A 112350-nucleotide genomic window follows, 5' to 3' on the forward strand; every position below is an offset into this window, starting at 1 on the left:
GCTCGGATATCGCTTCGATCGAGTGGGCCCAGGCGTCGGCGTAGGACTGAAGACTCGGATGCAGACTCACGGAACGGGACCCCTCGGGCGGTTGGACGCGGGCAGTGCACAGGCAGCGGGTGTCTTGGGACGCTAAGTTACGCTGCTGTGAGGCACCCCGGCAGTGCTTTCGTGTGACGATCGTAGGCCCGTATCGACGGCTCGAATGCCAGGACGGTGGTAGTGTGCGCGCCTCGCTCCTCCAGATCGACGTAAACGACGACGAATCGGTCGCAGCCCGCAGACACCGCGTGGCGGATCTGGTACGGGATCAAGCCGGAGTCGATCTCGTCGTGCTTCCCGAGCTGTGGACCACCGGCGCCTTCGCCTACGAGGAGTTCGGGGCGCAGGCCGAATCACTAGAGGGACCGACTCACGAGGCGATGAGCAAGGCGGCGAGCGACGCGGGCGTGTGGCTGCACGCGGGCTCGATCCCCGAGCGCGCGGCGTCCGGGACGGGCTCCGCGACCGAGGCCCCCCTCTACAACACCTCCCTCGTCTACTCCCCCGCCGGTGAACTCGTCGCCGCCTACCGCAAGATCCACCGCTTCGGCTTCGACCAGGGCGAGGCCGTGCTGATGGGCGCGGGCACGGAACTGGTGACGGTGCCCCTGCCGGAGACCGTCATCGGCGTGGCCACCTGCTACGACCTCCGGTTCCCCGAGCTCTTCCGCGGGCTCGTCGACGCGGGGGCGCAGACCTTCGTCCTTTCGGCCGGCTGGCCCGAACGGCGCCGCTCCCACTGGACCCTGCTCGCACAGGCACGCGCCGTCGAGAACCAGGCGTACGTCCTCGCCTGCGGAACGGCCGGTACGCACGCGGGAGTTCCCCAGGCCGGTCACTCGATCGTGGTCGACCCGTGGGGAGAGGTCCTCGCCGAGGCGGGCTCGGACGAGGAGATCCTCACGGTGGACTTCGACCCGGCGAAGGTCGCGTCGACGCGGGAACAGTTCCCGGCCCTGAAGGACCGGCTGCTGGGTCTGGAGACTCCCCGCCGCTGACCGGCGGCAGGGCCGGCCCGCCCGCGCGGCCGGTCGTCCCCGCTGCCGGCCCCTGCTGCCTGCTGCCTCCTGCCGGCCGCCTCCTGCCGGGTCGCCCCTGTCGGTGCCGCTGTCAGTCGTCCCCCCGTTCCTTCTCCGCCAGATGGATCACGCACACCGCCACCGCGATCAGCAGCGCCGGATCGGCGTCCTCCCGTACGACGTCGACGCCGTACGTGTCGCGGATGTGGAGCCATCGGCGGGAGATCTGGGCGAGGAGTTCGTTGTCGTAGTCGACCGCGAACTCGCGGTCGAGGATCTTGCCGCTGACGTCGAGTTCGGTGCCGTCGACCAGGGACACGCGATAGTGATTGCGGAGCAGGGACAGACGTTTGCGCTTGATGGTCGCGAGCGGGTCACCGTCCCGCTCGATGATCATCGTGTCCCGCAGCGCGAGCATCTTCCGGTGGATGTCGATCAGGACGCGTCCGCGGGTGTCCTTCAGCTCGAAGGTGTCCCGCAGCCGCATGGCCTTGCCGTCCACGAGGAAGACCTTGTTGCCGTGGTCGTCCTCGATCCAGTAGTCGTCACCGATGCCGAGCAGCCGGTCGCGTACGAGGTATCTCATGACATGACCGGTTCCCCGGTGGGCGGTCCGAAACGCCGCCGGTAGGCCGACGGGCTGAGTCCGGTCGCCCGGCGCACCCGCTCGCGCAGGTTCGCGGCGGTCCCGAGCCCGCTGCGGTCCGCCACCACGTCGAGCCGGACCTCGCCGCGCTCGATGAGCCGGCAGGCCAGGGCCACCCGCTCCGCCGTCAGCCACGCCAGCGGTGTCGTGCCGAGCTGGGCGCGGAAGCGGCGGTGCAGCGTCGCCGGGCTGACCGCGGCGCGCGCCGCCATGTCCCCGACCGTCAGCGGCTCACCGAGCCGCTCCTGTGCCCAGGCCAGCAGGGGTGCCAGCGACTCGTCGGGCACGTCGGGCAGCGGCCGCTGTACGAACTGGCGCTGGCCCCCGTCGCGGTGCGCGGCGAAGACCAGCCGGCGCGACACCGCGTTGGCGATCTCCGCACCGTGGTCGCGCCGTACGAGGTGCAGCCCGAGATCGAGCGCGGCCGCGCTGCCCGCCGCCGTGAGCACGTCCCCCTCGTCCACGAAGAGCACGTCCGGATCCAGCAGCACCTTCGGGTGGAGCTCCCGGAAGACGTTCGTCCAGCGCCAGTGGGTGGTGGCCCGCCGCCCGTCGAGCAGTCCCGCCTCGGCGAGCGCGAAGGTTCCGGTGCAGAAGCTCACCACCCGGGCCCCGCGCGCGTGGCCGCGCCGGATGGCGTCCAGGACGACGGTCCGGCGCGGTACGACGTTGTCGGGCCGGCCGGGGACGACGAGGGTGTCGGCGTCGTCCACCGCGTCGAGTCCGGGCACTCCGCTCAGGGTGAAGAACCCGTGGTTCATCCGGACGCCGGGCGTGGGGGTGCACAGGGTCAGTTCGTAGAGCGGCTCCGGTCGTCCCAGCTCGGGCCGGGGAAGCCCGAACAGCTCCGTCGCGACGCCGACTTCAAAGGGATTCGTGCCCTCGTCGACGATCACGGCGACGCGATGCGGCCGACGCTTCAGCGGTTCTTCCCGTCCCGGCGCGAGGGAGTTCTCCCGATCGAGCGGTGGGTGCGAGGATCCTTGCGGCATACGCGATTTCTAGCACTCGCGGGCGCGCCGCGGAGTGCCGAGGATGAGCGCATGACCAGCGAATCCGCCCGACGCGCCGAACCCGTCTCCCTCTCCACCGCCCTCGCCTCCTTCACCGATCTGTGGAGTCCCCGCATCGTCACCGCCGTCAACGACTACGACGTGCGCGTCGCGAAGGTCGAGGGCGAGCACGTCTGGCACGTGCACGACCACACGGACGAGTTCTTCCTGGTTCTGGAGGGCGAGTTGACCATCGCGCTCCGGGAGCCGGCCGGCGAGCGGACCGTCGTCCTCCCCAAGGGTTCCGTCTACACCGTCCCGCGCGGAACCGAGCACAAGCCGTCCGCCCCCGGCGGCGCGGCGATCCTCCTCTTCGAACCCACCGGCACTCTCACCGTCGGCGACCGCCACGACGAGATCCCCACCCACGTGGACGCCACGACGGGCCACGCCCTGGACTGACGCCGCCGCCCGACCTGTTGTCCGTCCCGGGTGGCACCCTTGATCCATGAACGACTCCGCCCAGGCGCCCGCCTCGACCCCCGCCCGCCGTCGCGCCCGCGTCCGCGCCCCCGAGCTGATCGGCAAGGGGGGCTGGCTGAACACGGGAGACGAGCAGTACACCCTCGCCGACCTGCGAGGACGCATTGTTCTGCTCGATTTTTGGACCTTTTGCTGCATCAACTGTCTGCACGTCCTGGACGAGTTGCGGGAGCTGGAGGAGAAGCACCGGGACACCGTGGTGATCATCGGGGTGCACTCGCCGAAGTTCGTGCACGAGGCGGAGCATCAGGCGGTCGTCGACGCCGTGGAGCGGTACGGGGTGGAGCATCCGGTTCTCGACGACCCGGAGCTCGCGACCTGGAAGCAGTACGCCGTACGGGCGTGGCCGACGCTCGTGGTGATCGATCCCGAGGGGTACGTCGTCGCGCAGCACGCCGGTGAGGGCCATGCCCACGCCATCGAGCGGCTGGTGGAGGAGCTGGAGGCCGAGCACGCGGCGAAGGGCACTCTGCGCCGCGGCGACGGGCCGTACGTGGCGCCCGAACCCGAGCCGACCGTGCTGCGCTTCCCCGGCAAGGCGCTCGCCCTGCCGAGCGGAAATCTGCTGGTCAGCGACACGACCCGGCATCAGCTGGTGGAGCTGGCGGAGGACGCCGAGACCGTCGTTCGGCGTATCGGATCGGGCGTGCGGGGCTTCGTCGACGGCAGTGCCGGGGCGGCGGGGTTCAGTGAGCCGCAGGGGCTCGCGCTGCTCGACGAGGGCGCGGTCGTCGTCGCGGACACCGTGAACCACGCGCTGCGCCGGGTCGATCTCGCGACCGGCGCGGTGAGCACCCTCGCGGGCACCGGCCGTCAGTGGTGGCAGGGGTCGCCGACGTCCGGACCGGCGCGCGAGGTCGATCTGTCCTCGCCGTGGGACGTGGCCCTCTTCGGCGGGAAGGTCTGGATCGCCATGGCCGGTGTGCACCAGCTGTGGGCGTACGGCCCGGCGACGGAGAGCGTCGGGGTCGCCGCGGGCACGACGAACGAGGGGCTGGTCGACGGGCCGGGGCCCGAGGCCTGGTTCGCGCAGCCGTCGGGGCTCGCCGCCACCGGGGACCGGCTCTGGCTGGCCGACTCCGAGACGAGCGCCTTGCGCTGGGTGGATCTGGACGGTGCCGTGCACACCGCCGTCGGCACCGGGCTCTTCGACTTCGGACACCGCGACGGGGCCGCCGAACAGGCGCTTCTCCAGCACCCGTTGGGTGTCACCGCGCTGCCCGACGGCTCGGTCGCGGTCAGCGACACGTACAACCACGCGCTGCGCCGCTACGACCCGGCGACGGGTGAAGTGACCACGCTGGCAACAGACTTGCGGGAGCCGAGTGACGCCGTGCTCGTCGGGGACGACATCGTGGTGGTGGAGTCCGCCCGCCACCGGCTGACCAGGCTGCGGCTCCCCGATGAGGCCGTACGGGTGGAGTCGGTCGCCCATCGGACCCAGCGCGCGGCCACCGAAGTCGCCCCGGGCGCCGTCCGGTTGGACGTCATCTTCCAGGCGCCGGCCGGACAGAAGCTGGACACCAGGTACGGCCCGTCCACCCGGCTGCTCGTCTCCGCCACCCCGCCCGAGCTGCTGCTCGCGGGCGAGGGCGCCGGCACCGATCTCGCGCGGACGGTCGAGCTGAACCCGGCTGTTCCGGCGGGCGTGCTGCACGTGTCGGCGATGGCCGCGTCCTGCGACGACGATCCGGCCGACCAGTACCCCGCCTGCCACGTCCACCAGCAGGACTGGGGTGTGCCGGTCCGCCTCACCGAAGGCGGTGCGGACCGGCTTCCCCTGGTCCTCGCGGGCATGGACGACTGATCCGGCTCAGACGCCGTAACCGTCGCTGTAGCCGCCGCGGTGGTGCCGCTCGTCCTCCACGACGGTCGTTGTCGGCGGTACGACCACGCGCCTGCGCCTGGCGATGCTGCCGAAGCTCGCCACACCGATCAGTCCGGCGATCATGAGGATCACGCCGACCACGTGAAGATCGACCCCCTGCATGTGCCAGTCGGTCGCGAACGTGAGGATCGCCCCTGCGGCGATCAGGATGATGCATCCGCCCAGGCCCATGGGTGTCGCCTCCTTCAATTAGCAACTCGGAGTCATTCCGGACCCGTTCCGGGTACCCGGGACCCCGCGAGCCATGCGGAGGCGATCCCTCACGTCACGGCACGCCGTCCCTCAAGACGGCGTGCCGAACTCCCCTCCGTGCCGCGGAGGGCTATCCCTCCAGGAACGCCACCAGTGCGTTGGTCAGCAGGAACGGGTCGTCGGCGCCGCAGAGTTCGCGGACGCTGTGCATGGAGAGGATGGCCACGCCGATGTCGACCGTCTTGATGCCGTGCCGGGCCGCCGTGATGGGGCCGATGGTGGTGCCGCAGGGCATGGAGTTGTTGGAGACGAAGGACTGGACGGGAACGCCGGCCTTGTCGCAGGCGGCGGCGAACACCGCGCGGCCCGAACCGTCGGTGGCGTAGCGGTTGTTGACGTTCACCTTGAGGATGGGGCCGCCGTTGGCACGCGGGTGGTGCGTCGGGTCGTGCCGCTCGGCGTAGTTGGGGTGCACGGCGTGACCGGTGTCGGAGGACAGGCAGATGCTGCCGGCGAAGGCGCGCGCCCGGTCCTCGTAGGAACCGCCGCGGGCGAAGACAGAACGTTCCAGCACACTTCCGAGCAGCGGCCCGTCGGCGCCGGTGTCGCTCTGCGAGCCGTTCTCCTCGTGGTCGAAGGCGGCGAGGACCGGGATGTACGAGAGCCCGGAGTCGGCCGTCGCGACCGCGGCCAGTGCGGCCGTGGCGGCGTGCACGGACAGCAGGTTGTCCATGCGCGGCCCGGCGAGCAGTTCCTTGTCGCGGCCCAGGTAGGAGGGGGGCTCGATGGAGTGGGTCATCAGGTCCCAGCCGGTGACCTCGCCCGCGGGCAGCCCCGATTCCTCCTCCAGGAAGCTCATCAGGTCGCCCTCGCGGGTGTCGCCGAGTCCCCAGACGGGCTGGAGGTGGCGCTGCTTGTCGAGCTTGAGCCCGTCGTTGCTGACGGAACGGTCCAGGTGGATGGCGAGCTGGGGCACGCGCAGCAGGGCGCGGTCGATGTTGACGAGGCGGGTCGAGCCGTCCCGCAGCGACAGGCGTCCGGCCAGGCCCAGGTCCCGGTCGAGCCAGGAGTTCAGCAGCGGCCCGCCGTAGATCTCCACGGCCACCTGCCGCCAGCCGTGCGCGCCGGTGTCGGGCAGCGGCTTGACCCGCAGGTTCGGGGAGTCGGTGTGCGCGCCGATGATCCGGAACGGTGTGTGCGGTTCGGCGCCCTCCGGCACGTACCAGGCGATGATCGCCCCTCCGCGCAGCACGTACTTTCCGCCGCTGGTCCCTTCCCACGCGTCGGTCTCGGCGACCTGACGGAATCCGGCCTTCTCCAGCCGCTCGGCGGCGGTCGCCACGGCGTGGTACGGCGTCGGACTCGCCGTGAGGAAGGACATGAGGTCGTCGGTGTGGCCGCGGTCGAAGCGGGTGGGTGCGCTCATGGGTTCACCTTAACGACGCGCGAGGGCCCGCTCCCGGGGTTGGGAGCGGGCCCTCGTAAGGGGGATGTGAAGGGCGGACACCTTGGGACACCTGACCCGATGACGGGGTCCGGCGTGGGTGTCCGTCCGGCTTCGCGGGGCGGCGGGCCCTTAGAAGGCGGCCTCGTCCAGCTCCATGAGGTCCAGGTCGACGACCTCGGCGAGCTTGCGGGCACCGGTGACGCCCGGCAGCACGTTGGCGGCGAAGAACTTCGCGGCCGCGATCTTGCCGGTGTAGAACGCCTTGTCCTTGGCGGAGGCGGTCTGCAGCTTCTCGGCGGCGACGGCGGCACCGCGCAGCAGCAGGTAGCCGACGACCACGTCGCCGGAGGCCATCAGGAGGCGGGTGGTGTTGAGGCCCACCTTGTAGATGTTCTTGACGTCCTGCTCGGTGGCCGCGAGGTCGGTCAGCATGAGGCCGACGATGGCCTCCAGCTCGACGGCCGCCTTCGCGAGCTGCTCGCGGGCGGCGGACAGCTCCTCGCCGCCCGTACCGAGCGCCAGGAACTTCTTGATGTCCTCGGCGAGGGTGTTCAGAGCCGCGCCCTGGTTGCGGACGATCTTCCGGAAGAAGAAGTCCTGGCCCTGGATCGCGGTGGTGCCCTCGTACAGCGTGTCGATCTTGGCGTCGCGGATGTACTGCTCGATCGGGTACTCCTGCAGGAAGCCGGAGCCGCCGAAGATCTGGAGCGACTGGGCGAGCAGCTCGTAGCCCTTCTCGGAGCCGTAGCCCTTGACGATCGGCAGGAGGAGGTCGTTCAGGGCCTCGAGGGCGGCGCCGTCCTCGCCGGCGGCCTCCTTGATCTGGATCTCGTCCTGGATCGCGGCGGTGTGCAGCACCAGGGCGCGCATGCCCTCGGCGTACGCCTTCTGCGTCATCAGCGAGCGGCGCACGTCCGGGTGGTGCGTGATGGTGACCTTGGGCGCGGCCTTGTCCATGAACTCCGCGAGGTCGGGACCCTGGACGCGCTCCTTGGCGTACTCCAGCGCGTTCAGGTAGCCGGTCGACAGCGTGGAGATCGCCTTCGTGCCGACCATCATGCGGGCGAACTCGATGATGCGGAACATCTGGCGGATGCCGTCGTGCTTGTCGCCGATCAGCCAGCCCTTGGCGGGGTGGCGGTCGCCGAAGGTCATCTCGCACGTGTTGGAGGCCTTCAGGCCCATCTTGTGCTCGACGTTCGTCGCGTACACGCCGTTGCGCTCGCCCAGCTCGCCGGTCTCGAAGTCGAACTCGTACTTCGGGACGAGGAAGAGGGACAGGCCCTTGGTGCCGAGGCCGGCGCCCTCGGGGCGCGCGAGGACGTAGTGGAGGATGTTCTCCTCCATGTCGTGCTCACCCGAGGTGATGAAGCGCTTCACGCCCTCGATGTGCCAGGAGCCGTCCTCCTGCTGGATCGCCTTGGTGCGGCCGGCGCCCACGTCCGAGCCGGCGTCCGGCTCGGTGAGCACCATGGTGGAGCCCCACCGCTTCTCGACGGCCATCGTCGCGATGTGCTTCTGGACCTCGTTGCCCTCCTCGAAGAGGATGCCGGCGAACGCGGGGCCGCTGGAGTACATCCAGACCGCCGGGTTCGCGCCGAGGATCAGCTCCGCGTACGCCCAGATCAGGGAGCGGGGCGCGGTGGAGCCGCCGATCTCCTCGGGCACGCCGAGACGCCAGTACTCGGAGTCCATGAACGCCTTGTACGACTTCTTGAAGGAAGCCGGGACCGGCGCCGTGTTGGTCTCCGGGTCGAAGACCGGGGGGTTGCGGTCGGCGTCCACGAAGGACTCGGCCAGCTCGTTCTCCGAGAGGCGGGTCAGCTCTTCGAGGATGCTCTTGGCGGTGTCCGTGTCCATCTCCGCGAACGGGCCGGTGCCGTACAGCTTGTCGCGCCCGAGCACCTCGAAGAGGTTGAACTCGATGTCGCGGAGATTCGACTTGTAATGCCCCATGGCGACGGCTCCGTTAAGGGATCGGCGAGGCACTGACTCCTCGCATCTGGTTCACGTACCAACAAGTAGCTTCGATGATGCTACCCGTCAGTAATAAGAAGCAACCCCGGGTGGGCCATATGTGGCCCACTACTCTTTGACGCATGTACGGCTACGAGCAGAACGCAGGCGCCCAGCAGGGGTACGTCCCGCCGCAGCAGCAGATGCCCGGCCAGATGCCTGGCGGACAGATGCCCGGCGGGTACGGCCAGCAGCCGCCCCTGTATCCCGAGCCGTCCCCGCCGTCCCTTCCGGACGCGGTTCGCGCGTTCACCACGGGGTCCATGGCCGCCGAGGACTTCCAGCAGGTCTTCGCCACGTCGAAGGTGTACTGCCCGCGCGGGGACAACCCCGGATTCCTGGCGCTGCACAACACCCAGCAGCCTGTCATCCCGATGTTCACCTCGCTCAAGGAACTGCGCCGGTACGCGGGCAAGGAGTCCAAGTACTTCGTGATCACCGGAGCCGAGGTGATCGACCTGCTGCCCACGGGCTACGGCTTCGTGATCGACATGGAGGGTGAGCACCGGATGGTCTTCGACGCGAAGGCCGTGGAGCAGATGGTGGACTTCGCGATGCGCCGTATGTACGGCTGACGGGCCGCCGCGGGCGGGGCCGAAGGCCCGTCGTCCGCGCGGCCGGAATGTCTCACGAACACGTGACGCCCGGAGGGAATGCCCTCCGGGCGTACATCGTTACGGGTAGCAGAAAGTTCAATCCTCAACTAAACTCGAAGCACAAGGAGGTACCGACATGCCCGCAGTGACTGTCGAGAACCCGCTGGCCCTGCCCCGTGTGGCCGCGCCGGCCGACGCCGTGGAGCGTCCCGTGCTGGCCGTGACGACCGCGCCCAGTGGCTTCGAGGGCGAGGGTTTCCCGGTCCGCCGCGCGTTCGCCGGGATCAATTACAAGCACCTCGACCCGTTCATCATGATGGACCAGATGGGTGAGGTGGAGTACGCGCCGGGCGAGCCGAAGGGCACCCCCTGGCACCCGCACCGCGGCTTCGAGACCGTGACGTACATCATCGACGGCGTCTTCGACCACCAGGACTCCAACGGTGGCGGCGGCACGATCACCAACGGCGACACGCAGTGGATGACGGCCGGTTCCGGCCTGCTCCACATCGAGGCGCCGCCGGAGCACCTCGTGATGTCGGGCGGACTCTTCCACGGCCTCCAGCTGTGGGTGAACCTGCCGGCCAAGGACAAGATGATGGCCCCGAGGTACCAGGACATCCGGGGCGGCACGGTGCAGCTGCTCAGCACCCCGGACGGCGGCGCGCTCCTGCGCGTCATCGCCGGTGAGCTCGACGGCCACCAGGGACCGGGCATCACGCACACCCCGATCACCATGGTCCACGCCACGCTGCGGCCCGGCGCCGAGATCACTCTGCCGTGGCGCGAGGACTTCAACGGCCTCGCGTACGTTCTCGCCGGACGCGGCAGCGTGGGCGCGGACCGTCGCCCGGTCCACATGGGGCAGACCGCCGTCTTCGGAGCGGGTTCCTCGCTGACCGTCCGCGCGGACGGGAAGCAGGACTCCAACACACCGGACCTGGAGGTCGTCCTCCTCGGGGGTCAGCCGATCCGTGAGCCGATGGCCCACTACGGCCCGTTCGTGATGAACACCCGCGACGAGCTCCAGCAGGCCTTCGAGGACTTCCAGAAGGGCCGCCTGGGGACGATCCCGGCGGTGCACGGGATGTCGGAGGGCGGGCTGTAGGCCCGTCCGGAGTTCCTTCCGAGTCCTTCGTCCTTCCGAGGCCTCGTGAGCGATTGAGCACCGGGAAGCCCCGTCCGCCGTACCGGACGGGGCTTTTTCGCGTGCCGTACGCGGACCCCCCCGTTCGGTCTTTCCCGGGGCGCCGTTCCGGCTGACGCATGGTCAGCTGGCAGGGTGCAGCTACTCCCCGAGGGTGCCCGGCGGTTGGCGGCCTGGTGTGTCGTGATCCTGCTGGCCGCCGGTGTGGGATGGGTGGGGATCCTGCTGTGCGGGGAGTTCCGTACGGCGGTGGTGCCGGTGCTGCTCGCGCTGCTCGGGACCGCGCTGCTCGGGCCGTTGTACCGGCGGATGGTCAGGGCACGGTTCAACCGCTCGCTGGCCGCCGCCCTCACCTGCGTCGCGGTGGCCGTCGTGGTCGGCGGTGCCGTCTACATCGTCGTCGCCGCGCTCATCCACACCGGCGGGCAGATCGTGGCCTCGCTCCGGCAGGCCTCGCGGTCCGTGGCCGAGCACTTCGGCGCGGCGGGCACCTCGCTCGACGACCTCGCCGCCAACTCCAAGGACCTGCTGAGCAAGTTCGGCGGAACGGCCGCGTCCAATGTCGTCAGCGGTGTCAGCGTCGTGGCCGAGACCATCGCCATGGCCTTCCTCGCCCTGCTGCTCGTGTTCTTCTTCCTGCGGGACTCGCACCGGGTGGCCGGATCACTGCGGTCGCTCGCGCCCCGGGGGACCGCCGACCTCGTCGAGGCCATGGCCCGGCGTGCCTACGGGGCTGTCGAGGGGTTCATGCGCGGGACGACGATCATCGCGCTCATCGACGCCCTCTGCATCACCGTCGGGCTCCTGATCTTCCGTGTCCCGGGTGCGGTGGGGCTCGGCGCGCTGGTCTTCGTGGGGGCGTACATCCCGTATCTCGGCGCGTTCATCTCCGGGGCGGTGGCCGTGCTGGTCGCGCTCGCGGACCGGGGGCTGGTGATCGCCCTGTGGGTGCTCGGGGTCGTGCTCGCCGTGCAGGTCCTGGAGGGATACGGCCTCCAGCCGATGATCCAGAGCCGCAGGGTGCAGATGCATCCGGCGGTGGTGCTGCTCGCGATCACGGCGGGCGCGTCCGTCGCGGGCGTGCTCGGCATGCTGCTCGCCGTACCGCTGACGGCGGCGGCCTTCGGCGTGGTGCACGAACTCCGTGTGCGTTACGCGCCCGAGGGGCCGGACGGACGGGACGGACCGGGAGCGCCAGGATTCCCCGGGGTGCCGGGGGCACCGGGACCGTCGGAGGACTCGTAGGCCTCGGAGAACCCGGGGCCATCAGCGGTGCGGGGTACGTCCGTGGTGCCGGAGCCCTCCATGGCGCGGGGTAGGTCCGCGGTGCCGGAGCCGTCCATGGCGCGGGGTACGTCGTTCGTGGTGGCGGATGCGTCCGTGGCGTGGGAGTTGCCCGGGGTGCCCGGGCTCTGCGTGGAAGGGGAGCCGTTTCCGGAGAGGGAGCCGTGCGCGGGGTCCGTGCCCGGCGGTTCGCCGAAGTCCGTGACCTCGCCGAACGCCTCCCACGCGTCCAGCAGCGCGGAGTCGTCCGAGGGCTCGGGCTCACCGGAATCCGTGTCCGGGGCCTCGGAGAACTCGAACCAGATGCTCTTGCCCTCGCCCCGCGGGTCCACCCCCCACGCGTCCGCGAGCATTTCGACGAGCACCAGTCCGCGTCCGGACGACGCCAGCTCCCCGGGATGGCGCCGGTGCGGCAGGTCGTCGCTGCCGTCGGTGACCTCGACCCGCATCCGCCGCTTGGCCGGCTCGCCCGTCACCTCGGCGACGAGCAGCGCGTCGGCGTCGGTGTGTACGAGGACGTTGGTCACCATTTCGGAGACGAGCAGGACCGCGGAGTCGAGCTGGTCGGCGGAGGTCCAGTCGTGCAGGAGCTCCCGCAGCTGCTGACGGGCCTCCGCGATCCGCTCGGGCTCGGCCTGCGCCACGGTCAGCATCGTGCGGCGAACCATCGGCCGTACGGTCGGAGCCGTGTCGTCGTAGGCACCCTCCACGCCCAGCCGGGACAGCAGCAGCACCGCTATGTCGTCCTCGCGCCGGTCGGCCAGCGGACCGGTGGTGTGGTGGGAGGAGGGCCCGTGCACGGCCTGGACGAGCGCGTCGGCGAGGGCCTCCATGTCGCCGTCGTGGGATTCGAGCGTCCGGCGGATACGGCGCCAGCCGGTGTCGAGGTCGTGGCCGCCTGTCTCGATGAGTCCGTCGGTGCAGATCAGCATGGTTTCGCCCGGCTCCAGGACGAGCCGCGTGGTCGGGTAGTCGGCGTCAGGGTCGATGCCGAGCGGCAGTCCGCCCGCCGTGGGCCGCATCAGCACCGTCCCGTCCGCCATGCGTATCGCGGGGTCGGGGTGTCCGGCGCGGGCGATGTCGAGCGTCCCGGTCGCCGGGTCGACCTCGACGTACAGGCAGGTCGCGAAGCGCACATCGGCGGGGTCCGCGGGGTCCTCGCCGCCGTCGGCGCCGCCGCTCGACCCGTACGTCACCGAGTCGGTGACCCCGTAGAGAAAGCGCGAGGCCCGTGACAGCACCGCGTCGGGCCGGTGGCCCTCGGCGGCGTACGCGCGCAGGGCTATCCGGAGCTGGCCCATCAGGCCGGCCGCGCGGACGTCGTGACCCTGCACATCGCCGATGACCAGGGCGTAGCGGCCGGCGGGCAGCGGGATCATGTCGTACCAGTCACCGCCGACCTGGAGGCCGCCGCCGGTCGGGACGTAGCGTGCGGCGACGCTCATGCCCGGCATCTGCGGGCCGAGCGTCGGCATCATCGAGCGCTGGAGACCGTCGGTCAGCTCCCGCGCGGTCTCGGCGGCTTCGGCGCGCGAGAGGGCCTGAGCGAGCATGCGGGCGACGGTCGTGAGGACCGAGCGCTCGTCGGGCGTGAAGCTGACGGGATACGTGAAGGCCGCCATCCACGCGCCCATGGTGCTGCCGGCGACGGTGAGCGGCAGGAACGCCCACGACTGCCGCCCGAAGTGCTGGGCGAGCGGCCAGGACGCCGGGTAGCGCTCCTTGTAGTCGTCGGGGGAGGAGAGATAGACCGCACGGCCCGTACGGACGACCTCGGCGGCCGGATAGTCCGTGGCCAGCGACATGTGCGAGAAGGGCCCCTCGTCGCCCGGCTGGTGCCCGTGATGGCCGATGATCGTCAGCCGGTCGCCCTCCGCGCCGAACACGGCGAGACCGTCCGGTGAGAAGCCGGGCATCGACAGCCCCGCCGCCACCCGCAGCACCTCCGCCGTGGACCGTGCCTCGGCCAGCGCCCGCCCCGCGTCCAGCAGGAACGCCTCCCGCGAGCGGCGCCAGTCCCCGGTGACGGGGGTGCGCGCGGCGGCGCCCGGCGGTTGCTCGCTGACCTCCTGAAGGGTGCCGACCAGCTCGTACTGCCCGGTCTCGGGGTCGATGAGCGGCCTGGAGCGGCTGCGGACCGTGCGGAGCACCCGGCCGTGTCCGTCCATGATCCGCATCCGCGCCTCGGCGAGCGTGCCCTCGGCCACCGCGAGCTGCACCACGCCGTCCATCTCGTTCCAGTCGACGGGATGGACATGGGAGCGTACGCCCGCCTCGGAGAGCGTCGTCAGCTCCGCGGGCATACCGATGAGACGGGCGGCCTCCGCGTCGAAGGTGACGAGACCCGAGGCGTTGTCCCAGCGCCACACGCCGGTCGCGAGATTGGCCAGGACGTCCCCCACAGCGGGCAGGGGCTCACCAGTGCGCATGCGCCCACTGTATGAACAGGTGATCGGTGCCTGCCACCGATGCCGTCCGGGGCGCGGAGCGGTTAATGGTGGGGAGGTGATCCTGGCCTGCCCGGTACCCTGGGGGTGTTTCACGTGAAACAGGCCCTCAATCCGCGAAGACTGGATGAACGACGATGCATCGGTACAGGTCCCACACCTGCGGCGAGCTCCGCGCCTCTGACGTCGGCAGCGACGTCCGGCTGAGCGGCTGGCTGCACAATCGCCGAGACCTGGGTGGCATCCTCTTCATCGATCTGCGCGACCACTACGGCATCACGCAGCTCGTCGCCCGCCCCGGCACGCCCGCCTACGAGGCCCTCGACAAGGTCTCCAAGGAGTCGACCGTCCGCATCGACGGCAAGGTCGTCTCGCGCGGTACGGAGAACGTGAACCCGGACCTGCCGACCGGCGAGGTCGAGGTCGAGGTGAGCGAGGTCGAGCTGCTCGGCGCCGCCGCGCCGCTTCCGTTCACGATCAACGCCGAGGACGGGGTGAACGAGGAGCGCCGCCTGGAGTACCGCTTCCTCGACCTGCGCCGCGAGCGCATGCACCGCAACATCCTGCTGCGTACGGCCGTGATCTCCGCGATCCGTCACAAGATGACGGCGCTGGGCTTCAACGAGATGGCGACCCCGATCCTCAGCGCCACCTCCCCCGAGGGCGCGCGCGACTTCGTGGTCCCCTCCCGGCTGAACCCCGGCAAGTTCTACGCGCTCCCGCAGGCGCCGCAGCAGTTCAAGCAGCTGCTGATGATCTCCGGCTTCGACCGCTACTTCCAGATCGCGCCCTGCTTCCGCGACGAGGACGCCCGCGCGGACCGTTCGCCGGGCGAGTTCTACCAGCTCGACGTGGAGATGTCCTTCGTCGAGCAGGAGGACGTGTTCCAGCCCATCGAGAAGCTCATGACGGAGCTGTTCGAGGAGTTCGGCGGTGACCGTCACGTCACCTCCCCCTTCCCGCGCATCCCGTTCCGCGAGTCGATGCTGAAGTACGGCTCCGACAAGCCGGACCTGCGTGCCCAGCTGGAGCTCGTCGACATCACCGACATCTTCGAGGGCTCGGAGTTCAAGGCCTTCGCCGGCAAGCACGTGCGTGCGCTGCCGGTGCCGGACGTGTCCGGCCAGACGCGGAAGTTCTTCGACGGTCTGGGTGACTACGCGGTCGAGCAGGGCGCGAAGGGCCTGGCCTGGGTGCGCGTCGGCGAGGACGGCTCACTGACGGGCCCGATCGCCAAGTTCCTCACCGAGGAGAACGTCGCCGAGCTGACCAAGCGCCTCTCGCTGGCCCCCGGCCACGCGGTGTTCTTCGGCGCGGGCGAGTTCGACGAGGTCTCGAAGATCATGGGCGCGGTGCGGGTCGAGGCCGCGAAGCGCTCGGGCAACTTCGAGGAGAACGTCTTCCGTTTCTGCTGGATCGTCGACTTCCCGATGTACGAGAAGGACGAGGACACCGGCAAGATCGACTTCTCGCACAACCCGTTCTCGATGCCGCAGGGCGGTCTGGAGGCCCTGGAGACCCAGGACCCGCTGGACATCCTCGGCTGGCAGTACGACATCGTCTGCAACGGCGTGGAGCTGTCCTCCGGCGCGATCCGGAACCACGAGCCCGAGATCATGCTCAAGGCCTTCGAGATCGCGGGCTACGACCGTGAGACCGTCGAGGAGCAGTTCGCCGGCATGCTGCGCGCCTTCCGCTTCGGCGCCCCGCCGCACGGCGGCATCGCCCCGGGCGTCGACCGCATCGTCATGCTGCTCGCGGACGAGCCGAACATCCGCGAGACGATCGCGTTCCCGCTCAACGGCAACGCGCAGGACCTGATGATGGGCGCGCCCACGGAGCTGGACGAGACCCGGCTGCGCGAGCTGCACATCTCGGTGCGCAAGCCGCAGCCGAAGTAGTCGGCGCAGCCGCAAGAGGCTGCGTGGTCGAAACGGGCAACGCAGCCGCAGCAGGCACCGCAGGTTGAAGCGGGCCTCGCGGCCGAGGTGGGCACGGCACACGGAAGTGGCTCGGAACCAGCGATGGTTCCGAGCCACTTCCGTGTGGCCTGCGAAACCACAGTCCGCACCCACGCTGCTGACAGGTCGGCTCCCTACCGTCCAGCGCATGACTGAGACCCAAGGACCCGCGCACAAACGGAACATGACTCGGCGCAAGGTCGTCGTCGCAGGTGGAGCGGCCGTGGCGGCCGTGGGCGTGGGCGGCGGTATCGCCGTCACCGCGTCCGCGGACGAGGTCACGACCGGCAGCGCGTCGGCGGCCGCGTCGAGCGCGGAGACCTGTTACACGCTGACCTCGGAGACCACCGAGGGCCCCTACTACATCGACGCGGACAAGATCCGCCAGGACATCACCGAGGACCAGGAGGGCATCCCCCTGACCCTCGCGCTCAAGGTGATCGACACGGAGACCTGCAAGCCGGTCAGAAACGCCGCGGTGGACATCTGGCACTGCTCGGCGCTGGGTGTGTACTCCGGCTACGAGGCGATGAGCAACGGCGGTGGCGGCGGCGGTCCGTCGGGCGGGCCCACGGACGTCCCGTCCGGCACCCCCACGGGCACGCCGACCGGCGAACCCCCGTCCACCGGGCCCTCCGGAGGCACCGGTGGCGGGCATTCCGAGCCCACCGACGACAAGCGGTATCTGCGCGGCACCTGGAAGACGGACCGGCACGGCCAGGTCACCTTCAGGACGGTCTTCCCCGGCTGGTACCAGGGTCGCTGCGTCCACATCCACGTGAAGGTGCATGTGGACGGCACGTGGACCGACGCGGGCTACGAGGGCGGTCACACCTGCCACACGGGCCAGCTCTTCCTCGCGGAGAAGGCGGTTCTGGCGTCGGCGGAGGTCTCCCCGTACTCCACGAACGCGACCACCCGTACGACGCTGGACGAGGACACGATCTACCCGGACAACGGCCACGAGGGCGGGCTGCTGTACCTCTCGTACAACAAGAAGCACATCACCAAGGGCGTCCACGCCCACCTGACGATGGGCGTGGCCCCGGACGAGACCCACGACAGCACGGACACCCGGCCGAGCGCGTCGGCCACGTCGTCCTGACCCCTCGACACCTCGACACACAGGGACCCGGACACCACGGTTCCGGGCCTCTTCGACTCCTGACAGGCGGGGGCCCGGAACACGTCGGTTCGGGGCCCCTTGCCGTGCGGAACGGGTCCGCTCAGGTGTCGTACGTGCCGTCCCACGGTTCGGAGAAGCCGAGGCGGTCGGGGTACAGCTCGGCCCAGGCCTCGCCCTCGTCCAGGCCGGTCAGCAGGCCGAACAGCACGCCGTCGACGGTGAGCTGGAACGGTCGTATCGCGATGTCCGTGTACGAGCGCCGGGGCAGGCTGCGCAGCAGCTTCGCCAGGTGGACGCGGGCGCGTGAGAGTACCGAGTTGTCCCCGTGCGGGTCTCGTTGCTGTTCGGCCCAGGTGCCGGCACACCAGACCTCCGAGTCGCGGTAGCGGCCCTCGGAGTCGAAGGTGTGGAGCACCGTATACAGACGTTTGTGCTCTTCCCAGCCGTCGTCGGGACGGAACCCTTCGGGGAAGGCGTACGTGATCGACGCCAAGAACTGACCGTCCGCGTACCGGCCGATTGTCTCGGTGCGGTGCTTCGGTTCGTAGGCGATCGGAATGACCTCGGGGACTGCCATGGCGGAAACCATACGGGTGGTCGAGGAGTACTCGGCGCCGGGGTCCACCCCGGATCGGCGGGACCGGACGACGGGCGGTTTCCCCAGGTCGCCGCGGGGGTGTCGCCCGGCCGCCGCCAGGAGGTCGCCCGGCTGTCACCGGGTCTCCAGCGGGCCCCGACGGCCCGGCGGCGGGCCCGGCGAGCGCGGGCCCGGGTGCGCGCACGGCTTCCGGTACGCGAGGAGCCCGGGAACGTTTCGTTCCCGGGCTCCTGTCGAGCGGTGGACGTTACTCCGGCGAGCCGCCGAAGCGCTCCTTGTACGACTCCAGGTCCTCGTCCGTGATCTTGGCGAAGAGGACCGGGGGAACGGTGAAGGGGGTGCCGGCGGGGACGAAGGACAGGGCGCGGGCCTCGTCCTGCGTCACCCAGGTCGCCGTGTCGTCCGCGAGGGCGAAGGCCGAGCGCATCGCGCGGGCGGACGCCGGGATGAAGGGTTCCGAGACCACCGAGTAGAGGTGGATGAGGTTCATCGCCGTACGGAGCGTCAGCGCCGCGCCCTCGGGGCTGGTCTTGATCTCCAGCCAGGGGGCCTTCTCCTCCAGGTAGGAGTTGCCCGCCGACCACAGGGCGCGCAGCGCGGCGGCCGCCTTGCGGAACTGGAGCGCCTCCATCTGGGTCTCGTACTCAGCGAGCAGGCCCGTGATCTCCACGCCCAGCTTCGCCTCGGCCTCGCCGGCCTCCGAACCCGCCGGGACCTCCTCGCCGAAGCGCTTCTTGGAGAAGGACAGGACGCGGTTGACGAAGTTGCCGAGGGTGTCGGCCAGGTCCTTGTTGACCGTGGCCGTGAAGTGCTCCCAGGTGAACGACGAGTCGTCCGACTCGGGGGCGTTGGCGATGAGGAAGTAGCGCCAGTAGTCGGCGGGCAGGATGTCCAGGGCGTGGTCGGTGAAGACTCCGCGCTTCTGGGAGGTGGAGAACTTCCCGCCGTAGTACGTCAGCCAGTTGAAGGCCTTGACGTAGTCGACCTTCTTCCACGGCTCGCGCACGCCCAGCTCGGTGGCCGGGAACATGACGGTGTGGAAGGGCACGTTGTCCTTCGCCATGAACTGCGTGTAGCGGACCGGGTTCTCGCCGGAGTCCGCGTCGTACCACCAGGACTTCCAGTCGCGGTTCTCCGTGTCCTGGTCGGACCACTCCTTCGTCGCGCCGATGTACTCGATCGGGGCGTCGAACCAGACGTAGAAGACCTTGCCCTCGGCCGCCAGCTCCGGCCAGGTGTCGGCCGGGACCGGGACGCCCCAGTCCAGGTCACGGGTGATCGCGCGGTCGTGCAGGCCCTCGGTCAGCCACTTGCGGGCGATGGAGGAGGCGAGCTGCGGCCACTCGGACTCGTGGCGGGCCACCCACTCCTCGACCTCGTGCTGGAGCCTCGACTGGAGGAGGAAGAGGTGCTTGGTCTCGCGCACCTCCAGCTCCGTCGAGCCGGAGATCGCCGAACGCGGGTTGATCAGGTCCGTGGGGTCCAGGACCCGTGTGCAGTTCTCGCACTGGTCGCCGCGGGCCTTGTCGTAACCGCAGTGCGGGCAGGTGCCCTCGACATAGCGGTCCGGCAGGAAACGGCCGTCGGCGGGCGAGTACACCTGACGGATCGCGCGCTCCTCGATGAAGCCGTTCTCGTTCAGGCGGCGCGCGAAGTGCTGGGTGATCCCGCGGTTCTCCGGGCTGGAGCTGCGGCCGAAGTAGTCGAAGGCCAGCTCGAAGCCGTCGTACACGGCCTTCTGCGCGTCGTGCGCCTGCGCGCAGAACTCGTCGACCGGCAGGCCGCGCTCCTTGGCCGCCAGCTCGGCGGGGGTGCCGTGCTCGTCCGTCGCGCAGATGTACAGGACGTCGTGGCCGCGCTGGCGGAGGTACCGGGAGTACACGTCCGCCGGGAGCATGGACCCCACCATGTTGCCCAGGTGCTTGATCCCGTTGATGTACGGAAGGGCGCTGGTGATGAGGTGTCGAGCCATCGCGGGCTGCTCCCAGGTCGCTACGTGGGGCGACGATCGCGTCGGATATCCGGTGGGCGGGTCGTCGCCGGGTGAACCTTGAAATCGTAGCCGACATGGGTGGGCCGCCCGCTTCCCGTTTTAAGGCGTGGGAAGGGGGCGGCCCGGGTGTTGGTGGGACGGGGGCTACGGGCGCCAGTTCTCCAGCACGCCGTCGTAGACCTCGACGTCCGTCAGCTCGCGCGGGGTCGGGCCCGCGTGGAAGAAGGCCGTGTTCCCGGTCTTCAGCCGGCGGAGGTAGTCGAAGGCCTTGTTGTCGTGCTCGCCGAAGGCCACGAAGGAGAAGAAGACGCCCGGGTGGTCCTTCGCCGCGTCCGTGAGGGACTGGGTGGCGGGGGTCTTGGCGTCCGGGGCGCCGTCCGTCTGGAAGATCACCAGGGCCGGGTCGGTGGTGCCCGACTGCTGGTAGTGGGTGACGACTTCCTCCACCGCCGCGTGGTAGCTCGTACGACCCATGCGGCCGAGGCCGGCGTGCAGGTCGTCGACCTTGTTCTCGTGCTCGGCGAGCGTGAGGACGCCGGTGCCGTCCAGCTCGGTGGAGAAGAAGACGACGTGGACGGTCGCGTTCGGGTCCAGGTGGGCGGCGAGGGCGAGGGCCTGCTCGCCGAGGGCCTGGGCGGAACCGTCCTTGTAGTAGGCGCGCATGGACGACGAGCGGTCGAGCACGAGGTAGACCTTGGCGCGCGCGCCGGTGAGGTCCCGCTTCTGGAGCGCGGTACCCGCTTCCTGGTACGCCGTGACCAGGGCCGGGGCCTCGTCCTTGACGTGGGCCGCCGTGACGGCGGAGGTACCCGGCGTCGCGTCGGCTTCGCCCTCGGCGACGTCGGCGACCGCGGGCTCGTCCACCTGCGCGGCCACCGGGGCGACCTCGTCGGCGACGACCGGCTCGGCCTCGACGATCTGCTCCGCCTCGGGCTCGGCAACGGCCTCCGTCTCGGCTGCGGGCGCGGTCTCGACGACCGGCTCCACCTCCGCGGCGGCCTCCGTCTCGACGGCGGGCTCGGGCTCGACCGGAGCCGCAGCCTCGGCAACGGGCTCGGCCTCCACGACTGCTTCCGTCTCGGCGACGGGCTCGGGCTCAGCAACGAGCTCTGCCTCTACGGCGGGCTCGGGCTCGACCGCGGCCTCGGTTTCCGTCTCGGCGACGGGCTCCGGCTCCGGCTCGACGACCGGCTCCGCCTCGGCAGCGGGCGCGGCCTCGACGACCGGCTCCGCCTCGGGCTCGACAGCGGGTTCCGCTTCTGCGGCTGCTTCCGCCTCGGCAGCGGGCACAGCCTCCGCCTCAGCTCTGGGCTCGGCCTCGGCGACCGGTTCCGGCTCCACCTCGGCAGCGCGCGCCGTCTCGGCGACGGGCTCGACCTCAGCCTCTGCCTCGGCGACGGGCTCGGCCTCGGCGGTCGGCTCGACCTCGGCAAAGGCCTCCGTCTCGGGGGCGAGCTCGGCGACGGGCTCGGCCTCTGCGGGCGTTTCCGGGGCCTCCTCGGCCGGGTGCTCTGCCGCAGGCGTCTCTTCCGCGGAAGGAGACTCGGTCTGCTTCGGCACCGTCACATTGTCGAAGGCGGCCGAAACCAGCTCGTCGACCACGGAGGGCGTGGGCTCGGACGCGGGAGCCGGGATGGTGGCCTCGGCCTCCGGTACGGGGGTGGAGGCCGGCTCGGCCTCCGGAGAAAGCGTCGGCTCCGCGGCGGGAGCCGGGACCGTCGCGGTCGACGTGGCCTCTCGCGAGGTCTCCGCGTCGGCGTCACGACCCTTGCGTGAGCGGCCGATCGCATTCCGCAGGAGAGTGAGAATGCCCATGTGCGCAACCCTTCGCGTGAGTTGATCCCGTCAATCCCTGGCCAGGACGGACACGTAAGGTTAGCGGCCATAGATGGTGATCTTCGGCAGGGGCGGCACACCGGACGGCCGTCACGTCAACCCCCTTACAGCGCCCACGGGTTCACTTTCCTACCACGGGGATTTGTCGGAATTCGTGCTTCCGTCGCGCGCCCTCCCCCGGTATTACGTTTGTGTCAAGGGATCGCAAGGGGAGAGTAAAGGGCGGCTCAGTGCGGTGAGGCGATCGCCCTGGCCGCCGCGACCTCCTGCCGCACCGGTTCGAGCACGCTGTCCGACGGCCCGCTGAGATCGGTGCGGACGGCGACGAGCACGTTCGTCTCGCGCAGGCCCTCGGACAGCTCCCGCAGTTGGCGCGCGATGGTGGAGATCTCGACGGCGGACGGCTCGGCCGCGCCCTGTTTGACGCGGACCCGGGCGGCGGTCGTCGTGTCCACGATCCGTTCGACGGCGACGACGAGCGGCATCCAGGCGGCGGCGCGGCGCCCGCTGGGCGGCGGTTCGGTCAGCGCGCGCTGGAACTCCGTACGGATGGAGGACAGGTCGCGGTACAGGCGGCGCCTGCTGCGGGCGCGGGCCGCGGGCTCGGCGGCGTCCCCGAAGGCCAGCTCGACATAGCCGGCGGTGTCGGCGACCGCGTCCGCGAGCCGGTCGCCGACCCGGGCGTGCCAGCTCTCCGGCCAGAGGAGGTACCCGGCGATCAGGGCGATGGCGCAGCCGATGAGGGAGTCGACGAGGCGGGGGACGATCAGCCCGGTGCCCTGGTGGTTGAGGATGTCGGACAGCAGCAGGATCACCGGGGTGATGGCGGCGGTCTGATAGCCGTAGCCACGGGGGGTCAGGGCCGGGATGAGCGCGGCGAGCAGCATCATCACGGGCACGTCCCACCAGCCGCGCGGCACCACGGTCAGCACGGCCGCCGCGACCACGAGGCCCGCGACCGTGCCGAGCGCGCGCAATAGCGCCCGGGAGAAGACGGAGCCGTAGTCGGGCTTCATGACGAAGGTGATGGTGAGCGCGACCCAGTACGAGCGTGGCACCGCGACGGTCGAGACCAGCACCTGGCCGAGGCCGATGCACAGGGCGAGGCGGGTGCCGTAGCGCCAGGAGGCCGCCGACAGCAGGACGTTGCGGGTGGCGCGGGCGGCGCGGACGCGGAGCGCGGCGGGCCGGCCGAGGCGGTCGCCGAGGGCGTGCGGGTCGGGGGACCGGTCCGTCACGACGTCGGCGGCGTGCCGCAGGGCGTGGTCGACGGCGCGCCCGGTCTCGTCGGCCGGGGTGGGCAGCCGGAGTTCCAGGGGGCCGGTGCCGCCGGTCTCGACGGTCTCGGCCAGACGGCGTACGGCGGCGGCGATCTCGGCGGGCAGCGGTTCGCCCCGCTGGTGGGCGGCGGGGGCGGCCTCGACGACGGGGGTGACGGCGTTCAGCTGGGCGAGCAGCCGGACGAGGTCGGGGCTGCGGCCGTGGTGGAACGCGCGCCGGGCGAGGACGACGTCGTACGACTCGTTCAGGGACCGGGTGACGGTGAGGCGGAGGCGTTCGTAGTCGTCGGTGCCGCTCGCGGCGAGCAGGTCCGCGACCGTCCGGTAGGTGCTCGCGACGGCGGACCGCTCCGGCATCCCCGAGCGCAGCGGCCAGGCGAGCAGGGTCAGCGCGAGGACGAGGAGTCCGCCGCCGGCCATCAGCAGCGGGGCGAGCCACCAGGCGCCGGGCAGCGGAAGTCCGGCGCCGATCACGCAGTTGAGGAGCAGCAGCAGTCCGGTGACGGAGGCGACGGCGCCGATCGACGAGATCATCCCGGAGACCAGGGCGACCCCGGTCACGGTGGCGACGGCGACCCAGCCGTGCCCGAAGACCGCGGCGCCGATCGCGACGCCGATCGCGCCGAAGAACTGCGGGAAGGCGATGTTGAAGATCCGCATGCGGTACGCGTCCGCGGTGTCGCTGATGACGCCGGACAGTGCGCCCATGGAGGCCAGGGCGCCGTACGCGGGTTGGTCGTAGGCGAGGCCGATGGCGAGGGGGAGCGACAGGGCGACGGCGGCGCGGGCGGCGGCGGCCCGGTTGACGGGCACCCGCTGCGGTTTGAGGTTCCTGACCAGCCAGTCGGGAGGGGTGAGGCCGATGGGGAACTCGCGGGACATGTACCGAGTATGGCGGTTTTCCGGGGACGGCCCCCGGCTCAGTCCCGCTGGTGGAGGGTGAGGTCGACGACGAGGGCGCGGTGGTCGCTGCCGCTGATCCGCAGGAAGACGGCCCGCTCGGCGGAGAAGTCGGCCGACACGAGGACGTGGTCGATCTGCGCGCCGAACGTCGGTGTGGTCCTGGCCGGCCAGCTCGGGGCGCGCGGTGAGCCGGCGAGCCGGGCGCTGTCGTGCAGTCCGGTGTCGAGGATGCGGCGGAAGACGGCGTGGTCCTGGGAGGCGTTGAAGTCCCCGGCGAGAACGGTGGTTTCGCGGGACTTTGCGGCATAGTCGCGCAGTTCACCCAATTCGTGCCGCCATAGGCCGAGTTGGCCCGGGAGCGGGGGCATCGGATGCGCGAGCTGCAGTCGTACGGCGTGGCCCTGTACGTCGGCGACGGCGCCCGGCATGCCCATGGTTCCGCGCACTCCGGCGGCGCCCTTCAGCGGGAACCGGCTCATGACGACCGACCCGTCGGACCCGGCCCCCTCGACCGCCTCCCGGTACGGATACACGCCCCCGCTGCCCCCGAAGGCGTCCTCCAGCGCCCGTGAGCACCCGTACTCGCACTCCTCGACGAACAGGATGTCGGGCCTGCGCTGCCGTACGGCGGCGACGAGCGAATCGGTCCCCCGCCCGAACTCCACGTTGGAGGTCATGACCCGCAGCTCGGCGAGCGGCTTCCCGTGGGGTTCGGCGGCCTTGCCGTAGGGCTCGATGAACCAGGCGAGGAACCCCAGGACGGCGACTCCCCACACCAGGCCGGTCCGCCAGCGCGCGAGCAGGGCGAGCAGCAGGGCGAGGCCGGTCGGCGCGAGCAGCCACGGCAGGAACGCCAGCAATTGCGGTACGGGCGTGATCCCGTCGGTGTCGGCCGCCCGGCATCCCACGACGACGCTCACCCCGGCCAGCAGCAGCCCGGCCACCCAGATCGCGAAGGTCCGTCCGGTCCGCCGCTCCCGGTGCGCCGGTTGCTCCGCGCCCGTCCACTCAGCCGCCGCAGTGTCCAACTCCCGGCCTTCCGCTCGTCCGCGTGGGGTGTCCGAATTCTCCCCTGAAGACGGGGTGCGGCGGTGGACGGTTGCGAGGGTTGCCCGATGCGAAGTCCGGCCGGCGGCGTCTTCCGTGTGCTCGGGCGGAGTCAGGCGCCCACGCTTGTCGACTGCTCGGCCGAAGTCTGCGCGGGCGCCTCGGCCGCCCGCCGGTAGCGCGCGTACGCGCCGGCCAGCGCGGCGGTCAGAGCCACCGTCAGACCCACGGCCAGCAGCAGCCAGCTGACGAACCGGAGGGTCTCGGTGAGGGCGTCGTACACCGCGCCCGCTGCCATGCGGGACACGTCGGGCGGCAGGTCGTCGAGGGTGAGGCTGCGGCCGACGGTGACCGCGACACCGAGCAGCGCGGCGCCCAACGCGGTGCCGAGGCCCGTCGCGAGGACCGCCCGGCGTCGGCGCACGGCGATGACGATCCCGATCGCCGCGAAGACGACCGACGCCACCGGCAGCCAGAAACCGGCGACTTCGAGCACGTGGAACCCCTTCCGGAGCCGGGCCAGGTCCTCGGCCTCGAGCACGGTGATCTCGGTGTGCTCGACGGGGATCCGGTTGGCCAACGGCATGTGGTCGTCGGCGAGTCGGCGCTTGACCCGCTCGGTGACGGGTGCGAGGTCGACGGTCACCGCACCCTCGCGGTCCTCGCGCAGCGCCCGCATCACGGCGTCGTGGGCGGCCATGTTGGCGGCCTCCCACGCGGTGCGGTAGGCCTCGGTCTCGGTGAACGAGCGCACGGCGTCCCGCACGAAGTGGTTCACCGGCCCCTGGAGCCTTGGCCGTACGTGGACTTCGCGCAGGATGTCGTCGGTGACGCCGGCCGCGATGGCGTCCCGGACGTCGTCGTCGGCGGCGAGCGGCGCCATGGTGGCCTCGTACCGCTCGGAGTCACCGAGCCCGTACGTCGCCCACGTCGACAGCGCGCCGAGCGGCGCGAGGAAGCAGGCGAGCACGATCAGCACGGCCGACAGAGCGCTCCGGACACGAGGGGACACGTCTTCAGGCAAGGCCTCCCGGCCGCCGTACGCGACCGGGTTGACTGCAAATGGGCGCATATGACAAGCCGAACGGGCAGCCGTCGCAGTCGCTAGGCCGCCCGCGACCCCGTCGTGGACCTCGCCTGAGGCCCTCGGGCGGCGTGGCTCACCCCCGTGCATCCCAGTGGCCCCAAGGGCTTTGGCCGCTCAGGTGGAGCCCTCACCCGAACGGGTGTTTCCTGGATCTGGGGAAAAGGAGGCCGATATGCGCACCACCCCGGCCCTGCGGACTCTTGCCGCGGCCCTGCTCAGCGGCGGTGTACTGACCGTCGCGGCCGCCGGCACCTCCATGGCGGCGGCTCCGTCGGCGCACACCGACAGCGGTGGCGGCTCCGGCAGTCCCGTCTGGGGCACCGTCATCTCCCGTGGAGAAATGAACCTGCGGCTTCAGCCCAGCACGAAGTCGCCCGTCGTCGGCTCGCTCTCACCGGGCAGCCAGGACCGCGTCCAGTGCGCGGTGAACGGACAGAGCGTCTTCGGCAACACCAGCTGGTACTGGCTCGTCGGCGCCCATGCCTGGGCCAGCGCGGCCTTCGTCGACACCGGCGGCCGATGGGTGCCGAGTTGCTCGGACCCGTGTCCCGACCAGAAGGACGGGACGTGGCACAACGCCCACTGGGACAACAACCGGAACCCGGCCGAAGACCCCGGCTGGAGTGTGACCGCCTCCGGTTCCTGGACCTTCACCGTCTCCAGCGCGTGGAGCTGGACCGTGTCCGGCTCCTCCTCGAACTCCTGGGACTGGGTCCCAGGTGGCAGGTGAGTAGGTGAGTGAGGGAGACGCATGAGGCCCCGGCAGTCCGCCGGGGCCTCGTGCGCCGTGGCGCCGAAAGCCGTCGTGCGCCGTGTGCCGCTCCGACGTCCTACGACGTCGGAACGGCACAGGACGACGTCAGCTCGCCTTTCCCGCCGCGTCCTCGTGCGTGTAGTAGCGGTAGAAGGCCACTGCGAACACGCCCAGCGCCACCGGCAGCGACATGAACACGGACCGCAGGACGGTCGCGTCGGTCTGGCTGTACAGGAAGCCGAACGCGCAGCCCGCGAACACGGCCCACACCAGCGCGTGCAGTTCGCGGCGCAGCGTGGGCGCCACCGTGCGGACGCCGATGTAGGCCGCCGCGAACGCGATGGCGCACACGAAGCCGAACAGCACGTTCCAGCCCGTGATGCCACCGGCGTTCCGGTTGATGGCGGCGGCCCAGTAGCCGTAGATGAGCCCGCCGGTGACGGGTATCGCCCACTTTGTGATCGTGTGGGTCTGTTCCCCGAAGACGTCGGTCGATCCGGATGTACGTGGTGTCCCTGACACGGGTGCAGCTTGAGCCATGGAAGGACTCCTCTCTGCTCGCCCCCGCTTTCCAGGTCACACCTCGCCGCAGCCCCTGGCAAGTCGGGACGGGACGCCCACGCCGCCCTCTTTCACCGGGCCGCGGCACAGGTGCGACGATCAAGGCCAGGTGCTCGCCGGGATGCGGTGATCATGGTCGCGTGCTTCGCTGAGGTGCATGAAGCTCGTACTTTTTGGTGCCACCGGCATGGTCGGCAGCCGTATCGCCACGGAGGCGTCGGCGCGCGGACACCAGGTCGTCGCGGTCAGCCGGTCCGGACAGTCCCCGGTCCCCGGGGTCGCCGCGACAGCGGCCGACGCCTCGGACGCGGCGAAGGTCGCCGAGCTGGTGGCCGACGCGGACGCGGTGGGGTCGGCCTGCGTCCCGCCCCGGGACGGCTCGGATCCCCGCGAACCCTTCCTCGCCCTCAACCACTCCCTGGTGGAGGGTGTCCGGTCGGCGGGCGTGCACCGGCTCGTGATCGTCGGCGGCGCGGGCACCCTGGAGGTCGCTCCCGGTGAGGCCGCCTGTGACCAGCCCGACTTCCCCGAGGCCTACCTTCCCGAGGCGCTCGCCCACCGCGACGCCCTCGCCTACCTGCGAACCGATGTCGACGACCTCGACTGGACCTACATCTCACCCGCCGCCGAGATCGGACCCGGCGAACGCACGGGCGAATTCAGGATCGGCGGCGACCGCATGCTCACCGACGCGGAAGGCCACAGCCGGATCAGCGCCGAGGACTACGCGATGGCCTTCGTCGACCAGCTGGAGATGCCCATTCACCCGCACGGCCGCATGTCCGTCGCTTACTGAGAGCACGAACAAGGAGGGGGTACGGCGAGGTGGCCGACCGGAGATTCGTACTCGGCCAACTCCCGCGCGCCGGGCCGCCGGACGCCGTCCAGCGGCAGAAACCGCTGGGGGTGCAAGGGCGCAGCGTCGCCTGGGCGCCGCCGCTGCTGCCGCTCGTCGGATCGCGCTGCTCGACGCGAACACCTCCGGCAGATTCCGGATCATCTCCTGGGCCGTGCTGGTCCCGGCCATCGCCGCGGCGATCTGCGGGGTGCTGGGCACCATGGGCCCTCGGCGCGCTGTCACTGCTCACCTACGGCGCCGTGGACGCGTCGTGGCCGCACCAGTACCGGACGGGCCTGCCGGATCTCATTCTCGTCCTGGCGGGCGGCGTCCTCGCGACCCTCGCCTGCTCCCTGCGGGTGCGCGGCGAGCGGCGCATGCTGCACATGCGGGATGTCGCCGAGACGACCCGGCGCACCGTGCTGCGCCCGATGGCACCGGGCTGGGGCAGCCTGGACCACGCGGCCGTCTAACTCGCCGCCGACAGCGAGGCCCGCGTGGGCGGCGACTTCTACGACGGACTCCCTCTCAGCCTCAGCGAGTTGACGCTCGCGCCGCCGCCGGTGCTCCGCGTTCCGCTCGCTCCCGTGAGACGCTGCTCCTGGTCACGGACGGGGTGACGGAGGCCCGTGACGCGGCGGGCGACTTCTTCCCGCTCCGCGGCGCCTTCGCCAAGGCGCCGGCGCGGGACCCGCGCACCGCCGACCCGCGCCTCCTCGTACGGTTCGTGCGCGACGGCACCCTGGACCACTGCGGGGGCCGGCTCGCCGACGACACGACGATCTTCGCCGTACGGCGCCGGGCGCGCGTCGAGCGGCGGACGTAGCGGGAGCCGTGGACGCGGACTTCGGGGCCCGGGCCGGGCCGGACGTTCGCACTCTTCGCGTCCCCCGTTTGCATGCGCAGCCGTTACGGTGCTGAGGTACCTGATCGATGGGGGAGGGAACCTATGCCCGGAACCGTGCTGCTCCTCGCTGCTTCGCCGGTGGGCAAGGGGTGTCTGGTGGACGCGGCCTCCGTGCTCCCCGTGCTCGCGGCCGTCGCCCCGTCGGTGCTGTCGGGCACCGACACCGCGAACGTCGTCGAACTGGCCGACCCGTTGGAGCCGCAGGCCGTTCTGACCCGGCTGCGCGCGGCGGCGACGGCTCCGGGACCGCTGACGATGTTCCTGACCGGGCAGCTCCAACTGGACCGCCGCCAAAGGCTTCCGCACCTCGCGCTGGCCCGCACCACTGCGTCGACGGTCCGCTACACGGCCTTCCCCTGGCACTGGGTCACCGAGGAACTCCGGCTGCGCCCACCGGGTTCGACGACCGTCTTCATCGACCTGCACGCGGACGCGGACACCTGGACGCTCCTCGCCGGGCGCCCTCTCACGGCGGGCCCGGCGACCGCGCTGTACGGCCGCGTCGCCCCGCCGCCGTCCCGGCGTACGGTGGCGCAGCCGACGTACATGAGAGCCGTCGCCACCCTTCTCCGCAGCGGCCACCGCCCTCCTCTCCTCCAGCTCCACCAGCAGGCCCTGGCGAGGACGTCGGGCGAGGAGACCGCCCGGCCGGGGGCGGCGGACCTGGTGTTCGCACCCGGGCAGTCGTGGGCCGGGCAGCCATGGCCCCCGGCACCGGGGTTCACGACCGTGACGTCTCCGCCGCGAACACCGCCGCCCCCGCCGATTCCACCCACCGTGCCCCCTGCCCCGCCCGTGATTCTCCCCAGCCAAACGGCCCAGCACGTGAGTTCACCGCCGTCCGATCCCCACGAGGAGATCACCGTCGCCGTCCGGGACGGTCGGCACGACGAGGCTCTCGCTCTGGCGGGGCGGCGGGAGCGGGACGCGCTGCGCGTGCACGGGCCCGGCTCCGAGCAGGTGTTGCACTGGATGGAGGTACGGGCGGACCTGGCGATGTTCGCGGGGGACCCGGAGCGCAGCTGCCGTACCTGGCTGGCTCTCGCGGGGACCCGGCTGGACGCGGGGCAGGCGCCGGACGCCCCGGAGGTGGAGTCGGCCGTGGACCGCGCGCATCACCAGTGGGGCCGCATCGACGACCGAGCGCGGGCCCGCGAAATCGGCGCGGAGCTGGCCCGGTTGAGGCTGCGCGTGCCCGGACGCCGGGAGGGCGCGCTGGACCATGTCCAGCAGCAGCTGCGCCAGTTGCAGACGCAGGCCTGAGTCCGCGGGCTTGAGTTCGCGGTCCTGAGTCCGCGGTCCTGAGTTCGGGGCCCTGAGTCCGGGGGAGTTCAGTCGCCGGCCGCCAGCGACGCCAGCGCCCCCGACACCAGGGTCCGTACCCCCGGCGCGACCGTGGACAGGTCGGGGGCGAAGTGCGGACTGTGGTTGCTGGGCACGGCCGCGAGCCTGGTCATGAGGTCGTCGCCGCCCGGGGCCGCGTTCCAGACGTCGGCCGGAGTGCTGGTCACGAACCAGTAGGAGTAGGGGATCCCACCGGCCGCGAGCCGCGGGAAGTCCTCGCTGCCCATGGCCGGACCGGGGTCGAGGATCGTCCCGGCACCGAAGACCTCGCCGTGCACGGCGGCGATCCGCCGGTCGGTGTCGGCGTCGTTGACGGTCATCGGGAAGTCGTTGCCGACTCCGACGTCGGGGTCGCGCGGACAGCCGGCCGCCACGCACTCGCCCGCCGCGACCCGTCGCACGGCGGCGATCATCCGCTCCCGCACGTCCTGCGACTGGGTCCGCAGGTTCAGGGCGATCCTGGCCTCGGACGGGATGATGTTGTGCCGCGTGCCGGCCTCGATCCGTCCCACCGTGAGCACGGCGGACTCCCGGGCCGCGATCTCCCGGCTGACGACCGTCTGGAGCCGCGTCACGATGTACGCCGCCGTCACCACCGGGTCGACGGTCGCCTCGGGCCGCGAACCGTGCCCGCCCCGCCCGTGCACGACGATGTCGATGTCGGTCGAGGCGGACATGATCAGGCCCGGGGAGTGCGCGTACAGCCCGGCGGGGCCGGGGGCCACGTGCTGGGCGAGCAGGACGTCGGGCCGCGGGAAGCGTTCGTGGAGCCCGTCCGCGACCATGCGGGCCGCGCCCTCGCCGGTCTCCTCGGCGGGCTGCCCGACCAGCACCAGCGTGCCGGACCAGGTGTCGCGCCCGGCGGCGAGCGCCTCCGCCGCCCCGGTCAGCCAGGTGACGTGCAGATCGTGACCGCAGGCGTGCATGACCCCGTCGGTCCCCGAGGCGTACGGCAGCCCGGTCTCCTCGGCGACGGGCAGCGCGTCCATGTCGGCCCGCAGCAGGACGGTGGGCCCGTCCCCGTTCCGCAGGACGCCCACGACGCCCGTGCCGCCGACGCCCTCGGTCGTGTCGTACCCGGCCTTGCGCAGCCGCTCCGCGAGGGCGGCGGCCGTACGGTGTTCGCGCAGCGACAACTCGGGATGCCGGTGCAGGTCCCGGTAGAAGTCCTCCAGGGCGAGGACCGGAAGGTCGGCGGTGAGGTCCAGCGCGGTGCGAGCGGCGGTAGAGGTCACGGGGCCAGCGTAGGCGCGACATGTCCCTCGTACGGGGGATTCCTCGCTTTCGTACGACCGCGGGGCGACTGCGAGGACGCCCGCCGGTCGGGTCACGCAGAGGTGCGTACCCCGGTGTGGCACTCGAACCAGACGGTCTTGCCGCGTCCCGGCAGCGGATGCCATCCCCACCGGTCGGCCACCGCGTCCACGATCAGCAGCCCGCGTCCGCCCTCCGCGAGTTCGCCGTCCACAGCTGTGGACAGAGGTGGCCGGTGCGCCCGGGGTGGCCGGGGACAGGTGTCGGTCACCTCCACCCGCACACCGTTCGCACGCCGCAGTATCAGCAGCGCGGCGCCCTGGTCGGGGACATGACGTACGACATTGGCGAGCAGTTCGGTCAGCGCCAGCGTCGCCGCCTCCGTCAGTTCCGGCATCTCCCAGGCGATCAGATACGCCTTCAGGATCCGGCGCAGATGCCGCGCCGAATGCTCACCCACGGTGAAGCGGATGCCGTACCGCGCGTCGATCGTCCCGTTCGGCAGGTCAGTTGCATGATTCACGACTCCAGCGTGGAGTGGTCCGGTTACGCTCGGCTACAAATCGAATTGAACGCCGCCCGGCGTTCGGACCCGGGGGTGAGCGTCCCATGCCCAACATCCGCGAACTGGACCCCAGCGCGTCGCCGTTGGACTACTTCGGTTCGGAGCTGCGTCGGCTCAGAGAGGCCGCGGGGCTGAAACAGGGCGAGCTGGGCGACATCATCTTCTGCACCGGCTCCCTGATCGGCCAGGTCGAGACCGCCCACAAGGTGCCGACCCGGGATTTCGCCGAGCGCATCGACGCGGCCCTGCTGACGGGCGGGGCGTTCTCCCGCCTCGTGGGGCTGGTCCTGCGGAGCCAGTTGCCGACCTGGTTCCAGGCCTACGCGGAGATGGAGGCGAGGGCCGCCTACATCTCGACCTATCAGTGTCAGCTGGTGCACGGCCTTCTCCAGACGGAGGCGTACGCGCGTGCGGTGCTGGGCGTCGACCACACGGACAGGCTCGACGAGATGGTGGCGGCGCGGACGGAGCGCCAGCGGATCCTGAAGCGCGAGCAGCCGCCCGTTCTGTACGCGGTACTGGACGAGGCGGTGCTGCACCGGCAGATCGGCGGTAGGCGGGTCATGCGGGAGCAACTCGGCCATCTGTTGGGCCTCTTGGACCAGCCGTGGACGCAGCTCCAGGTGCTGCCGTACTCGGCCGGGGAGCACGCCGGAATGATGGGCTCGTTCAACCTGCTGCGCTTCGGTGACGACCCGGACATCCACTACAGCGAGAGCTACGACTGCGGCCATATGACGGCCAACCCGCAAGTGATCAGGGAGCGTTCGCTCGGCTACGCTCGATTGCAGGCCGAGGCTCTCTCGCCGAGGGAGTCGGCGGCACTCATCACTCGGCTGATGGAGGAACGCCATGGGGAACAGCCCGGATCTGACGCGTGCGCGGTGGCGTAAGTCGACCTACAGCGGGAGCAGCGGCGGTGATTGCGTCGAGGTGGCCCCCCTGGCCGCCCACGTGGCCCTCCGCGACTCGAAGAACCCCGCCCAAGGGGTCTTCACCGTCGGGGCGGGTGCCTTCGCCGCGTTCGTCGAGGCGGCGGTGGACGGCACCCTGCTCGGCTGCTGGAGGTGAGCGCCATGGGGAACAGCCCGGATCTGACGCGTGCGCGATGGCGTAAGTCGTCGTACAGCGGCGACACCGGAGGTCAATGCGTCGAGGTGGCCCCCCTGGCCGCCCACGTGGCCCTCCGCGACTCGAAGGACCCCGCCCAAGGGGTCTTCACCGTCGGGGCGGGTGCCTTCGCCGCGTTCGTCGGGGCAGCGGTGGCCGGCAGCCTCTGACGGGGTTCGGGGCCCGGGGCGGGTCGGCTCAACGTCGGCGTGTCCCGGCCGCCCTCCCGGAGGGAGCCCGGCGCCGTCCGGTGGGGAATCCCCTGTGCCGGGCCGTCTACGGGGCGGTGGGTGAGGCGGTGTGCACGGCGGGGGCCGGTTCGGCCGCTCTCGCCGGGCCGACGTTCGCCGCCGTGACCAGCGCGGCGACCGCGATGACGGCGGCCAGGAGCCCCCTGGAGTAGCGCGCGGAAATACGTCGGAGCACGGTGACCTCGCAACAACAGCGGCGTATTAAGCATGCTTAATCCGGCGCTTAACGTAGAGGCTCCCGGGCTCACATCGCAAGAGGGCCCGTGAGGTTGGCAGTAGTCAAAAGCTGGACTGACTTAACTCGGCTTAATGGCATGCTTAACCCATGGCGGAGCGGGACGACCCTGAGATCATCGGGCGCAGGGTGCAACAGCTGCGCACGGAACTAGGCCTGACGCAGAAACAGCTGGCGGAGCCCGCGTACACACCCGCGTACATCTCCACCCTGGAGGCCGGCCGGGTGCGGGCCTCCGAACCGGCGCTGCGGCACATAGCCGGACGGCTCGGGGTCGCGTACGAGGAACTGGCGACCGGGCGGCCCGCCCATCTCGCCACCGACCTGAGGCTCCGGCTGACCGACGCGCAGCGCACGCTCGCCACCGGGGAGGCCGAGCCTGCCGCCGAGGTCTACGCCGCGCTGCTCGCGGAGGCGGAGGCCCACGGGCTGGTCGCCGAGCAGGCCGCCGCGCTCCTCGGACTCGGCGAATGTGCCCTGGACATGGGCGACTTGGAGACGGCGCGGCGGCGTTTCGAGGAGTCCGAGCAGCGGTTGGGGGACGCGCCGCTGCCGCAGCGGGTGCCCGCCGTGCGCGGCCGGGCGGTCTCCCACTACCTCGCCGGTGAACTCCGTTACGCCTGCTACCTGTTCGAGTCCACCCTCGACGAACTCAACCGGACGGGCCTGCACGACCCCGAAGCGCTGCTCCTCCTCTATACGGGAGTCATCGCGCCCTACATGGACATGGGCGCGCACGCCCGTGCCGCCCAGGCCGCCGAGTTCGCGCTCGCCCTCGCGCCGCAGGTCGGGGACCCGGCCCTGGTGGCACGGATGCACCGGTCGGTGGCGCGGACGATGATCGCCGAGGGGCGGATCGTCGAGGCCGACGCCTCCCTCGCCAAGGCCGCCGAGCTCTACCGGCAGCTCCAGATCCGCACCGAGCTCGCCAACTGCCACTGGATGCGCGGATACCTGTACGCGCAGAACGGCGAACTGGAGCGCGCCGAGAGCGAGTTGCGTGAGGCACAGGCCATGCTCTCCGCCAAGCGGGCCGCGCTCTACACCAGCCAGGTCGCGGTGGAACTGGCCGACGTACTGCACCGGCGCGGCAAGTCCGACGAGGCCGGCGAGCTGCTGCAACAGGTGCTCGGTGATCTGCACTCCGAGCGGGGCGCCATCCACTCGGCCGCCGCGCACCGCCTGCTCGGCATCATCGCGGAGGACGCCCGGGACACCGAGGCGGCGGAGGAGCACTATGTGCGGGCGATGAGCCTGCTGGAGCGGGCCGGCGCGGCGGGCGACCTGGCGGACCTGTGCCGGCTGCTGGGCGACCTGCTGCGGCGCACCGGCCGCGTGGAGGCGGCCCTGGACGCCTACCGCACCGGCCTCGGCCATCGCACCGCCCCGGGCACGACGACCCTCGGCCCGGCCCCGGCCCAACCGCCCCTCTGACAACGGACGTGGTGGACCGGCGCAAGCCTCAGGCCATGCCGTCCACCGCGTCCTTCGCTTCCTTCAGGCCCGCCCCCGTGGCCTCCCGGTAGGCCTTGATCGCCTGGATCTTCTTGCCCTCGCGCACGAAAGCGATGACCTCGGGCAGGTGCGGGGGATCCTCGCGGATGCCGAGGCGGTCGAGTATCAGGTCGAGCTGGCGCTCGACGTGGGCGATCCTGCGGTCGGTGCGGCTGAGCTTGCTTTCCAGAGCGGCGAAGCTCGCGATGATGAGCCCGGCGAGGGCGATGAGACCTGTCGATTCCATGGTCACCGATCCTAGAGCGCCTCGCCCGGGGAGCCGAGGCGGCGCAACAGGCCGAGCAGCGTGGCCCGTTCGCTCTCGTCGAGCGGACCGAAGGACGCGGTGAGGACATCGCGCGTGACGGCACGCCCCGCCGTCAGGACGCGCTCGCCGGTCTCCGTCAGGTGGTGCTCGATACGCCGGCCGCGACCGGGCCGCCGTTCGATGAGGTGCTGGGCCGCCAGTCGGGAGGCGAGGGTGCCGAAGGACTGGTCGCCCTGGAAGGTCGCGACCGCCAGCTCGTGCGCGGAGGCTCCGGGCGTACGGGCGATCGCCCGCAGCGCGTCCCACTGCGCCAGCGTCGTGCCGACCGTCGCGAGGCGGGTGTCCAGCGCGCGGTGATGCCGGTACTGCGCCTCCTTCACCGCCCGCCCCAGCTCTTCGAGATCGACGGGGGCGGGGTGAGCAGGAGGTGAGTCCGGGCCCACGGCGGCCGGAGCGGCGAGGCCGGTGCCGGCGCGGGCGGCGGTCCCGGTCTCGGTGTCGGCACCGGGGGCGGTCCCGGTGTCGGCACCGGCACCGTCAGCAGCCCCGGTCCCGGTGTCGGCACCGGCACCGTCACCGGCGGAGGCGCCGGTAGCAGGCCCGGTCTCGGCCCTGTCGGAGGAGGCGCGGGCTCCGTGGTCCTCATGGTTCGCGGTCATGTCCGCATCCTAATCCAGAATCTAAGGTTGCGTATATACGTATGCGTAGATACCGTGGGGCGCATGACCGACACCGAGATGCGAACCCGTACCGTCCACGCACGCCCCGACCTCCCCCTCACGCTCACCGAGACCGGCCCCGCCGACGGCCGCCTCGCGCTCGTCCTGCACGGCGGTGGCGGGCCCGCCACCGTCCAGGGCATCGCCGCGCACCTGGCCGGCCGGCACGGCATGCGCGCCGTCGTGCCCACGCACCCGGGCTGGAACGGGACCGAGCGTCCCGACTGGTTCACGGGCGTCGACGACCTGGCGATCGCCTATCTGCACTGGCTCAGGGACGAGGGCCATCGTGACGTCCTCGTCGTCGGCTCCTCGCTCGGCGGCTGGACCGCGGCCGAGATGGCGTTCCGCGACGAGGGCGCGGTGATCAGCTCGCTGGTGCTGGTCAACGCGGCGGGCGTGGCCGTTCCCGGAGAGCCGGTCCGCGACATCTTCGGGCTCCGGCCCGACGAGATCGCCACCTACTCGTTCCACGACGCGGCCCGGTTCGCCGTGGACCCCGCCACTCTCACCGAGGAGCGGATCGCGGCCCAGCGGGCCAACATGGCCACCATGCGGGTGCTGGCCGGTGACCCGTACATGCACGACCCGAAGCTCCTGAACCGGCTCGGCCGGGTGCGGATCCCGGCTCTGGTGCTGTGGGGCGAGAGCGACCGCATCGTCACGCCGGCGTACGGGCGGGCCTACGCGCAGGCGTTCGCGCGAGGGCGGTTCGAGTCGATCGCCGAGGCCGGTCATCTGCCGCACATCGAGCGGCCCGAGGCGACGTTCGCCGCGCTCGACGCGCACATCGAGTCGCACGTCGAGTCGCACTTCGGCGCGCAACTCGACACGCACGCCGGTGCCGGTAGCGCCCCCGCCCAGCGGCGTTAGCCGCCCGAGGTTCCCGAGCCCGGGGCCCCCGTGCCGGTGACCAGGCCCGTGCCCGTGCCCGCCGTCACCGTGCCCCCGTCCGCCGCCGTCGGGTTCGGCGAGGAAGGCCCGCCGCTGGAGGGCTTGATCTCGACCACCGAGCCCTGTGCGAGCTGTTCGTACAGCCACTTGGCGTCGGCCTGGCGCAGGCCGATCCAGCCGCGGGACGGGTCGGTGACGCCCTTCTCGTTGCCCGTCATGGCGCCGACGTAGTCCGTCGTGCCGTCGGGGGCGGTGAGTTCGATCGCCCAGGAGGCCTTGAAGCTGTACGCGTCGCCGAAGCCGGCGGTCTTGCCGGAGACCCTCATGGAGGCCTCCTTGACGGTGACCGTCGACCGGAGGGTCGGCAGGTAGCCCGTCAGGCTGTCGGAGGTGAGCGTCAGTTCGCGGCCGGCGACCGAGATCACGCGCCGGCCCAGGTCGATCGTGGCGTCCGGCGCGACGGGCGGCAGGCTCGGGGTGGCGGTGGGGGCGGTGGGGGCGGTGGGGCTCGCGGCCGGGGGCGGATTCCGGTGCGTGTCGTCGCCCAGGTTCACCGCGACGACCAGGGCGAGCGCTGCCGCGACGGAGGTGCCGGCCGCTGCCAGTGCCGTACGGCGGCGTCGTCGGCGGCGTACCGCCCGGCCGCGGATCTGCGCGCCGGTCAGCGTCGGCGGCCGCTCGCCCTCCGCCGCCAGCTCCAGCAGGTCAGAGGTGAGTTCATCGGACACGGTCGTCCTCCCTCTCCCCCTTGCCGGACGCGCCCGCGGAGTCCATGGGACGCGCGGAGCCGGCCAGGTCCGCCGAATCCTCCGAGAGCACCCGTGCCAGCGCCGCCCGGCCACGGGAGAGCCGGGCCTTGACCGTGCCGACGGGGGCACCGGTTTCGGAGGCTACCTGCTCGACACTCAAGTCGCACAGATGGTGCAGAACGATCGCCATCCGCTGCGCCTCGGGCAGCGTACGCAGCGCGGCTACGAGTGCGGTGCGCTCGGGGCCGGGGCCCGGGGTGTGGTCGGACGGCGGTGTGCGCCGCACCAGCTCCAGCCAGCGCCGCGCCCGGCGCCAGCGGCTCACCGCGAGCCGCGTCGCGACGGTCCGTATCCACGCCTCGGGTGCGCCGTCGGCGAGGAACTCCCGCCGCCGGTCCCAGGCGCGGACGAACGCCTCCTGGACGACGTCCTGCGCCTCGCCGTGGTCCCCGGTGAACGCGTAGAGCTGGCCGGTCAGCCGGGGAAACGTGGTCGCGTAGAACGCGTCGAACTCTTCCTCGGTCATGCCCCCCGCCGGAATTTCCGCAGTTTCGCCGGCCGTGTGCAACCCGGCCGTCCCTGTCGTGCGTACAGGTCCCGTACGTCGCACATCGAAACACACCACAGGGGGATCACCATGACCACGGAACTGAGAGGCGGCCGGGGCCGGTTGGCCCGCGCCTGGAGCGCGGCGGCCGTGTGCGCGCTCGCGCTCACCGGGTGTTCGGCGCAGGCTGTGGCCGACGGCAGCGGGGGTACGGGAGTCGAGCCCGGCGGCAGGCCCGCCGCCACCGGGACCGCGGGTCCTGCGGGCAAGGCCCGGCCGAAGCCCTCCGCCACACCGCTCAAGTCCCTGGCGGGTGCGCACATCAACATCACCGACGGGCAGACCGTGGGCGTCGGCATGCCGATCTCGGTGACCTTCGACCAGCCGATACCCGTGGCCGAACGGGCCGATGTGGAAGGGCAGTTGAAGGTGACCGCCGATGTCGAGGGGTCCTGGGGCTGGGTCAGGGACCGCAACCTCGCCGACGGCGGGCGCGTCGACTTCCGGCCCCACGCGTACTGGAAGCCCGACACGGCGGTCACCGTCCGGGCCGGAGCCGGAATCACCAGGCATTTCACGGTGGGCCGCTCCCTCGTCGCCACGGTGGATGTCCGTACACACTTCATGACGGTTGAGACGGCCGGTTCGTCGCGCCGCGTCCCGATCACCGCGGGCGCGCCGGGCATGGACACCTGGAACGGCACGATGGTCGTCTCCGACAAGGCGGCCAAGGTCTTCATGAACTCCCGGAGCGTCGGCTACGGCGACGCGTACGCGGGCTATTACTACTACGCCGTCCACCTCACCACCTCGGGCACCTACCTCCACCAGAACCCGAAGGCGAACACCTACGGCGGGCGCCAGAACGTCACGCACGGCTGTGTCGGACTCGCCACCGGCGGCCCCGCGAAACGGTTCTACGACGAGGTCATCCCCGGCGATGTCGTCGAGGTCGTCGGCTCCCGGGACACGGTCGCCGTCGGCAACGGCTACGGCGACTGGAACGTGAACTGGGACCAGTGGCGGGCGGCGAGCGCGCTCGACTGACGCACATTCGTGCGGAAAATCTCCGGCCGGTGTCATCCGGCCGGCGGGCGCCGGGAGTTTGTAGGAGGGGGAGGCGCCCTTGCATCGTCCGAACGTCGCCTACATCACGAGGAGTTGTCCGTTCATGGCAGGGATTCAGAAGTATGTCGCGGCCGCCGCGGTCGCCGTGGCGCTGATCGGGGCGCCCACGGCGGCGTACGGCGTCTCGCCGGAGAAGGCGGCGCCCGCCTCCGGCGAGTCGGCGTTCGTGACCGTCCGGTCGGTGCACACCCCTCCCCTCTCGGTGGCGGAGATCGCCGCCGCGGCCCGGATCGACGCCACGGCCCGGATCGCGCCCACAGCTCGGATCGTCGCCCCGGACGAGCACGTCGCGGAGCCCGGCGGCGCCGAGTTCTGGCTGACGGCGGAGGGCAAGCACTGGACGATGCCCGACGACCCCGATCCCCATTTCACGAGCGTGGTCGACGGGAACATCGATCTCCACACTCCCGGTGTCTCGGCGTACACCGAGGTCACCGCCGCGGGCCACGCCACTCTCTCCGGCGTGTACTACGGCGGCCAGGGCACGGCCTCGCGCGTCACGGTGCGGACCACGGCCGGGACCCTCCACGGCAAGCTCCTGGAACTCGCGGGCAGCCCCGGCTGGGGCGTCTGGTACGTCAGCGCCGACCTGCCGACCCACAGCGCCGACGGCTTCGGCGTCCGCCACATCGTCGTCCGCGACACCGAGGGCAAGGTCTACTCCCGGCTGGACCTGAACTGAGCACGCGGGTGGGGGAGCCGGGCCGCCCAGGCTCCGGCTCCCCCACCCCGAACCACCCCCCACGCACCCGACCCGAGGGACCGCAGGTCGTGCCGCACAACCTCACCGCCACCTCCCAAGTCCACGCAGACAGTGGCGACTTCGCCGCGTACGCAGGCGCTGCCTGGCCCCGCCTGGTGCGCACCGCGCACCTGCTCACCGGCGACTTCCACGACGCCGAGGATCTCGTCCAGACCACGCTGGCCAAGGTGTACGCCCGCTGGCGGCGCATCCCGAGCGACGACGTCGACTTCTACGTACGCCGTTCGCTGGTCAACAACAACCTCAGCCGGACGCGCAAGAGACGGGTCGTGCAGCTGCTGATGCCCTTCGTGCCCGAGCGGGCGCACCAGCGCGATCCCGGACACGCGGAGGCCGTCACCCAACGGGCCGCGCTGGACACCGCGTTGGCCGCGCTGTCGGCACGGCAGCGCGCCGTCCTGGTGCTGCGTTACTGGGAGGACCTGGGCGAGGCAGAGACGGCCCAGCTCCTCGGTTGCTCCGTCGGCACCGTCAAGACCCATGCCCGGCGCGGCCTGCAGGCGCTGCGCGCCCACCCGGTGTTCGCCGGCCGCCACCCCGTCTCCGGAGCACGCTCATGAGTCTCTCGTCCCGTTCCGCGCGCATGTCGGCCGAGGCCGAGGAGCTGCGCGAGATGTTCGCCGACGCCGCGTACGACGTCACACCCTCCGCCGTGCCGCTGGTCGCCATCGAGCGCGAGGGCCGTAGGCGCCGGCGCCGACGCAGGACCACCGTGCTGGGGGCGGCCTGCGGGGCACTGCTGGTGCCGCTCGCCGTGGTCGGCCTCCACGACGGCGCGGGCTTCGGAACCGGCGAGTCGGCGAACCCGCTCGCCGCCCGGGGCAGCAGCGCGACCCCCTCCCCCGCGGAGACCGCCGGGCGGGTACGGATCGTGGCATCCGGCGAGCGGGTGCGGGTGGCGTCCGGCACCGAGATCTGGCTGACGAAGGACGGCTCGCGCTGGACGGAACCGGGCATGCCCGTCCAGTTCCACAGTGTCGTGGCCGGCAACCTCGATCCGAGCAGCCCCGGCGTCTCGCTCCAGGCGTCCTACTGGAACGACGGCCGCACGCTCCTCTCCGGGGTCTTCCACGGCTCGGGCGAAGCGGCCCACGTCGAGGTCACGACCGCCGCGGGCGTCGTCCACGCCACCGCCCTGACCCTCGCGGGCAAGCCCGGCTGGGGCGCCTGGTACGCGGTGACGTCGGCGCCGCCCACCCCGGCCCCGGACGACGCCCCGTCCCTGGATCCCCGGAGAGTCACGGTGTACGACAGCTCGGGCGCGGTGCTGGCGAGCCAGGGGTACCGGCCATGACGGGCCGGCGAGGCGTGCGCGTGCTGGGCGTGCGGGGCCCGCGAGGCGTGCGCGTGCTGGGCGTGCGGGGCCCGCGAGCCGTGCCGGGGACGCCGTCCTGGAGGGGGACGCGGGCCGGGAGCACCGCCCCCGCGAAGAGCGCGCGCTCGGGGGCCCGCGTCCGGGCCGGCCTCGGCCGCGTCCTGCGCAACCGGCGTGTGAAGGCCCGCCGCACCCGCGGCCGTCGTCTGCGCCGTGCGCTGATCGCGCTGCTCGTCCTCGTGCTCACGCTCGTCGGCGCGGCTGTGGTGGCGTACCGGCTCACCGGGATTCCCCAGCCGCACCCGGAGACCGCGATCCAGAGCACGGTCTTCGTCGACAGCCGGGGCGACTATCTGGGGCGGCGCGGCCCGGTGGACCGGCAGGAGGTCTCGCTCGCCCGGGTGCCGCGGCATGTCCAGGAGGCGGTGATCGCCGCGGAGAATCGTTCCTTCCGTACGGACACCGGGATCTCGCCGAGCGCGATCCTCCGTGCGGCCTGGTCGACGGTGAGCGGCGGCGGCCGGCAGGGCGGCTCCACGATCACCCAGCAGTACGTGAAGAACGCCCTGCTCAGTCCCCAGCAGTCGCTGTCCCGCAAGGCGCGCGAGGCGCTGATCGCGATCAAGCTGGACCGCACCCGGTCGAAGGACGAGATCATGGAGGGCTACCTCAACACGGTCTACTTCGGCCGCGGCGCCGCGGGCATCCAGGCCGCCGCGCGCAACTACTTCGGCGTCGACGCGGCCGCTCTGTCGGTCAGCCAGGGCGCCGCCCTCGCCGCCGTCATCAACATCCCCTCGTACTACGAGAAGGCGGGCTCGGACGCCGAGGTGACGGCGAAACTGAGGCGCCGCTGGGAGTGGGTGCTGGACGCGATGGCCGACAGCGGGGCGATCACACCGGCCCAGCGCGCCGCGGCCCGCCTCCCCGCGTTCCGGTTCTATCCGCCCGGGGCCACGGACGGCCAGCGCCAGTATCTGATCGACGCGGCTTCCGCGGAGGCCGCCGACCGGCTCGGCATCACCCAGGACGAACTGGCCCGCGGCGGTTACACCGTCCGCACCACCTTCGACCTCGCCGCCCAGGACGCGGCGGCGGAACCGGTCGCCGACCAGGCGGGCGCCAAGGGCATCAGCCTCCACACCGCGATCGTCGCGCTGGTGCCGGGCGACGGCGCGGTCCGGGTGCTGTACGGGGGCGCGGACTACGCCCGGCAGCCGTTCAACGACGCGCTGGCCGGAGCGGTGGAGGCGGGCACGGCGCTGGAGCCGTTCACCCGGACGAAGCTCCGCCCGCCGCTGACCGGGCTCGCGAAGCGGGCCGCGCCCACTCCGCTCTCGCTGTCGGCCGCGTACGCCGCGGCAGCGGCCGGCGGCACGTACGCCGAGCCGTACACCGTCCAGCGGATCACCCGGGACGGCCACACCCTCTACACCGCCCGCCCGCACACCACCACCGCGATGGAGCCGTCCTCCGCGCAGCTCGTCGCCAAACTCCTCTACTCCGCCGGCGGGCGCTGGGGCGTGTTCACCGGCGGTGCCGGAACCCGCACGCTGTGGCAGACCATGTACGACGCGAAGCTGTCCACCACGGTCGCCCTCTTCGCCCAGCATCCCGCCCACGGACGCCACCCGGCCCGCATCGCCCAGCTGCCGTCCACAGCGTCGAAAACGGCCGCCAATGTGGTGGCGGGCGTCATGAACCGGCTGGATCCCGTCGTCGCCCCGTGGCCGGTCGAGGGCCCCAGGCCGACATCCGGGGGCCGATGAGCGGCCCCGGGGTGCGCCAGGCGGTCGTGCGCGCCGCCGGCGAACTGCGCGACCTGAAGCACGAACTCCTGGCGGACCGAATCCGACGGCCGACATCCAGCTGTCCACAGAGCGGCCCGACCCGCGGCATTCCCGTGTCCCGCAGGGCGGGCCGACCGGGAGCGTGCCGGCGTACGCCCCCCTGAGGAGGCCGTCGTATCGGCGCCCCGCGACGGCGGGTCCGGGAGGCCCCGGACCCGCCGTCGCGGCCTGTCCGGTGCACAACAGGCTCGCCCGGTAAACGGCTCCGCGCACCGGAAAGATCACGGAACCGCCGCCCCGACGGCTGACCTCAGGGAACGCGCGGCCGACCGGGCGGGGACCGCGCACCGGGGTCCCCGCCCACGGCGTTCGGGAGCGGTCCGGGACGTCGAGTCGGAGCGGGATCGAGACCATCAAGCCCTACCGCCCGCCGGAATAGGGCCCATACTGGAATCACGATGAGTAAATCCTCCGCGCCCCGGCGCCACCTGCCCACCAGCCCCTTCGCCGCACCCGTCGTCCCCGTGGCCAAGGAGTTCAGCCTCGGAGACCGCGTCTCCCACGACCAGTACGGCCTGGGCACGATCGTCGGCGTCGAAGAGGGCATCGCGATGCTCGTCGACTTCGGCGCCCGCCAGGTCCGCGTCCTGAGCCCCTACACACGGATGGACCGGCTCTGACTCGCACGCACTGACGTAACACCCCGGCCCGCCACCTCAGCCCGCGGCAGCCCCACCACAGGTTGCCGGGGCCGCGGTGCGCGTGGGTCGGGATGGCCACAACAAGGTTGTGGAAACGGTCGACGGAGTCGTCGACGCTGCGGATGAAGCCCGTTCGGCGTTGCCACGGGTGTTCCCGATGCCCCGGAAGAGGGACAGCCGGCCTTCCGGCCCAGTTCGCCGCCGAGCCCCAGTCGCGTCGCGGCACCTCATATCGCCCGTCCGGGTTTCCGGCCATCGGTTCGTCCCCATTGTTCCGGGCTCCGAGTGGTTCCCGTTGTTCCGGGCTCCGAATGGTTCCCGGCTCCGAACGGACCGCGGTACGTGGTCGCCGCCGCGGGCCTCAGCCCTGTGTCGGGGCCGGAGACTTCCCCGCCAGGACGTCCTTCAAGCGGTTCGTGCCCGCTTCGACCGCCTGCTCGGTGGATTGGTGTTCGGTACCGGAGAGGCCGCCGTTGGTGAGGGAGAGGGCGCTGTCGCCGACCCGCACGGCGGCGAAGTCGAGCGTCAGGGTCTCGGGGTCGCCCTCCAGCTCACCGCTCATCGTCACCTGGAGGCCCTGGCGGGCGTCCCCCACGTCGGGCAGATGGGTCGAGATGACCTGGACGGTCTGCTTGTCGCCCTTGCCGTTGACGGCCGTGAACTGGTCACAGATGTCCGGCAGCGTGCTCAGCCATTTCAGCTGTGCGTCCAGCGAGCTCTTCCCGTACGAGGCGACCTCGTAGCGCATCTGGGCGTCGTTGTCGCTGTCGTCGAAGCCGGTGACGGCACTCGCTCCCTGCGGCTTGCCCAGCAGGTTCTCGGAGTACAGACCGTCCAGCAGTTTCTGGCACTGCTTGGCGTTCGCCTTGTCGGTGACGAAGGCCGCCTCGTCGACCTTGCTCTTGAGCAGCGCGTCGTGCCAGGCCGCCACGCCCTTCGACTCGTCCCACTGCGACCCCAGGTCGGAGTTGGTGATCAGCGCGGTATGCGCCTCGGTCTTGGTGAGCGTACGGACGGAGGCGGAGGGCGAGGGTGACGCGGCGCCCGGCTCCTCGGCGACGGGCGAGGCGGGGACGGTGGACGTGGCGGCAGGGGTCGCGGGCGAGCCCGTACGGCCGGAGCCGCCGCCGTCACCTCCGCCGTTCGAGCAGGCGGCCGTCGAGAGCAGCATCCCCGCGGTCAGGGCGGACGCGAGGAGACAGGACGGACGGTTCATTCGAAGGCCTCCCGAGGACGGTCCCGAGGTCGGGCTGTGTCCCCCACGCCATCACCGGCCAGGGCCTCCCACCAGCCCGCGGGGCCGTCCGGGTGAGTGCGGCGCGCGGATGTCACCGGGCCGTTGCCGGGTGCCCCCGGCCGGTACCGGACGGGATCTGCCAAAGTGGAAGGTGATGCACGCGCCCCAGGGAAGCACCATGAGCCCCACCGACCGGTTCGACGACGACGATTACCCCGCCTACACGATGGGCCGCGCCGCCGAGCTGATCGGCGCGACCCCCGCGTTCCTGCGGGCCGTCGGAGAGGCCGGGCTGATCACGCCGCTGCGCTCCGAGGGCGGCCACCGTCGTTACTCCCGCAACCAGCTGCGGGTCGCGGCCCGTGCCCGGGATCTCGTCGACCAGGGCACGCCCGTCGAGGCGGCCTGCCGGATCGTCACGCTGGAGGACTGCCTCGACGAGGCTCTGCGGATCAACGCGGAGCTGCGCGGGTCGACACCGCAGGACGCGTGAGTGGCACGTCAGAGGCCCTCTCAGGCCGTTTCTCGGCCGGTTGCGGGATATCTGCTTCGGCCGATACAGAATTTGGTGCACGGGCCCGCGAGGTTTTGATATTCCCCGCGACAGGGTGAGATAGTGCGCCCCCTTCGAGGCCCGCAGCGTGCTACTGTCGATTTCAGTTGCAGTTGTGGTTCCCAAAGTTTTTCCGGTGCATTCCGGTTGGGGTAATCATCACGGCGACGCAGGTCCACACAGTGTGGACCTTCGAGCTTTGCCCCGAAGGAGATTTGACATGGCTACTGGCACCGTGAAGTGGTTCAACGCGGAAAAGGGCTTCGGCTTCATCGAGCAGGATGGCGGCGGCGCCGACGTCTTCGCTCACTACTCGAACATCGCCACCTCTGGCTTCCGTGAGCTCCAGGAAGGCCAGAAGGTGACCTTCGACGTCACGCAGGGCCAGAAGGGCCCGCAGGCGGAGAACATCGTCCCCGCCTAGTCTGGGACACCGGATGGCCGGCGTCCGCACCGCAAGGTGTGGGCTCCGGCCATCTGTCTTTTGCGGTCATTGAAATTGCGATGAATTTTCGGCGTCTCTTGCCCACTTTCGGCGGCGCCAAACTCGGCTCATCGGTTCGACCGCGCCGAACGAATCGGGCGATGCCCTCCGCTCTTGATGCGGATGTCGGCGCCGACCTCGATGCGGATGCCGGCAGCGACCTTGACGCCGATGGCGACGGCGGGCCTGACGGCGATGGCGACGGCGGGCCCGATCACGATGGCGCCGATGGCGTGAGCCCGGTTGCTACACCGCCAGGACCGCTCGGACGGTCTTGCCGCCCAAGCCCGTACTGACGACCTCCAGGCTGTGGGCGAGCTGCTGGACCATGGCCAGGCCTCGGCCGCTTTCCGATTCCGCGTCCAGCACGCCGACCTGCGGACGCCCGGGACTGTCGTCGTGGACCTCGACCGTCACCCGCCCGTGCCCCAGTTGCAGACGCAGCCTGCAGCCGCTGCGGCCGTACCGTACGGCGTTCGCGACGAGCTCGGAGGCGATCAGCGTGGCGTCGTCCACCTGGTCCGCGGTCGGCGACGCGAGCCGTGGCCGTGGCCGGGTCAGAAACGCCGTGGTCAGTTTGCGGGCCCTGCCCGCCGAGACGGCCGTACGCGGCAGTGTGTACTCCACGCGGGCGGTCGGTCGGACGGTGCGCTGGTGCGCACGCATGACTGACACCTCTCTTTCCCCTCCCAGGACAACCAGCACCGGCCGACGGCTCCGTCCCCGTCGACCGGGACCCCGCGCGAAACGGTGCGCGGCCGGTCCTGCCTTCGGGTGATGCCCCACCCGGGCGATCGGCAACCAACGACCTACGTCACAAAGCCGCGACGGGCCCCGAACGGGCGGTTCAGCGACCCGAGTCGAGCAGGTGGAAGTCGTCGTAGTCGAAGCCGGGCGCCACCACGCAGCTGACCAGAACCTCCTCGTCGCCGGCCGGGCGGGCGGACTGCCAGACGCCGCCGGGGACGAGGACCTGGGGGCGCTCCCCGGCCTCGACGCGGGGGCCGAGGCGGACAACCTGCGGTGTGGACTGGGGAGTTGTTCCGTCGCCGCCGAGCAGCACGTCGAGCGGGCCGCCGCGATGCCACAGCCAGAGTTCGTCGGAGCGGACGGTGTGCCAGGCGGAGGTGTCGCCGGGCGCGAGGAGGAAGTAGATGGCGGAGGCGGCGGCGCGGGGGCCGGGGTAGCCGTCGGGCCGGAAGGCCTGCGGCGCGGTCCAGGTCTCGACGAACCAGCCGCCCTCCGGGTGGGGTTGCATGTTCAGGGCGGCGGCCAGTTCCGGAATCCCGGTCTCAGGAGAGGTCACCCCCTGCCTCTATCACGCGCCGGAAAGGGGTTCAACCAACTCCCGGTGGACACGCGTATGTCCGCCAGGGGGCCCTCCCGGCCGGGAGTAGTACCGGCGGCCGTTTCGTTCCCCGTTCGGGCGGACAGCGCCGGGTCCGCCCGGACGTGGAGCGCCGCCGGCGGCCGCCCCGGACAGGGAGTCGGCTCCTGGTGGCGGACAGGCCCTACGGCCTGTCTGACCGTTCCCGCCGGGGCCGCGACGCCTGGCACCGCACGTCGCCGCGTTGTCGGGCACGCCCGAGTACGCCCGGTACGAGGGCGACCCTCCGCCTTGCGCTGCACGGCACCGGACGCCGCGGCCTGATCCGACGCGAAGTGTCAGACAGGCCCTAGGCCGGATAGGCGTGCGTCTGGGCCGCCTTCACCGTGGCCCAGACAGCGGCGCCCGGATGCAGGTCGAGTTCCGCCGCGGCGACCGTCGTCAGGTCGGCGGCGAGCGGGAGTTCGCCGGTGAGGTCCGCGCGGATCTGGTCGCCGTGCGTCTCCAGGCCACCCACGCGGCACTGCCACAAGTTGCGGGCGCTGGAGCCGGTGGGGCGGTGGCGGTGGAGCGTGACGGCGCTCGGCGGGAAGGCCACGAAGACGGGTCCGTCGAGCGTCTCGGTCGTGGTGATCGCCGGGCCCGCCTCCAGCCGAACGGTGTGGCCCTCGGCCTCGCCCCGGTAGAGGTTGAGGCCGACGAGCTGAGCGATGTAGTCGGTGCGTGGCCTGCGGGCGATGTCCGACGGGCTGCCCTCCTGGACGACCCGGCCGTCCTCGACGACCACGAGCCGGTCGGCCAGCACCATCGCGTCCAGCGGGTCGTGCGTCACGAGGACGGCGACGGCCTCGAAGTCGGCGAGATGGTGCCGGAGTTGGGCGCGTACCTCCAGCCGCGTACGGGCGTCCAGCGCGGCGAGCGGTTCGTCGAGCAGCAGCAGCCGGGGACGGGTGGCGAGGGCGCGGGCGACGGCGACCCGTTGCGCCTGCCCGCCGGAGAGCCGGCGCGGTTTGGCCCCGGCGTGGTCGGCGAGGCCCATGCGCTCCAGCCACGCGGCGGCCTGGGCCCGCGCCTCCGCCTTGGGTACGCCCTGACAGCGCGGCCCGAAGGCGACGTTGTCGAGGGCGGACAGGTGCGGGAAGAGCAGATAGTCCTGGAAGACGACGCCGACGGGGCGGGACTCGGGCGGCGTCCGGTCGAGGGAGGCGCCGTCCAGCCGCAACCGGCCGCCCTCGGACAGCGGGGTGAGCCCGGCCAGCGCGCGCAGCGCGGTGGTCTTGCCCGCGCCGTTGGGCCCGAGCAGCGCGACGACGTCACCGGGAGCGGCGGTGAGTTCGATGTCGAGGCGGAACGAGTCGCGCTGGACGACGAGACGGGCGTCGAGGCCCTTGTCGGACGGCGCGGCCGTGGCCGCCGGGGTCGCGCCGGTCATGACGCGATCACCTCACCCTCGTGGAGACGTCCTGCGTGGCAGTCACCCTCGTAGGGACGTCCGGCGTGGCAGTCGCCCTTGTAGGGACGTCCGGCGTGACAGTCACCCTCGTGAGGACGTCCGGCGTCCTGCTTGATCCTCGTGGGGATGCCCGTCATCACGCCGCCGTCATCCAGCGGTCCCGCAGCCCGGCGAGAACCGCGATCGACACCACGAGCAGGACGAGGCTCAGCGCGATCGCGGCGTCCGGGTCGCTCTGCAGGGCCAGGTAGACGGCCAGCGGCATGGTCTGGGTACGGCCCGGGAAGTTGCCCGCGAAGGTGATCGTCGCGCCGAACTCGCCCAGTGCGCGCGCCCAGGCCAGGACGGAACCGGCGGCGATGCCCGGCGCGATGAGGGGCAGCGTGACCCGGCGGAACGCGGTGAAGCGCGAGGCGCCGAGGGTCATGGCGGCCTCCTCGTAGCGCGGGTCGGCCGCCCGCAGGGTGCCTTCCACGCTGATCACCAGGAAGGGCATCGCCACGAAGGCCTCGGCCACGACCACCCCGGCCGTGGTGAAGGGCAGCGTGATCCCGAACCACGAGTCGAGCAGCTTCCCGACGAGTCCGTTGCGGCCGAGGGCCAGCAGCAACGCGACGCCGCCCACCACCGGGGGCAGTACGAGCGGCAGTGTGACCAGCGCCCGGACGAGCCCGCGCCCGGGGAACTCCGTGCGTGCCAGCAGCCAGGCGAGCGGCACCCCGAGCACCAGGCACACCGCGGTGGCCGTCGTGGCCGAGAACAGGGACAGCTGGAGGGCCTGCCAGACCTCGGGCTTGGTCAGCTGTTCCGGCAGGCTGCGCCAGGGCGCCCGGACGAGCAGCGCGAGAAGCGGGAGGAGCAGGAAGGCGAGCCCGACGAGGGCCGGCAGCAGGAGGGGAAGTGGCACTCCGCCACGCACCCGGCCACTCGGTCGGCCCCGCGTCCGGCCGCGTTCGAGCCGCGGCCCACCCGTGAGGGTGTCGGCCGGGGCGTCGGACTTGTCGAGCGAGGTCACGGGATCACTCATGGCTTCAGGAGACGGGGTCGGGGCGTCCGCTTCAAGGGGCGGGCTTCACGGGGTACGTGCCGGGAAGCGCGCCGGGAGGCGGATGGACGGAGGAGACGGGCGCCAGAGGCAGGTGCCAGGAGTCGCTGTCAGGAGTCGGCGCCAGGCGGCGGTGTCAGGACGTGGGCTGCAGGAAGCCGGCCGCCGTCAGCACCTTCTGGCCTTCCGCGGACCGCACCAGCTCGATGAACGCCTTGGCGGCGGCCGCGTTGGGCGCGTTCTTGAGCAGGGCGATCGGGTAGTCGTTGATGGCGTTGGCCGACTCGGGGAACTCCACGCCCTCCACCTTGTCACCCGCGGCCTTCACATCGGTCTTGTACACGACCGCCGCGTCGGCCTCCTTCAGCTCCACCTTGGTCAGGGCGCTCTTGACGTCCTGCTCGTAGGAGGCCGGGGTGAGCTTCAGCCTGCTCGCGTCCAGCGACTTCTGCGCGGCGGCACCGCACGGCACCGTCTTGTCGCACAGGACAACCTTGAGGCCGGACTCGGTGAGGTCCTTCAGGGAGGCGATCTTGTCCGGGTTGCCGGGCAGGGTGGCGATCTCCAGCTGGTTCCGCACGAAGGTGGCGGGGGCGGTCGCCGCGTCGTTCCTGTCGGTCACGATCGCCATCGTCTTCGGGCTGGCCGCGGCGAAGACGTCCGCCGGTGCACCGCCCGTGATGCTCGCGGCGAGGGAGTCGCTGCCGCCGAAGCTGAAAGTGACCTTGGTGCCCGGGTGGACCTTCTCGAACTCCTGACCGAGGGCCGTGAAGCTCTCCTTCAGGGAGGCGGCGGCGAACACGGTCACGGTGCCGGAGAGCTTCGGCGCGGAGGACGCCGAGGCCGACGACTTCGTCTTGTCGGAGGAGTCGGACTTGTTGTCGGAGGAGGAGCAGGCGCTCAGGGCCAGCAGCGCGGCGGCACCGACGCCGGCCACCTGCAGGGTCCGGGTGGTGCGGCGGGTCCGGCGCGCGGATCGGGTCGTCACGGATCTACTCCCTCGGAAACTCTGGGGCTCGCTGAAGCCTCCGTCGTGATCTTCAGTCATGAGCTCACGTTCTGCTCACGTTCTGCTATGCACTGATCATACTTCCGCATATGCGAGCTGTAAGTCTCCTGTCGCATCGCATGAGCTGTGCGTACAGCCTTCGGATGTACGCATGTGCGTTTGTACGGGACCGCCCGCTGGGTGGGCCGGGCGGATCCGGGCCCCTGCCCGTGCGGCCGGGGTCGGGGTCGTGAGCCGACTGCCGGGGTCGTGACAGGGCCGTCCCGCGTCTGCGACCCTGCCCGCCTACGGGAGGTGGCGCGTGCTGCTGCGTCAGCTGGAGTATCTGGTCGCGCTCGCCCGGGAGCGGCACTTCGCGCGGGCGGCGGCGGCCTGCTTCGTGTCGCAGCCCTCGCTGTCCGCCGCGATCCGCCGGCTCGAACACGAGCTGGACGTGCCGATCGTGCGCCGTGGCCGACGGTACGAGGGGCTGACCCCGGAGGGCGAGGTCGTACTGGCCTGGGCACGCCGGATCCTCGCCGAGCGGGACGCCCTGCGCCAGGAGCTGTCGGCGCTGCGCGGCGGCCTGACCGGCACCCTGCGCCTCGGCATCGTGCCCACCGCGCTGCCCGCCGCGTCCCTGCTCACCACCCCCTTCTGCGAGCGCCACACGCGGGCCAGGGTCAGCCTGGAGTCGCTGTCGTCGGCGCAGATCACGCACGGGCTCGCCGAGTTCGAGCTCGACGCGGCGATGACGTATCTCGACGACGACGACCTGCGTCACGTACGCCGCTTCCCGCTGTACGAGGAGCGGTATGTGCTGCTCACCCCGGTGGACGGTCCGCTGGCCACCGCGGCGACCGCCCGCTGGTCGCAGGCGGCCGGTCTCCCCCTGTGCCTGCTGAGCCCGCGGATGCGCAACCGCCGGATCATCGACGAGTGCTTCGCCGCGGACGGCGCGCGGGCGGCTCCGGCGATCGAGTCGGACACCGTCGCCGGGCTGTACGCGCAGCTGCCCGGAGGCCGTTGGTCGAGCGTGATCTCGCACGCCTGGCTGCACATGTTCGGGGTGCCGCAGGGGATGCGGGTGGTGCCACTGGAGGGTCCCGCGCACGGACCGCGGGTCGGCATCGTGGTCGCACGGCACGAGCCCGAATCGGTGCTGGCGCAGGCGCTGTTGAAGGTGGCCCGGGAGGCGGGGGTGCGCGACGCGCTGGACTCGCTGCTGAGGGCGCATCTGGGGGAGGCGGGTTCATAGCCCGTGGCTATCAGCACATAGCAACGTTCGCTTTGACCAGTGCATTTGACTCCGAGGATGGTGACAACACCTTCCGAACAACGGAGTTGAGGAGAGCCGCGACATGGCCAAGGTGCTCTGCGTGCTGTACGACGACCCGGCCGACGGATACCCGACGACGTACGCCCGGGACGACCTCCCCGTCATCGACCACTACCCCGGCGGCCAGACCGCGCCCACCCCCAAGGGGACGGACTTCACCCCGGGGCGGCTGCTCGGCAGCGTGACCGGCGAACTCGGGCTGCGCCGCTTCCTGGAGGAGCGCGGTCACACTCTGGTCGTCACCTCCGACAAGGACGGCACCGGATCGGTCTTCGACCGGGAGCTGCCCGACGCGGACGTCGTCATCTCGCAGCCGTTCTGGCCCGCGTACCTCACCCCCGAGCGCATCGCCGCCGCGAAGAACCTGAAGCTGGCGGTCACGGCCGGTATCGGCTCCGACCACGTCGACCTCGACGCGGCCATCACGCACGGAGTGACGGTCGCCGAGGTGACGTACTGCAACAGCATCAGCGTCGCCGAACACGTGGTGATGATGACGCTCTCGCTCGTCCGCAACTACCTGCCCGCGCACCAGGTGGTGCTCGACGGCGGCTGGAACATCGCGGACTGCGTGGCCCGTTCGTACGACCTGGAAGGCATGCACGTCGGCACGGTCGCCGCCGGAAGGATCGGTCTCGCGGTACTGCGGCGGCTCGCGCCCTTCGACGTGAAGCTCCACTACACGGACCGCCACCGGCTGCCGGAGGCCGTCGAGCGGGAGCTCGGGCTCACCTTCCACCCGACCGCGGCCGACATGGCCCCGCACTGCGACGTCGTCACCATCAACGCGCCGCTGCACCCGGAGACCGAGGGCCTGTTCGGCGACGAGCTGCTGGCCACGATGAAGCGCGGGGCGTATCTCATCAACACGGCACGGGCCCGGATCGTGGACCGGGACGCGATCGAACGAGCGCTGGTCAGCGGGCAGTTGGCCGGGTACGCGGGCGATGTCTGGTATCCGCAGCCGGCGCCCGCCGACCACCCGTGGCGCACCGTGCCGCACCACGGGATGACCCCGCACATCTCGGGGTCCTCGCTCTCCGCGCAGGCCCGCTACGCGGCGGGCACCCGGGAGATCCTGGAGTGCTTCCTGGACGGCACCCCGATCCGCGACGAGTACCTGATCGTCGACGGGGGCGCGCTGGCCGGGACGGGAGCCCACTCGTACTCGACGACGGTCTCCTGAACACGGCGGCCGTTCGTATGCGACGACGGTGTCCTGAACCGGCGGCCGCTCGTCATCGGCGACGGTCTTCCTAACCGGCGGCCGCTCAGGCGCGGTCGATGTGCACGTTGGTCGACTTGACCCTGGCGGTGGCCTCCACACCGACCTCCAGGCCCAGTTCCTCGACGGCTTCCCGGGTCAGCAGCGAGACCAGCCGGTGCGGTCCCGCCTGGATCTCCACCTGGGCCGCGACATCGCCGAGTTTGACGGCGGTGACGATGCCGGGGAAGGCGTTGCGGACGGACGTGTAGGAGGTGACGCCCTCCTCCCCGCCGGTGCCGGCCAGCTCCACCGAGAACGCGGCGAGATCGCGCCCCTCGATGAGGCGTCGTCCGCTCTCGTCCCGATGCGTGGTCACCCGCCCGGCGTCCGCCCAGCGCCGGGCGGTGTCGGGGCTCACCCCGAGGAGCCGGGCGGCCTGGCCGATCGTGTAGGACTGCATACGCGCGACGATAGGCAGGCGGTCCTCGCAGCTGCAAGCCGAACCCGGGGCGCGGCGCGAGCCGTTCTGAGCAGGGCGGCAGCCGTTCCGAACAGGACGGCAGCCGTTTCGGACGGGGCGAAGGGCCCTGCCCGGACCGTTGCCGCCGTCAGTCGAGCCTCGGCACTCCCGAATGCTCCACCTTGATGTGCCCGGCCCAGAATGTGGCGAAGGCCTTCTTGATGATGGGCTCGGCCTTCGCCGGGGAATCGACGCCGAAGATCACATAGCCGTTGACGTCGGGGCCCACCGTGTACAGCTTGAACCGGCCGTCCCAGCGGTCCATGTCGTGGCTGATCCGGTCGACCAGTGCGTAGGTCTGCTGCTGGGTGACGTCCGTGTCGTGGATCCGCACCTTCACCCCCTTGATCGCGTGACCGCAGATGTCCGCGTCGAACGCCTTGGACGGGATGCGGTACACGTTCACGGCGTTCCCGCGCTCGTCGACCGACACTCCGGTGAAGACGGTCTTGTAGCGTGTCCCGCCCTTCTTGTCGGCGTAGATCGTCACCCGGAGCGGGGAGGACTCCCTGCCGGGCAGGCTGTGCGCCGGCCGGGTGCCGGAGCACACGGTCGTGTGCTCCGCGACGGGTGTCCGATCGCTTCCCGCGTCGGCGTTCGACCCCTGAACCGTCATGAGTGCCACGGCAGTTACCGCCACGACGCCGCCGCTCGCCCTGATCCTGCTTCGCTTGTTCATGTTCCTCCCCGTCCGCCATCCGGTGGTACGGGGACGCGGCAGACGCCGCATCCGTTCAGCGGGAACCGCAGGGCCAGTCCGCCCCTCCTACCAGTCGTACGCCCCCGGGTGGCTCGGAGAGGAGCCTTCGTTGGCCCGTCAGCTGTCCCGCCGCAGATTCATCGTCCACACGCTGGCGGCGTCCACCTTGACCGTCGCCGCGCCGCTCGGCTGCGACGCCTCGCCCGCGGAGGGTGCCGAGCCCGCCGCGGGACCCTCCGACGTGCTGGTGACCGGCACCGACGACGAGATGCTGGTCCTGGAGGTCACCGCGGCCAACAAGGTCGTCGTCCGGCTGCCGAGGGTGGAGGTCGGCCAGGGCATCACCACCGCGGTCGCCATGATGATCGCCGAGGAGCTGGACGCCCGGCTCGCCGATGTCGAGATCCCGCTCGCCGAGGCCCGGAAGAGTGGCAACCAGTTCACCGGCGGCTCGAACTCGGTCGGTTCGCTGTATGGGCCCGCCCGCGCGCTGGCCGCCACCGCGCGCGCCAAGCTGGTGACCGCCGCCTCCCGGCGCTGGCACCTACCCCCGAAGACGCTGCGCACGCGGGACACCATGGTCGTCGCGCCCGACGGCCGTACCGCCACGTTCGGATCGCTGACCGCGGCAGCCGCCCGGATCCACCGGCCCGCCGTGTCCACCGATCCCAAGCCGGCCTCCCGGCACCGGGTGATCGGGCGGCCGACCTCCCGCATCGACGCGCGGGACATCGTCACGGGCAGGGCGAAGTACACCGGCGACCTGGCGGTGGCCGGGGCGAAGCCGACCGTGGTGGCCCGGCCGCCGACGCTCGGCGGGAAGGTCCGCTCGCTCGACGACCGGGCGGCCCGCGCGCTGCCCGGCGTCCACGCCGTCGTCAGGATCGAGGGAGGGGTCGCCGTCGTGGCGGACACCTTCCACCACGCCTTCAAGGCCCGGGACGCCCTGCGGATCACCTGGTCGCCGGGCCCGCTCGCGGCCCTGTCCGACGCGGCGGTACGAGCCCGGCTGCGGGCCGCGGTCCCGCCGCTCGGCCCTCCGCAGCTCGGCACCCTGCAGGTGGGCGGCGAGTTCGAGTTCGCGTTCGTCGGGCACGCCCCGATGGAGGTGCTGACCGCGGTCGCGGACGTACGGGCGCACAGTGCCGAGATCTGGTTCTCCTCCCAGACGCCGATGGACGCGCGCGACACGATCGCCTCGGTGACCGGGCTGCCCGCCTCGAAGGTCCGGGTCCATGTCCTGCGCGGCGGAGGGTCGTTCGGGCGCCGGCTCACCTACGACGCGGCCGTCGAGGCGGCCCTCGTCTCCAAGGAGGCCCGCCGTCCGGTGAAGCTGATGTGGAGCCGTAACGACGACATGCGGCACGGCCGGATGCGCCCGGCCAGCCACCACCGCATCCGGGCCAGCCACGCGGGCGGCCGGGTGGTGGCGTTCACGCACATGACGGCGTCGGTGAGCGAGTCGTACGAGAAGCCGGGCGTCACCGCGCAGGGCGGTGTCACCACCATGGGCGCCCGGGCCGGCGGACCGCTGCCCAGCGACAGCGGGCTCTACAACTTCGGCCGTGTGTCCGGCGATTCGGGATCGGTGGGTCTCGCCATGCCGCTGGGCGCCTGGCGTTCCGTGGACTCCGGGACCATGCGCACCGCGGAGGAGATCGTCGTCGACGACATCGCCCGGAGCCTCGGCCGGGACCCGGTGGCGTTCCGGCGGACCACACTGCGCGGCAAGGCGGTCAGGGCCGTGCTCGACCGGGCGGCGGAGGCCGGACACTGGGGCCGGACCATGCCGGACGGGCACGCGCAGGGCGTGGCCGTGCACGAGGAGTACGGCTCCTGCGTGGCCTGCCTGGTCGAGATCGACGCCGTCGACCCGAAGAATCCGCGGGTCACCAAGGTCGTGATGGCCGCCGACGTCGGAACGGCCGTCAACCCGCGCGGACTCGAGGCCCAGCTCATGGGCACCGCGATCGACGGCATCTCCACGGTGCTCACGGCCGGCCTGCACCTCGACGCGGGCGCCGTCCGCGAGGGCAGCTTCGCAGACTTCCACTGGGCCCGTCAGCGACACGCCCCGCTGCACTTCGAGGCGCACATCATGCCCTCCGGAGGAGACCCCGGAGGGGCCGGTGAACTCGGTGTCCCGGCGGCGGCAGGCGCGGTGGCCAACGCCTACGCCCGTGCGACGGGGACCCGCCCCCGCCGCTTCCCGATCAACTTCTGAGATCTCGTTCCCACCCCTTCCGGCCCCCTCCGACCCCTTCCGAGAACTCCGTCCGACCCCCTTCCGAGACCCGTTAGAGGTGCAGGTACCGATGCCGCTCCGGAGAGAGTGCTGATGCCGTCCTACTCGTTCGTCCTCAACGGGAAGCAGGTCACCGTGGAGGCACCGGCGGACATGCCCCTGCTGTGGGTGCTGCGCGATCTGCTGGACGTGACCGGGCCCAAGTACGGCTGCGGTGTCGGTGTCTGCCGGGCCTGCACCAGCCATCTGGACGGCGCGGAGATCCAGCCCTGTGTCGTCCCGGTCGCGGACTGCGTGAACCGTGAGGTCACCACCATCGAGGGCCTCGCCGACGGCGACACTCTGCACCCCGTCCAGCAGGCCTGGCTCGACTGCGACGTCTCCCAGTGCGGCTTCTGCCAGCCGGGCCAGATCATGGCCGCCGCGGCGCTGCTCAAGAGGACGGCGGACCCCACGGACGCGGACATCGACCGCATCGAGAACGTGTGCCGCTGCGGCACGTACTTCCGTATCCGCGAGGCGATCAAAAAGGCTTCCGCGCAAGGCGGTTGAGGGAGTCGTGCGCAGACCTGGGGGCGGGACCACGGCCGTACGGCGACGGTCGCGGTCCCGTGGGGAGGGTCGTGCCGGGATCAGCGGCCGCGGCCCCCGGCGGCCGCGTAGGCGCGCAGGAAGAGCGCCTCGACCTGCGCCATGTGCTCGATCTCGGAGGGGTCGACGCTCTCGTCGGGCGCGTGGATGAGGCAGCGGGGTTCCTCCACGCCCATGAGGATGATCTCCGCGCGGGGGTAGGTCTCGGCGAGGATGTTGCACAGCGGGATGGAGCCGCCCTGCCCGAGGACGGCCATGGGCTTGCCGTAGACCTCGTTCATGGCGCGGCCGAGCGCGGTGTAGGCGGGGCCGTCGGTGGCCGCCCGGAAGGGGGCGCCGGTGCTCTCGTCCTCGACGGTGACCCGGGCTCCCCAGGGCGCGGCCTCGGTGAGGTGCCGGGTGAGGGCCGCGCGCGCCGCCACCGGGTTCGTGCCGGGCGGGACCCGCAGGCTCACCCGGGCCCGTGCGGTGGGCGGTACGGCGGCGGCGGAGCCGACCACCGGAGGGCAGTCGATGCCGAGGACGGTGACGGCGGGGCGGGCCCACAGCCGGTCGGCGACCGTGCCGGTGCCGGTGAGACGGACGCCGTCCAGCACTCCGGCGTCTGCGCGGAACTGCGCCTCGTCGTAGTCGACGCCCTCCCAACCGCCCTCGCAGTCCAGGTCGTTGACGCGGGTCGCGCCGGTGGCCGGGTCGCGCAGGGTGGCGAGTATCTGGATCAGCGCGGCGAGCGCGTCCGGGGCGGGGCCGCCGAACATGCCCGAGTGCACCTCTCCGGCCAGCGTGTCGACGGTGACGACGACATTGGCGAGGCCGCGCAGGGTGACGGTGGCGGTGCCCGTGCCGACCTCCGCGTTGCCGGTGTCGCACACCAGCAGCGCGTCGGCGAGGAACTGCTCCGGGTGCTGGGCCACGTAGCTCTCCAGACCGCCCGTGCCCTGTTCCTCCGACCCCTCGGCGACGAACTTCAGGCCGACCGGGATGTCGTCGCCGAGCGCCCGCAGGGCGGTCAGGTGCATCACGATGTTGCCCTTGCAGTCCGCGGTGCCGCGCCCGTACCAGCGGCCGTCGCGCTCGGTGAGGGTGAAGGGCGGGGTGGTCCAGGCGTCGTCGTCCAGCGGCGGCTGCACGTCGTAGTGGCAGTACAGCAGGACGATGGGCGCGCCGGGCGGCGGCGGGCGGTGGCCGAGGACGGCGAGGCTGCCGTCGGGCGTCTCGGCGAGGTGGACGTCGCGCAGGCCGACCTCGGTGAAGGCGTCGGCCACCCATTGAGCGGCCCGGTGGCATTCCTCGGGCGGGTACTGGCGCGGGTCGGCGACGGACCGGATGGCGACCAGTTCGGCCAGGTCCGTCCTGGCCCGGCCCATCAACCCGGCGATTTTCCCGGCGAGTTCGGACACGGTCACCGCCTCACCGCGTCGTCGGTCTTCAGGGTGCCGAGCTTGTCCTGGATCTTGTCCAGCTTGTCCGGACAGTAGATCTTCAGGATCGTGGCCTCCGCCTGGAGTGCCCTGCCGTCGCCGATGACGGGCCGCCGGCCGACGAAAGCGGCGCCGTTCGACACCTTGATCTCCCACAGGGCCGACTTGAGGGCGCCGGCGAACTGGCACCACACGGCGAGGAAGCCGAGCGGTTTGGGCAGCCCTTGGCTCACCCGACGGTAGACACCGCCGTTCCGGCCCGAGGCGAGCTCCGCGGAGACCAGGGCGGTCGGCAGCGGGAACACGATCGCCGGGACCAGGCAGAGGAACACGCAGGCCGGCCCGTACAGCGCCATGGTGGGAGCGGCCCGCAGACTCGCCGGCGACGCCGTCGTCATCAGCGCCAGGGTCAGCCAGGTGAGTCCGGGCGCCGCCGGGATCGTGGCGTGCGCGGCCCGCGCCGATTGCCGTGGCGCGCCGGCGGGCATGCCCATCGAGCTCATCGGACCCCTCCCGGTGCATGGGTCGAAAGCGATGAGGCCAGCCTCCGCGCGGGTGACCGGCGGTGCGCGGCGGATGATCCGTCCGGGTGAGCCTCGGCTCTCGCGGGCCCGCTGGGTCCGGGTGAGCCTCGGCCCTCGCGGGCCCGCTGGGTCCGGGTGAGCCTCGGCCCTCGCGGGCCCGCTGGGTCTGGGCGGGCCTCGACCCCCGTGGGCCCGCGGCCTTCCTCACCCGTCCGGGTGGACACCGGTTCCCGCCCTGTCCGGGCCCTTCTCACCTGTCCGGGTGGACACCGGTCCTCGCCGTTCCAGCGCCTCCCCGCCCGTTCGGGCGGACCGGACATCGGCACGTCCACGACGGGTACGGCCACGGCCGTGGACGACTTCGTCGATGTGCCCTGACGATCCGCCTCGGGCCGGCCCCTGGGCATCCGGAGCCGGCCCGGACGGTCACCAGCCGGTCAGCAGAAGGTGGTTGAGGAGCAGGGCCAGGGTGGCCTGGGCGATGAGCCAGGCACGGGGCCGGGGGAGGAACGCTCCCGCCGGGAGCATCCACATCACGAACGGCAGCCAGATGCGCTCGGTCTCCGCCTTGCTCATACCGGAGATATCGGCGACGAGGAGGGCGAGCAGCGCCCCGATGACGAGGACGGCGAGACGCGGGGCAGTGCCGACGGCAGGGCTGGTGTCCACGGCGGCCGCGCCGGACTCCGGCTCCGTGCCGGGGGCGGCGCCGGGGAGGTGTTCCCGCGCGGTGCCGGTCCGGGGGGCCGGACCCGTGGCGGCCGGGTCCGTACGGGAACCCTGACGCGCGTCCGCGCCCAGGCCCGTCTCCGTGGCGGCGCCCGCGCCCCGGCCCGTACCCGAGACCGCCGCGACGGCCGCGCCGACGGGAGCCCGAGGCACGTGCGCCGTCGCGCTGCCGCGTGCGGAAATCGCGGATTCCTCCGGGGACTGGGTCGTCGACCCGGGTGCGGGAGACCGGCCCTCCGGTCCGGGTGCGGTCCGGAGCCGTACCGGCGCCGCTCCGATCCGTACGACCGCCGCCCCGGCCCTGCGCAGACCCGCCACGGTCGCCGGTCCCGCGATCAGCACCGTGCAGGCGAGATTCGCCCAGACCCAGTAGCCGTACGGCCGGATGCCTCCCGCCCCTTCGTAGTAGCGGGTCACCAACAGGCGGTACGCCTCCCACCAGTTGAAACCGAGCAGGGTGAACACCATCGGTACGACGGTGAGTCCGGCCAGGGCGTACGGGAGCGGACGGAGCCTGGAGCGGCGCCCGAGCAGCAGGACGGCGCAGGCGATCACGGAGATCAGGGTCAGCCCGTACGAGAGATACGCGGTGAGGCCGAGGAGGAGACCGGAGGCGAGGCCGGCCGTCCGCGGCCGGTGTCCCGTGACCGCGAGGGCGAGCAGGGCGAGGGCCCAGGCGGCGACGGCCGCGAAGTAGCCGTCCGCCGAGGTGCCCATCCACACGGCCGCCGGGGCGAGGGCGAGGAAGGGCGCGGCGCGGCGCGCGAGAGCCTCCCCGGCCAGGAGGCGCACGGTGACGAGCACCGCCACCCCGGCCGTCGCGCCGACGGTGATGCACCAGACGCCCGCCCAGGCTCCGCCGCCGAGCCCGATCCGGTCGAGGAGGACGAAGGTGAGGGTGGCGGCCGGCGGATGTCCGGCGATGTGCGCGGGCCAGTGGTCGGGGGACTGCAACAGGATGTGGTGGGTGAAGTCCCGCAGGGTGGCCGGGATGTCGTGGAAGCGGTCGACCGGCGAGATGACCTGGAGATATTCGTACCGCGCGGTGAGACGCCGGGCCACGCCCCGCTCCCAGCCGTCGATCAGCGCGAGGGAGAACGTCCACACCGTCGTCGTGCCCCACACGGCGAGGAGCAGCCACCGCCAGGGCAGCCGGGCGGCGAGGAGAGGTCCGTACGCCACGACCGCGACGGCCACGGCGATCGCGGCCGCTGTGCCGGGTCCGACGTGCGGCCCCCAGCGCCCGTACAACGGCGCGGCGCTGACGAACAGCGTGCCGTCGCGGTGCTCGATGACATAGCCGACGATCACGGCCGTCAGGACGAGCAGCGCCGCGGCCAGGGCGGCGGCCAGATCACGGACGACGGCCCGGGGCCGGTCGCTCAGCAGCGCGCGGGAGAGGTCGGGGGACCGGGCCTGGGACCGGGCCTGGGACCGGGCCCGGGACAGGACCCGTGCCAGGCTCCGGGGAACTGCTCGGGGAACTGCCCGTGGAGGAGCCGGGGGAAGAACCCGGGAGGGGTCTTCGGGGCGGTCGCGAGGCAGATCGCGGGGGAGATCGCGGTTCACCCCTGCACGCTAGGCCGGGAGGCTCCGGCAAGCGGGGCCACTGTGGTTGACGTCAGAGTTTCGTCATGGTTTGAGAACCCGTTCGGGGGGTGCCCCCGGCCTACGGTCGGGGCATGCCACGGTCTCCCTCGTCACCCGCGTTCTGGCGCAGCCCGCTGCGCGGTCCCTGGTTCACCTCCGTGCTCGGCGTGGTGCTGCTCGTCGGGATCACGGTGCTGTTCGTGACCGGGCTCCTGTCGTACGCGGCCTACAACCCGAACCTCTCGCCGGTGAACGACAAGACCCCCGACAAGGGGATCCTCGGGTTCTACCTCTTCAACTGGCCGACCGGTCCGGTCTGGCTGTACCGCCTCACCCAGGGCATCCACGTCACGCTCGGCGTCGCGCTGATCCCGGTCCTGCTGGCGAAACTGTGGTCGGTCGTACCGAAACTGTTCGCGCTGCCGCCGGCCCGCTCGCTCGCGCACGCCCTGGAGCGGCTCTCGCTGCTGCTGCTGGTCGGGGGCGCGCTCTTCGAGTTCACCACCGGCGTGCTGAACATCCAGCTCGACTACGTCTTCCCCGGCTCCTTCTACACGCTGCACTTCTACGGAGCCTGGGTGTTCATCGCGGCGTTCGTGACGCACGCGGTACTGCGGGTGCCGACGGCTTTGCGCAACCTGCGTCACATCCGCACTCCCAGCCCCCGGCCGGGGTCGGCGAGCGCATCGCCGGATCGGGCGAGCGGCCTGCCCGGCGCGGGTGAACCGGCGCGCCCCGAGGACGAGTTGGTGTCCCCGGACCCGCTGCCGCCCACGGTCTCGCGGCGCGGGGCCCTCGGATTCGTCGGCGGCGGCTCCGTGCTCCTGGTCGCCACCTCGGCGGGCCACAGCTTCGACGGGCCGCTGCGTGCCACGGCGCTGCTGGCCCCGCACGGCGGCGCCGAACCGGGCTCCGGACCAGGCGGCTTCCAGATCAACAAGACCGCCGCGTCGCGTGGCATCACCGCCACGGAGTCCAGCGAAGAGGCCTGGCGTCTGGTCGTCACGGGCAAAGGCCGGACGGTCCGGCTGAGCCGCACCGAACTCCAGCAACTCCCCCTGTTCAGCGCCGCGTTGCCCATCGCCTGTGTCGAGGGCTGGTCGACGTCCGACCAGTGGTGGCGGGGCGTGCGGCTGCGGGATCTGGCGGGACTCGTCGGCTACGAGAAGGACTCGGCCCCCGACGTACTCGTGGAGTCGTTGCAGCGGCACGGGGCGTTCCGGGTGGCCGCCCTGCGGGACAACCAGGTGCGCGATCCGCGTTCCCTGCTCGCCCTGTTCGTCAACGGCGAGGCCCTGACCCCCGATCACGGCTACCCGGCGCGGGTCATCGTTCCGGCCGCGCCCGGCGTGCTGAACACCAAATGGGTGGCCCGGATGACGTTCGGAGACCTGTGATGCGACGCTTTGACCTGCGGCGACTTGACCCACGGCACTTTGATCTGCGGCGACTTGAGCTGCGACGACGGCTTGAGGCGCTGCGCCCGGCGACGCGCCCCCGCCTCGGCCGGGACCTGATCGGCAGTCCCTTCCAACTCCTCCTGCTGGCCTGCTCGTTCGCGCTCGCCGCCTACGCGGGGGTGCGGCTGCTCACGGCCGACTGGTCCCGGGTGGCGCTCTGGTTCGTGGGTGCGGCGGTGCTGCACGACCTGGTACTGGTGCCGTTGTACGCCTTCGCGGACCGGGCCGTCTCGGAGGCGCTGGACGCGACCGGTCACCGGGACCGGACGATGTACGTCCGTGTTCCGGCGGCCCTCTCCGGTCTGCTGCTGTTGGTGTGGTTCCCGCTGATCAGCGGGCAGGTCGCCGACCACTACCGGTCGGCGACCGCCCTGCCGGCCGACGACTTCCTGGCCCACTGGCTGCTGATCACGGCGGTGCTGTTCGCGGGTTCCGCGCTGCTGCTCGTCCTGCGGTCCCTCCGGGCGTCCCGCCGCGGCCCGTTGCGCAGGGCCACGAAGGAACGTCCGCCCGCCGCCCACTGAGCGTCGGCGCGCCATCCCCCGCGCGCCGCGTGCCGGAGCAGGGCCGGAGTGCCGAGCCGCGCCCACGGGAAGGCGCCCCGGTCGCCCGACGCGCCCTGGGCACCGCCCTCGCCCTCGCTCCTGGACTCGCCCTTGCTCTCGCCCTCGCCCTCACTCCCGGTCTCGGTCTCGGTCGCACGGTCGTCCGCGGTGTCGTCGTCGGTGTGCGCGGCGCGGACGATGCGGACGTCGACGCGTTCGTCGACGTCCGCGCCCGCCACGGTCTCGGCGATCAGCAGGCCGCCGGGGGCGAGAAGCTCGGCCGTGCGACGCAGGAGGGCGGCCGGGTCGCCGCCGATGCCGATGTTTCCGTCGACGAGCAGGGCGGTGCCCCAACGGCCCTCGCCGGGGAGCGGCTCGAAGACGGACCGGTGCAGCGCCTGCCCGCCGAGTCGTACCGTGCGGGCGACGGCGGCCTCGCTGACGTCGATGCCGAGTGCGGGGCGTCCCCGCGCCGCGAGTTCCGCCACCAGCCGGCCCGGCCCGCACCCCACGTCGAGCACGGCGCCCTCGCAGTACGCCAGTACCTGCAGGTCCACCGCGTCGGCGCGGGCGCACCAGCGCTCCACCTCCAGGGGAAGCAGCCAGCCGTCCGTCCGCCGAAGGAACAGCGGCCCCCGACCGGCGCCCAGCGCGTCGGCATAGGGATCAGCGGCCCATGACCGCGCGGCCCGCCCGGACAGGGCGCCTATGCCGGTCCCGCTCCCTCTTCCGGCTCTGCTGCCGCCTCCGGTTCCGGACCCAGTGCCGGTCCTGGTCACGGCCTCTGCCGCGGTCGGGCCCTCTGCCGCGGTCCGGCCCTCGATCCCGGTCCCGGCCTGACTCCCAATCCCAATCCCGGTGCCGGTGCCGGTGCCGGTGCCAGTGCCGGTGCCGGTCGGCGTCGGCGTCCCGTTCGCGGTCCTGGTCCCGGCCCCCGGCCCGCTCCCGGTCTCGGCGACGGGCACAGAGCTCCGTGCCGCGCTCATACCTCGCGCGGTCGTCCCGCGTGCGCCGCTCATCGCCCGGCACCCCGCTGCCCGGCGACCGGGCCGGTATCCCCGCCGGTGCCGATTCCGGCCGGGATTCCGGCGGCTTGCACGGCCTTGAGCCCGGCGATGAATCCCGAGGCCTGGTCGGCCGTTGCTCCCGAAGTCTGTCCGGGGATCGGCCCCGGCATCCGCCCCGGGACCGGCCCGGTCGCGTCCCCCGCGGACGGTCGGGGACCTTGTCCGGCGACCGGTGCGGCCACCGCCCGGAGCCGGGTCAGCTCCGCCGCGAAGAACCCTTCGGGCGCGGCCGTCGCGACCGCCGTCGCGTCGGCGGCCGTGTCGACGTCCCGCAGGCGGGGCAGATCCCGTACCCGCAGCCCGGCCCCGACGAGGCGTTCCCGCTGCACGGCACCCGTGGTGTGCGTCGACATCGGTACACCCCGCAGGAGTTGGGGGTCGGGTTCGGCGAGGCCCAGTGCCCAGAAGCCACCGTCCTCGGCCGGCCCGAAGTACGCGTCGCAGTCCGCGAAGTCCACCGTGAGCAGGGCGGGCGTCACCTGGGGCGTGTCCATGCCGATGAGCAGCGCGGGTCCGTAGCAGCCCGCGAACGCGGCGGCCAGCCGCTCGTCCAGAGTGCCGGCGCACTGTCGTACGACGTCGAAGCCGGCCGGAAGCCAGGGGCCGGGCGCCCCTTCGAGCACGAGGACCCGGCGTCGCGCGGGCGTCGCCGCCACCGCGCGCAGGGTGTCCACGAGGGCCGCCTCGGCGAGCGTCGCCGCTTCCCGGGGGGTGAACGGCGGTGTGAGCCGGGTCTTCACCCGTCCAGGACGCGGTTCCTTGGCGATGACGAGCAGGGTGACGCTCACTGGACGGTTCCTCCTCGGGACGGTGCGAGGGCCGACGCCGGTGCCGGCGCTGGGACCTGCACTCCGGCCTGCACTCCGGCCGGTGCTCCGGTCGGGGCCGCTGTCTGGGTCTGGGTTCCGGGCTGGGTTCCGGTCCGAGCCGCCGTCTGGGACAGGGTTCCGGTCGGGGCCGCCGTCCGGGCCTGGGTTCCGGGCTGGGTTCCGGTCGGGGGCGCCGTCCGGGTCTGGGCCGGGGAGTGGGGCCGGCCGGGGGACGGGGCCGGGGCGTGAACCCGGACGGGCGTGGGCGGTTCGGCCAGGACGCGGCGCATGTCCCGTACCGCCTGCCAGGTGCCGCGCCACGTGCCGGTGACCTTGGAGACACCGGTGCGGGCCAGATACGGCACGTCGTGCTCGGTGACGCGCCAGCCGGCGTCGGCGGCGCGGACGACCATCTGGAGCGGATAGCCGCTGCGCCGGTCGGTGAGCCCGAGCCCGAGCAGCGCCTCGCGGCGGGCCGCACGCAGCGGACCGAGGTCGTGCAGCCGCAGGCCGGTGCGGCGCCGGAGCATCCGAGCCAGCGCGATGTTGCCCGCACGGGCGTGCGCGGGCCAGGCGCCGCGCCCCTGCGGGCGGCGCCGGCCGAGTACGAGGTCGGCCTCGCCGGCCCGGACCTCGGCGACGAACGGCAGGAGCAGGGCCGGGTCGAGGGAACCGTCGCAGTCGCAGAAGCAGACGATGTCCGCGGTGGCGGCGGTGAGCCCGGCGTGGCAGGCGGCGCCGAACCCGCGACGCTCCTCACGCACGACGGTCGCGCCGAGCGCGCGGGCCAGTTCCGCGGAGCCGTCCGTGGAACCGTTGTCCACGACCAGCGCGCGCCAGCCGGGCGGGATCCGGGAGAGCACCCAGGGCAGGGCGCCGGACTCGTTCAGACAGGGAAGGACCAGGTCGACGTCCGGGTCCGGTACGGGAAAGGTCGTCACGGGCTTCACCTTACGAACGCGAAAGGGGTATACCGGACTTCATGTCCTTACGAAACTCGGACGTCGGTCTCGACGAGCCGCACCGGACCAGGCCGGGTGGGACGCTGGATTCATGCATCAACCGCACGAATCCCCAGGTGCCGGACCTGCCCCGAGCGTGAACGGGGGGCCGGGGCCGGTGGCGAGCCCTCACCCGGGGACCGGCCCGAACACCCACCTGGGGACTGCCCCGAGCCCTCACCCGGGGACTGCCCCGAACACCCGCCCAGGGACTGCTCCGAACACCCACCCGGGGTCCGCCGCGAGTCCTCTCGGAGAGACCGCCGCGGCCCCTCGCGCGGCGACCACCCGGGTCCTCGTCGTGGACGACGACCCGACCGTGGCCGAGGTCGTCTCCGGGTACCTCGACCGCGCCGGGTATCTCGTGGACCGCGCCGCGGACGGCCCCGCCGCGCTCGCCCGGGCCGCCGCGCACCGGCCCGACCTGGTGGTGCTCGACCTGATGCTGCCGGGCATGGACGGCCTGGAGGTGTGTCGCCGGCTGCGCGCCCAGGGGCCCGTGCCGGTCATCATGCTCACCGCGCGCGGCGACGAGGACGACCGGATCCTCGGCCTGGAGGTCGGGGCCGACGACTACGTCACCAAGCCGTTCAGCCCGCGGGAACTGGTCCTGCGGGTCGAGTCCGTCCTGCGCAGGACCCGTCCGGCGGCCACCGCGCGCCCGCTGCACGCCGCCGGTCTCACCATCGACCCGTCGGCCCGCCGCGTCACCAAGAACGGCACCGAACTCGCCCTCACCCTGCGCGAGTTCGACCTCCTCGCCTTCTTCCTCCGGCACCCCGGCCGGGCGTACGCCCGCGAGGACCTGATGCGCGAGGTGTGGGGCTGGGACTTCGGCGACCTGTCGACGGTCACCGTCCACGTACGCAGGCTGCGCGGCAAGGTGGAGGACGATCCGGCACGGCCCCGCCTGATCCAGACGGTGTGGGGCGTGGGCTACCGCTTCGACGACACGGAGGCGGCGGCCCGGCCCGCCGACGCCGGACAGACCCACTCCACGCCAGAAGAAGCGCCAGAGGAAGCGCCAGACGAAGCGCCCGAGGTAACGCCCGAGGTAACGCCCGAGGAAGAGGCCCGCTCGTGAACGACGTACTCGTCATGGCCCTGTTCGCCTTCCTGGGCGCCGCCGCGGCCGGCCTGCTCGGGGCGGGCGCGCTCCGGCTGCTCCGGCGCCGCTCGCTCACCGCGTCCCTCGCGGTCGTCGCCGCCGTCGCCGTCTGCGCGATGCTCGCGGGAACGCTGGCGGTGGCGTGGGCGATGTTCCTGTCCCCGCACGACCTGAGCGTGGTCACGACGGTCGTCGCCATGGCGGCCGTCGTCTCGCTGGCCACCGCGCTCCTGCTGGGCCGCTGGGTCGTGGCCCGCAGCAGGGCGCTGACCCTCGCCGCCCGCTCCTTCGGCGACGGCGGCGACTTCGCGGCTCCCGAGGGTCCGGCGACCGCCGAACTCTCTGCGCTCAGCCGCGAGTTGGCGGCCACCAGTCGCAAGCTGGCGGAGTCCCGCGACCGCGAACGCGCCCTGGAGACCTCGCGCCGCGAGCTCGTCGCCTGGATCTCGCACGATCTGCGCACCCCGCTCGCCGGGCTGCGCGCGATGTCCGAGGCCCTGGAGGACGGCGTGGCGGCGGACCCGAACCGCTATCTGCGCCAGATCCGTACGGAGGTCGAACGCCTCAACGACATGGTCGGCGACCTCTTCGAACTCTCCCGGATCCACGCGGGCGCCCTCGCCCTGTCCCCCTCCCGCGTCTCCGTGTACGACCTCGTCGGTGACGCCCTCGCGGGAGCGGATCCGCTGGCCCGCGAGCACGGCGTGCGTCTGGTCGGGAACCGCATCGAGCAGGTGCCGGTCGAGGTGGACGGCAAGGAGATGAGCCGCGTGCTCGGCAATCTCCTCGTCAACGCGATCCGCCGTACGCCCGCCGACGGCACGGTCGCGGTCGCCGCCGAACGCTCGGACGTGGGCGTCGTCCTGTCCGTCACCGACGGCTGCGGAGGCATCCCGGAGGAGGACCTCCCGCGCGTCTTCGACACCGGCTGGCGCGGCTCCCACGCCCGTACGCCTCCCGCCGGAGCGGGCCTCGGCCTCGCCATCGTCCGCGGCATCGTCGAGGCCCACCGGGGCATGGCCGCCGTGCACAACGTCCCCGGCGGCTGCCGCTTCGAGGTCACCCTCCCGATGGCCGGGGTGTGAAAGACGCCCCGGCCTCTCGGCCGGGGCGTTCGTTCCCTGAGATTCGGCCGGGGCGTCCGCCACCGAGGGCCCTGGCCGGGGCGTCCGCCACCAAGGGTCCTGGCAGGGGGTGCGCTCCCGGAAGTGCTACTCCCCGCGCAGCGGGGCCGTCGCGAACTCCCGCATTCCCTCGGTGAATCCGATCTCCGCCTTCCACCCCAGCTCGGCGCGCAGCCGGGCCGAGTCCGCGGTGATGTGCCGTACGTCCCCGAGCCGGTACTCCCCGGTGACGACCGGCTCGGGCCCGCCGTAGGCGTCCGCCAGGGCCCGCGCCATCTCTCCGACCGTACGGGGCTCGCCGCTGCCGGTGTTGTAGACGGTGAGGGCGCCGTCCCGCGAACTCGCCTCCAGGGCTGCCACGTTGGCGGCGGCCACATCTCCCACGTGGACGAAGTCCCGCCGCTGTCCGCCGTCCTCGAAGACGCGCGGGGCCTCACCGCGGGCGAGCGCGGACCGGAAGAAGGAGGCGACGCCCGCGTAGGGGGTGTCGCGGGGCATCCCGGGGCCGTAGACGTTGTGATAGCGCAGCGACACCGCGACGCCGTCCGTCGAGCGGGCCCAGGCCGCCGCGAGATGTTCCTGGGCCAGTTTGGTGGTCGCGTACACGTTGCGCGGGTCGACGGGCGCGTCCTCGCCCACCAGACCCGGCGTCAGTTCCTCACCGCAGCGCGGGCACCGCGGCTCGAAGCGCCCCGCGTCCAGATCGGCGACGGCCCGCGGCCCCGGCCGCACCACCCCGTGCCACTCGCACGCGTACCGTCCCTCCCCGTACACGACCATCGACCCGGCGAGCACGAGCCGCCGTACCCCCGCGTCCGCCATCCCGGCGAGCAGCACGGCCGTACCGAGGTCGTTGCGCGACACATATTCGACCGCGTCGCCGAACCCGACGCCGAGGCCCACCATCGCGGCCTGATGGCACACCGCGTCCATGCCGTTCAGCGCTGCAGCGACGGCCTCGGCGTCCCGCACGTCGTGTCCGTCCCGCAGGTCGAACACGGTCGCCTCATGCCCCCGCGCGCGCAGCGCCGCGACGACCTGACCTCCGATGAACCCGGCCCCGCCGGTAACCAGTACACGCATGTCACGAACGCTAGAACCGCGACCCCGTCCGCCGGCACCACCACGCCCACCACGTCACTGCTCCGTAAGACCTGGGTCGACGGCCGGACCCGGGCCGACGGCGCGCCCGGCACCTGCCGGGTTCCGGCTCGGGGCGCGGCGGAGCGGGCTCACATGCGCAGCAGCCGTTGGGTGATCTCGCGGTACTGCCGCAGCGCGTGGCGGAGTTCGTCGGACTGGGTCTCGGGGTCCTGGCCGTGCCAGCCGTCGTGGAGGGCGCGCCGCCGTTCCGTGAGGGCGCTCATGAGCTGGGCCGCGGCCTCGTCGAACGCGGTCTCGGCCTCCTCCAGCGCCTCACGCGGGTTGTGCGCGAAAGTGTTGAGGGCATGGTGGAGCCGCTGGGTGAGTTCGGCCCGCTCGGCCGCCCCGAGCAGTGGCTCCGGGCCCGGCGTGCGCCGCCCGGCGGAACCGGGTTGCCTGTCCGGGGGCTGCTGGGCGCGTGTCTGGTCGTACATCATCGTGGGCCACTTCCTGTACGTCGTACCGGCGGGGCGCGTAGAGAGATCGGGTGGCGACGATCATGTCGCAACGATCGTGTCGTGCCGATCGGGTGTGACGTCGTGTCGTGACGGTCTTGTCGCGACGATCGGGTGGTGACGATCGGGTGCTGACGATCGGATCGGGCGTTCCGGAAGGGTCGTCACTGCGGTGATCACGGCCGCCACGGTCACCCGAGAGGCATGGGTCGCACACCGGGCTGTCAGTCAACGCCGGGCGACCCCCGGTGTCAACGCGATCCTGTTCCCGGTCGCGGACGCACTCGCCCCGTGGGCGTCGATCGGGGGTGTGGATCGGGGGTGTGGATCGGGGTGTCGATTCCGCGCGGCCGCGTCGGCGGGCCCGCCTGCGGACGCGGTCAGCCGGCGCTGGATCCCTCCGGTGCCGGCTGCGCGGCGCGTCGGTACTCGGCGTTGATGCGCTGAGCCTCTTCGAGCTGGTCCTCAAGGATGACGATGCGACAAGCGGCCTCGATCGGGGTTCCCCGGTCGACGAGTTCCCGCGCGCGGGCGGCGATCCTCAGCTGGTAGCGGGAGTAGCGACGGTGGCCGCCCTCCGAGCGGAGCGGAGTGATCAGGCGTGCCTCACCGATGGCTCGGAGAAAGCCCGGTGTGGTGCCGAGCATCTCGGCGGCCCTGCCCATCGTGTACGCGGGGTAGTCGTCGTCGTCGAGACGACCACTGAGTGGAGTGTCCGCTGTCATTTCACCTCGTTGTGGCACGCGTCGAGGGGCCCCGCTGCCGTACGGCACCAGGGCCCCGAAGGAAATTGAACACCATCTGCCGGCTCTACTGCGGAGCCGACCGTCTGTTTCCGCTACCGGGCCCGAGCGAGGGGCGGGTGAGCGGGGATCGTGTAGGCGTGACCGGGAACCACCGTCCATTCCGGGTTCTTGCGGTACCCGGACCGGGATGCTCTCGGCCGGGCGATCCTGATGGCGTCTTCCTCCTCCGTTCTTCCGCTACGTCGTTCACCGGTCGGACCGGAAGCGAACTTCCGCGGCCCGACGAGGTCTGTAGAGGAAACCCTAATCACGCCACCGCCCGATGTCTACTCTCACAAAGACAGATTTCGAGGTGCTTGGGGCCCAGATATTCTGCGGCACGCAGTGACCGACACGGCGACCGGCGGGACCGCTGAATAGAATGGACTTCCATGTCGAACCCTGACGAGCTCCTCGTTGACATCTCCGCCATGGTGGAGTCCGGGCACAGCACGCAGATGTCGTTGACCGTGGTCGTCGGCGGTGCCGTCATCACCGGCCGGCTGGCCCCGGAGGCCGTGTGGCGGGAGCGGGTGTCGGAGGTCCTGAAGGACTCGGACCGTCTCGGCCCGTTCTCCGAAATCTTCGCCCCCGACCGGACGGCGGGCCGGAGCGAGCGCCCCGGGGCGCCGACCCATCTGCACTTCCATCTCGCCCGCATCCTTCAAGGCAGCGTCGGTATTCCCGACACCGGCGGGATGTACCGCGTCGCGATCGAGGACGTCGGCGCCTGGACCGTGGGCGACTTCAGCTACTCCGACCAGTGAAACGCGATGAGGGCCCCGCCGACCGTGTCGGCGGGGCCCTCATGGCTGTCCTGTTATCGGCGGAGGTCCTCAGAGCTCGAGCGGGTCGGGGCTGCCGAGCAGGGCCGAGGCGTTCTGGAGCGGGCTGAGGACGGGCGGGGGCGTGGCCACCTCGGGGGTACGGCAGGTGAAGCCGAGACGGGCCATGGCCCGGGTGACTTCGCCGCCCGTGAAGTCGCGGCGGTCCTGGCGGGTGATGACCTCGCCCACCTGCTTGACGGGGTAGTGGCAGCGACCGATGATCACGGACTCACCCGTGATCGGCTCGGGCTTGATCCCCTTCATCGACTCCAGCACACCACTCTTGGTGAGGTCGAACGGGAAGCGGGCGATGACACAGCGCATGATGCCTCACAGATAGCGGGAAAAAAGGGCCCGAGCGGCGAGCCGGGCCGAGCGGACCGGCCGGGGACGGCGGGACGCTCAGTTGAAGAGGGCGAGAGCGCCCTGCGTGCGGCGGGGGTCGAGGACGTCACGTACGCGGACTTGATCCGTGTACCCGGAGCCGTCGCGGACGACCGCGAGCTGGGCCTCGGTGACCGAGCCCGTGCACTGGTCGTCCTCGTCGCAGACGAGGAGGAACCCGACGCGGGCGCCCGCCATGACGGACAGCGCCACCTCGACAGTCATGTCGCCCCGCACCCGCAGCCCGGAGGCGTGCCTGAGGTCGTCGACGACGGCCGAGACGGGTCCGGCGGAATGCGGCTGCATCTGAACGAGCGCCAAAGGAGGCCTCCTGCGGGGCGAGTGCGGGGGTGAGCGTGGCGAACGGTGAAGGGTGACGAGTGACTGGCGCCAGTGACCGGTGACCAGTGAACGGCGGCTGGTCACCGGCGGATGCCGACCGGCAACCGGCTAACGGCGGCTGGTTGACGACCACCGGCAACCGGCTAACGGCGACTGGCTGACGACAACCGGTTAATGGCGACCTGCGACCGCCAACGACGAATGGTGACCTATGACCTATGACCTGTGACCTGCGACCGGCCAGGTGACCTGTTACCGCAGCCGGTCGCCGTGACCGGCAAGCGGCGACTGGCGACCAGCTACAGGCGACCAGCTACCGGTGACCGGTCGCCGGTGATCAGTCACCGGCGACCAGCGTGTTGCGGTCCTGAGCCGTCAGCCGTCAGCCGTCAGCCGTCAGCCGTCAGCCGTCGGCCGTCAGCCGTCGGCCGTCGGCTGACAGGCGTCGGGTCTCGGCTGTCACGCGTCGGCGTTCGTGCGTCAGCGGTCGAGCGTCGGGTGTCGGCCCGGATTACTGCTGGGCTGCGCGATGCGTCGTGGTGCCGGCGGAGCGGCCCTGGCCGGGACGGCCACGCCGGCCGCGGGAGGAGGCCGAGGCGCTGCGGCGGGGACGCTCCGTGACCGGCGCGCGGATGACGACCGGCACGCCCGAAGGAGCCTGGGCGCCGGTGATGCGGTTCAACTCCGCTTCCCCTGAGCGCACTTGGCTAGTCTGCGGGGTGATGCCGGCGGCGGCCATCAGCCGGCTCATCTCGCGGCGCTGGTTGGGCATCACCAGGGTCACCACGCTGCCGGACTCGCCGGCACGGGCCGTACGGCCGCCGCGGTGCAGGTAGTCCTTGGGGTCGGTCGGGGGATCGACGTTGACCACGAGGTCCAGCTGGTCGACATGGATGCCGCGCGCCGCGACATTGGTCGCCACCAGGACCGTCACGTGCCCCGTCTTGAACTGGGCCAGGGTCCGCGTGCGCTGCGGCTGGGACTTGCCGCCGTGCAGGGCCGCGGCGCGGACGCCGCTGCTCAGCAGGTGCTCGGTCAGCCGGTCCACCGCGTGCTTGGTGTCCAGGAACATGATCACCCGGCCGTCGCGCGCCGCGATCTCGGTGGTCGTCCGGCTCTTGTCCGCGGCGTGCACGTGGAGGACGTGGTGCTCCATCGTCGTGACCGCGCCCGCGGACGGGTCGACGGAATGGACCACCGGGTCGGAGAGGTAGCGGCGGACCAGCAGATCGACGTTGCGGTCCAGGGTGGCGGAGAACAGCATCCGCTGCCCCTCCGGACGCACCTGGTCGAGCAGCGCCGTGACCTGCGGCATGAAGCCCATGTCGGCCATCTGGTCGGCCTCGTCCAGGACGGTGATGGCGACCTGGTTCAGTCGGCAGTCGCCCCGCTCGATGAGGTCCTTGAGCCTGCCCGGCGTCGCGACGACGACCTCGGCCCCGCCGCGCAGGGCGCCGGCCTGGCGGCCGATCGACATCCCGCCGACCACGGTGGCCATCCGCAGGCGCAGCGAACGGGCGTAGGGGGTGAGCGCGTCGGTGACCTGCTGGGCCAGCTCTCGGGTGGGCACGAGGACCAGGGCCAGCGGCTGCCTGGGCTCGGCGCGCTGACCGGCGGTACGGGCCAGCAGCGCGAGGCCGAAGGCCAGGGTCTTGCCCGAGCCGGTGCGGCCGCGGCCGAGTACGTCACGGCCCGCGAGCGAGTTCGGCAGCGTCGCCCCCTGGATCGGGAAGGGGACGGTGACGCCTTCGTGGCCGAGCGCCGCCAGCAACTGCTCCGGCAGGGCGAGGTCGGCGAACGCCTCCACGGGCGGCAGAGCGGGCGTGATCGTCACCGGCACCGCGAACTCTCCCTGCGGAGAGGACTGTTGGCGTCCGTAGCCCTTCGACCGGCTGGGGGCGCCGGAACGGCCCGAGGACGGGGCTCCGAATCGGCTGCCGCCGCTCCTCTTGGAGCCGGCGCCCTCTGTACGGGTGCGGGAGTAGCGATCGTTGGTGCGCGTGCGGTTCATGCGGAACCTTCCTTGACCGGGCGCGTATCAAGGAATTCCCGCAGCGAATGAGCAGCGCAGAGAATCGCGAGAACGAGCCGATTGAAATTCAGCACCGAATCGGATCGGTGAGAACTCTCACGGGATGTGCTGCCGAACGGGCGGCGCGATCCCGGAAACAAGAGGAATGAAGAGGGTGAAGCGGATGAAGCGGAATGGATAAGAATGAAGGAAAGTGAAGGGAAGCGAAGAGGAACGAACGGGAAGCGACCGGGTATCGGACGACGTGCGACAGAACACAGAAGCGGACCGGACGCGACCTTACGCGGACCATACGCCGCCCTTACGCGGCCCCTACGCAGACCCGGAGTGAGCCGGGAACGGGAACAGACCGACGTGGACCAGGAGCAGACGAGGAGCGGACCAGGTGTGGCCCGGGTGCGAGATCGGCGGCAGAGGTCAGGAAAAGAGCCGAAAGGTCCGGGCGCGGGCGCCGCTCCGAAGCGTTCGCTTCCCGAGCGGCGGGTGGGGCTTCCCGTATTGAGGGAGCTTCCCGTACCGAGGGCCGTGGACCCGGGCGGGCGGGCCGCCGTGGACCCTGATCCGATCCTGAATCCCCGGAAGCGCGGTCGCGGGTCGAACCCACCGCGGACCGCCGGGGCGTCTGCGCCGAAAACGCGGCGAGCTGGGGCCCGCACCCCAAGGTGCGGGCCCCAGCTGCGCCGTGCATGCGGGTGTCAGGCGGGAACGATGTTCTCCGCCGTCGGGCCCTTCTGGCCCTGCGCGATGTCGAAGGACACCTTCTGGCCTTCCTGGAGCTCACGGAAGCCCTGCGCAGCGATGTTCGAGTAGTGGGCGAAGACGTCGGCGCCGCCGCCGTCCTGCTCGATGAAGCCGAAGCCCTTTTCCGCGTTGAACCACTTCACGGTGCCAGTAGCCATGTCAATTCTCCTTTGGGACGGTGCTCGGAGTCCGCACAGTGCCGACTCCGTGTCGCCGTGATGATTACCCCGCCGGAAATGACCGGATACAAAAGAACTCCACCCTGCAAGAACAGGGTGGAAGCTCACAAGTTTTTGGGAACCACAACTGCAACTGCTATCGACAGTAGCACGGCACGATCGATTGTGCGCGGCGGATAACTTCGCTCGGCCTGTCGATCAAGAAATCCTCATCGCGTCCGTCGTCGATTTCTTACGTCGCCGCCACAGATATTGGCCCGCCCGGGTCGCAGCGTTTCTGCCCCGGGATCATGCGACGGAGTTCGGAAAATGTGACGAAAGCCGAACCCCCACCGTCGCCGCCCGGCACGAGCGGCCACGAGTGCGGCACGAGTGCGGCACGCGGCGCGGTGACGGCACCCTACTCCGCATCGCGCACCGGTTTCGGTCACCGGCGGGACCGCTCGTACGGCAGGGAGGGTCACCGGCGGGACCGCCTGTACGACAGGGAGGGCCACCGGCGGACCGCCCGTACGGCTGGGCGGGTCACCGGCGCGACGGCCCGTATGCGGAATCGAGACCATCCGGCATGCTTCTCCCTGCAACTTCCGGGCGGTCCCGCGCTGTCCTGTGGGGCAGAACCCGCGGCCGGGTGCACAGCGGCCGTATGCCGTGGTCACGCAGGCCGTGACCATGACTTCGAACGGTCGCGAAGAGCCGGCCGGGAGAAGCCGTCGAGAAAAGGATGGGTCATGCCCGGTCTCATACGTACGTCGGCGATGGCGCTGGCGGGCGGGATCATGCTGCTGACGGGGTGCCAGAGCAGCTCGGCGGGCGCAGGTTCCGCCGCGACCACCCCCACTCCCTCCGCGGACGCCTCGGCCGAAGCCGTACGGGCGGACGCCTCGGCACCGGCGGCGTCACCCTCGTCGAGTCCCGCCGGCACGCCCACGCCGTCGCACGGCTCCGTTACCGCCTCCGCCACCCCGGACCGGGCCACGGATCAGTCGCCCGCCCCGACCAGCCACCCGCCCACGGCCGTCGCCGGCTGCCGCAACCTGGCCGTCGGTGACGCGGTGAAGGCCGCCGTGACCCGGGTGTACCAGCACGACGTCACCCACTTCACGCACATCGAGCCGGTGCCGCACGTCTTCTTCTACGGCCAGTGCGGAACGGTCCGTTACGCCGCCACCCGTTTCGGACTCACCGCGGGTGCCACGCAGCCGGAACTCGTGGGTATGCAGGACGAGGGCAGTGCCATCAAGTACTTCCGCAGCTCCGGCGGCGGTGGCTGGGTCTATGTCGCGAGCGACGGCTTCCCCGCCGGACCGCACGGCTGCGGAGACATCCCGGCGATTCCCGACGCCCTGGCCGCCGCCTGGGGGAACTGCTCGCTCGCGCACTGAGCCGCCCGCGCGGCCGCGGCACTCGTCACAGGCCCCCTGGCCTGGCCGCGGCCGAGAGGCATCCGACCGGTCGCACGGGCTGCGCCCTGAGGCCGCCGGTCCTCACGGTGACGACGGCGCCGGAAACCCCGTCGGGATCGCGGCCGGAGAGGCCGTCGCCTCGTGCGCGATGGTGTCGAAGTCGACGTATCCGGTCTTCTCCAGCACCGAGATGTGGTCCAGCTCGGTCCGGTTCGTGGCCGTGGCCAGCTCCCGTACCAGCGTGTTGCGGGTGCTGCTGCGCACCTGCGCGAGTGCCTGGAAGATTCTGCCGTGCTCGTCACGCAGCAGATTCGCGAACTCCCGCCGGTAGTCCTCGCCCTGGGCCGCCGACAGCTCCGCGAGCCACCCCTGCTGCTCCGCGGTCGGCTGGGTCGGCAGCGGGATGGCGAGGTCGGCCGCGACGGTACGAACGCGCTTGTCGAGGTCGGTGTGGCCGGCCACCAGATGGTCGCCCGCCTCCTTGATCGCCTTCGCGGGGGCCAGCTTGACCGCCTGTTGGCCCGCGGGTATCTCCCACAGCCCTTCGAGCTGCACCCGCACCACGAGGTCCCGATCGGCGACGGTCAGAGGTCCCCAGGGTGTGTTCACCGCAGGGCCGGGGTCGGCTATGGCGGCCTTCACGGCGTCGAAACGGTGGGGGTACGAGTAGAACACCGGGTACGCGAGTGAGCCGATCGTGCCGACGATCGCCAACACCATGAACATCGTGACGATGCTGCGCCGCAACTGAGCCTCCCTGGGACCGGCTGGTTCTCGGAAACCTGTGCGTGGCCGGTGCGGTCCGTACCGGCCGGAGCCGTTCTTGGCGCGTGCCGAGTGCTCCGGCCCCTTTCCCGTACGGGGGAACGGGAGTTGCGGAGGCGGGGGCACCCGGCCGCGGCGCCAGAAGATCACTTCGCCGCCGGGGGCCGATAGGGCCGAACGGCCCCGGGTGCCAGGGCCGGACGGACGCCGGAACGCGCCGCCGCACCGGAACGCCCCGTCTCGCGTCGTTCGCCCCTCGCCTCGCCTCGCCTCGCCTCGCCCCTCGCCTCGCCTCGCGGCTCGGCCGTCTTGATCGCGGCCACGGTGACGCACACATCCGCAGACGCGCACCGCCCGTATGAGGTGCGGTCGCGGACCCTGGACGACCTCTACGACAGGAGGTTCCGCACACGACGACAAGCGGGCATCCGCACACGTCCCGGCACGCACCCGGCACACGGCGAGTGATCCACCGGGACGACGGGCCTCATGGCCCGGTCGGGGCTCCCGGACACCGAGAGGCAACGGTCGGAGCCGTCACGCGGCGCTCACCCAGTGGTGCTCACGCGGCGCCGCGCGCCCGGAAGATGCGCCACGCCGACCGGACGGCGAAGACCAGTCCCGTCACCACGGTCACGAACGTCAGCGCGTCGACGAGTTCCACGACCGGGTGGGGTGCGTGCAACAGTGCCGGCAGCCTGGCGGAGATCATCGCCAGGCCCATGAGGAGGGGGAGCCATGCCGAGAGGGGGCGCATGCCCTGGTCGGGGCCCCCTCCCTTTGCAGCCTTGACGCGCTCCCACCAACGGCTACCGAGACTTCCGACCACCAGCGCGCACCCCAGGGCGACCACCGACCAGTCCATCGACCGCAGCATCCTGCCTCCTTGGCTGCCAAGATCGTCCTCCTCCGGAGGAGGGTCGGCAAGGGGTCGTGTGCCGCGATGGACGAGCGCCATTTTTTGCCAGTTCATGACACCGGGCGCCGACCTGCGGCGCAGCGCGGGGGCATGGGCGGCTCCGGCCTCGAAACGGGGCAAAGTCGCTGGTCGGGCGCACCGGAAGGGGATCCTGCGACGACAACTCCGTGCTAGGTTGCGCCTCTTGATCGTGAAGGTTATGTGGGGGCCTTTCGTGAAGCTGGCGCGATTCTCGCCGTCAACCGCCGCAGCATTGCTCCTGGGGCTGACGACTGTCGTCGGTCCCGGTGCGGTCGACTCGTACGCGGCGTCAGGCACACCGCTGCCGATCGCGCACTTCGCGCACATGGTCGTGGACGCTCCGCACGGACACCTGTTCATCAGCGGCGGCGCGGGCACCGACGGCATCCTTGTCACCGACCTCGACGGCGGAAACCCGACGACGATCGGTGGTGAGCCGGGTGCCACCGGTCTCGCCCTCTCCGGCGACGGATCAGCGCTGTACGCGGCTCTCCCGGGCCAGGACGCGATCGCGGCGATCAGTACGAACAACCTGACCGAGTCGGCCCGTTACGACACGGGCGAGGGAAGTCGTCCGGACTCGCTGGCCGTCGCCGGGGGCACCCTCTGGTTCGGGTACGGCACGGCGGGCGCCGGCGGCATCGGATCCGTCGACGGGGCCGGTACGGTCACCTTGCGGCAGGATTCCGGCAGTTGGCCGGGACCGCCGATGCTGGCGACGACCCCGACGCCCTCCGGAGTGCTCGCCGCCGCCACGCAGACGGGCGACACCTCCGCCTTCGTCACGTACCGGGCCGAGGGCGACGCGCTGACCCGGCAGGCCGCGAAGGCGCTGCCCGTCCCCGACCTGAGCGACTTCGCGGTCACGGCGGACGGCCTGCACCTGGCGGTCTCGTCCTGGGTGGGCCCGAGCGACGACCGGTACCGCACCTCGGATCTCGCGGTGGACGGGCGATTCTCCGAGTTCGTGGCCGCCAAGGCCGTCGCCGTGGCCCCGGACGGCACCCTGGCCGGCTGCGGCTGCAACTACGAAGTCCGTGCGTTTCCGGAAACGGGCGACGGCTTCTACCACGAGTACGGGTACGGATACGGGGACCGGCTGAGCCTGCCCGCCCACGGCCTCGCCTGGTCACCGGACGGGAGCCGTCTCTACATCGTGGGCGTGGACGCCTCCGGAGTACCGACGCTCCGCATAGCCCGTGATCCGGAAACCGCATCGGTCCAACTCCGCGGAGGTTCGACCACCACTCCTCTCGCCCCCGGCGAGGCCTATTCGTTCCGGGCGCGCTTCAATTCGTCTCTCGACCTCGATGCCGGGGTATCCATGATTCCGGGCACCGTACGGATCACGCGCTACGACGCCGCGGATCCGGACGGCGTGCTCATCCAGGACCTGACGACAACCCGGGTCCGGCCGGACGACTTCTTCGGCTCCTACTACGTAGCCGGCACCGCTCCCCTCAGCGGCCCGCTGAGCTTCCACGTCGACTACTCCGGCAGCGGCCACTACGGTCCGGCCGACCAGACCTTCGACGTCCCTGTCGCGAAGTACGCGCCCACCATCGCGCTGCCGGCCGTCACCGGCGGCGGCCGTGCCGCACCGCTGACCATCGCGGGGAAGCTCAACTGGCCGCACGCGCACGTGACGACCGGAGCCGTCCACGTCGTCAAGACCGACCTGGCGCACCCCGCCGGCTACTCGGTGGGCACCGTGCCCATCGCCGCCGACGGCGGTTTCACCTTCCACGACACCCCGCAGGTCGGCGGCGCGAACACGTACGCCTTCAGCTACGACGGTGGTACGTCGTACCTCCCGGTCAGCACGTGGACGACGGTGGACGTGTCCCGGACCACTCCGAGCCTGAGTGTGGCGACCGACGCGAAGTCGTACCACTCCGGCGCTACCGTCAAGGTCACCGCGCATCTGGGAACCACCTACAACTCCCGTTCCGTGACGCTGTACGACCAGCCCGCGGGCGCGTCGAAGGCGCAGCTCAAGAGCGGCAAGGTCGACGCGCACGGGAACCTCGTCGCGTACTACAAGGTCACCCGCAACACGGTCTTCAGCGCGGCCTTCACCGGTGACTACCGCTACGCGCCGCGCACGGTGACCACCAGCACGACCCTGACACCGACGGTCCGGACGCAGACGCAGTGGCCGCTGTCGACCACCCGCGTCGGCTCCACCACCTACCAGGTCTTCTACAAGTCCGAAGTCAACATGGGCTTCAACATCCAGGTGACTCCCCGTCAGTCCGGCGGCTGTCTGTCGGTGTACCTCGAGCACTACTACTCGGGGACCTGGCACCAGACCACCTCGCAGAGTTGCGTGCCCCTGTACGGCGACGGCTGGTACGGCTACGGCCGGGCTCTGAAGCTCTTCACGAGCAACGACCACTACCGCATCCGCGGCCACTACACGCCGCCGGCCAAGGGCGCACAGACCGGCAGCGTGTGGAGTCAGTGGACGTACCTCACGGTCCGCCCCGGCAGCCCCTCGTGAGGCCGAAGTCTCCGAGAGGGCGACTCCTGGGCAGGGCTCGTGGCGCCGGCCGCGACGCGGTCACGCGCATACGACAAGGCCACGCTCGTCGGTGAGGGCGCCAGGGACCGTGCGGACATCCGGGAGGACGGGCTCACCGACGGCCGGCTTCCTGTGGGACCGTTTCGGCCTCCAGGCCGGGTCCGGCCGCGCGGCGTTCCTGGACCTGGGCGTAGGCCATGAGGCCGAACAGGGCAACGAGCAGCACAGCCGACGAGCCCGCGGTGCCGAGGTCGAGTCCACCCTTGGCGAGCGGCTTGGTGAGGAAGTCACCGGCGGTGGCGCCCAGCGGGCGGGTGAGGACGAAGGCGATCCAGAACAGCAGGACGTTCGGGACCGCCGGGACCTTCATCAGCGCGACGAGTACCGCCAGCAGTCCGGTGATGAGCAGCGCCCCGCCCAGATACCCGAGGCCGGAGCTGTCGGAGAGGAAGTCGCCCATCGAGGTGCCGAGCGTGTTGGAGACGAGGATCGCCGACCAGAACAGGGCCTCACCGCGGAAAGTGACGATGTCGCGGATCTGGAACGTCATCCCGCTCAGTTTCCAGGCGAGGAAGATCGCCAGAAGGACCGAGATCAGGATGGCGGCACCTTCGGGGTAGCCCAGACCGAGACCCTGCGGGCCCCAGCCGAGCGAGGTGGCGCCGCCGGAGAGGTACTTGGTGCTGGCGTCGCGGTTCATGAAGTCGGACATCGTGGTGCCGGCCATGCTGGTCGACAGGATCACGGTCCAGTAGAAGAACGGGTTGTACTGACGGGACCTGAGCTGGACCACCAACGTCACCACGAAGAGCAGGAACAGGGCGATCGTGGTCACGAAGTAGCCGAGCTTGAGAGTCTGGGCGAACAGGTCGCCCGCCGTCTCACCCAGGGTCGTGGCGGCGATCTTCATGATCCAGAACGCCAGAGTGACCTCGGGCAGCTTCTTCATCACGGATTTCGTCGACATCAAGAGCGTGCTCCTGCGGTGTGTGGGGGATTCGATCTCCGTTGAACCCTGACAAGGTCAACCTGAACGCGTCCTGAACGCGGGCGGCATGAGTATTGACGTACTGCGCCCGCAGTGATCTCGCCGAGAGTCTTCGCATCTTCTGCACCTCGCATAGCGGCACCTGCCGGTGCGTCTCGAACGCCCGCACAGGAATCTGCGGAGGGTGAAGGAGCCGTCGGCACACCGGATGGCTTCCGGTTCTACGATCTACGGAGACCGGCCACACCCTGTTCACGCGACACGCCGTGACTCATCCCGGCCGGGCCGCGTCCTCCGCGACCGTGCCACCACCCCCGGCTTCGCAAAGAAGCGGCCGTGTAATCGACCAACGCTGCGACCTGCGACTTAGTGGTTGGCGCTGGAAGTCCTTCGGGGGTTGATCAGGCGGCCAGGGCGCCGGAGGATTACTGGTGTCGGTCGGTGAGTGTGTGCCCGTCGAGCCGGGCCAGCAGATCGTCCAGATCGGAGGTGGTGAACTTCCACTGGAACGGCTGTGCCGTGGCGTTGTAGCGGTCTTCGAACCTTCGGAGCCGGTCCCTGACCTGGTCGAGGTCGGTGAAGTCGTTGGGTGTCACGACCTTGCGTCGCACGACGGAGAAGAAGATCTCCACTTGGTTCAGCCAGGAGGCGTGGACCGGGGTGTGGACCGGGAGGGCGTTGGGGAACCGGGCGGCCAGGCAGGGCGCATGAAGGTGCGCTTCGACCACGTGACGGAACGTGTCTCGGCCCGGCCGCCCAGTACGGAAGAAGCCGACCTTTCGGCGATGCCTCAAGGGCAGCCGGTGCTCAACGTGTTGGTCGTCGCGTGCGATGCTGCCGGGCAGGCTTTGCAGGTCACGGATGTCCTCCTTCCTGCCGATCGGCAGGAACTTGAAGACACGTACCGGCTCGGCCGAGCTCTTCGATCTGTTGGGCCTCGCGTACAACCTTGCGGCGCTCTCGCGGGTCAAGTGAGTCGATCGAGCTTCAAGTTATGCAGCTCTCGCCTCCCTGTCGTCTGTGTCGTCCCGCATGAGGAGTTCCGTTGCACAGAGCAGTTACGGCCATGGCCGTGCTCGCCCCCCTCTTCGCCGTCACTCTCACCCCGGCGACGGCTTCGGCGACCGCTCCCTACAAGGGGGCCAACACCGCAGCTGTCCAGGACGACTTCAACGGTGACGGCTATCGCGACCTGGTCGTGGGCGCCCCCGAGGCCGCCAACGGATCGGTGGAGGGAGCCGGTGCCGTGGTCGTTCTGTACGGGGCGGCGTCATCCGTGAGTGCCACGCGTCGGGCTGTGATCACGCAGGCGACCGCCGGGATCCCCGGTGCACCCGAGGACGAGGACGAGTTCGGCTCGGCAGTTGCCAGCGCCGACCTGGACCGGGACGGGTACGCGGATCTGCTCGTCGGCACTCCCGGTGAAGACGTCGACGGCAAGAAGTCCCGGGGCTCCGTGACCGTTGTGTGGGGTGGGTCCCATGGCTTGCAGGGCGGCTCAAGCGTCTCCCCGCCCTCCGGGTTCGGGGACGGTATGACCTATTGCGGATTCGGGCTGTCCCTGGCCACGGGAGACATGAACGGGGACGGTGCCCCGGAAGTGGGCATCGGTTCGCGCTGCGAGGCGGCCTCCTACACGGGCCCCTTCACCCGCACCGGCAAAGCTGCCACCCACTACCAGGAATGGCGCGCCAACGCCCGCAGTCTGGTGATGGGCGACGTGAACGGCGACGGCAGGGCGGAACGGTTCTGGCTGCCCGGCCCCTCGGACGACGACGTCCGCGGATCCGTGCTCGTCGACAACGGCCCGATCGGCGACGATCCCATGACGACCTGGCCCACGAAACTGCCGTTCGCCGATGGCTACGCCGGCCAGATCGGCGACGTCAACGGCGACGGCTACGGTGACCTCGTCACCGCCATCGCGGACGACGAATCCACGATGAACATGCCCGGTGCCGCGCACCGCGGCGGCGAGATCCAGGTTCTCTACGGAAGCGCGAAAGGCATCACTGCCGACCAGCGGCCGAAGGTCTTCCACCAGGACACGGCGGGGGTTCCCGGCACGGCGGAGAACGGCGACCGCTTCGGCCAGTCGCTCAGCGTCGGCGACGTCAACGCCGACGGCTACGCCGATGTCCTCGTCGGTGTCCCCAGCGAGGGCCTCGGTACGCACGAGATGGCCGGCTCGGCCGTCTTGCTGCGCGGCTCCGCCACAGGTCTGACCACGACCAAGGCAATCGGATACACCCAGAACACAGCCGACGTGCCCGGCACCGCTGAGACCGGTGACCAGTTCGGAGCGTCGGTTCACCTCGCAGACCTCAACAAGGACGGCAGGGCCGAGACGGTCGTCGGCGTTCCCACGGAGAACAGTGACGGTTGCCTGTGGATCGCCCGTGGCTCGACCACCGGCCCCGTCCTTAGAGGTTCCGCCGGCTTGTGCGGCAAGAGCGCCGGCATCACCGTTCGTGGCGTGAAGGGCTACTTCGGGGCAGCCCTGACGAGCCCTCACATCGCTTTTTAGGGTTCTGTAAGGGGAGGAGGGTGAACGGCCCTGGTGGCCGTTCACCCTCCTTTTATGCACGTGCCGCGAGGGTGTGCACGATTCAGTGCCTCTCTATTCGCTGCACTGCGCTTGAACTCTGATCTTCCCTGCCACCGCGGGACAAGCTGCCAACGGAGCAATCAACCAAAGGCGCTTGACGAGTCGACCTGGCGGCGGCTGATCGAGGAGCAGCGCATCCGGTACGTGAAGGTCGGCCGGCACGTCCGCAAACCCGCGAGCGCGGTCGATGAGTTCCTTGCCGCGCGCACCGTGGAGCCGATCCGGCTTCGTCGTGTCGGCCTGCGGAGGGCTGCCTGATGGCCGACAAGAAGGGCAGGCGTCGGAGGTGAGGCGGCACCTCGCTGGTACGCCGAGAAAGGGCCGGACGGCTTGGTGTTCGTGGGTGAGAAGGGCGCGCCCTTGCGCCGTACCTCGTTCGGCCGGAAGTGGCGTCGGGCCCGCACCGTCGTCGACCTTCCGGACGGCTTCCGGTTTTACGACCTTCGTCACACCGGACACACGCTCTCGACCCGTTCGGGCGCCACCCTCAAGGACACGATGGTCCGCGTCGGCCAGTCCTCCGAGAAGGCGGCGCTGATCCATCAGCACTCCGACGACGAGCGGCAACGGGACGTGGCGGCCCGGGCTCGACGACACGGTGCGCGCCGAGCGTGCGAAGCACCGTAACGACGACCCCGCGCACCACAACGAGGAGCCCACCGGCACCCAGCCGGTCCTTATGGTGCGGTTGTGGTGCGCGCCCGTTCATTGGTTTGGACAACAAAGAACCCCCGGGTCATCGACCTGGGGGTTTCACATGGAGCGGGTGACGAGAATCGAACTCGCACTCTCAGCTTGGGAAGCTGATGTTCTACCACTAAACTACACCCGCGTAAGACGCCGGTTGAGCCGGTGCCGAATGCTCGCTCACTCTACCTCATGCCCGGCCCCCGGCGTCGAAGCCGCGAGGCGCGCTCCCGTTTCGGAGGGCGGATGCGGCTGCGGGGGGCCGGAGTTGGGGCGTACGGTGGGGGCGTTGAAGTGGGTCCGGGTGAGGTCGGAGTGCCGCCTGGAGAGCCGTCCCTTTCATCCCGTAATGTGGCTTTCGTTGTCAGGGCATCAGCCTGACGCAGCTCTTGGGGAAGGGACTCTGGGACTTGATGGAGCGCACCGTCGTCCGATGTGCCGAGGGGCACGTGTTCAGCACCGCTTCGTTCCCGATGCAGCAGGCCGAGCGGCTCGGCCCCGGCCGGCTGCTCCGGTGTCCGCGGTGTGCCCGGCTCCGCAGTGTGGTGCCGGTCGCCTTGGAGAAAGCATTGACGGAGCAGTAGTCAGTAGTGGCGGGCGCAGTCGCTACAGCGTCGTGGCGGAGGCGTCGTAGCAGCGACGGAAACGCTGTGGCGTCGTAGTGGTGAATGAGCAGTACGGGCGCGCGGTGTCGTCACGATTGTGGTGGCCCCGCGCGCCTTGCGTATCCTCAGGGCGTGCTTCTCTCTGACAAGGACATCCGGGCCGAGATCGACGCCGGGCGGGTCCGGATCGATCCCTACGACGAATCCATGGTGCAGCCGTCGAGCATCGACGTGCGGCTCGACCGCTACTTCCGGGTGTTCGAGAACCACCGCTACCCCCACATCGACCCATCGGTCGAGCAGGCGGACCTCACGCGGCTCGTCGAGCCCGAGGGCGACGAGCCGTTCATCCTCCATCCCGGAGAGTTCGTCCTCGCCAGTACGTACGAGGTCATCTCGCTGCCCGACGATCTCGCCTCGCGGCTCGAAGGCAAGAGTTCGCTGGGACGGCTGGGGCTGGTCACCCACTCCACGGCCGGGTTCATCGACCCCGGGTTCTCCGGGCACGTCACCCTTGAGCTGTCCAACCTCGCGACGCTGCCGATCAAGCTGTGGCCCGGGATGAAGATCGGGCAGCTGTGCATGTTCCGGCTCAGCTCGCCGGCCGAGTTCCCGTACGGCAGTGACCGGTACGGCTCCCGTTACCAGGGCCAGCGCGGGCCGACCGCCTCGCGGTCCTTCCTGAAGTTCCACCGCACCCAGGTCTGAGGCGATGAGCATGGCTCCCGTGCGCGAGAACCTCAGTTACGAAGGGTTCGGCGTCGCCGTACGCGAACTCGCCCAGACCATCGCCGACGACGGGTACGAGCCGGACATCGTGCTCTCCATCGCCCGCGGCGGCGTCTTCGTCGCGGGCGGGCTCGCCTACGCCCTCGACTGCAAGAACATCCACCTTGTGAACGTCGAGTTCTATACGGGGGTGGGGACGACGTTGGAGATGCCGGTCATGCTCGCTCCCGTCCCCAACGCGATCGACTTCTCCGACAAGAAGGTCCTGATCACCGACGACGTCGCCGACACGGGCAAGACGCTCAAGCTCGTGCACGACTTCTGCCTCGACCAGGTCGCCGAGGTCCGCAGCGCCGTGATCTACGAGAAGACCCAGTCGCTCGTGAAATGCGAGTACGTGTGGAAACGGACCGATGAGTGGATCAACTTCCCGTGGAGTGTTCTGCCTCCAGTGCAAAGGTCGGGGGAAGCGGCCAAGCCGAACAAGGAAGCGCTCTGACCTGCGGTTGCTTCGTAGATCAGAGATCAGAGAGAGCCCCTCGAAGATCGTCGAGGGGCTCTCGCGCTGTTCGGGCTCCTGGTGACCTTCTGATCCGTAGCTCTACAGAAACCGGGCACTGACCGTCATTGCTGTCGCGTCATGGTCTCCGAAGGGCGTTGCGGGACGTGATCGGTTGCCGTGGTTGCTGTACTTCGTGGCTGTACCGCATCTCGCGAAGAGGGAGCGCCAAAGGTTGGACACGAAGCCCGTCTGTGCCTCAGCCGACGGCGGGCTCGCCGACTGAGCGGGCGCGCAACGCGCCGTGCGCTCATCTCGGCGTCTCGTAGCCACAGCTCACCTCTGTATCGCCGGCTGACGCCGAGGGTGCCACCGTCGAGAGCTGCACCGACCTAGTTCGGCGATCACGCCCCCCTGAGCCAGTCGCGGCCGTGACGTGACAATGGTCGGGTGAAAGAAGAGTCGCCCGCACCAACGCCCGTCATCCTCGGCATAGACGACCTCCGGCCGCTGCCCTGGACCACGCGGATCGCGCGCAGCAGCGGCGAAGGTATCAAGCTCCTGCAAGAACACCGCGACAGCTTCATCGACGAACTCTGGCTCGACCACGACCTCGGCGGTGACGACAGCATCCTGCCCGTGGTTACCCTCATGGAGGAAGCCGCTTTCAACGGGCGGCCCTTCCGAATCGGCACGGTCTTCGTACACAGCGCCAACCCCATTGGCGCCGAGACCGTCGTCCGGTCACTCACACGCTGGGACTACCAGGTCCGGCGGGCAACGGTCTAGGAATCTGATTTCGAGGTCTGGCCTCATCCTTGTCAGGTCAATCATCGCGAGCTCTCGACACTGAACCTCGGCCGTCCTGCGGCGTGGAAGTGGCCCCCAGAGGCCGCCCCGAGCCGCCTTCGTCCGTTGGTGTCGGTGTCGGTCGCTGGTGTCAGACATCAGTGGGGCGCTTGACGGTCGCCTAGGTAGGGAGTACCGGCTCAAGCGAAGGCACTCGGCGCTCCCCGCCATGACGGCCGGCCGCCGCGGTTCCGGCCCCGTCGTAATCCTCCAGACCCGCGGGACTTCGTCCGTCCACGATCGGCGCATCCCGCAGGGTGGTTATGTCCCCGCCTCAAGGGCACACGACCAGTAAGACTCCGCGGAGGTACCGAGATGAGTGCCGGAGAAAAAGCCAAGGCAAAGGCCGAACAGGTCGTCGGAAAGACCGTGCGGAAGGCGGCCCACGCGGTCCACAAAGAAACCCTCGAAGCGAAAGGCGCCGCACTGGAAGCACGGGGCATGATGCGGGGCGCGAGAGAGCGGACCAAGGACTCGTTCAAGAAATGACACGGTCATGACATTGGTGCCGTCGTCGTGTGGCTCCGGAATCGTGGGCGTTTCAGCAGGGCACGGCACCAGGCTGCCTCCCCGAGCGTCGAGACCCTGGAGGATTTCCTGTCCCTCCCGCTTGAACGCCAGCAAGCGTTGATCCTCACAGCCTTTCGCGATCTTGATTCACCCCGCCGGGAGAGGTGCGCGCAAGTTCGACCCGAGCTTGCGCGCACCCGTCTGGCGCTGACCGCCACCTGATTCGTCGATCACTGCCCCTGGACGCGAGGCTGGGCTCCTGCCGGCCTCGCGTTCGTCGTGTTCCACTTCGGCTATCGCGCTGACCTGTGTGTATGAGGCTTTGGCGACCACCCTCATTCAGTCAACGACGCCTGGAGCGTGCTGCCTCCGGTGCGTAAGGCCGGCGAGCCGATCACTCCGTCGAAGGACGCGCTCTGACCTGAGGATGGGCCGTGCCCGCTCTGCGCGCCTCCGGGGCGGGGTGGTTGTTGAGCCGTACACCTGTGCTGCTTTGATCAGGGCGTGAGGCGTACTGATGATGTGACCGGCGGTAGAGCGGGGCCGGGGAGCCTGGCCGTCGTTTTCGGCGGCGCTTCCGTCGTGTGCTGGTTCTGCTGCCCCTTCTGGATGATCGTGTGGCCGCTTGCCCTGCCCATCGGTCTCATAGGCGTTGTCCGGGGATTCATCGAGTACCGAGCCGCCTCCCGTCGGGGCGTCAGCCGTGCCCAGCCCTTGATCGGTTTGGCGCTCGCGACGGTGGGGACGGCGGCGGCAGTCGCGTACCTGATCTTTGTCTTCACGCATCCGGACCTGCCGATTCAGGGGTAGGTCGGTGGAGTCTCCATCACCGAGTCGGTTCGGCAGGATGAGCGGTCATGAGGGTCCGGCGTTCAGCGTCGAAGTTCGCGCCTGCGGGTACCGGAACATGCGAGAGCGCGAGAGGGGCTCCCGGCGGTGTGCCGGGAGCCCCTCTCAGGCGTGTGGGTTCCTGGGTGCGGGGAGCGCGGGGGCTTCTAGAACGTGCCCAGTTTGATGATCGACAGGATGGCGATCAGCTGAATGGATGACGCGGCGAGGGCCTTGGGCCACGGGAGGTCGTGGGACTTGCCGACCATCAGGGTCAGCAGGGCGCCCGCGGCGACCCAGGTGATCCAGCCCAGGAGCTTGACGAAGGACGCGTCGCCGCCGAGGAACATCGCGAAGAGCAGCCGCGGGGTGTCCGTGATGGACATGATCAGCATGGAGAGGCCGACCGTGGGCTGCCAGGCGCCGTCGCCGCCGAGCTGGCGGGCCAGGGTGTGGGTGACCACGCCCAGGACGAACGTGCTGAGGACGAGGGCGACGGCGGTCGTCAGGACGATCGGGACGGCGTTGGAGAGGGTCGCGCTGATGGCGTCCTGGCGGGCGCCGTCGAAGCCGAAGACCGCCAGCAGGCCGTAGAGGAACGTCACGATCAGGGCCGGGGCCCACATCGTGTAGTCGCGCATCTGGAGGAAGGTCCGGTTAGGGGCCGTCACTATGCCCTTGAGCAGGTCCTTCCAGTGCAGCCGGGGGCCGACCGGCGGAGCGGCCGCCTGGCCCGCGCGGTAGGTCTCGCCCTGGTTGTACGGGTCCTCGCCGATCGAGAAGGCCTGGGTGTGGCCGGGGCTGTTCGCGGCGTACGGGTCCGGGCCCTGCTGAGGATGACCGTCGCCGAAGTACTCCGGCTCGCCCTGTCCGCCGCCTTGTCCGCCACTCTGGGGCCAGCCATCCTGCTGTCCGCCGCGGTAGGGCTGGCCGCCCTGTCCGCCGTACGGCTGCTGTCCCCCGTACTGCGCCTGCGGCGGCGCGGGCGGATAGCCGTACGGCTGTTGCCCGCCTCCCTGGGGGGACTGCTGCCCGCGTCCCTGGGGGGCCTGTCCGTACGACGGTTGTTGTTGCGGTCGCGCTTGCGGGGCACGGTTGTCCCGTCCGCCGCGTCCGATCCTGAATCCAGCCACGTTATCGAACGTACCTGGTCCCGAAGAGTGACGTGCCCGGCCCGGGGCAACGGGCCCGCCATTGGGGCCGAGCTGTGACATCCCCTAAGGGGCACTCCGGGTGGCCCCTACGGGAGCGAACTTGTGAGCGAACTGGGGGCGGGCGAGACCCCGGACCAGCAGCTGAGGGGGGCACGCCGGGCCCGCGAGCGGTACGGGCCCGGCGTGCGGGAGGAAGGGGCCGCCCGGGGGCACGGACGGCCTCTTCGAGGCGAGCGGCGGTCGGTCAGTCGGCGAAGATGGCGCCGAACTGCGGGGTGCCCGACGTCGAGACGCCCGACGTGCTCGGCGAGAGGTAACGGGAGCCGGTCGTGGTGATCACGCTGCCGTTGGAGGGCAGGTAGGTGACCTGGCCGTCGCCACCGTTCTCGTACGAGCCGACGAGCAGGTCGGCCTTGCCGTCACCGGTGACGTCGTCGAGCTTGACGTCCGCGCCGAACAGGTCGTTCTTCTCGTCGTTGCCGGGGACGCCAGCCGTGTTCTGCGCGAACGCCTGGACGCCGGAGGAGACCTTGACGCCGGCCGCGGAGCCGTACAGGACGGTGACCATGCCGGTGTTGGAGACGCCGTCGATGTCCTCGTTCGGGGCCGAGACGACCAGGTCCTGGTAGCCGTCGCCGTTGACGTCGCCCAAATCCAGCTCCCAGCCGAAGTCGTCGCCCTTCTCCGAGTTGCCGGGGACGCTGCCGGTGTTCTGGGTGATCCCGGACGTGCCGGCCGGGCCGGAGGCGGAGCCGTAGGTGATGTTCACCTTGCCGCCGTCGGCGGCGTCCGGGATCGCCAGGCCATCGTCCGTGGTGGCGTCCCAGCCCGCGCCGCTGACGATGTCGCCGAAGCCGTCGCCGTTGATGTCACCGATGCCGGTGATCACGCCGGCCTTGAGGGCCCGAGCGGAAGCGACGCTCAGACCGCTCGCCGTGCCGGGCACGAAGTAGTTGGTGTTCCAGCCGGACGCGGTCCGCGTCTCGAAGCCGTCGACGATCAGGTCGGTCCTGCCGTCGCCGTTGACATCGCCCGCGGTCAGGCTGAGCGGGCCGAAGGGCCTGTCGTTGGTGCCCGACTGGATCGGGGGCTTGATCGTCGTACGGCCGCCGGGGGCGCCGGCCGTGCTGAAGCCGCCCTTGTAGACGTAGATCGTGCTCGACGAGCTGCCGACGGCCAGGTCGGCCTTTCCGTCGCCGTCGAAGTCGCCGGCGGCCAGGTCCTTGCCCCAGAAGTCGTGCGAGGAGGGGGCCGGGTCCGGGACGTCGGCGCTCTTGCCGGTGAGGCCGTTCGCGGAGCCCCAGAGGATGGCGAGGCCGCCGCCGTTGGTGTCGGTGCCGACCTTCTCCCACGGGGAGGCGACGGCGAGGTCGTCGTATCCGTCGCCGTTGAAGTCGGCGTACGCCGTCTCGCCGCCGAAGCCGTCCCCGGCCTCGGCGGTGCCGGGGACACCGGTGGTGTTCTGGCTGATCGTGGAGCGCTTGGCGGACGATACGCCGGTGGCCGTGCCGTAGAGGGCGACGATCTGGCCGGCGCCCGCGTGGCCGCTGACGTAGGCACCGTGCGCCGAGACGGCCACGTCGCCGATGTGGTCGCCGTTGAAGTCGGCCTGCGGGACCGTGGCGGAGTCCGCGGCAGTGGCGGTCGCTGCCGAGAAGGTGAGCAGACCGCCCGTCAGGGCGGCAGCCGTTGCCGTCGCGAGGGCGATTCGCACGTGGTGCGGGTGACGCTTGGGCATGCGGGATTCTCCTGCGGCATGCGGGGATGCTGGGCGCGCGTCCCCTGTCGATGGGGCCGTCCGTCTGTGTTTGCCTGGAGTTGTGCGGCAGTTCACCGACCGGTCGGTGAACAGGAGACCGCTGATAGTGGTTGAGGGTTGTACGAGAGTTCGGTAATTTTTTTGCGCCCACTGCGCCCACTGCGCCCGCCGGGCCTACTGCGCCCGCCCGGTCCGTCCCCCGTGAAGTCGGCGACGCCCAGACGCGGGTGGTGCCCCTCGGCGGGCGGCTTCACGGTCGCCGCTCCGGTCGCGGCGATTCCGGACGTAGGGCCCGGGAGGACGCGCAACCCCGGTCCGCCGAAGACGAGTTAGTTCAGTCCGTCGCCGTTCGAGCGAGCAGGAGGCGACAGCCGAGGGCTGTCGTCGTACGTCCTCCGTGTGTGCGCCCGCGCATCGATAACCTCGCCCGCCCCGTGGAGAGCAGTGAGCCGTGAGCCGTGAGCAGTGAGCAGTGATGCGGGCGTTCGGGATACGACGACACCCCCGTGCTCCGGAGAGCGCGGGGGTGTCGGTCGTACCGATCGGGTCAGGCCGGTCGGCCGTGCCCGAAAGCCGGGTCAGGCGGCTGTGTCGGACCGTCGCGTCAGCAGTCGTTCCTGCAGTCGTGCCAGTAGTCGTGTCCGGCAGTCCTGTCGGGCGGTGGGAACGGTCGGGGTCGGCTACTTCACCGGCTCCGGCTCCGGCTCGCTCTCCGACTCGGCCGCGCCCGCCGGGGGCTCTTCCTCGACCGGGGTGCGGACGGAGTCGAGGAGAAGCTGGGCGACGTCGACGACCTGGACGGACTCCTTGGCCTTGCCCTCGTTCTTCTTGCCGTTGACCGAGTCGGTCAGCATGACGAGGCAGAACGGGCAGGCGGTGGAGACGATGTCCGGGTTCAGCGACAGAGCCTCGTCGACACGCTCGTTGTTGATGCGCTTGCCGATCCGCTCCTCCATCCACATCCGCGCGCCACCGGCGCCGCAGCAGAAGCCGCGTTCCTTGTGGCGGTGCATCTCCTGCTGGCGCAGGCCCGGGACGGCGGACATGATCTCGCGCGGGGGCGTGTAGATCTTGTTGTGGCGGCCCAGGTAGCAGGGGTCGTGGTAGGTGATGAGCCCTTCCACCGGGGTCACCGGGAGCAGCTTGCCCTCGTCGATGAGGTGCTGGAGCAGCTGGGTGTGGTGGATGACCTCGTAGTCGCCGCCGAGCTGCGGGTACTCGTTGCCGATCGTGTTGAGGCAGTGCGGGCAGGTGGCGACGATCTTCTTCGCCGACTTCGGCTTCTTGGTCGACTCGTCCTCGTCGTCCTCGCCGAACGCCATGTTCAGCGCGGCGACGTTCTCCATGCCGAGTTCCTGGAACAGGGGCTCGTTGCCGAGGCGGCGGGCGGAGTCACCGGTGCACTTCTCGTCGCCGCCCATGATCGCGAACTTGACGCCCGCCATGTGCAGCAGCTCGGCGAAGGCCTTGGTCGTCTTCTTGGCGCGGTCTTCCAGAGCGCCCGCGCAGCCGACCCAGTACAGGTACTCGACCTCGCTGAGGTCCTCGATGTCGCGGCCGACGACGGGGATCTCGAAGTCGACCTCCTTGGTCCACTCAAGGCGCTGCTTCTTGGCCAGCCCCCAGGGGTTGCCCTTCTTCTCCAGGTTCTTGAGCATCGTGCCCGCCTCGGACGGGAACGCGCTCTCGATCATCACCTGGTAGCGGCGCATGTCGACGATGTGGTCGATGTGCTCGATGTCGACCGGGCACTGCTCGACGCAGGCGCCGCAGGTGGTGCAGGACCACAGGACGTCCGGGTCGATGACGCCGTTCTCCTCGGCGGTGCCGATGAGGGGGCGCTCGGCCTCGGCGAGGGCGGCCGCGGGGACGTCCTTGAGCTGCTCCTCGGACGCCTTCTCCTCGCCCTCCATGTTCTTGCCGCCGCCGGCCAGCAGGTACGGGGCCTTGGCGTGCGCGTGGTCGCGCAGCGACATGATGAGGAGCTTGGGGGAGAGCGGCTTGCCGGTGTTCCAGGCGGGGCACTGCGACTGGCAGCGGCCGCACTCGGTGCAGGTGGAGAAGTCGAGCAGGCCCTTCCAGGAGAACTGCTCGACCTGGGAGACGCCGAAGACGTCGTCCTCACCGGGGTCGGTGAAGTCGATGGCCTTGCCGCCGCTGGTCATCGGGAGCAGCCCGCCGAGGGCGGTCTCACCCTTGGCGTCGCGCTTGAACCAGATGTTGGGGAAGGCGAGGAAGCGGTGCCAGGCCACACCCATGTTGGTGTTGAGGCCGACCGTGATCGCCCAGCCCATGGTGACGCCGAGCTTGATCATGGCGGTCAGGTAGACCAGGTTCTGCAGCGTTCCGAGGCTCAGGCCCTTGAAGGCGGCGACCAGGGGGTACGAGGCCCAGTACGCGGCCTCGTAGTGGTCGACACCGTGGAGCGCGCCTTCCAGGCCGCGCAGGGTCATGATCGCGAGGCCGATGGCGAGGATCACGGCCTCGACGAAGTACGCCTGGCCCGTCTTGGAGCCGGCGAAGCGCGACTTGCGGCCCGGCTTGGACGGCCGGTTCAGCTGGCGCACCGCGATCAGCACGAGGATGCCGAGCGTCGTGAACAGCGCGATGAACTCGGTGTACAGCTCGTACGGGAGCCAGCCGCCGAGCACCGGCAGCGTCCAGTCGGCCTTGAACAGCTGGCCGTAGGCCGTGACGATCGTCAGGCCCAGGGTCAGGAAGCCGACGGCCACGAACCAGTGCGCGACGCCGATGATCCCCCACCGGTTCATGCGGGTGTGGCCGACGAATTCCTTGGCCAGCGTGACGCTGCGGGCCTTCCAGTCGTCGGTGCGGCTGCCGGCGGGTACGGGCTGGCCGAGCTTGATGAACCGGTAGATCTGCGCGACGGCCCGCGCGATCAGCGCAACGCCGACCACGGTCAGGACCAGCGACACAATGATCGCGGCGAGTTGCATTCGGGGGCTCCTCGGGCCTGCGAGGTGTTGCTTCGAGCGTGACCTCGAAGGTGATTACTAAGCGGTAACTTATGCAGTCCGTTTGAGACTACCCACTTCCTCCGCCGCACTGTAGTCAGAGGTGCGGTGATCTGCGTCGCTGAGGGAAGCCTGAGTGGCCGCGCGGGGGGTGGGCAGAAGGGCCGGTTCGCCCGGGGGCGACAGGACACGTAAACCCGATCGTGTTATTCACCCAATACTGTGACAATTACCCCTAAATTGGCGACGTGCTGTACGGAATCACGGCCGCCATCGCCGCTCTGCTCCTGACCGCCGCGCTCGCCGCGCTGCTGCGGTCGTTCTCCCTGCGCTTCGGCGCGGTCGACGGGACGGGGCTTCCCGCGCGCCGGGCGAGACCGCGAGCGCCCGGCAGAGGGCGGCCGGTTTCCCCGCGGCCGGTCTCCCTGCTCGGCGGGGTGGCCGTGGTGTGCGGGACGGCGCTCGTCGGCTGGGCCGGGGACTGGACCGGCGCCGCCCCGCTCGGGCCGGAGGCCGGACGGCTGCTGGTCGCCGGGATCGTGGTCGCCCTCCTCGGCCTGGCCGCCGATCTGCTGCCCGTGCCCCCGTCGGTGTGCGTGGCCGGTGTCGCCGTCGCCGCCGCGCTGACCGTCCCCTACGGCGAACTCGGCATGCCGGCCGGGGTGCTGGCCGTGGCCTGGATCGTCTTCGTCACGCAGGCCTTCCGCTCGCTCGACCACGCCGACGGGGTGATGGGGACGGTCGCCGTCATCACCGCGTTCGCGCTCAGCGGGTGCGCGGCCGCCGAGGTCATGGACGGACTCGCGGCGCTGCTCAGCGTGCTGGCCGCCGCCCTCACCGGCTTCCTGATGCACGGATGGCCGCCCGCCCGGATCGCACCCGGGCGGTGCGGGTCGCTGTTCGCCGGGTTCGTGCTGGCCTCGGCGGTCGTCCAAGTGCACGCGGAGGGGCCCGCCGGGCCCGGGTTCGGCGCCGGATTCGCCCTGACGGCCGTGGCCAGTGCCGACGCCGTCCTGGTCCTCGTGTCGCGGCGGCGGGCGGGGCGGCCGCTGCTGCGCCCGGCGCCGGACCATCTGGTGCACCGGCTGCGGCGGGCGGGGCTGACCCGGCAGGGGGTCCTGGTCGTGACGGGGCTCGCCGCGTTCGCGGGTGCGCTGGTGGGACTGCTCATCGATCTCGGGTGGCTGGGGGCGGGAGCCGCGTGGTGGCCGGCCGGCGCCGTGGCGGTGGTCGCCGTCGTGGCGGCCGTACGTCCGGGACCCTGCCCGCGCCGCCCCCATCCGCATGCGATCCCCGCCCCCGGGGGACCCGTCCCGAGAACGTCGGGTCGGCCGGGACGGCCTCGTCCGGCGGCTCCGGGTGCGGTGAAGGTTCACTGACTCTGCGAGAAACCACCAGGTCAGCAGCCCCATGCGTGTAAGGAGCGGATAAGAGTTGAGCCCCCGCGACTCAGGTCTGTTGACCGGGAGGCGGACGTCGTGCACACTTGAGTCCGTTCCACTCAAGTCATTGTTGGAGGAATTGAAATGGCACGTGCGGTCGGCATCGACCTGGGCACGACTAACTCAGTCGTCAGCGTTCTGGAGGGCGGCGAGCCCACCGTCATCACCAACGCCGAAGGCGCCAGGACCACGCCGTCCGTCGTCGCCTTCGCGAAGAACGGTGAGGTGCTCGTCGGCGAGGTCGCCAAGCGCCAGGCGGTCACGAACGTGGACCGGACCATCCGTTCGGTGAAGCGTCACATGGGCACGGACTGGAAGATCGAGCTCGACGGGAAGAGCTTCAACCCGCAGCAGATGAGCGCCTTCATCCTGCAGAAGCTGAAGCGCGACGCGGAGGCGTACCTGGGCGAGAAGGTGGCCGACGCGGTCATCACCGTCCCGGCGTACTTCAACGACTCCGAGCGTCAGGCGACGAAGGAAGCCGGCGAGATCGCCGGTCTCAACGTCCTTCGTATCGTCAACGAGCCCACCGCCGCGGCCCTGGCGTACGGCCTCGACAAGGACGACCAGACGATCCTCGTCTTCGACCTCGGTGGCGGCACCTTCGACGTGTCCCTCCTGGAGATCGGTGACGGCGTCGTCGAGGTGAAGGCCACCAACGGTGACAACCACCTCGGTGGTGACGACTGGGACCAGCGTGTCGTCGACTACCTGGTGCAGCAGTTCCGCTCCGGTCACGGCGTGGACCTCGCCAAGGACAAGATGGCGCTCCAGCGCCTCCGTGAGGCCGCCGAGAAGGCCAAGATCGAGCTGTCCTCGTCCACCGAGACCTCGATCAACCTGCCCTACATCACGGCGTCCGCCGAGGGCCCGCTGCACCTGGACGAGAAGCTCACGCGCGCCCAGTTCCAGCAGCTCACCGCCGACCTTCTGGAGCGCTGCAAGACGCCGTTCCACAACGTCATCAAGGACGCCGGTATCCAGCTGTCCGAGATCGACCACGTCGTTCTCGTCGGTGGCTCCACCCGTATGCCCGCCGTCGCCGAGCTCGTCAAGGAGCTGACCGGTGGCAACGAGGCCAACAAGGGTGTGAACCCGGACGAGGTCGTCGCCATCGGCGCCGCCCTCCAGGCCGGTGTCCTCAAGGGTGAGGTCAAGGACGTCCTGCTCCTCGACGTGACCCCGCTGTCCCTCGGTATCGAAACCAAGGGCGGCATCATGACGAAGCTCATCGAGCGGAACACGACGATCCCGACCAAGCGGTCCGAGATCTTCACCACCGCCGAGGACAACCAGCCGTCCGTGCAGATCCAGGTCTACCAGGGCGAGCGCGAGATCGCGGCGTACAACAAGAAGCTCGGGATGTTCGAGCTCACCGGTCTGCCGCCGGCCCCGCGCGGAGTCCCGCAGATCGAGGTCGCCTTCGACATCGACGCCAACGGCATCATGCACGTGACCGCGAAGGACCTCGGCACGGGCAAGGAGCAGAAGATGACCGTCACCGGCGGCTCCTCGCTGCCGAAGGACGAGGTCGACCGCATGCGCCAGGAGGCCGAGAAGTACGCGGAGGAGGACCACGCCCGCCGCGAGGCCGCCGAGACCCGCAACCAGGGCGAGCAGCTCGTCTACCAGACGGAGAAGTTCCTCAAGGACAACGAGGACAAGGTCCCCGGTGACGTCAAGACCGAGGTCGAGGCGTCCGTCGAGGAGCTGAAGGCCGCGCTCAAGGGCGAGGACAGCGCCGAGATCCGCACCGCCACCGAGAAGGTCGCCGCGGTCTCGCAGAAGCTGGGCCAGGCCATGTACGCCGACGCCCAGGCCGCGCAGGCCGCGGGCGGCGACGCCCACGGCGCCGAGGCCCCGAAGGCCGACGACGATGTCGTCGACGCCGAGATCGTCGACGAGGACCGCCGGGACGGTGCCGCGTGACGGAGGAGACCCCGGGCTACGAAGAGCAGCCCGACGTCCCTTCCGGCGCCACCTCTGACGACGCCGAGCCGCAGTCCGCCACCCCCTCTGCGGAGGGGGCGGCGGCCCCGGACGGGGACGCAGCAGCACAGTTGGTCGGTCTGACGGCCCAGCTGGACCAGGCGCGCATGGCACTGACCGAGCGCACCGCGGACCTCCAGCGGCTCCAGGCCGAGTTCCAGAACTACCGCCGCCGGGTCGAGCGCGACCGGATCGCGGTCAGGGAGGTCGCCGTCGCGAGCCTCCTGACCGAGCTCCTGCCCGTACTCGACGACATCGGCCGCGCGCGGGATCACGGCGAGCTCGTCGGCGGATTCAAGTCCGTCGCCGAATCCCTCGAGACCGTCGCGGCGAAGATGGGGCTCCAGCAGTTCGGCAAGGAGGGCGAGCCCTTCGACCCGACGATCCACGAGGCCCTGATGCATTCGTACGCGCCGGACGTCACAGAGACGACGTGCGTGGCGATTCTGCAGCCGGGGTATCGCTTCGGCGAGCGCACCATCCGCCCCGCGCGGGTGGCTGTCGCCGAGCCGCAGCCCGGGGCGCAGACGGTCAAGGCCGAGGAGTCGGCCGAGGCGGCCGATGACAAGGAGAGCGGTGGCCCGGACGAGGGCTGAGCTTGAACGGACGAGGAAGGAGGGACGTCGAGGATGAGCACCAAGGACTTCATCGAGAAGGACTTCTACAAGGTCCTCGGCGTCCCCAAGGACGCCACCGAGGCCGAGATCAAGAAGGCGTACCGGAAGCTCGCCCGCGAGTTCCACCCGGACGCCAACAAGGGCAACGCCAAGGCCGAGGAGCGCTTCAAGGAGATCTCCGAGGCGAACGACGTGCTCGGCGACCCCAAGAAGCGCAAGGAGTACGACGAGGCACGCGCCCTCTTCGGCAACGGTGGCTTCCGGCCGGGTCCCGGCGCGGGCGGCGGCAACTTCAACTTCGACCTGGGTGACCTCTTCGGAGGCGGCGCCCAGGGCCAGGGAGCGGGAGGAGCCGGCGGCTTCGGCGGCGGTATCGGTGACGTCTTCGGGGGCCTGTTCAACCGCGGGGGCGCCACCACGGGCACCCGTACACAGCCCCGGCGCGGCCAGGACATCGACACCGAGGTCACGCTCTCCTTCACGGAGGCGGTGGACGGCGCGACCGTTCCGCTGCGCATGACCTCGCAGGCGCCCTGCAAGGCCTGTTCGGGCACCGGCGACGCGAACGGCACACCGCGCGTGTGCCCGACCTGCGTCGGTACCGGCCAGGTCGCCCGCGGTTCGGGCGGTGGCTTCTCGCTCACCGACCCGTGCCCGGACTGCAAGGGCCGCGGACTGATCTCGGAGAACCCCTGTGAGATCTGCAAGGGCAGCGGCCGTGCCAAGTCGTCCCGGACCATGCAGGTCCGGATCCCCGCGGGCGTCAGCGACAACCAGCGGATCCGGCTGCGCGGCAAGGGCGCGCCCGGCGAGCGGGGCGGCCCGTCCGGCGACCTGTACGTCACGGTCCATGTGGACGCCCACCCGGTCTTCGGCCGCAAGGACGACAACCTCACCGTCACCGTGCCCGTCACCTTCGCGGAGGCGGCACTGGGCGGCGAGGTGAAGGTGCCGACGCTGGGCGGCCCCCCGGTGACCCTGAAGCTGCCGCCGGGAACCCCCAACGGACGCACCATGCGCGCCCGGGGCAGGGGCGCGGTCCGCAAGGACGGCACGCGGGGCGATCTCCTGGTCACCGTCGAAGTGACGGTTCCCCAGGACCTGTCCGGCAAGGCTCGTGACGCGCTGGAGGCGTATCGCGAGGCGACCGCGGGTGAGGATCCGCGGGCGGAGCTGTTCCAGGCCGCGAAGGGAGCATGACGGAGCCATGGACACGACCGGTCGTCGACGCAACCCGTATGAACTGACCGAGGAGACTCCGGTCTACGTCATCTCGGTGGCGGCCCAGCTCTCCGGACTGCACCCGCAGACACTGCGTCAGTACGACCGGCTCGGTCTGGTCTCTCCCGACCGCACGGCGGGCCGGGGCCGCCGCTACTCGGCCCGCGACATCGAGCTGCTGCGCACCGTTCAGCAGCTGTCGCAGGACGAGGGCATCAACCTGGCCGGCATCAAGCGCATCATCGAGCTGGAGAACCAGGTGGCCGCGCTCCAGTCCCGTGTAGTGGAGCTGGAGTCGGCCCTCGACGGCGCCGCGGCGGCCATGCAGCAGCGCGAGGCCGCCGTGCACGCCTCCTACCGACGGGACCTGGTCCCGTACCAGGAGGTCCAGCAGACCAGCGCGCTGGTGGTGTGGCGTCCCAAGCGATCGGCCGAGTAGAAGCCGGTCGGCCGAGCAGAACGCGGTCGCCCGGGCAGGACCCGGACACCCGAAGGGGCCCGGAGGTCATCGACCTCCGGGCCCCTTCGCGCGTTCACGGCGCGGGGACCGCGTCACCGGCACCGGGCGCCGATTCGGTGCCGTCGCGGCAGACGGCCGTCACCCGGTGGTACCAGCCGCCATCTGGCCGTACCAGCCGTCACCCCCTAGTAGTAGGTGAGGCCATGGCGGCTCGGCCGTGGCGTCGCGGTACGAGACCCGGCGGTGCCGTCGACCCTGCTGGAAGAGCCGTTTTCGGACGTCGCCGGGACACCCCGTACGAGGTGGCTCTCCCCGCGACCGGGCTCCAGCCGTTCCGCAGTCCGCCTTCCAGGAGGAGTCCGTGACGGCGTGGCCCTGGGGAACGGCGGGCGCCTTCCGGTCGGTGGTGGTCACCGCGCGGCCCGTCGTGCCCGCGGACCCGTTGGCCGCCTGGAGTGGGCGCGCACCTCGTATTACTAGGTATCGCCGGTCACCGGGAGGGGCGCGTCGGTGCACGAGGTGGCGGTCGTGGTGGTCCGTCGCGCGCGGTGGTGCAGCCCTTGCGGCGACGGAAGACGTGCTGTCCCGCTGAGTCCGTCCCCTGGTGCTTGGACCGGGCGACCTCGGCCCTGCCCGTGGCGGTGTCGTGCGACGCCGAAGAACCCGTGGGCACAAGTGGCTTGATCTGATCGATGCCGCCGGAAGTGACGGGTTTGCAGGTTGAAGTGGCGTTTTGCCGCGGCTGTCCAGTTGGCGAAATTGATGCGCAGAATATGCCTTCCGGGCGGAATAGCGAGATTTACCGTTTTAGCTGAATGGCCGAGATGTTCTTCCAGAGGTCCGCGGGGCCGACGTGGATGCGCCAGAGCCCTGGTTTCTGGTCGGCGGTGGAGTAGCGGTCCGCCTTTTTCGGTGCGCCCGAGAGTGTGGTGTTCGCATGGAACTGCCGCTTATGGGCGCGCGATGTGCGGTTGGTCACTGTGGAGGCGGCTGTGCCGGCCGCGGTGAGCGGCCCGACCGCGGTGGTGAACGCGAGGGCCGAGGAGGGGGGTGCCCTTCGCGCCGGTGGCTCTGTCCTGCGTTCTTTCCGGTCTGCCCGATCGTCAACGGTGGTTAAAAATCTGTTGGCGAGCACGTCCCCTGTGAACGGGAGTTGGTTGTACGAGTGAATGACAGAAGGTGAAGCTGAGGGGATTGGTCGAAGGTTGGGCGTAGTCTTTTCCCGTCGTGTTCACTTGTGGAACGCGAAACGCCGTTGCCATCTCGTTAAGTGGTTACTCCTTGACGCTGAGGTGATCGCCGCGTTGGCTTTCAGCCACCTGGGTCGCAATGCTGCAACCTCGCCCGGAAGGCACCTGATGTGAACACTCGTAACACCGGCCTCCGCCGTACCGTCATATCCCTGGCGTCGTCGTCCGCCATGGCCGTCACCCTCGCCGGCTGCGGCATGGGAGGACTCGGCGGGAGTGGCACCACGGCAAGCGCCACCAAGGGCGACGACATCAAGGTGGGCCTGCTCCTTCCGGAGAAGGAGAACTCTCGTTACGACAAGTTCGACTACCCGATCATCCGGGATCAGGTCCGCAAGCTCACCGAGAGCAAGGGCGACGTCGTCTACGCCAACGCCGAGCAGGACGCGGCCAAGCAGCTCCGCCAGCTCCAGCAGATGGTTGACGACAAGGTCGACGTCATCCTCGTGGACGCGGTGGACTCGGTGTCCATAGCGAAGGGCGTGCGCAAGGCGAAGGAGGCCGGTATCCCGGTCATCGCCTACGACCGTCTGGCGCAGGGTCCGATCGACGCGTACATCTCCTTCGACAACGAGCTGGTGGGCGAGGTCCAGGGCAAGGCTCTGGTCGGCGCGCTGGGCACCAACTCGGCCTCGAAGAAGATCATCATGATGAACGGCTCGCCGACCGACCCGAACGCGGCGCAGTTCAAGGCCGGTGCCATGTCCGAGCTCAAGGACAAGGTGATCATCGCGAGCAACTACGACACCAAGGACTGGAAGCCGGAAAACGCCAAGGCCAACATGGAGAAGTCCATCCAGGACGTCGGCCTGAGCAACATCGCCGGTGTCTACGCCGCCAACGACGGCATCGCGGGCGCGGTCATCGACGTCTTCAAGGCCGCGGGCGTCACCAAGCTGCCCCCGGTCACCGGCCAGGACTCCGAGCTCGTCGCCGTGCAGCGGATCATCAAGGGCGACCAGTTCATGAGCGTGTACAAGTCGTACCCGCAGGAGGCCAGTGCCGCCGCCGAGATGGCGGTCGCCCGGGTCCAGGGCCGCTCGATCGAGTTCGACGCGCTCACCCGCGACAAGGTCAGCAGCCCCACCAACAAGAACGTCCCGTCCCAGCTCGTGCCCGTGGTGGACCTCACCACGAGCAACGTCAGGAACACGGTCGTCCAGGACGGCATCTACACCGTCAAGGAGATCTGCACGGCGCCCTACAAGGCGGCCTGCAGCGCGCTCGGTATCAAGTAGGACGTTCGCCCGGCCGCCCGGTGACCGAGGCGGTGGGTACGGACCGCTACGGTTCCGGCCCCGGGTGCGGGTGTACGCCATGAGCGCGCACCCGCACCCCGGGCCGCTCCGTTGTCCGCCCAGGCCGACGCCCCACGCGACGGACGCGGCCCACGCCGCCCGGCGCGACGGACACCGGCAGGCCTCGGCGTCCCGGCCAGGGTGGCGGGCGGCCCGGGAGGCCCCTCAGAGGAGCTGTGCGGCCGTCTGACCGCACAACGCCGGCGCACCCCGGCCCGGTGCGCACCGGGCCTCTCCAGCTCGCCCTGGGGGCGTACGCCCCCATCCGGCATGATCGCCTCATGCCCACGATCGTGCTGATGTCCGACCCGAAGATCGCCGCGATACCCGTCGTGGACTGCGGCGAGCCGCTTCTCGACGTACGGACGACCGACCCGTTCCCCGTCGACGCACGCAGAAGTGACGACACCGGGGCGTACGCGCATCTGCGCGAAGGGGTGCTGAACCGGCTCGTGGCGGCGGCGGACCTGCTGCCGGACGGTGTACGGCTGCTGTTCGTCGAGGGCTACCGCCCGCCCTCGCTCCAGCGGCTCTACTTCGACCGGTACGCCGCCGGACTGCGCGCGGAGCACCCCGAGTGGGACGCCGGGCGCCTGCGCGACGCGGCGAGCCGCTATGTGTCCCCGCCGGAGATCGCGCCGCACAGCGCGGGCGCCGCCGTCGACCTCACTCTCGTCGACGCCGACGGCCGGGAACTGGACATGGGCACGAGCGTGAACGCGAGCCCCGAGGAGAGCGGCGGCGCCTGCTACACGGCCGCGGACGGCATCGGCGGGACGGCGCGCGCCCATCGCAGGCTGCTGGCCGGTGCGCTGACCGCCGCGGGTCTCGTCAACTATCCGACCGAGTGGTGGCACTGGTCCTACGGCGACCGCTACTGGGCGCTCGCCACGGGTGCCGCTCACGCGATCTACGGGCCGCGAGAACTTTCCGTCACGGCCGCCGACCCGTCGTAGCCTCCGCTTCCGCGTCCCGGACGCGGCCGGCGCCTCCGTACGTGCCCACTGCAAGTCCCTTAAAGGTGGCGGGAGTTGCCAATTCGGGGCCGAGACGGGGCGTGCGTCGGCGTGCTCGCGGGGGCCGTTGCGCGATGTGCCGGACGTCCGGGTGGCACCCCCTTCAGCTTGTTGCAACGAGTGCGGCGAAGATCACGATTTATGCGGATGAGAAGGGGCGAACGGACGCCCCTCGGCGACGCAGCCTTGTTGCGATGCCGGACGCGTCCGCGCATAGTTGCGCTGCGGAGGACGCCCTGACGCGGGGCTCACGCCAGGGGTTGGAGCTGGAGCCAGGGGTGGGAGATGGCCGGGCACGGGACGGACAGGCATCCGCACGGCGCTGACCGACTGTGCGATGCGGGCGACCGGGTGTACTCCCGGGCCGTGCGGCGTGGCCGAGTGCCCCGCGAGGACGCCGAGTCGGTGCCCTGCCTGCTGGAACTGGCGCTGCTGCACCCCGATCCGGACGACATGGGCTGGCTGGTGCCGACCTCGCCCCAGGAGGTCATGACCCGACTGCTGCGGGGCGTGTACGAGGAAGTCAGCGCGAGCCAGGCGCGGGTGGGCGACGCGGTGTCGGCCTTCGAGTGGTACGCGGGTCTCGGCGGCCGGGTGCGGGCGCCGGCCGAAGGGGTGGCGATCCGTGTCCTCGACGGGCTGCCGCGGATCCACGCCGCCATGGACAAGGCGACCGAGGAGTGCACCAGCGAGGTCCTGACGGTGCAGCCGGGCGGTATCCGGCGCGAGGACGAACTCGTCGAGGGCCTGCACCGGGCGCTGGAGATGCGCCGCCGCGGGGTGCGCATGCGCGATCTGTACACGCATGTAGCCCGGCACGGCCAAGGGCTGCTGAACTACATGGAGTTGATGGGCGACGCGGCGGAGGCCCGCACCCTCGACGAGGTCGTCGAACGGCTCATCCTCTTCGACCGCAAGGTCGCCTTCATCCCCGCGAACTCGGACCGCACGATCGCGCTGGAGCTGCGCCACCCGGCGCTGGTGGACTACTTGGTGACGGTCTTCGAGCGGCTGTGGCGGCTGGCGATCCCGCTGACCTCGCCGATGCCCTCGACGGGCATCGAGGGCATCACCCACCGGGAGCGGTCCATCGCGGCGTTGCTGGCCGAGGGCCACCAGGACGCGGTCGTCGCGGAACGCCTGGGCATCAGCGTGCGGACGTGCCGGGCGCACATCGCCCGGCTGTCGGAGACGCTGGGCGCGGCGAGCCGGACGCAGTTGGGCGTGCGGATCGCCCAGGCGGGACTGGACGGGCCGCAGCGGTCCCCCGAACTCGAGGCGGTCACCGTCACGGAGGCGGCGTCGGGCGCCCCCGCCGTCCCTGACCGCGGATCCCCGACCGGCCGCTGACGAAGGCGGGCCGGTCGCTGACAGGAGCGGGCCGCTCGCTGACGGGGGCGGGCCCTTCCTGGTTTCCGCCGTCCGGGGTGGCGAGTCGGCGACCTGACGGCAGTCGGCGTCACTCCGCTCCCTCGGACTGGTCCAGGAGTCCCGACTGCGCTATCAGGAAGCCGAGTTGGGCCCGGCTTCCGCTGCCGAGGGCGGAGGCCAGCTTGGCGATGTGGGCGCGGCAGGTACGGACGTTCATGCCCAGGCGGCGGGCTATGGCCTCGTCCACATGCCCCTCGATGAGCAGTTTGGCGATGGAACGCTGGACGCCGGTGATGCCGTTGGGGCCGACATCGTTCGGGACGTCCTCGGTGAGCGGGACCGCGCGCTGCCAGAGCTGTTCGAAGACCTTGCTCAGGTACAGCACCAGGCCGGGGTGGCGGAGTTCGAGGGCGACCCGCCGGTCGTCGCTGGCCGGTATGAAGGCGACGGTCCGGTCGAAGATGATCAGCCGCTCGATGAGTTCCTCAAGGGTGCGGACCTGGATCCTACCGCCGGATATGCGCTCCACATAGGCGAGCGTTCCCTGGCTGTGTCTGGCCGTGTGCTGGTACAGCGTGCGGATGCGTACCCCGCGGTCGGTGAGCGGCCTGTCGCGCTCCAGCGCCTGCATGAGGGCGTCGGCGGGGCGGCCGCCGCCCGGCTGGATCGTCAGCATCTCCGTGTGACACTCGGCGGTGGCCGAATTGAGCGCCGCGTTGATCCGGTCGAAGCCCTCAAGGACGGTGATCGCGTGGATGCTCGCCGCGCTCTGCGTGCTGATCGCGATGAACGGATCGAAGGAGTCGGTCAGTTCGATCGCCAGCCGCCGGCGTTCCTGGATCTCCCGTTCCAGGGGCTGCAGGCGCTGGGCGAGCGCGACGGACGGCGGAACCGGGCGCAGCCACTTCTCGTCGTCGGGATCGGGATGAAGCAGTGCGAACTCCAAGAGGCAAGGGGCTGTTTCCACTTCGATCCGAGTGATGCGGCCGGAGTGCAGCGCACTGGCGTAAAGGCGTGCTCCTTCGTCACACAACGTGGTGACAGCGTGGGGATGTGTCGGTTGTGAGTTCTTTGTGGTCAAATCTCCACCCCCCAGGGTCCTGAACGTGCAGGAACATGATGCATCGCTCCTGTGGCATTGACGTGCCTGAATGAGCCATCGTCTTGTGACGACGGGGGAGAAGATTCCATCAAGTGAGGACGAAGCCGACTATGCGAGCGAGATTGCTTGGTTCAGTGCTTGCCGCAGTCTTCTCTGTCGCTGTGGCGTTCGGCGCCCCGGGGGGCTCGGGTCTCGATGCCGGGGGTGCCCGGACGTGGGCCGGCCCGGACAGCGGTTGGACCAGCGTGAAGGCGACCGTGGCGGACAGCGGCTGGACCGCTGCCGAGGCGGTCCCGGGCGACAGCGGCTGGACCGACGTCGAGGCGGCGGCCCTCCCGGGGGACAGCGGCTGGACGATCATCTCCGCGGGCGCAGAAGCATGACCATTCCTCCCGACGACCGCTCCTTCCGCCGAGAAATGGCCACTGCCTACCGATCCGGCTGGCACTTCATCGACCTGGTCACCGCCATCCCCTACAGCGGCGATTCGCTGATGGTGACCGTGTTCGGGGAGCCCGTCGTCGTCACCCGCGACGACGACGAGGACGTACGGGCCTACCGGTGTCTGCGACGGCCTCGGGGGGCGCCGCAGCCCGTCAGGTGCGCCATCCGCTACGGAATGATCTTTGTGAACCTCGACCAGCGTGACCACCAGTTGACCGGACCGGACGTTCCGGACGTCCAGACCATCGCAGCCACCCCCCGCAGTGCCTGACGCGATTCCCCCGTCGTAGTAGATCGCGCAGGTACTTCCCCCCGCAGCGGCGTCACCGTGACCTGAACACGGTGACGCCGCTGCAGTTTCCGGGGAAACCTCCGGGTTTCGACCATCCCCGGCAAGGGCTGGAACCAGCCGCGGACTGCCCGGTCGCGGGCTCATCCGCGGCCCATCGCCGCCGTGAGCTCGATCTCGATCACCACGCGGTTCGGGTTCGGCGACGGCGTGCGCTCGTACCGCTCCGCGTAGCGCCGTACCGCCTCCGCGACGCGCGCCGGGTCCGTGGAGACCCGTGCCCGCCCCTCCAGCGTCGCCCAGCGCGGGCCGTCCACCTGGCAGACCGCCACGCGCGCCCCGTCCGGCCCCGCCGCGAGCACATGGCCCACCTTCGCGCTGGACTTGTTGGTGATGACCCGAGCGAGCGAGGCCTCGGGGTCGTATGTAACGCCGACGGGCACCACGTGCGGGCTGCCGTCGGGCCGGAGGGTGGTCAGGGTGCACAGATGGCGCTCGCGCCAGAAGCTCAGGTAGGTGGCGTCGGGCTGCCGCGGGTCCACCGGATAGGAAGCCATGAGGCCCGAATCTACGCCTCGTGGGTGTCCATTTCCCTCCCCTTGCAGCCTTGAGTGAAATAGACTCAACTTTGTGTACGTTGGCTGGGTCAGGGAACGGTCAGGAACGCCAGGAGGAGGAGAACGCGAAAGTGGACGCCGAGCTGACCAACAGGAGCCGGGACGCGATCAACGCGGCCAGCAACCGCGCCGTGAAGGAGGGGCACCCGGACCTCACCCCCGCCCACCTGCTGCTCGCTCTGCTGGAGGGGCAGGACAACGAGAACATCATCGATCTGCTGGCAGCCGTGGACGCCGACCAGGCCTCCGTGCGCGCCGGCACCGAGCGCGTGCTCGCCGGCCTGCCCAGCGTGACCGGCTCCACCGTCGCGCCGCCGCAGCCCAACCGCGAGGTGCTCGCCGTCATCGCCGACGCCGCCGAGCGCGCCAAGGAGCTCGGCGACGAGTTCATCTCCACCGAGCATCTGCTCATCGGGATCGCCGCGAAGGGCGGTCAGCTCGCCGACGTACTCTCCCAGCAGGGCGCCAGTGCGAAAAAGCTGCTGGACGCGTTCCAGAAGACCAGGGGAGGGCGCCGAGTGACGACCCCGGATCCCGAGGGCCAGTACAAGGCACTCGAAAAGTTCGGTACGGACTTCACCGCCGCGGCCCGTGAGGGCAAGCTCGACCCCGTCATCGGCCGGGACCACGAGATCCGCCGGGTGGTGCAGGTCCTGTCCCGCCGCACGAAGAACAACCCCGTCCTCATCGGCGAGCCCGGCGTCGGCAAGACCGCCGTCGTCGAGGGGCTCGCCCAGCGGATCGTGAAGGGCGACGTACCCGAGTCCCTCAAGAACAAGCGGCTCGTCTCGCTCGACCTCGGCGCGATGGTCGCCGGCGCGAAGTACCGGGGCGAGTTCGAGGAGCGCCTCAAGACCGTGCTCGCGGAGATCAAGGACTCCGACGGGCAGATCATCACCTTCATCGACGAGCTGCACACCGTCGTGGGCGCCGGCGCGGGCGGCGACTCCGCCATGGACGCCGGCAACATGCTCAAGCCCATGCTCGCCCGCGGTGAGCTGCGCATGGTCGGCGCCACCACCCTCGACGAGTACCGCGAGCGGATCGAGAAGGACCCGGCGCTGGAGCGGCGCTTCCAGCAGGTGCTGGTCGCCGAGCCGAGCGTCGAGGACACCATCGCCATCCTGCGCGGTCTCAAGGGCCGCTACGAGGCCCACCACAAGGTCCAGATCGCCGACAGGGCGCTGGTGGCCGCCGCGACCCTGTCCGACCGCTACATCACCTCCCGCTTCCTTCCCGACAAGGCCATCGACCTCGTCGACGAGGCGGCCTCACGGCTGCGCATGGAGATCGACTCCTCCCCGGTCGAGATCGACGAGCTCCAGCGGGTCGTCGACCGGCTGAAGATGGAGGAGCTGGCGATCGGCAAGGAGACGGACGCCGCCAGCCGGGAGCGTCTGGACAAGCTGCGCCGCGACCTCGCCGACAAGGAGGAGGAGCTGCGTGGTCTCACCGCCCGCTGGGAGAAGGAGAAGCAGTCCCTCAACCGCGTCGGTGAGCTGAAGGAGAAGCTCGACGAGCTGCGCGGCCAGGCCGAACGCGCGCAGCGCGACGGCGACTTCGACTCCGCCTCCAAGCTGCTCTACGGCGAGATCCCCACCCTGGAAAGGGACTTGGAGGAGGCCTCGCAGGCCGAGGAGGAGGTCGCCAAGGGCACCATGGTCAAGGAGGAGGTCGGGCCGGACGACATCGCGGACGTCGTCGGCGCCTGGACCGGCATCCCGGCCGGCCGTCTCCTGGAGGGCGAGACGCAGAAACTCCTGCGCATGGAGGCGGAGTTGGGCCGCCGTCTGATCGGCCAGACCGAGGCCGTGGAAGCGGTGTCCGACGCCGTGCGCCGCACGCGTGCCGGCATCGCCGACCCGGACCGGCCCACCGGCTCCTTCCTCTTCCTCGGCCCGACGGGCGTCGGCAAGACCGAACTCGCCAAGGCGCTCGCCGACTTCCTCTTCGACGACGAGCGGGCGATGATCCGCATCGACATGTCGGAGTACGGCGAGAAGCACAGCGTGGCCCGGCTGGTCGGCGCGCCGCCCGGGTACATCGGCTACGAGGAGGGCGGCCAGCTCACCGAAGCCGTACGCCGTCGCCCGTACAGCGTGATCCTGCTCGACGAGGTGGAGAAGGCGCACCCCGAGGTCTTCGACATCCTGCTCCAGGTGCTGGACGACGGGCGGCTGACGGACGGTCAGGGGCGGACGGTCGACTTCCGCAACACCATCCTGATCCTCACCTCGAACCTGGGCAGCCAGTTCCTGAGCGGACAGAGCCTCGCCGATCCGATGAGCTCCGAAGAGGAGCGGAAGCGGCAGGTCCTGGAGGTCGTCCGAGCCTCCTTCAAACCGGAGTTCCTGAACCGGCTGGACGACCTCGTCGTCTTCTCCGCGCTCGACCAGGGAGAGCTGGAGCGCATCGCCAGGCTCCAGATCGACCGCCTCGCGAAGCGGCTCGCCGAGCGCCGGCTCACCCTGGAGGTCACCGACGCGGCGCTGGCCTGGCTGGCCGAGGAGGGCAACGACCCGGCGTACGGAGCGCGCCCGCTGCGGCGCCTCGTCCAGACCGCCATCGGTGACCGGCTGGCCAAGGAGATCCTGGCGGGCGAGGTCAAGGACGGCGACACGGTCCGCGTGGACGCCTTCGGCGACGGCCTGATCGTGGGTCCGGCGACGGGCAAGACGCTGTAGCTGTAGCTGTAGCTGTAGCTGTAGCTGTAGCTGTAGCTGTAGCCGGAGCCGGAGCCGGAGCCGGAGCCGGAGCCGAGCCGGAACGGCAGGTGAAGGGCCCGTGGCGGGTGTGCCGCGGGCCCTTCACCCGTCCGGACTCGTTTCCTCGGGCGCCCGGCCCCGGCGCCCGACCAAGGCGCCCGGCTCGGGCTCCGGCACCGCTGTCGGTCATCGGCGGAACACGGCAGACCGTTCGACTCATGTTCATGCCACCGCTGCGCGGGCGACTTCCGGCGGGCCCGTGCGGACCGTCCCCGCCAGGCCCGATGCCTCTACGTGACCGGATCTTGTCAGCCCCCGGCGGACAGGCCCCGTCAGGGGTTGCCGCCCCCCGCCCCGCATGGGGGAGGATGGCACCATCCGTACGAAGGGAAATACACGGTGAGCATCGACCCGTCCTCGATTCCGAACTTCGGGGGCCAGCCCGAGCCGCAGTCCGGCGGCCCCGCGGGC

The 112350-nt window shown here is 70.9% G+C and carries 102 protein-coding genes, 1 tRNA gene and 7 pseudogenes (2 of these 110 only partly in view); 56 read left to right on the top strand and 54 right to left on the bottom strand.

Annotation, left to right across the window (positions count from 1 at the left end; genetic code table 11):
* Window positions 1–70 carry the 5' portion of a maleylpyruvate isomerase family mycothiol-dependent enzyme gene (locus ACZ4N5_RS01535; RefSeq protein WP_467755122.1) on the bottom strand. Its footprint begins 755 nt before the window's first position, so only the first 70 of its 825 coding nucleotides appear in the window; it begins with the start codon at window positions 68–70; its stop codon lies off the left edge, out of view.
* Window positions 71–224: 154 nt separating this feature from the next.
* On the opposite strand from ACZ4N5_RS01535, the gene ACZ4N5_RS01540 reads away from it, so the two are divergent.
* On the top strand, window positions 225–1040 hold the full coding sequence (locus ACZ4N5_RS01540) for a carbon-nitrogen family hydrolase (protein WP_467755123.1): 816 nt from the start codon (window positions 225–227) through the stop codon (window positions 1038–1040).
* Window positions 1041–1152: 112 nt separating this feature from the next.
* On the opposite strand, the gene ACZ4N5_RS01545 is transcribed toward ACZ4N5_RS01540, so the two are convergent.
* Both ACZ4N5_RS01545 and ACZ4N5_RS01550 read right to left on the bottom strand, forming a co-directional pair.
* Window positions 1153–1647 carry an LURP-one-related/scramblase family protein gene (locus ACZ4N5_RS01545; protein ID WP_467755124.1) on the bottom strand — a complete coding sequence of 165 codons (495 nt, stop codon included), beginning with the start codon at window positions 1645–1647 and terminating at the stop codon, window positions 1153–1155.
* Entirely contained in the window at window positions 1644–2699 is a 1056-nt protein-coding gene (locus tag ACZ4N5_RS01550; protein WP_467755125.1) for a helix-turn-helix domain-containing protein, read from the bottom strand. The genes ACZ4N5_RS01545 and ACZ4N5_RS01550 overlap by 4 nt, the downstream gene beginning before the upstream one ends.
* 51 nt (window positions 2700–2750) lie before the next feature.
* Here ACZ4N5_RS01550 and ACZ4N5_RS01555 point away from each other — a divergent pair, with 51 nt between their 5' ends.
* Both ACZ4N5_RS01555 and ACZ4N5_RS01560 read left to right on the top strand, forming a co-directional pair.
* On the top strand, window positions 2751–3161 hold the full coding sequence (locus ACZ4N5_RS01555) for a cupin domain-containing protein (protein ID WP_467755126.1): 411 nt from the start codon (window positions 2751–2753) through the stop codon (window positions 3159–3161).
* Between the two features lie 46 nt (window positions 3162–3207).
* Window positions 3208–5049, top strand: a complete 1842-nt coding sequence (locus ACZ4N5_RS01560; RefSeq protein WP_467755127.1) for a thioredoxin-like domain-containing protein — start codon at window positions 3208–3210, stop codon at window positions 5047–5049.
* A gap of 6 nt (window positions 5050–5055) precedes the next feature.
* On the opposite strand, the gene ACZ4N5_RS01565 is transcribed toward ACZ4N5_RS01560, so the two are convergent.
* The 3 genes from ACZ4N5_RS01565 to ACZ4N5_RS01575 all read right to left on the bottom strand — a co-directional run bounded on the left by ACZ4N5_RS01565 (window position 5056) and on the right by ACZ4N5_RS01575 (window position 8725).
* Window positions 5056–5301 carry a DUF6458 family protein gene (locus tag ACZ4N5_RS01565; RefSeq protein WP_467755128.1) on the bottom strand — a complete coding sequence of 82 codons (246 nt, stop codon included), beginning with the start codon at window positions 5299–5301 and terminating at the stop codon, window positions 5056–5058.
* Window positions 5302–5452: 151 nt separating this feature from the next.
* Window positions 5453–6748, bottom strand: a complete 1296-nt coding sequence (locus tag ACZ4N5_RS01570) for a M18 family aminopeptidase (protein ID WP_467755129.1) — start codon at window positions 6746–6748, stop codon at window positions 5453–5455.
* A 150-nt stretch (window positions 6749–6898) separates the two neighbouring features.
* Window positions 6899–8725 carry an acyl-CoA dehydrogenase gene (locus tag ACZ4N5_RS01575; RefSeq protein WP_467755130.1) on the bottom strand — a complete coding sequence of 609 codons (1827 nt, stop codon included), beginning with the start codon at window positions 8723–8725 and terminating at the stop codon, window positions 6899–6901.
* Window positions 8726–8868: 143 nt separating this feature from the next.
* On the opposite strand from ACZ4N5_RS01575, the gene ACZ4N5_RS01580 reads away from it, so the two are divergent.
* The 3 genes from ACZ4N5_RS01580 to ACZ4N5_RS01590 all read left to right on the top strand — a co-directional run bounded on the left by ACZ4N5_RS01580 (window position 8869) and on the right by ACZ4N5_RS01590 (window position 11773).
* A complete protein-coding gene (locus tag ACZ4N5_RS01580) occupies window positions 8869–9360 on the top strand; it encodes an SseB family protein (protein ID WP_266760725.1) in 492 nt (163 codons plus the stop codon).
* 157 nt (window positions 9361–9517) lie between these two features.
* Window positions 9518–10489: a pirin family protein gene (locus ACZ4N5_RS01585; protein ID WP_467755131.1), complete on the top strand. Its 972-nt coding sequence runs from the start codon at window positions 9518–9520 to the stop codon at window positions 10487–10489.
* Between the two features lie 174 nt (window positions 10490–10663).
* Complete coding sequence (locus tag ACZ4N5_RS01590; protein WP_467755132.1) at window positions 10664–11773, top strand: AI-2E family transporter; 1110 nt, start codon at window positions 10664–10666, stop codon at window positions 11771–11773.
* Here ACZ4N5_RS01590 and ACZ4N5_RS01595 read toward each other — a convergent pair.
* Window positions 11680–14241, bottom strand: a complete 2562-nt coding sequence (locus ACZ4N5_RS01595; RefSeq protein WP_467755133.1) for a SpoIIE family protein phosphatase — start codon at window positions 14239–14241, stop codon at window positions 11680–11682. The two genes, ACZ4N5_RS01590 and ACZ4N5_RS01595, sit on opposite strands and share 94 nt — an antisense overlap.
* 155 nt (window positions 14242–14396) lie before the next feature.
* On the opposite strand from ACZ4N5_RS01595, the gene aspS reads away from it, so the two are divergent.
* Both aspS and ACZ4N5_RS01605 read left to right on the top strand, forming a co-directional pair.
* Window positions 14397–16160, top strand: a complete 1764-nt coding sequence (gene aspS / locus ACZ4N5_RS01600; protein ID WP_467755134.1) for an aspartate--tRNA ligase — start codon at window positions 14397–14399, stop codon at window positions 16158–16160.
* Between the two features lie 208 nt (window positions 16161–16368).
* Window positions 16369–17325 carry an intradiol ring-cleavage dioxygenase gene (locus ACZ4N5_RS01605; protein ID WP_467755135.1) on the top strand — a complete coding sequence of 319 codons (957 nt, stop codon included), beginning with the start codon at window positions 16369–16371 and terminating at the stop codon, window positions 17323–17325.
* 121 nt (window positions 17326–17446) lie between these two features.
* On the opposite strand, the gene ACZ4N5_RS01610 is transcribed toward ACZ4N5_RS01605, so the two are convergent.
* From ACZ4N5_RS01610 to ACZ4N5_RS01635, 6 genes are all read right to left on the bottom strand, one after another.
* Window positions 17447–17923 (bottom strand): hypothetical protein, encoded by a 477-nt coding sequence (locus tag ACZ4N5_RS01610; RefSeq protein ID WP_467755136.1) that lies wholly within the window; start codon window positions 17921–17923, stop codon window positions 17447–17449.
* 268 nt (window positions 17924–18191) lie between these two features.
* Window positions 18192–19916: a methionine--tRNA ligase gene (gene metG / locus ACZ4N5_RS01615; protein ID WP_467755137.1), complete on the bottom strand. Its 1725-nt coding sequence runs from the start codon at window positions 19914–19916 to the stop codon at window positions 18192–18194.
* Window positions 19917–20081: 165 nt separating this feature from the next.
* Window positions 20082–21752: a VWA domain-containing protein gene (locus ACZ4N5_RS01620; RefSeq protein ID WP_467755138.1), complete on the bottom strand. Its 1671-nt coding sequence runs from the start codon at window positions 21750–21752 to the stop codon at window positions 20082–20084.
* 248 nt (window positions 21753–22000) lie between these two features.
* Window positions 22001–23935, bottom strand: a complete 1935-nt coding sequence (locus ACZ4N5_RS01625) for an FUSC family protein (RefSeq protein ID WP_467755139.1) — start codon at window positions 23933–23935, stop codon at window positions 22001–22003.
* A gap of 38 nt (window positions 23936–23973) precedes the next feature.
* Window positions 23974–24984 (bottom strand): endonuclease/exonuclease/phosphatase family protein, encoded by a 1011-nt coding sequence (locus ACZ4N5_RS01630; RefSeq protein WP_467755140.1) that lies wholly within the window; start codon window positions 24982–24984, stop codon window positions 23974–23976.
* 131 nt (window positions 24985–25115) lie between these two features.
* Window positions 25116–26015 (bottom strand): hypothetical protein, encoded by a 900-nt coding sequence (locus ACZ4N5_RS01635; RefSeq protein WP_467755141.1) that lies wholly within the window; start codon window positions 26013–26015, stop codon window positions 25116–25118.
* 247 nt (window positions 26016–26262) lie between these two features.
* On the opposite strand from ACZ4N5_RS01635, the gene ACZ4N5_RS01640 reads away from it, so the two are divergent.
* Window positions 26263–26820 carry an SH3 domain-containing protein gene (locus ACZ4N5_RS01640; RefSeq protein ID WP_467755142.1) on the top strand — a complete coding sequence of 186 codons (558 nt, stop codon included), beginning with the start codon at window positions 26263–26265 and terminating at the stop codon, window positions 26818–26820.
* A 129-nt stretch (window positions 26821–26949) separates the two neighbouring features.
* Here ACZ4N5_RS01640 and ACZ4N5_RS01645 read toward each other — a convergent pair whose 3' ends face one another.
* Complete coding sequence (locus ACZ4N5_RS01645; protein ID WP_467755143.1) at window positions 26950–27384, bottom strand: hypothetical protein; 435 nt, start codon at window positions 27382–27384, stop codon at window positions 26950–26952.
* A gap of 178 nt (window positions 27385–27562) precedes the next feature.
* On the opposite strand from ACZ4N5_RS01645, the gene ACZ4N5_RS01650 reads away from it, so the two are divergent.
* From ACZ4N5_RS01650 to ACZ4N5_RS01660, 3 genes and pseudogenes are all read left to right on the top strand, one after another.
* Entirely contained in the window at window positions 27563–28201 is a 639-nt protein-coding gene (locus ACZ4N5_RS01650) for an NAD(P)-dependent oxidoreductase (RefSeq protein WP_467755144.1), read from the top strand.
* A gap of 29 nt (window positions 28202–28230) precedes the next feature.
* Window positions 28231–29069, top strand: a pseudogene (locus ACZ4N5_RS01655) (SpoIIE family protein phosphatase).
* A 123-nt stretch (window positions 29070–29192) separates the two neighbouring features.
* Window positions 29193–30413: a hypothetical protein gene (locus tag ACZ4N5_RS01660; RefSeq protein WP_467755145.1), complete on the top strand. Its 1221-nt coding sequence runs from the start codon at window positions 29193–29195 to the stop codon at window positions 30411–30413.
* A 68-nt stretch (window positions 30414–30481) separates the two neighbouring features.
* Here the strand turns inward: ACZ4N5_RS01660 and ACZ4N5_RS01665 are convergent, their stop codons facing one another.
* Both ACZ4N5_RS01665 and ACZ4N5_RS01670 read right to left on the bottom strand, forming a co-directional pair.
* Window positions 30482–31729, bottom strand: a complete 1248-nt coding sequence (locus ACZ4N5_RS01665) for an amidohydrolase (RefSeq protein WP_467755146.1) — start codon at window positions 31727–31729, stop codon at window positions 30482–30484.
* 92 nt (window positions 31730–31821) lie between these two features.
* Window positions 31822–32271, bottom strand: coding sequence for an ATP-binding protein (locus tag ACZ4N5_RS01670; protein ID WP_467755147.1), 450 nt, complete (start codon window positions 32269–32271; stop codon window positions 31822–31824).
* Between the two features lie 86 nt (window positions 32272–32357).
* Between ACZ4N5_RS01670 and ACZ4N5_RS01675 the strand changes: the two genes are divergently transcribed.
* Genes ACZ4N5_RS01675 through ACZ4N5_RS01685 form a run of 3 tightly spaced genes read left to right on the top strand, consistent with a single transcriptional unit; the run spans window position 32358 to window position 33593 of the window.
* On the top strand, window positions 32358–33206 hold the full coding sequence (locus ACZ4N5_RS01675; protein WP_467755148.1) for a helix-turn-helix domain-containing protein: 849 nt from the start codon (window positions 32358–32360) through the stop codon (window positions 33204–33206).
* On the top strand, window positions 33166–33384 hold the full coding sequence (locus tag ACZ4N5_RS01680; protein ID WP_467755149.1) for a DUF397 domain-containing protein: 219 nt from the start codon (window positions 33166–33168) through the stop codon (window positions 33382–33384). The genes ACZ4N5_RS01675 and ACZ4N5_RS01680 overlap by 41 nt, the downstream gene beginning before the upstream one ends.
* A 5-nt stretch (window positions 33385–33389) precedes the next feature.
* Window positions 33390–33593, top strand: a complete 204-nt coding sequence (locus tag ACZ4N5_RS01685) for a DUF397 domain-containing protein (RefSeq protein WP_467755150.1) — start codon at window positions 33390–33392, stop codon at window positions 33591–33593.
* Between the two features lie 106 nt (window positions 33594–33699).
* Here the strand turns inward: ACZ4N5_RS01685 and ACZ4N5_RS01690 are convergent, their stop codons facing one another.
* A complete protein-coding gene (locus ACZ4N5_RS01690; protein ID WP_467755151.1) occupies window positions 33700–33849 on the bottom strand; it encodes a hypothetical protein in 150 nt (49 codons plus the stop codon).
* A 150-nt stretch (window positions 33850–33999) separates the two neighbouring features.
* On the opposite strand from ACZ4N5_RS01690, the gene ACZ4N5_RS01695 reads away from it, so the two are divergent.
* On the top strand, window positions 34000–35343 hold the full coding sequence (locus tag ACZ4N5_RS01695) for a helix-turn-helix domain-containing protein (RefSeq protein ID WP_467755152.1): 1344 nt from the start codon (window positions 34000–34002) through the stop codon (window positions 35341–35343).
* Window positions 35344–35371: 28 nt separating this feature from the next.
* Here the strand turns inward: ACZ4N5_RS01695 and ACZ4N5_RS01700 are convergent, their stop codons facing one another.
* Both ACZ4N5_RS01700 and ACZ4N5_RS01705 read right to left on the bottom strand, forming a co-directional pair.
* Entirely contained in the window at window positions 35372–35650 is a 279-nt protein-coding gene (locus ACZ4N5_RS01700) for a ribosomal protein L7/L12 (RefSeq protein ID WP_467755153.1), read from the bottom strand.
* Between the two features lie 11 nt (window positions 35651–35661).
* Complete coding sequence (locus tag ACZ4N5_RS01705; RefSeq protein ID WP_467755385.1) at window positions 35662–36114, bottom strand: MarR family winged helix-turn-helix transcriptional regulator; 453 nt, start codon at window positions 36112–36114, stop codon at window positions 35662–35664.
* 279 nt (window positions 36115–36393) lie between these two features.
* On the opposite strand from ACZ4N5_RS01705, the gene ACZ4N5_RS01710 reads away from it, so the two are divergent.
* Window positions 36394–37263, top strand: coding sequence for an alpha/beta fold hydrolase (locus tag ACZ4N5_RS01710; RefSeq protein ID WP_467755154.1), 870 nt, complete (start codon window positions 36394–36396; stop codon window positions 37261–37263).
* Here ACZ4N5_RS01710 and ACZ4N5_RS01715 read toward each other — a convergent pair.
* The gene (locus ACZ4N5_RS01715) at window positions 37260–38012 is read right to left on the bottom strand and encodes a hypothetical protein (protein WP_467755155.1); all 753 of its coding nucleotides are present in this window, start codon (window positions 38010–38012) and stop codon (window positions 37260–37262) included. The genes ACZ4N5_RS01710 and ACZ4N5_RS01715 overlap by 4 nt on opposite strands.
* Window positions 38002–38559: a SigE family RNA polymerase sigma factor gene (locus ACZ4N5_RS01720; RefSeq protein WP_467755156.1), complete on the bottom strand. Its 558-nt coding sequence runs from the start codon at window positions 38557–38559 to the stop codon at window positions 38002–38004. Before ACZ4N5_RS01720 ends, ACZ4N5_RS01715 begins: the two co-directional genes overlap by 11 nt.
* A gap of 111 nt (window positions 38560–38670) precedes the next feature.
* Between ACZ4N5_RS01720 and ACZ4N5_RS01725 the strand changes: the two genes are divergently transcribed.
* From ACZ4N5_RS01725 to ACZ4N5_RS01750, 6 genes are all read left to right on the top strand, one after another.
* Window positions 38671–39627 carry a L,D-transpeptidase gene (locus tag ACZ4N5_RS01725; RefSeq protein ID WP_467755157.1) on the top strand — a complete coding sequence of 319 codons (957 nt, stop codon included), beginning with the start codon at window positions 38671–38673 and terminating at the stop codon, window positions 39625–39627.
* Window positions 39628–39751: 124 nt separating this feature from the next.
* A complete protein-coding gene (locus ACZ4N5_RS01730; protein ID WP_467755158.1) occupies window positions 39752–40390 on the top strand; it encodes a hypothetical protein in 639 nt (212 codons plus the stop codon).
* 89 nt (window positions 40391–40479) lie between these two features.
* The gene (locus ACZ4N5_RS01735; protein ID WP_467755159.1) at window positions 40480–41031 is read left to right on the top strand and encodes a SigE family RNA polymerase sigma factor; all 552 of its coding nucleotides are present in this window, start codon (window positions 40480–40482) and stop codon (window positions 41029–41031) included.
* Window positions 41028–41765, top strand: coding sequence for a hypothetical protein (locus ACZ4N5_RS01740; protein WP_467755160.1), 738 nt, complete (start codon window positions 41028–41030; stop codon window positions 41763–41765). Before ACZ4N5_RS01735 ends, ACZ4N5_RS01740 begins: the two co-directional genes overlap by 4 nt.
* The gene (locus ACZ4N5_RS01745; protein ID WP_467755161.1) at window positions 41762–43555 is read left to right on the top strand and encodes a transglycosylase domain-containing protein; all 1794 of its coding nucleotides are present in this window, start codon (window positions 41762–41764) and stop codon (window positions 43553–43555) included. The genes ACZ4N5_RS01740 and ACZ4N5_RS01745 overlap by 4 nt, the downstream gene beginning before the upstream one ends.
* Window positions 43556–44034: 479 nt before the next feature.
* Window positions 44035–44256 carry a hypothetical protein gene (locus ACZ4N5_RS01750; RefSeq protein WP_037614735.1) on the top strand — a complete coding sequence of 74 codons (222 nt, stop codon included), beginning with the start codon at window positions 44035–44037 and terminating at the stop codon, window positions 44254–44256.
* Between the two features lie 382 nt (window positions 44257–44638).
* Here the strand turns inward: ACZ4N5_RS01750 and ACZ4N5_RS01755 are convergent, their stop codons facing one another.
* Complete coding sequence (locus ACZ4N5_RS01755) at window positions 44639–45493, bottom strand: hypothetical protein (protein ID WP_467755162.1); 855 nt, start codon at window positions 45491–45493, stop codon at window positions 44639–44641.
* Window positions 45494–45668: 175 nt separating this feature from the next.
* Here ACZ4N5_RS01755 and ACZ4N5_RS01760 point away from each other — a divergent pair, with 175 nt between their 5' ends.
* Both ACZ4N5_RS01760 and ACZ4N5_RS01765 read left to right on the top strand, forming a co-directional pair.
* Window positions 45669–46007, top strand: a complete 339-nt coding sequence (locus ACZ4N5_RS01760; RefSeq protein ID WP_389072283.1) for a MerR family transcriptional regulator — start codon at window positions 45669–45671, stop codon at window positions 46005–46007.
* 280 nt (window positions 46008–46287) lie between these two features.
* The gene (locus ACZ4N5_RS01765) at window positions 46288–46491 is read left to right on the top strand and encodes a cold-shock protein (RefSeq protein WP_020871138.1); all 204 of its coding nucleotides are present in this window, start codon (window positions 46288–46290) and stop codon (window positions 46489–46491) included.
* Window positions 46492–46619: 128 nt separating this feature from the next.
* Here the strand turns inward: ACZ4N5_RS01765 and ACZ4N5_RS01770 are convergent, their stop codons facing one another.
* The 6 genes from ACZ4N5_RS01770 to modA form a co-directional block, all read right to left on the bottom strand.
* A complete protein-coding gene (locus ACZ4N5_RS01770; RefSeq protein ID WP_467755163.1) occupies window positions 46620–46769 on the bottom strand; it encodes a hypothetical protein in 150 nt (49 codons plus the stop codon).
* A gap of 28 nt (window positions 46770–46797) precedes the next feature.
* Window positions 46798–47217, bottom strand: coding sequence for an ATP-binding protein (locus tag ACZ4N5_RS01775; RefSeq protein WP_261706541.1), 420 nt, complete (start codon window positions 47215–47217; stop codon window positions 46798–46800).
* Window positions 47218–47398: 181 nt separating this feature from the next.
* On the bottom strand, window positions 47399–47857 hold the full coding sequence (locus ACZ4N5_RS01780) for a cupin domain-containing protein (protein ID WP_467755164.1): 459 nt from the start codon (window positions 47855–47857) through the stop codon (window positions 47399–47401).
* Window positions 47858–48227: 370 nt separating this feature from the next.
* Window positions 48228–49310: an ABC transporter ATP-binding protein gene (locus ACZ4N5_RS01785; RefSeq protein WP_467755165.1), complete on the bottom strand. Its 1083-nt coding sequence runs from the start codon at window positions 49308–49310 to the stop codon at window positions 48228–48230.
* Between the two features lie 157 nt (window positions 49311–49467).
* A complete protein-coding gene (modB, locus tag ACZ4N5_RS01790; RefSeq protein WP_467755166.1) occupies window positions 49468–50358 on the bottom strand; it encodes a molybdate ABC transporter permease subunit in 891 nt (296 codons plus the stop codon).
* A 154-nt stretch (window positions 50359–50512) separates the two neighbouring features.
* On the bottom strand, window positions 50513–51364 hold the full coding sequence (gene modA / locus ACZ4N5_RS01795; protein ID WP_467755167.1) for a molybdate ABC transporter substrate-binding protein: 852 nt from the start codon (window positions 51362–51364) through the stop codon (window positions 50513–50515).
* A 322-nt stretch (window positions 51365–51686) separates the two neighbouring features.
* Here modA and ACZ4N5_RS01800 point away from each other — a divergent pair, with 322 nt between their 5' ends.
* Together ACZ4N5_RS01800 and ACZ4N5_RS01805 are read left to right on the top strand one after the other, a co-directional pair.
* The gene (locus tag ACZ4N5_RS01800) at window positions 51687–52622 is read left to right on the top strand and encodes a LysR family transcriptional regulator (RefSeq protein WP_467755168.1); all 936 of its coding nucleotides are present in this window, start codon (window positions 51687–51689) and stop codon (window positions 52620–52622) included.
* A gap of 103 nt (window positions 52623–52725) precedes the next feature.
* The gene (locus ACZ4N5_RS01805) at window positions 52726–53889 is read left to right on the top strand and encodes an NAD-dependent formate dehydrogenase (RefSeq protein ID WP_467755169.1); all 1164 of its coding nucleotides are present in this window, start codon (window positions 52726–52728) and stop codon (window positions 53887–53889) included.
* Window positions 53890–53974: 85 nt separating this feature from the next.
* On the opposite strand, the gene ACZ4N5_RS01810 is transcribed toward ACZ4N5_RS01805, so the two are convergent.
* Both ACZ4N5_RS01810 and ACZ4N5_RS01815 read right to left on the bottom strand, forming a co-directional pair.
* Entirely contained in the window at window positions 53975–54370 is a 396-nt protein-coding gene (locus tag ACZ4N5_RS01810) for a TOBE domain-containing protein (protein ID WP_355846588.1), read from the bottom strand.
* Between the two features lie 148 nt (window positions 54371–54518).
* Entirely contained in the window at window positions 54519–55109 is a 591-nt protein-coding gene (locus ACZ4N5_RS01815) for a hypothetical protein (protein ID WP_467755170.1), read from the bottom strand.
* Window positions 55110–55239: 130 nt separating this feature from the next.
* Here ACZ4N5_RS01815 and ACZ4N5_RS01820 point away from each other — a divergent pair, with 130 nt between their 5' ends.
* Window positions 55240–57354 (top strand): xanthine dehydrogenase family protein molybdopterin-binding subunit, encoded by a 2115-nt coding sequence (locus tag ACZ4N5_RS01820; protein ID WP_467755171.1) that lies wholly within the window; start codon window positions 55240–55242, stop codon window positions 57352–57354.
* A gap of 114 nt (window positions 57355–57468) precedes the next feature.
* On the top strand, window positions 57469–57927 hold the full coding sequence (locus ACZ4N5_RS01825; RefSeq protein ID WP_467755172.1) for a (2Fe-2S)-binding protein: 459 nt from the start codon (window positions 57469–57471) through the stop codon (window positions 57925–57927).
* Between the two features lie 80 nt (window positions 57928–58007).
* Here ACZ4N5_RS01825 and ACZ4N5_RS01830 read toward each other — a convergent pair whose 3' ends face one another.
* The 3 genes and pseudogenes from ACZ4N5_RS01830 to ACZ4N5_RS01840 form a co-directional block, all read right to left on the bottom strand.
* Window positions 58008–59372, bottom strand: coding sequence for a M20/M25/M40 family metallo-hydrolase (locus ACZ4N5_RS01830; RefSeq protein ID WP_467755173.1), 1365 nt, complete (start codon window positions 59370–59372; stop codon window positions 58008–58010).
* Between the two features lie 191 nt (window positions 59373–59563).
* Window positions 59564–59890 (bottom strand): annotated as a pseudogene (locus ACZ4N5_RS01835) (amino acid permease); the annotation flags it as partial.
* A gap of 447 nt (window positions 59891–60337) precedes the next feature.
* Window positions 60338–62209: a hypothetical protein gene (locus ACZ4N5_RS01840; RefSeq protein WP_467755174.1), complete on the bottom strand. Its 1872-nt coding sequence runs from the start codon at window positions 62207–62209 to the stop codon at window positions 60338–60340.
* Window positions 62210–62322: 113 nt separating this feature from the next.
* On the opposite strand from ACZ4N5_RS01840, the gene ACZ4N5_RS01845 reads away from it, so the two are divergent.
* Window positions 62323–63627, top strand: coding sequence for a molybdopterin-dependent oxidoreductase (locus tag ACZ4N5_RS01845; RefSeq protein ID WP_467755175.1), 1305 nt, complete (start codon window positions 62323–62325; stop codon window positions 63625–63627).
* Window positions 63628–64042: 415 nt separating this feature from the next.
* Here the strand turns inward: ACZ4N5_RS01845 and ACZ4N5_RS01850 are convergent, their stop codons facing one another.
* The 3 genes and pseudogenes from ACZ4N5_RS01850 to ACZ4N5_RS01860 form a co-directional block, all read right to left on the bottom strand.
* Window positions 64043–64945 (bottom strand): class I SAM-dependent methyltransferase, encoded by a 903-nt coding sequence (locus ACZ4N5_RS01850; protein ID WP_467755386.1) that lies wholly within the window; start codon window positions 64943–64945, stop codon window positions 64043–64045.
* Window positions 64946–65475: 530 nt separating this feature from the next.
* Window positions 65476–66090, bottom strand: a pseudogene (locus ACZ4N5_RS01855) (TIGR04282 family arsenosugar biosynthesis glycosyltransferase); the annotation flags it as partial.
* 272 nt (window positions 66091–66362) lie between these two features.
* A pseudogene (locus ACZ4N5_RS01860) lies at window positions 66363–67061 on the bottom strand (glycosyltransferase family 2 protein); the annotation flags it as partial.
* A gap of 352 nt (window positions 67062–67413) precedes the next feature.
* Here ACZ4N5_RS01860 and ACZ4N5_RS01865 point away from each other — a divergent pair.
* Together ACZ4N5_RS01865 and ACZ4N5_RS01870 are read left to right on the top strand one after the other, a co-directional pair.
* On the top strand, window positions 67414–68196 hold the full coding sequence (locus ACZ4N5_RS01865; protein WP_467755176.1) for a response regulator: 783 nt from the start codon (window positions 67414–67416) through the stop codon (window positions 68194–68196).
* 14 nt (window positions 68197–68210) lie between these two features.
* Window positions 68211–69305 (top strand): sensor histidine kinase, encoded by a 1095-nt coding sequence (locus ACZ4N5_RS01870; protein ID WP_467755387.1) that lies wholly within the window; start codon window positions 68211–68213, stop codon window positions 69303–69305.
* Window positions 69306–69431: 126 nt separating this feature from the next.
* Here ACZ4N5_RS01870 and ACZ4N5_RS01875 read toward each other — a convergent pair whose 3' ends face one another.
* The 3 genes from ACZ4N5_RS01875 to ACZ4N5_RS01885 form a co-directional block, all read right to left on the bottom strand.
* Window positions 69432–70427, bottom strand: a complete 996-nt coding sequence (locus ACZ4N5_RS01875; protein WP_467755177.1) for an NAD-dependent epimerase/dehydratase family protein — start codon at window positions 70425–70427, stop codon at window positions 69432–69434.
* A gap of 149 nt (window positions 70428–70576) precedes the next feature.
* Complete coding sequence (locus tag ACZ4N5_RS01880) at window positions 70577–70924, bottom strand: hypothetical protein (RefSeq protein WP_467755178.1); 348 nt, start codon at window positions 70922–70924, stop codon at window positions 70577–70579.
* Between the two features lie 398 nt (window positions 70925–71322).
* Window positions 71323–71667: a MerR family transcriptional regulator gene (locus tag ACZ4N5_RS01885; protein ID WP_467755179.1), complete on the bottom strand. Its 345-nt coding sequence runs from the start codon at window positions 71665–71667 to the stop codon at window positions 71323–71325.
* A 452-nt stretch (window positions 71668–72119) separates the two neighbouring features.
* Here ACZ4N5_RS01885 and ACZ4N5_RS01890 point away from each other — a divergent pair, with 452 nt between their 5' ends.
* Window positions 72120–72494, top strand: a complete 375-nt coding sequence (locus tag ACZ4N5_RS01890; protein WP_467755180.1) for a hypothetical protein — start codon at window positions 72120–72122, stop codon at window positions 72492–72494.
* Window positions 72495–72563: 69 nt separating this feature from the next.
* On the opposite strand, the gene ACZ4N5_RS01895 is transcribed toward ACZ4N5_RS01890, so the two are convergent.
* The 4 genes from ACZ4N5_RS01895 to ACZ4N5_RS01910 all read right to left on the bottom strand — a co-directional run bounded on the left by ACZ4N5_RS01895 (window position 72564) and on the right by ACZ4N5_RS01910 (window position 76211).
* Window positions 72564–72878, bottom strand: a complete 315-nt coding sequence (locus tag ACZ4N5_RS01895; protein WP_355846563.1) for an SCO5918 family protein — start codon at window positions 72876–72878, stop codon at window positions 72564–72566.
* 78 nt (window positions 72879–72956) lie between these two features.
* The gene (locus tag ACZ4N5_RS01900; RefSeq protein ID WP_467755181.1) at window positions 72957–73259 is read right to left on the bottom strand and encodes a CBS domain-containing protein; all 303 of its coding nucleotides are present in this window, start codon (window positions 73257–73259) and stop codon (window positions 72957–72959) included.
* A gap of 532 nt (window positions 73260–73791) precedes the next feature.
* On the bottom strand, window positions 73792–75291 hold the full coding sequence (locus ACZ4N5_RS01905) for a DEAD/DEAH box helicase (protein WP_467755182.1): 1500 nt from the start codon (window positions 75289–75291) through the stop codon (window positions 73792–73794).
* Between the two features lie 716 nt (window positions 75292–76007).
* Window positions 76008–76211 (bottom strand): cold-shock protein, encoded by a 204-nt coding sequence (locus tag ACZ4N5_RS01910; protein WP_030224351.1) that lies wholly within the window; start codon window positions 76209–76211, stop codon window positions 76008–76010.
* 752 nt (window positions 76212–76963) lie between these two features.
* Between ACZ4N5_RS01910 and ACZ4N5_RS01915 the strand changes: the two genes are divergently transcribed.
* On the top strand, window positions 76964–77617 hold the full coding sequence (locus ACZ4N5_RS01915; RefSeq protein WP_467755183.1) for a hypothetical protein: 654 nt from the start codon (window positions 76964–76966) through the stop codon (window positions 77615–77617).
* A 102-nt stretch (window positions 77618–77719) separates the two neighbouring features.
* Here ACZ4N5_RS01915 and ACZ4N5_RS01920 read toward each other — a convergent pair whose 3' ends face one another.
* Window positions 77720–78385 (bottom strand): DUF4142 domain-containing protein, encoded by a 666-nt coding sequence (locus tag ACZ4N5_RS01920; RefSeq protein ID WP_467755184.1) that lies wholly within the window; start codon window positions 78383–78385, stop codon window positions 77720–77722.
* A gap of 580 nt (window positions 78386–78965) precedes the next feature.
* The gene (locus ACZ4N5_RS01925) at window positions 78966–79280 is read right to left on the bottom strand and encodes a hypothetical protein (RefSeq protein WP_467755185.1); all 315 of its coding nucleotides are present in this window, start codon (window positions 79278–79280) and stop codon (window positions 78966–78968) included.
* A gap of 226 nt (window positions 79281–79506) precedes the next feature.
* On the opposite strand from ACZ4N5_RS01925, the gene ACZ4N5_RS01930 reads away from it, so the two are divergent.
* Window positions 79507–81846, top strand: a complete 2340-nt coding sequence (locus ACZ4N5_RS01930; protein ID WP_467755186.1) for a YncE family protein — start codon at window positions 79507–79509, stop codon at window positions 81844–81846.
* Between the two features lie 133 nt (window positions 81847–81979).
* Here ACZ4N5_RS01930 and ACZ4N5_RS01935 read toward each other — a convergent pair whose 3' ends face one another.
* Both ACZ4N5_RS01935 and ACZ4N5_RS01940 read right to left on the bottom strand, forming a co-directional pair.
* Complete coding sequence (locus ACZ4N5_RS01935) at window positions 81980–82834, bottom strand: COG4705 family protein (RefSeq protein ID WP_467755187.1); 855 nt, start codon at window positions 82832–82834, stop codon at window positions 81980–81982.
* A 446-nt stretch (window positions 82835–83280) separates the two neighbouring features.
* On the bottom strand, window positions 83281–83583 hold the full coding sequence (locus tag ACZ4N5_RS01940; RefSeq protein ID WP_467755188.1) for a hypothetical protein: 303 nt from the start codon (window positions 83581–83583) through the stop codon (window positions 83281–83283).
* Here ACZ4N5_RS01940 and ACZ4N5_RS01945 point away from each other — a divergent pair.
* From ACZ4N5_RS01945 to ACZ4N5_RS01960, 4 genes and pseudogenes are all read left to right on the top strand, one after another.
* Window positions 83563–83679, top strand: a pseudogene (locus ACZ4N5_RS01945) (GntR family transcriptional regulator); the annotation flags it as partial. The gene ACZ4N5_RS01940 and the pseudogene ACZ4N5_RS01945 overlap by 21 nt on opposite strands.
* A gap of 221 nt (window positions 83680–83900) precedes the next feature.
* Window positions 83901–85382 carry a hypothetical protein gene (locus ACZ4N5_RS01950; RefSeq protein ID WP_467755189.1) on the top strand — a complete coding sequence of 494 codons (1482 nt, stop codon included), beginning with the start codon at window positions 83901–83903 and terminating at the stop codon, window positions 85380–85382.
* A 192-nt stretch (window positions 85383–85574) separates the two neighbouring features.
* Window positions 85575–85721 (top strand): annotated as a pseudogene (locus ACZ4N5_RS01955) (excisionase family DNA-binding protein); the annotation flags it as partial.
* A gap of 25 nt (window positions 85722–85746) precedes the next feature.
* Window positions 85747–86088 (top strand): annotated as a pseudogene (locus tag ACZ4N5_RS01960) (tyrosine-type recombinase/integrase); the annotation flags it as partial.
* Between the two features lie 133 nt (window positions 86089–86221).
* Here ACZ4N5_RS01960 and ACZ4N5_RS01965 read toward each other — a convergent pair.
* Window positions 86222–86295, bottom strand: a tRNA-Gly gene (locus ACZ4N5_RS01965).
* Window positions 86296–86887: 592 nt separating this feature from the next.
* Here ACZ4N5_RS01965 and dcd point away from each other — a divergent pair.
* From dcd to ACZ4N5_RS01990, 5 genes are all read left to right on the top strand, one after another.
* Window positions 86888–87463, top strand: coding sequence for a dCTP deaminase (gene dcd, locus ACZ4N5_RS01970; protein ID WP_467755190.1), 576 nt, complete (start codon window positions 86888–86890; stop codon window positions 87461–87463).
* Between the two features lie 10 nt (window positions 87464–87473).
* On the top strand, window positions 87474–87983 hold the full coding sequence (locus tag ACZ4N5_RS01975; RefSeq protein WP_467755388.1) for a phosphoribosyltransferase: 510 nt from the start codon (window positions 87474–87476) through the stop codon (window positions 87981–87983).
* A gap of 450 nt (window positions 87984–88433) precedes the next feature.
* Window positions 88434–88772 (top strand): cyclic-phosphate processing receiver domain-containing protein, encoded by a 339-nt coding sequence (locus ACZ4N5_RS01980; RefSeq protein ID WP_389286876.1) that lies wholly within the window; start codon window positions 88434–88436, stop codon window positions 88770–88772.
* Between the two features lie 375 nt (window positions 88773–89147).
* On the top strand, window positions 89148–89321 hold the full coding sequence (locus ACZ4N5_RS01985) for a hypothetical protein (RefSeq protein WP_467755191.1): 174 nt from the start codon (window positions 89148–89150) through the stop codon (window positions 89319–89321).
* Between the two features lie 525 nt (window positions 89322–89846).
* On the top strand, window positions 89847–90152 hold the full coding sequence (locus ACZ4N5_RS01990; RefSeq protein WP_467755192.1) for a hypothetical protein: 306 nt from the start codon (window positions 89847–89849) through the stop codon (window positions 90150–90152).
* A 185-nt stretch (window positions 90153–90337) separates the two neighbouring features.
* Here the strand turns inward: ACZ4N5_RS01990 and ACZ4N5_RS01995 are convergent, their stop codons facing one another.
* From ACZ4N5_RS01995 to ACZ4N5_RS02005, 3 genes are all read right to left on the bottom strand, one after another.
* Window positions 90338–91384 carry a Yip1 family protein gene (locus tag ACZ4N5_RS01995; protein WP_467755193.1) on the bottom strand — a complete coding sequence of 349 codons (1047 nt, stop codon included), beginning with the start codon at window positions 91382–91384 and terminating at the stop codon, window positions 90338–90340.
* 184 nt (window positions 91385–91568) lie between these two features.
* Complete coding sequence (locus ACZ4N5_RS02000) at window positions 91569–93062, bottom strand: FG-GAP and VCBS repeat-containing protein (RefSeq protein WP_467755194.1); 1494 nt, start codon at window positions 93060–93062, stop codon at window positions 91569–91571.
* 701 nt (window positions 93063–93763) lie between these two features.
* A complete protein-coding gene (locus ACZ4N5_RS02005; protein WP_467755195.1) occupies window positions 93764–96040 on the bottom strand; it encodes a (Fe-S)-binding protein in 2277 nt (758 codons plus the stop codon).
* Between the two features lie 266 nt (window positions 96041–96306).
* Here ACZ4N5_RS02005 and ACZ4N5_RS02010 point away from each other — a divergent pair, with 266 nt between their 5' ends.
* The 5 genes from ACZ4N5_RS02010 to ACZ4N5_RS02030 all read left to right on the top strand — a co-directional run bounded on the left by ACZ4N5_RS02010 (window position 96307) and on the right by ACZ4N5_RS02030 (window position 101766).
* Complete coding sequence (locus ACZ4N5_RS02010) at window positions 96307–97437, top strand: MraY family glycosyltransferase (protein WP_467755196.1); 1131 nt, start codon at window positions 96307–96309, stop codon at window positions 97435–97437.
* 147 nt (window positions 97438–97584) lie between these two features.
* Window positions 97585–99429: a molecular chaperone DnaK gene (gene dnaK / locus ACZ4N5_RS02015; RefSeq protein WP_467755197.1), complete on the top strand. Its 1845-nt coding sequence runs from the start codon at window positions 97585–97587 to the stop codon at window positions 99427–99429.
* Window positions 99426–100085: a nucleotide exchange factor GrpE gene (grpE, locus tag ACZ4N5_RS02020; RefSeq protein ID WP_355846509.1), complete on the top strand. Its 660-nt coding sequence runs from the start codon at window positions 99426–99428 to the stop codon at window positions 100083–100085. Before dnaK ends, grpE begins: the two co-directional genes overlap by 4 nt.
* Window positions 100086–100118: 33 nt before the next feature.
* Window positions 100119–101306: a molecular chaperone DnaJ gene (dnaJ, locus tag ACZ4N5_RS02025; protein WP_467755198.1), complete on the top strand. Its 1188-nt coding sequence runs from the start codon at window positions 100119–100121 to the stop codon at window positions 101304–101306.
* Between the two features lie 7 nt (window positions 101307–101313).
* Window positions 101314–101766, top strand: coding sequence for a heat shock protein transcriptional repressor HspR (locus ACZ4N5_RS02030; protein WP_355846503.1), 453 nt, complete (start codon window positions 101314–101316; stop codon window positions 101764–101766).
* Window positions 101767–102586: 820 nt separating this feature from the next.
* On the opposite strand, the gene ACZ4N5_RS02035 is transcribed toward ACZ4N5_RS02030, so the two are convergent.
* Window positions 102587–102922, bottom strand: a complete 336-nt coding sequence (locus ACZ4N5_RS02035; protein ID WP_467755199.1) for a hypothetical protein — start codon at window positions 102920–102922, stop codon at window positions 102587–102589.
* Between the two features lie 225 nt (window positions 102923–103147).
* On the opposite strand from ACZ4N5_RS02035, the gene ACZ4N5_RS02040 reads away from it, so the two are divergent.
* The 3 genes from ACZ4N5_RS02040 (at window position 103148) to ACZ4N5_RS02050 (ending at window position 106701) form a co-directional block, all read left to right on the top strand.
* Window positions 103148–104275 (top strand): sugar ABC transporter substrate-binding protein, encoded by a 1128-nt coding sequence (locus ACZ4N5_RS02040; RefSeq protein WP_467755200.1) that lies wholly within the window; start codon window positions 103148–103150, stop codon window positions 104273–104275.
* Window positions 104276–104616: 341 nt separating this feature from the next.
* Complete coding sequence (locus tag ACZ4N5_RS02045) at window positions 104617–105291, top strand: M15 family metallopeptidase (protein WP_467755201.1); 675 nt, start codon at window positions 104617–104619, stop codon at window positions 105289–105291.
* Between the two features lie 345 nt (window positions 105292–105636).
* On the top strand, window positions 105637–106701 hold the full coding sequence (locus tag ACZ4N5_RS02050; RefSeq protein ID WP_467755202.1) for a helix-turn-helix transcriptional regulator: 1065 nt from the start codon (window positions 105637–105639) through the stop codon (window positions 106699–106701).
* Window positions 106702–106810: 109 nt separating this feature from the next.
* Here the strand turns inward: ACZ4N5_RS02050 and ACZ4N5_RS02055 are convergent, their stop codons facing one another.
* Complete coding sequence (locus ACZ4N5_RS02055; protein WP_467755203.1) at window positions 106811–107803, bottom strand: helix-turn-helix transcriptional regulator; 993 nt, start codon at window positions 107801–107803, stop codon at window positions 106811–106813.
* A 266-nt stretch (window positions 107804–108069) separates the two neighbouring features.
* On the opposite strand from ACZ4N5_RS02055, the gene ACZ4N5_RS02060 reads away from it, so the two are divergent.
* Both ACZ4N5_RS02060 and ACZ4N5_RS02065 read left to right on the top strand, forming a co-directional pair.
* The gene (locus tag ACZ4N5_RS02060) at window positions 108070–108207 is read left to right on the top strand and encodes a hypothetical protein (RefSeq protein WP_467755204.1); all 138 of its coding nucleotides are present in this window, start codon (window positions 108070–108072) and stop codon (window positions 108205–108207) included.
* On the top strand, window positions 108204–108539 hold the full coding sequence (locus ACZ4N5_RS02065; protein WP_355846483.1) for a hypothetical protein: 336 nt from the start codon (window positions 108204–108206) through the stop codon (window positions 108537–108539). Before ACZ4N5_RS02060 ends, ACZ4N5_RS02065 begins: the two co-directional genes overlap by 4 nt.
* Before the next feature lie 161 nt (window positions 108540–108700).
* Here ACZ4N5_RS02065 and ACZ4N5_RS02070 read toward each other — a convergent pair whose 3' ends face one another.
* Window positions 108701–109114, bottom strand: coding sequence for a pyridoxamine 5'-phosphate oxidase family protein (locus ACZ4N5_RS02070; RefSeq protein ID WP_355846480.1), 414 nt, complete (start codon window positions 109112–109114; stop codon window positions 108701–108703).
* 131 nt (window positions 109115–109245) lie between these two features.
* Between ACZ4N5_RS02070 and clpB the strand changes: the two genes are divergently transcribed.
* Entirely contained in the window at window positions 109246–111858 is a 2613-nt protein-coding gene (clpB, locus tag ACZ4N5_RS02075) for an ATP-dependent chaperone ClpB (protein ID WP_467755389.1), read from the top strand.
* Window positions 111859–112278: 420 nt separating this feature from the next.
* Window positions 112279–112350, top strand: the beginning of a protein-coding gene (locus ACZ4N5_RS02080) for a YbjN domain-containing protein (RefSeq protein WP_467755205.1). Its footprint extends 471 nt past the window's final position; only the first 72 of its 543 coding nucleotides appear in the window; its start codon is at window positions 112279–112281; its stop codon lies off the right edge, out of view.

The organism is Streptomyces sp. NPDC026500, from assembly GCF_055567635.1.

Bases quoted from the DNA above. Each gene is read 5' to 3' on its own strand.
- ACZ4N5_RS01545 (WP_467755124.1), bottom strand. From the start codon at position 1,647: ATGAGATACCTCGTACGCGACCGGCTGCTCGGCATCGGTGACGACTAC.
- ACZ4N5_RS01550 (WP_467755125.1), bottom strand. From the start codon at position 2,699: ATGCCGCAAGGATCCTCGCACCCACCGCTCGATCGGGAGAACTCCCTC.
- ACZ4N5_RS01555 (WP_467755126.1), top strand. From the start codon at position 2,751: ATGACCAGCGAATCCGCCCGACGCGCCGAACCCGTCTCCCTCTCCACC.
- ACZ4N5_RS01560 (WP_467755127.1), top strand. From the start codon at position 3,208: ATGAACGACTCCGCCCAGGCGCCCGCCTCGACCCCCGCCCGCCGTCGC.
- ACZ4N5_RS01565 (WP_467755128.1), bottom strand. From the start codon at position 5,301: ATGGGCCTGGGCGGATGCATCATCCTGATCGCCGCAGGGGCGATCCTC.
- ACZ4N5_RS01570 (WP_467755129.1), bottom strand. From the start codon at position 6,748: ATGAGCGCACCCACCCGCTTCGACCGCGGCCACACCGACGACCTCATG.
- ACZ4N5_RS01575 (WP_467755130.1), bottom strand. From the start codon at position 8,725: ATGGGGCATTACAAGTCGAATCTCCGCGACATCGAGTTCAACCTCTTC.
- ACZ4N5_RS01580 (WP_266760725.1), top strand. From the start codon at position 8,869: ATGTACGGCTACGAGCAGAACGCAGGCGCCCAGCAGGGGTACGTCCCG.
- ACZ4N5_RS01585 (WP_467755131.1), top strand. From the start codon at position 9,518: ATGCCCGCAGTGACTGTCGAGAACCCGCTGGCCCTGCCCCGTGTGGCC.
- ACZ4N5_RS01595 (WP_467755133.1), bottom strand. From the start codon at position 14,241: ATGCGCACTGGTGAGCCCCTGCCCGCTGTGGGGGACGTCCTGGCCAAT.
- aspS (WP_467755134.1), top strand. From the start codon at position 14,397: ATGCATCGGTACAGGTCCCACACCTGCGGCGAGCTCCGCGCCTCTGAC.
- ACZ4N5_RS01605 (WP_467755135.1), top strand. From the start codon at position 16,369: ATGACTGAGACCCAAGGACCCGCGCACAAACGGAACATGACTCGGCGC.
- ACZ4N5_RS01610 (WP_467755136.1), bottom strand. From the start codon at position 17,923: ATGGCAGTCCCCGAGGTCATTCCGATCGCCTACGAACCGAAGCACCGC.
- metG (WP_467755137.1), bottom strand. From the start codon at position 19,916: ATGGCTCGACACCTCATCACCAGCGCCCTTCCGTACATCAACGGGATC.
- ACZ4N5_RS01620 (WP_467755138.1), bottom strand. From the start codon at position 21,752: ATGGGCATTCTCACTCTCCTGCGGAATGCGATCGGCCGCTCACGCAAG.
- ACZ4N5_RS01625 (WP_467755139.1), bottom strand. From the start codon at position 23,935: ATGTCCCGCGAGTTCCCCATCGGCCTCACCCCTCCCGACTGGCTGGTC.
- ACZ4N5_RS01640 (WP_467755142.1), top strand. From the start codon at position 26,263: ATGCGCACCACCCCGGCCCTGCGGACTCTTGCCGCGGCCCTGCTCAGC.
- ACZ4N5_RS01645 (WP_467755143.1), bottom strand. From the start codon at position 27,384: ATGGCTCAAGCTGCACCCGTGTCAGGGACACCACGTACATCCGGATCG.
- ACZ4N5_RS01650 (WP_467755144.1), top strand. From the start codon at position 27,563: ATGAAGCTCGTACTTTTTGGTGCCACCGGCATGGTCGGCAGCCGTATC.
- ACZ4N5_RS01660 (WP_467755145.1), top strand. From the start codon at position 29,193: ATGCCCGGAACCGTGCTGCTCCTCGCTGCTTCGCCGGTGGGCAAGGGG.
- ACZ4N5_RS01675 (WP_467755148.1), top strand. From the start codon at position 32,358: ATGCCCAACATCCGCGAACTGGACCCCAGCGCGTCGCCGTTGGACTAC.
- ACZ4N5_RS01680 (WP_467755149.1), top strand. From the start codon at position 33,166: ATGGGGAACAGCCCGGATCTGACGCGTGCGCGGTGGCGTAAGTCGACC.
- ACZ4N5_RS01685 (WP_467755150.1), top strand. From the start codon at position 33,390: ATGGGGAACAGCCCGGATCTGACGCGTGCGCGATGGCGTAAGTCGTCG.
- ACZ4N5_RS01695 (WP_467755152.1), top strand. From the start codon at position 34,000: ATGGCGGAGCGGGACGACCCTGAGATCATCGGGCGCAGGGTGCAACAG.
- ACZ4N5_RS01700 (WP_467755153.1), bottom strand. From the start codon at position 35,650: ATGGAATCGACAGGTCTCATCGCCCTCGCCGGGCTCATCATCGCGAGC.
- ACZ4N5_RS01710 (WP_467755154.1), top strand. From the start codon at position 36,394: ATGACCGACACCGAGATGCGAACCCGTACCGTCCACGCACGCCCCGAC.
- ACZ4N5_RS01720 (WP_467755156.1), bottom strand. From the start codon at position 38,559: ATGACCGAGGAAGAGTTCGACGCGTTCTACGCGACCACGTTTCCCCGG.
- ACZ4N5_RS01725 (WP_467755157.1), top strand. From the start codon at position 38,671: ATGACCACGGAACTGAGAGGCGGCCGGGGCCGGTTGGCCCGCGCCTGG.
- ACZ4N5_RS01730 (WP_467755158.1), top strand. From the start codon at position 39,752: ATGGCAGGGATTCAGAAGTATGTCGCGGCCGCCGCGGTCGCCGTGGCG.
- ACZ4N5_RS01740 (WP_467755160.1), top strand. From the start codon at position 41,028: ATGAGTCTCTCGTCCCGTTCCGCGCGCATGTCGGCCGAGGCCGAGGAG.
- ACZ4N5_RS01745 (WP_467755161.1), top strand. From the start codon at position 41,762: ATGACGGGCCGGCGAGGCGTGCGCGTGCTGGGCGTGCGGGGCCCGCGA.
- ACZ4N5_RS01750 (WP_037614735.1), top strand. From the start codon at position 44,035: ATGAGTAAATCCTCCGCGCCCCGGCGCCACCTGCCCACCAGCCCCTTC.
- ACZ4N5_RS01755 (WP_467755162.1), bottom strand. From the start codon at position 45,493: ATGAACCGTCCGTCCTGTCTCCTCGCGTCCGCCCTGACCGCGGGGATG.
- ACZ4N5_RS01760 (WP_389072283.1), top strand. From the start codon at position 45,669: ATGCACGCGCCCCAGGGAAGCACCATGAGCCCCACCGACCGGTTCGAC.
- ACZ4N5_RS01765 (WP_020871138.1), top strand. From the start codon at position 46,288: ATGGCTACTGGCACCGTGAAGTGGTTCAACGCGGAAAAGGGCTTCGGC.
- ACZ4N5_RS01775 (WP_261706541.1), bottom strand. From the start codon at position 47,217: ATGCGTGCGCACCAGCGCACCGTCCGACCGACCGCCCGCGTGGAGTAC.
- ACZ4N5_RS01785 (WP_467755165.1), bottom strand. From the start codon at position 49,310: ATGACCGGCGCGACCCCGGCGGCCACGGCCGCGCCGTCCGACAAGGGC.
- modB (WP_467755166.1), bottom strand. From the start codon at position 50,358: ATGAGTGATCCCGTGACCTCGCTCGACAAGTCCGACGCCCCGGCCGAC.
- ACZ4N5_RS01805 (WP_467755169.1), top strand. From the start codon at position 52,726: ATGGCCAAGGTGCTCTGCGTGCTGTACGACGACCCGGCCGACGGATAC.
- ACZ4N5_RS01810 (WP_355846588.1), bottom strand. From the start codon at position 54,370: ATGCAGTCCTACACGATCGGCCAGGCCGCCCGGCTCCTCGGGGTGAGC.
- ACZ4N5_RS01815 (WP_467755170.1), bottom strand. From the start codon at position 55,109: ATGAACAAGCGAAGCAGGATCAGGGCGAGCGGCGGCGTCGTGGCGGTA.
- ACZ4N5_RS01825 (WP_467755172.1), top strand. From the start codon at position 57,469: ATGCCGTCCTACTCGTTCGTCCTCAACGGGAAGCAGGTCACCGTGGAG.
- ACZ4N5_RS01845 (WP_467755175.1), top strand. From the start codon at position 62,323: ATGCCACGGTCTCCCTCGTCACCCGCGTTCTGGCGCAGCCCGCTGCGC.
- ACZ4N5_RS01870 (WP_467755387.1), top strand. From the start codon at position 68,211: ATGGCCCTGTTCGCCTTCCTGGGCGCCGCCGCGGCCGGCCTGCTCGGG.
- ACZ4N5_RS01875 (WP_467755177.1), bottom strand. From the start codon at position 70,427: ATGCGTGTACTGGTTACCGGCGGGGCCGGGTTCATCGGAGGTCAGGTC.
- ACZ4N5_RS01880 (WP_467755178.1), bottom strand. From the start codon at position 70,924: ATGATGTACGACCAGACACGCGCCCAGCAGCCCCCGGACAGGCAACCC.
- ACZ4N5_RS01885 (WP_467755179.1), bottom strand. From the start codon at position 71,667: ATGACAGCGGACACTCCACTCAGTGGTCGTCTCGACGACGACGACTAC.
- ACZ4N5_RS01890 (WP_467755180.1), top strand. From the start codon at position 72,120: ATGTCGAACCCTGACGAGCTCCTCGTTGACATCTCCGCCATGGTGGAG.
- ACZ4N5_RS01895 (WP_355846563.1), bottom strand. From the start codon at position 72,878: ATGCGCTGTGTCATCGCCCGCTTCCCGTTCGACCTCACCAAGAGTGGT.
- ACZ4N5_RS01905 (WP_467755182.1), bottom strand. From the start codon at position 75,291: ATGAACCGCACGCGCACCAACGATCGCTACTCCCGCACCCGTACAGAG.
- ACZ4N5_RS01910 (WP_030224351.1), bottom strand. From the start codon at position 76,211: ATGGCTACTGGCACCGTGAAGTGGTTCAACGCGGAAAAGGGCTTCGGC.
- ACZ4N5_RS01915 (WP_467755183.1), top strand. From the start codon at position 76,964: ATGCCCGGTCTCATACGTACGTCGGCGATGGCGCTGGCGGGCGGGATC.
- ACZ4N5_RS01925 (WP_467755185.1), bottom strand. From the start codon at position 79,280: ATGCTGCGGTCGATGGACTGGTCGGTGGTCGCCCTGGGGTGCGCGCTG.
- ACZ4N5_RS01935 (WP_467755187.1), bottom strand. From the start codon at position 82,834: ATGTCGACGAAATCCGTGATGAAGAAGCTGCCCGAGGTCACTCTGGCG.
- ACZ4N5_RS01975 (WP_467755388.1), top strand. From the start codon at position 87,474: ATGGCTCCCGTGCGCGAGAACCTCAGTTACGAAGGGTTCGGCGTCGCC.
- ACZ4N5_RS01985 (WP_467755191.1), top strand. From the start codon at position 89,148: ATGAGTGCCGGAGAAAAAGCCAAGGCAAAGGCCGAACAGGTCGTCGGA.
- ACZ4N5_RS01995 (WP_467755193.1), bottom strand. From the start codon at position 91,384: ATGTCACAGCTCGGCCCCAATGGCGGGCCCGTTGCCCCGGGCCGGGCA.
- ACZ4N5_RS02000 (WP_467755194.1), bottom strand. From the start codon at position 93,062: ATGCCCAAGCGTCACCCGCACCACGTGCGAATCGCCCTCGCGACGGCA.
- ACZ4N5_RS02005 (WP_467755195.1), bottom strand. From the start codon at position 96,040: ATGCAACTCGCCGCGATCATTGTGTCGCTGGTCCTGACCGTGGTCGGC.
- dnaK (WP_467755197.1), top strand. From the start codon at position 97,585: ATGGCACGTGCGGTCGGCATCGACCTGGGCACGACTAACTCAGTCGTC.
- dnaJ (WP_467755198.1), top strand. From the start codon at position 100,119: ATGAGCACCAAGGACTTCATCGAGAAGGACTTCTACAAGGTCCTCGGC.
- ACZ4N5_RS02030 (WP_355846503.1), top strand. From the start codon at position 101,314: ATGGACACGACCGGTCGTCGACGCAACCCGTATGAACTGACCGAGGAG.
- ACZ4N5_RS02045 (WP_467755201.1), top strand. From the start codon at position 104,617: ATGCCCACGATCGTGCTGATGTCCGACCCGAAGATCGCCGCGATACCC.
- ACZ4N5_RS02050 (WP_467755202.1), top strand. From the start codon at position 105,637: ATGGCCGGGCACGGGACGGACAGGCATCCGCACGGCGCTGACCGACTG.
- ACZ4N5_RS02065 (WP_355846483.1), top strand. From the start codon at position 108,204: ATGACCATTCCTCCCGACGACCGCTCCTTCCGCCGAGAAATGGCCACT.
- ACZ4N5_RS02070 (WP_355846480.1), bottom strand. From the start codon at position 109,114: ATGGCTTCCTATCCGGTGGACCCGCGGCAGCCCGACGCCACCTACCTG.